104 protein-coding genes, 2 tRNA genes, 1 other RNA gene and 3 pseudogenes (2 of these 110 only partly in view) are annotated in these 115,343 nt (G+C 33.7%); 50 read left to right on the top strand and 60 right to left on the bottom strand.

Annotated features, from left to right (window positions below; all coding sequences use genetic code 11):
* Positions 1-724: the 5' portion of an Npt1/Npt2 family nucleotide transporter gene (locus ACQH1V_RS06300; RefSeq protein ID WP_094649768.1), read on the bottom strand. 776 nt of this gene lie to the left of the window's left edge; 724 of the gene's 1,500 nt are visible here — the first part of the coding sequence; it begins with the start codon at positions 722-724; the stop codon falls past the left edge of the window.
* A gap of 352 nt (positions 725-1,076) precedes the next feature.
* On the opposite strand from ACQH1V_RS06300, the gene ACQH1V_RS06295 reads away from it, so the two are divergent.
* Positions 1,077-1,808, top strand: a complete 732-nt coding sequence (locus tag ACQH1V_RS06295) for an outer membrane protein (protein WP_425360201.1) — start codon at positions 1,077-1,079, stop codon at positions 1,806-1,808.
* Between the two features lie 404 nt (positions 1,809-2,212).
* Entirely contained in the window at positions 2,213-3,454 is a 1,242-nt protein-coding gene (locus ACQH1V_RS06290; RefSeq protein WP_425360200.1) for an MFS transporter, read from the top strand.
* Positions 3,455-3,471: 17 nt separating this feature from the next.
* On the opposite strand, the gene ACQH1V_RS06285 is transcribed toward ACQH1V_RS06290, so the two are convergent.
* From ACQH1V_RS06285 to ACQH1V_RS06220, 14 genes are all read right to left on the bottom strand, one after another.
* Positions 3,472-3,708, bottom strand: a complete 237-nt coding sequence (locus ACQH1V_RS06285) for a GapR family DNA-binding domain-containing protein (RefSeq protein ID WP_094649222.1) — start codon at positions 3,706-3,708, stop codon at positions 3,472-3,474.
* Between the two features lie 42 nt (positions 3,709-3,750).
* Entirely contained in the window at positions 3,751-5,148 is a 1,398-nt protein-coding gene (locus ACQH1V_RS06280; RefSeq protein WP_425360199.1) for a palindromic element RPE1 domain-containing protein, read from the bottom strand.
* A gap of 77 nt (positions 5,149-5,225) precedes the next feature.
* Complete coding sequence (locus tag ACQH1V_RS06275; protein ID WP_341748789.1) at positions 5,226-5,741, bottom strand: pyrimidine dimer DNA glycosylase/endonuclease V; 516 nt, start codon at positions 5,739-5,741, stop codon at positions 5,226-5,228.
* A gap of 154 nt (positions 5,742-5,895) precedes the next feature.
* Positions 5,896-6,018, bottom strand: a complete 123-nt coding sequence (locus ACQH1V_RS06270; RefSeq protein WP_133062932.1) for a helix-turn-helix domain-containing protein — start codon at positions 6,016-6,018, stop codon at positions 5,896-5,898.
* On the bottom strand, positions 6,015-6,170 hold the full coding sequence (locus ACQH1V_RS06265) for a hypothetical protein (RefSeq protein ID WP_157905664.1): 156 nt from the start codon (positions 6,168-6,170) through the stop codon (positions 6,015-6,017). Before ACQH1V_RS06265 ends, ACQH1V_RS06270 begins: the two co-directional genes overlap by 4 nt.
* Positions 6,157-6,402 (bottom strand): type II toxin-antitoxin system RelE/ParE family toxin, encoded by a 246-nt coding sequence (locus ACQH1V_RS06260; protein WP_425360198.1) that lies wholly within the window; start codon positions 6,400-6,402, stop codon positions 6,157-6,159. The genes ACQH1V_RS06265 and ACQH1V_RS06260 overlap by 14 nt, the downstream gene beginning before the upstream one ends.
* 262 nt (positions 6,403-6,664) lie before the next feature.
* The gene (nuoE, locus tag ACQH1V_RS06255; protein WP_094649218.1) at positions 6,665-7,162 is read right to left on the bottom strand and encodes an NADH-quinone oxidoreductase subunit NuoE; all 498 of its coding nucleotides are present in this window, start codon (positions 7,160-7,162) and stop codon (positions 6,665-6,667) included.
* Positions 7,159-8,334: an NADH dehydrogenase (quinone) subunit D gene (gene nuoD, locus ACQH1V_RS06250; RefSeq protein WP_341748793.1), complete on the bottom strand. Its 1,176-nt coding sequence runs from the start codon at positions 8,332-8,334 to the stop codon at positions 7,159-7,161. The genes nuoE and nuoD overlap by 4 nt, the downstream gene beginning before the upstream one ends.
* Before the next feature lie 218 nt (positions 8,335-8,552).
* Positions 8,553-8,804 (bottom strand): DUF3035 domain-containing protein, encoded by a 252-nt coding sequence (locus ACQH1V_RS06245; RefSeq protein ID WP_425360197.1) that lies wholly within the window; start codon positions 8,802-8,804, stop codon positions 8,553-8,555.
* Positions 8,805-9,404, bottom strand: a complete 600-nt coding sequence (gene lspA, locus ACQH1V_RS06240; protein WP_341749474.1) for a signal peptidase II — start codon at positions 9,402-9,404, stop codon at positions 8,805-8,807.
* 174 nt (positions 9,405-9,578) lie between these two features.
* Positions 9,579-9,812, bottom strand: a complete 234-nt coding sequence (locus ACQH1V_RS06235) for a hypothetical protein (protein WP_425360196.1) — start codon at positions 9,810-9,812, stop codon at positions 9,579-9,581.
* A gap of 101 nt (positions 9,813-9,913) precedes the next feature.
* Entirely contained in the window at positions 9,914-11,050 is a 1,137-nt protein-coding gene (gene dnaJ / locus ACQH1V_RS06230) for a molecular chaperone DnaJ (protein WP_425360195.1), read from the bottom strand.
* Between the two features lie 269 nt (positions 11,051-11,319).
* Positions 11,320-13,209, bottom strand: a complete 1,890-nt coding sequence (gene dnaK / locus ACQH1V_RS06225; protein ID WP_094649212.1) for a molecular chaperone DnaK — start codon at positions 13,207-13,209, stop codon at positions 11,320-11,322.
* 27 nt (positions 13,210-13,236) lie between these two features.
* Complete coding sequence (locus ACQH1V_RS06220; RefSeq protein WP_425360194.1) at positions 13,237-13,935, bottom strand: hypothetical protein; 699 nt, start codon at positions 13,933-13,935, stop codon at positions 13,237-13,239.
* Positions 13,936-14,389: 454 nt separating this feature from the next.
* Here ACQH1V_RS06220 and rnpB point away from each other — a divergent pair.
* From rnpB to ACQH1V_RS06195, 5 genes are all read left to right on the top strand, one after another.
* An RNA gene (rnpB, locus tag ACQH1V_RS06215) (RNase P RNA component class A) lies at positions 14,390-14,788 on the top strand.
* Between the two features lie 199 nt (positions 14,789-14,987).
* Complete coding sequence (locus ACQH1V_RS06210) at positions 14,988-16,436, top strand: palindromic element RPE2 domain-containing protein (RefSeq protein WP_425360193.1); 1,449 nt, start codon at positions 14,988-14,990, stop codon at positions 16,434-16,436.
* Positions 16,437-16,546: 110 nt separating this feature from the next.
* Positions 16,547-17,878 (top strand): hypothetical protein, encoded by a 1,332-nt coding sequence (locus ACQH1V_RS06205; protein WP_425360192.1) that lies wholly within the window; start codon positions 16,547-16,549, stop codon positions 17,876-17,878.
* A 273-nt stretch (positions 17,879-18,151) separates the two neighbouring features.
* Positions 18,152-19,945: a single-stranded-DNA-specific exonuclease RecJ gene (recJ, locus tag ACQH1V_RS06200; protein ID WP_341748802.1), complete on the top strand. Its 1,794-nt coding sequence runs from the start codon at positions 18,152-18,154 to the stop codon at positions 19,943-19,945.
* A gap of 187 nt (positions 19,946-20,132) precedes the next feature.
* Positions 20,133-21,479, top strand: a complete 1,347-nt coding sequence (locus ACQH1V_RS06195) for a methyltransferase (RefSeq protein ID WP_425360191.1) — start codon at positions 20,133-20,135, stop codon at positions 21,477-21,479.
* A gap of 510 nt (positions 21,480-21,989) precedes the next feature.
* Here the strand turns inward: ACQH1V_RS06195 and ACQH1V_RS06190 are convergent.
* From ACQH1V_RS06190 to ACQH1V_RS06175, 4 genes are all read right to left on the bottom strand, one after another.
* Positions 21,990-22,655, bottom strand: coding sequence for an ABC transporter ATP-binding protein (locus ACQH1V_RS06190; protein ID WP_425360190.1), 666 nt, complete (start codon positions 22,653-22,655; stop codon positions 21,990-21,992).
* Positions 22,648-23,895 (bottom strand): lipoprotein-releasing ABC transporter permease subunit, encoded by a 1,248-nt coding sequence (locus tag ACQH1V_RS06185; RefSeq protein WP_375333659.1) that lies wholly within the window; start codon positions 23,893-23,895, stop codon positions 22,648-22,650. The genes ACQH1V_RS06190 and ACQH1V_RS06185 overlap by 8 nt, the downstream gene beginning before the upstream one ends.
* 2 nt (positions 23,896-23,897) lie before the next feature.
* The gene (locus ACQH1V_RS06180) at positions 23,898-25,070 is read right to left on the bottom strand and encodes an MFS transporter (RefSeq protein WP_425360189.1); all 1,173 of its coding nucleotides are present in this window, start codon (positions 25,068-25,070) and stop codon (positions 23,898-23,900) included.
* Between the two features lie 443 nt (positions 25,071-25,513).
* Positions 25,514-25,747 (bottom strand): hypothetical protein, encoded by a 234-nt coding sequence (locus ACQH1V_RS06175; RefSeq protein WP_133062952.1) that lies wholly within the window; start codon positions 25,745-25,747, stop codon positions 25,514-25,516.
* A 414-nt stretch (positions 25,748-26,161) separates the two neighbouring features.
* Between ACQH1V_RS06175 and ruvC the strand changes: the two genes are divergently transcribed.
* From ruvC to rpoC, 16 genes and pseudogenes are all read left to right on the top strand, one after another.
* The gene (gene ruvC, locus ACQH1V_RS06170) at positions 26,162-26,632 is read left to right on the top strand and encodes a crossover junction endodeoxyribonuclease RuvC (protein WP_425360188.1); all 471 of its coding nucleotides are present in this window, start codon (positions 26,162-26,164) and stop codon (positions 26,630-26,632) included.
* Positions 26,633-26,666: 34 nt separating this feature from the next.
* Complete coding sequence (locus ACQH1V_RS06165; protein ID WP_425360187.1) at positions 26,667-27,398, top strand: RNA methyltransferase; 732 nt, start codon at positions 26,667-26,669, stop codon at positions 27,396-27,398.
* 197 nt (positions 27,399-27,595) lie between these two features.
* On the top strand, positions 27,596-27,982 hold the full coding sequence (gene rpsL, locus ACQH1V_RS06160; RefSeq protein ID WP_341748806.1) for a 30S ribosomal protein S12: 387 nt from the start codon (positions 27,596-27,598) through the stop codon (positions 27,980-27,982).
* A gap of 19 nt (positions 27,983-28,001) precedes the next feature.
* Positions 28,002-28,490 carry a 30S ribosomal protein S7 gene (gene rpsG / locus ACQH1V_RS06155; RefSeq protein ID WP_094648754.1) on the top strand — a complete coding sequence of 163 codons (489 nt, stop codon included), beginning with the start codon at positions 28,002-28,004 and terminating at the stop codon, positions 28,488-28,490.
* An 8-nt stretch (positions 28,491-28,498) separates the two neighbouring features.
* Positions 28,499-30,574 carry an elongation factor G gene (fusA, locus tag ACQH1V_RS06150; RefSeq protein ID WP_341748807.1) on the top strand — a complete coding sequence of 692 codons (2,076 nt, stop codon included), beginning with the start codon at positions 28,499-28,501 and terminating at the stop codon, positions 30,572-30,574.
* Between the two features lie 325 nt (positions 30,575-30,899).
* Positions 30,900-30,975: transfer RNA gene (locus tag ACQH1V_RS06145), tRNA-Trp, on the top strand.
* A gap of 19 nt (positions 30,976-30,994) precedes the next feature.
* Positions 30,995-31,195, top strand: a complete 201-nt coding sequence (gene secE / locus ACQH1V_RS06140) for a preprotein translocase subunit SecE (RefSeq protein WP_094648770.1) — start codon at positions 30,995-30,997, stop codon at positions 31,193-31,195.
* 5 nt (positions 31,196-31,200) lie between these two features.
* A complete protein-coding gene (nusG, locus tag ACQH1V_RS06135) occupies positions 31,201-31,749 on the top strand; it encodes a transcription termination/antitermination protein NusG (protein WP_204839942.1) in 549 nt (182 codons plus the stop codon).
* Positions 31,750-31,949: 200 nt separating this feature from the next.
* A pseudogene (locus tag ACQH1V_RS06130) lies at positions 31,950-32,105 on the top strand (palindromic element RPE1 domain-containing protein); the annotation flags it as partial.
* A 58-nt stretch (positions 32,106-32,163) separates the two neighbouring features.
* Positions 32,164-32,598 (top strand): 50S ribosomal protein L11, encoded by a 435-nt coding sequence (gene rplK / locus ACQH1V_RS06125; RefSeq protein WP_094648771.1) that lies wholly within the window; start codon positions 32,164-32,166, stop codon positions 32,596-32,598.
* A gap of 3 nt (positions 32,599-32,601) precedes the next feature.
* A complete protein-coding gene (gene rplA / locus ACQH1V_RS06120; protein WP_425360186.1) occupies positions 32,602-33,330 on the top strand; it encodes a 50S ribosomal protein L1 in 729 nt (242 codons plus the stop codon).
* Between the two features lie 17 nt (positions 33,331-33,347).
* Entirely contained in the window at positions 33,348-33,857 is a 510-nt protein-coding gene (rplJ, locus tag ACQH1V_RS06115) for a 50S ribosomal protein L10 (protein ID WP_094648758.1), read from the top strand.
* 32 nt (positions 33,858-33,889) lie between these two features.
* On the top strand, positions 33,890-34,258 hold the full coding sequence (rplL, locus tag ACQH1V_RS06110) for a 50S ribosomal protein L7/L12 (RefSeq protein ID WP_341759345.1): 369 nt from the start codon (positions 33,890-33,892) through the stop codon (positions 34,256-34,258).
* A gap of 22 nt (positions 34,259-34,280) precedes the next feature.
* Positions 34,281-34,403, top strand: coding sequence for a palindromic element RPE2 domain-containing protein (locus tag ACQH1V_RS06105; protein WP_133062913.1), 123 nt, complete (start codon positions 34,281-34,283; stop codon positions 34,401-34,403).
* Positions 34,404-35,418: 1,015 nt separating this feature from the next.
* On the top strand, positions 35,419-39,525 hold the full coding sequence (rpoB, locus tag ACQH1V_RS06100; protein WP_425360185.1) for a DNA-directed RNA polymerase subunit beta: 4,107 nt from the start codon (positions 35,419-35,421) through the stop codon (positions 39,523-39,525).
* A 329-nt stretch (positions 39,526-39,854) separates the two neighbouring features.
* Positions 39,855-44,003 (top strand): DNA-directed RNA polymerase subunit beta', encoded by a 4,149-nt coding sequence (gene rpoC / locus ACQH1V_RS06095; RefSeq protein ID WP_410525736.1) that lies wholly within the window; start codon positions 39,855-39,857, stop codon positions 44,001-44,003.
* 277 nt (positions 44,004-44,280) lie between these two features.
* Here rpoC and ACQH1V_RS06090 read toward each other — a convergent pair whose 3' ends face one another.
* The 4 genes from ACQH1V_RS06090 to rsfS form a co-directional block, all read right to left on the bottom strand.
* Positions 44,281-44,589, bottom strand: coding sequence for a DNA methyltransferase (locus ACQH1V_RS06090; RefSeq protein ID WP_425360184.1), 309 nt, complete (start codon positions 44,587-44,589; stop codon positions 44,281-44,283).
* Positions 44,590-44,611: 22 nt separating this feature from the next.
* Positions 44,612-45,088, bottom strand: a complete 477-nt coding sequence (locus ACQH1V_RS06085; protein ID WP_425360893.1) for an SH3 domain-containing protein — start codon at positions 45,086-45,088, stop codon at positions 44,612-44,614.
* A 53-nt stretch (positions 45,089-45,141) separates the two neighbouring features.
* Positions 45,142-46,881 carry a cation:proton antiporter gene (locus ACQH1V_RS06080; RefSeq protein ID WP_425360183.1) on the bottom strand — a complete coding sequence of 580 codons (1,740 nt, stop codon included), beginning with the start codon at positions 46,879-46,881 and terminating at the stop codon, positions 45,142-45,144.
* Positions 46,882-47,071: 190 nt separating this feature from the next.
* The gene (rsfS, locus tag ACQH1V_RS06075) at positions 47,072-47,401 is read right to left on the bottom strand and encodes a ribosome silencing factor (protein ID WP_094648763.1); all 330 of its coding nucleotides are present in this window, start codon (positions 47,399-47,401) and stop codon (positions 47,072-47,074) included.
* A gap of 107 nt (positions 47,402-47,508) precedes the next feature.
* Between rsfS and ACQH1V_RS06070 the strand changes: the two genes are divergently transcribed.
* From ACQH1V_RS06070 to ACQH1V_RS06060, 3 genes are all read left to right on the top strand, one after another.
* On the top strand, positions 47,509-47,754 hold the full coding sequence (locus tag ACQH1V_RS06070) for a BolA/IbaG family iron-sulfur metabolism protein (protein ID WP_094648774.1): 246 nt from the start codon (positions 47,509-47,511) through the stop codon (positions 47,752-47,754).
* A 107-nt stretch (positions 47,755-47,861) separates the two neighbouring features.
* Positions 47,862-47,938: transfer RNA gene (locus ACQH1V_RS06065), tRNA-Arg, on the top strand.
* Between the two features lie 482 nt (positions 47,939-48,420).
* Positions 48,421-49,620: an ATP-binding protein gene (locus ACQH1V_RS06060; RefSeq protein WP_094648764.1), complete on the top strand. Its 1,200-nt coding sequence runs from the start codon at positions 48,421-48,423 to the stop codon at positions 49,618-49,620.
* A gap of 38 nt (positions 49,621-49,658) precedes the next feature.
* Here the strand turns inward: ACQH1V_RS06060 and ACQH1V_RS06055 are convergent, their stop codons facing one another.
* The 15 genes from ACQH1V_RS06055 to ACQH1V_RS05985 all read right to left on the bottom strand — a co-directional run bounded on the left by ACQH1V_RS06055 (position 49,659) and on the right by ACQH1V_RS05985 (position 67,167).
* Positions 49,659-50,555 carry an Rpn family recombination-promoting nuclease/putative transposase gene (locus ACQH1V_RS06055; RefSeq protein ID WP_425360182.1) on the bottom strand — a complete coding sequence of 299 codons (897 nt, stop codon included), beginning with the start codon at positions 50,553-50,555 and terminating at the stop codon, positions 49,659-49,661.
* Between the two features lie 263 nt (positions 50,556-50,818).
* On the bottom strand, positions 50,819-51,364 hold the full coding sequence (locus ACQH1V_RS06050; protein ID WP_425360181.1) for a helix-turn-helix domain-containing protein: 546 nt from the start codon (positions 51,362-51,364) through the stop codon (positions 50,819-50,821).
* A gap of 429 nt (positions 51,365-51,793) precedes the next feature.
* Entirely contained in the window at positions 51,794-54,193 is a 2,400-nt protein-coding gene (locus ACQH1V_RS06045; RefSeq protein ID WP_425360180.1) for a tetratricopeptide repeat protein, read from the bottom strand.
* The gene (locus ACQH1V_RS06040; protein WP_425360179.1) at positions 54,175-54,987 is read right to left on the bottom strand and encodes a tetratricopeptide repeat protein; all 813 of its coding nucleotides are present in this window, start codon (positions 54,985-54,987) and stop codon (positions 54,175-54,177) included. Before ACQH1V_RS06040 ends, ACQH1V_RS06045 begins: the two co-directional genes overlap by 19 nt.
* A 31-nt stretch (positions 54,988-55,018) precedes the next feature.
* Positions 55,019-55,501 (bottom strand): hypothetical protein, encoded by a 483-nt coding sequence (locus tag ACQH1V_RS06035; RefSeq protein ID WP_425360178.1) that lies wholly within the window; start codon positions 55,499-55,501, stop codon positions 55,019-55,021.
* Positions 55,502-55,542: 41 nt separating this feature from the next.
* A complete protein-coding gene (locus ACQH1V_RS06030; protein ID WP_425360177.1) occupies positions 55,543-56,451 on the bottom strand; it encodes a hypothetical protein in 909 nt (302 codons plus the stop codon).
* A gap of 304 nt (positions 56,452-56,755) precedes the next feature.
* Entirely contained in the window at positions 56,756-58,615 is a 1,860-nt protein-coding gene (htpG, locus tag ACQH1V_RS06025; RefSeq protein ID WP_375333716.1) for a molecular chaperone HtpG, read from the bottom strand.
* 17 nt (positions 58,616-58,632) lie between these two features.
* Positions 58,633-58,959 carry an A1G_07140 family DUF167 domain protein gene (locus ACQH1V_RS06020; RefSeq protein WP_375333717.1) on the bottom strand — a complete coding sequence of 109 codons (327 nt, stop codon included), beginning with the start codon at positions 58,957-58,959 and terminating at the stop codon, positions 58,633-58,635.
* Between the two features lie 489 nt (positions 58,960-59,448).
* On the bottom strand, positions 59,449-61,296 hold the full coding sequence (locus ACQH1V_RS06015) for an AAA family ATPase (protein WP_425360176.1): 1,848 nt from the start codon (positions 61,294-61,296) through the stop codon (positions 59,449-59,451).
* 159 nt (positions 61,297-61,455) lie between these two features.
* On the bottom strand, positions 61,456-62,964 hold the full coding sequence (locus ACQH1V_RS06010) for a replicative DNA helicase (RefSeq protein ID WP_425360175.1): 1,509 nt from the start codon (positions 62,962-62,964) through the stop codon (positions 61,456-61,458).
* 4 nt (positions 62,965-62,968) lie between these two features.
* A complete protein-coding gene (trxB, locus tag ACQH1V_RS06005) occupies positions 62,969-63,901 on the bottom strand; it encodes a thioredoxin-disulfide reductase (protein WP_425360174.1) in 933 nt (310 codons plus the stop codon).
* Positions 63,902-63,922: 21 nt separating this feature from the next.
* Positions 63,923-64,801 carry an alpha/beta fold hydrolase gene (locus tag ACQH1V_RS06000; RefSeq protein ID WP_425360173.1) on the bottom strand — a complete coding sequence of 293 codons (879 nt, stop codon included), beginning with the start codon at positions 64,799-64,801 and terminating at the stop codon, positions 63,923-63,925.
* A 9-nt stretch (positions 64,802-64,810) separates the two neighbouring features.
* On the bottom strand, positions 64,811-65,740 hold the full coding sequence (locus tag ACQH1V_RS05995) for an AEC family transporter (RefSeq protein ID WP_094649051.1): 930 nt from the start codon (positions 65,738-65,740) through the stop codon (positions 64,811-64,813).
* A gap of 91 nt (positions 65,741-65,831) precedes the next feature.
* Positions 65,832-66,692: a ribonuclease D gene (locus ACQH1V_RS05990; protein WP_425360172.1), complete on the bottom strand. Its 861-nt coding sequence runs from the start codon at positions 66,690-66,692 to the stop codon at positions 65,832-65,834.
* 328 nt (positions 66,693-67,020) lie between these two features.
* Positions 67,021-67,167: a palindromic element RPE2 domain-containing protein gene (locus ACQH1V_RS05985; RefSeq protein WP_094649049.1), complete on the bottom strand. Its 147-nt coding sequence runs from the start codon at positions 67,165-67,167 to the stop codon at positions 67,021-67,023.
* Positions 67,168-67,323: 156 nt separating this feature from the next.
* Between ACQH1V_RS05985 and ACQH1V_RS05980 the strand changes: the two genes are divergently transcribed.
* The 6 genes from ACQH1V_RS05980 to ACQH1V_RS05955 all read left to right on the top strand — a co-directional run bounded on the left by ACQH1V_RS05980 (position 67,324) and on the right by ACQH1V_RS05955 (position 71,683).
* Complete coding sequence (locus ACQH1V_RS05980; RefSeq protein WP_094649048.1) at positions 67,324-68,196, top strand: TIGR01459 family HAD-type hydrolase; 873 nt, start codon at positions 67,324-67,326, stop codon at positions 68,194-68,196.
* A gap of 109 nt (positions 68,197-68,305) precedes the next feature.
* Entirely contained in the window at positions 68,306-69,511 is a 1,206-nt protein-coding gene (locus ACQH1V_RS05975) for a CCA tRNA nucleotidyltransferase (protein WP_425360171.1), read from the top strand.
* 49 nt (positions 69,512-69,560) lie between these two features.
* Positions 69,561-69,824 carry a hypothetical protein gene (locus ACQH1V_RS05970; RefSeq protein ID WP_425360170.1) on the top strand — a complete coding sequence of 88 codons (264 nt, stop codon included), beginning with the start codon at positions 69,561-69,563 and terminating at the stop codon, positions 69,822-69,824.
* Positions 69,825-69,868: 44 nt separating this feature from the next.
* Complete coding sequence (locus ACQH1V_RS05965) at positions 69,869-70,309, top strand: nucleotidyltransferase substrate binding protein (protein WP_094649046.1); 441 nt, start codon at positions 69,869-69,871, stop codon at positions 70,307-70,309.
* 2 nt (positions 70,310-70,311) lie between these two features.
* Complete coding sequence (locus ACQH1V_RS05960; RefSeq protein ID WP_425360169.1) at positions 70,312-70,725, top strand: nucleotidyltransferase domain-containing protein; 414 nt, start codon at positions 70,312-70,314, stop codon at positions 70,723-70,725.
* Positions 70,726-70,813: 88 nt separating this feature from the next.
* Positions 70,814-71,683: a metal ABC transporter substrate-binding protein gene (locus ACQH1V_RS05955; protein WP_425360168.1), complete on the top strand. Its 870-nt coding sequence runs from the start codon at positions 70,814-70,816 to the stop codon at positions 71,681-71,683.
* Positions 71,684-71,850: 167 nt separating this feature from the next.
* On the opposite strand, the gene ACQH1V_RS05950 is transcribed toward ACQH1V_RS05955, so the two are convergent.
* Both ACQH1V_RS05950 and ACQH1V_RS05945 read right to left on the bottom strand, forming a co-directional pair.
* On the bottom strand, positions 71,851-73,101 hold the full coding sequence (locus ACQH1V_RS05950; RefSeq protein ID WP_425360892.1) for an MFS transporter: 1,251 nt from the start codon (positions 73,099-73,101) through the stop codon (positions 71,851-71,853).
* The gene (locus tag ACQH1V_RS05945; protein ID WP_094649043.1) at positions 73,094-73,984 is read right to left on the bottom strand and encodes a DMT family transporter; all 891 of its coding nucleotides are present in this window, start codon (positions 73,982-73,984) and stop codon (positions 73,094-73,096) included. Before ACQH1V_RS05945 ends, ACQH1V_RS05950 begins: the two co-directional genes overlap by 8 nt.
* 176 nt (positions 73,985-74,160) lie before the next feature.
* Here ACQH1V_RS05945 and ACQH1V_RS05940 point away from each other — a divergent pair, with 176 nt between their 5' ends.
* The 4 genes and pseudogenes from ACQH1V_RS05940 to ACQH1V_RS05925 form a co-directional block, all read left to right on the top strand.
* A complete protein-coding gene (locus ACQH1V_RS05940; protein WP_425360167.1) occupies positions 74,161-74,889 on the top strand; it encodes an OmpW family outer membrane protein in 729 nt (242 codons plus the stop codon).
* 192 nt (positions 74,890-75,081) lie between these two features.
* Positions 75,082-75,651 carry a cell cycle transcriptional regulator TrcR gene (locus ACQH1V_RS05935; protein WP_094649041.1) on the top strand — a complete coding sequence of 190 codons (570 nt, stop codon included), beginning with the start codon at positions 75,082-75,084 and terminating at the stop codon, positions 75,649-75,651.
* A 349-nt stretch (positions 75,652-76,000) separates the two neighbouring features.
* Positions 76,001-76,402, top strand: a pseudogene (locus ACQH1V_RS05930) (tetrahydrofolate dehydrogenase/cyclohydrolase catalytic domain-containing protein); the annotation flags it as partial.
* A 105-nt stretch (positions 76,403-76,507) separates the two neighbouring features.
* Positions 76,508-76,981, top strand: a pseudogene (locus ACQH1V_RS05925) (bifunctional methylenetetrahydrofolate dehydrogenase/methenyltetrahydrofolate cyclohydrolase); the annotation flags it as partial.
* Between the two features lie 253 nt (positions 76,982-77,234).
* Here the strand turns inward: ACQH1V_RS05925 and ACQH1V_RS05920 are convergent.
* The 3 genes from ACQH1V_RS05920 to ACQH1V_RS05910 form a co-directional block, all read right to left on the bottom strand.
* Entirely contained in the window at positions 77,235-77,924 is a 690-nt protein-coding gene (locus tag ACQH1V_RS05920) for a hypothetical protein (protein ID WP_425360166.1), read from the bottom strand.
* Positions 77,925-78,195: 271 nt separating this feature from the next.
* On the bottom strand, positions 78,196-78,714 hold the full coding sequence (locus ACQH1V_RS05915; protein ID WP_250310975.1) for an acyloxyacyl hydrolase: 519 nt from the start codon (positions 78,712-78,714) through the stop codon (positions 78,196-78,198).
* A 45-nt stretch (positions 78,715-78,759) separates the two neighbouring features.
* Positions 78,760-79,926, bottom strand: a complete 1,167-nt coding sequence (locus ACQH1V_RS05910) for a hypothetical protein (RefSeq protein ID WP_425360165.1) — start codon at positions 79,924-79,926, stop codon at positions 78,760-78,762.
* Positions 79,927-80,451: 525 nt separating this feature from the next.
* Between ACQH1V_RS05910 and ACQH1V_RS05905 the strand changes: the two genes are divergently transcribed.
* Both ACQH1V_RS05905 and ACQH1V_RS05900 read left to right on the top strand, forming a co-directional pair.
* Positions 80,452-80,706, top strand: a complete 255-nt coding sequence (locus tag ACQH1V_RS05905; protein ID WP_094649821.1) for an AbrB/MazE/SpoVT family DNA-binding domain-containing protein — start codon at positions 80,452-80,454, stop codon at positions 80,704-80,706.
* The gene (locus tag ACQH1V_RS05900; RefSeq protein ID WP_094649822.1) at positions 80,703-81,101 is read left to right on the top strand and encodes a PIN domain-containing protein; all 399 of its coding nucleotides are present in this window, start codon (positions 80,703-80,705) and stop codon (positions 81,099-81,101) included. The genes ACQH1V_RS05905 and ACQH1V_RS05900 overlap by 4 nt, the downstream gene beginning before the upstream one ends.
* Positions 81,102-81,457: 356 nt before the next feature.
* On the opposite strand, the gene hpf is transcribed toward ACQH1V_RS05900, so the two are convergent.
* A complete protein-coding gene (hpf, locus tag ACQH1V_RS05895) occupies positions 81,458-82,033 on the bottom strand; it encodes a ribosome hibernation-promoting factor, HPF/YfiA family (RefSeq protein ID WP_341749030.1) in 576 nt (191 codons plus the stop codon).
* 43 nt (positions 82,034-82,076) lie between these two features.
* Positions 82,077-84,746, bottom strand: coding sequence for an aconitate hydratase AcnA (gene acnA, locus ACQH1V_RS05890; protein ID WP_425360164.1), 2,670 nt, complete (start codon positions 84,744-84,746; stop codon positions 82,077-82,079).
* A 698-nt stretch (positions 84,747-85,444) separates the two neighbouring features.
* On the opposite strand from acnA, the gene ACQH1V_RS05885 reads away from it, so the two are divergent.
* The 5 genes from ACQH1V_RS05885 (at position 85,445) to rpsD (ending at position 90,277) form a co-directional block, all read left to right on the top strand.
* Entirely contained in the window at positions 85,445-86,899 is a 1,455-nt protein-coding gene (locus ACQH1V_RS05885; protein WP_425360163.1) for a hypothetical protein, read from the top strand.
* A gap of 436 nt (positions 86,900-87,335) precedes the next feature.
* Positions 87,336-87,719 (top strand): hypothetical protein, encoded by a 384-nt coding sequence (locus ACQH1V_RS05880; protein ID WP_425360162.1) that lies wholly within the window; start codon positions 87,336-87,338, stop codon positions 87,717-87,719.
* A 251-nt stretch (positions 87,720-87,970) separates the two neighbouring features.
* Entirely contained in the window at positions 87,971-88,927 is a 957-nt protein-coding gene (locus ACQH1V_RS05875) for a hypothetical protein (RefSeq protein ID WP_425360161.1), read from the top strand.
* Positions 88,928-89,539 (top strand): heme ABC exporter ATP-binding protein CcmA, encoded by a 612-nt coding sequence (ccmA, locus tag ACQH1V_RS05870; protein ID WP_425360160.1) that lies wholly within the window; start codon positions 88,928-88,930, stop codon positions 89,537-89,539.
* A 120-nt stretch (positions 89,540-89,659) separates the two neighbouring features.
* The gene (gene rpsD / locus ACQH1V_RS05865) at positions 89,660-90,277 is read left to right on the top strand and encodes a 30S ribosomal protein S4 (RefSeq protein ID WP_094649724.1); all 618 of its coding nucleotides are present in this window, start codon (positions 89,660-89,662) and stop codon (positions 90,275-90,277) included.
* Positions 90,278-90,604: 327 nt separating this feature from the next.
* Here rpsD and ACQH1V_RS05860 read toward each other — a convergent pair whose 3' ends face one another.
* The 6 genes from ACQH1V_RS05860 to ACQH1V_RS05835 form a co-directional block, all read right to left on the bottom strand.
* Positions 90,605-92,263: a peptidoglycan D,D-transpeptidase FtsI family protein gene (locus ACQH1V_RS05860; protein WP_341749410.1), complete on the bottom strand. Its 1,659-nt coding sequence runs from the start codon at positions 92,261-92,263 to the stop codon at positions 90,605-90,607.
* A gap of 286 nt (positions 92,264-92,549) precedes the next feature.
* Positions 92,550-92,960 (bottom strand): cell division protein FtsL, encoded by a 411-nt coding sequence (gene ftsL, locus ACQH1V_RS05855; protein WP_425360159.1) that lies wholly within the window; start codon positions 92,958-92,960, stop codon positions 92,550-92,552.
* Positions 92,950-93,897 (bottom strand): 16S rRNA (cytosine(1402)-N(4))-methyltransferase RsmH, encoded by a 948-nt coding sequence (gene rsmH, locus ACQH1V_RS05850; protein ID WP_341749038.1) that lies wholly within the window; start codon positions 93,895-93,897, stop codon positions 92,950-92,952. The genes ftsL and rsmH overlap by 11 nt, the downstream gene beginning before the upstream one ends.
* Positions 93,894-94,352, bottom strand: coding sequence for a division/cell wall cluster transcriptional repressor MraZ (gene mraZ / locus ACQH1V_RS05845; RefSeq protein ID WP_094649792.1), 459 nt, complete (start codon positions 94,350-94,352; stop codon positions 93,894-93,896). The genes rsmH and mraZ overlap by 4 nt, the downstream gene beginning before the upstream one ends.
* 656 nt (positions 94,353-95,008) lie before the next feature.
* Positions 95,009-96,010: an NAD(P)/FAD-dependent oxidoreductase gene (locus ACQH1V_RS05840; RefSeq protein WP_425360158.1), complete on the bottom strand. Its 1,002-nt coding sequence runs from the start codon at positions 96,008-96,010 to the stop codon at positions 95,009-95,011.
* A gap of 349 nt (positions 96,011-96,359) precedes the next feature.
* Complete coding sequence (locus ACQH1V_RS05835; protein ID WP_425360157.1) at positions 96,360-97,076, bottom strand: hypothetical protein; 717 nt, start codon at positions 97,074-97,076, stop codon at positions 96,360-96,362.
* Positions 97,077-97,268: 192 nt separating this feature from the next.
* Here ACQH1V_RS05835 and ffh point away from each other — a divergent pair, with 192 nt between their 5' ends.
* The 5 genes from ffh to ACQH1V_RS05810 all read left to right on the top strand — a co-directional run bounded on the left by ffh (position 97,269) and on the right by ACQH1V_RS05810 (position 104,100).
* The gene (gene ffh, locus ACQH1V_RS05830) at positions 97,269-98,621 is read left to right on the top strand and encodes a signal recognition particle protein (RefSeq protein ID WP_425360156.1); all 1,353 of its coding nucleotides are present in this window, start codon (positions 97,269-97,271) and stop codon (positions 98,619-98,621) included.
* 377 nt (positions 98,622-98,998) lie between these two features.
* Positions 98,999-99,859: a DMT family transporter gene (locus ACQH1V_RS05825; RefSeq protein ID WP_425360155.1), complete on the top strand. Its 861-nt coding sequence runs from the start codon at positions 98,999-99,001 to the stop codon at positions 99,857-99,859.
* A gap of 891 nt (positions 99,860-100,750) precedes the next feature.
* Complete coding sequence (locus ACQH1V_RS05820) at positions 100,751-101,383, top strand: hypothetical protein (RefSeq protein ID WP_425360154.1); 633 nt, start codon at positions 100,751-100,753, stop codon at positions 101,381-101,383.
* Between the two features lie 53 nt (positions 101,384-101,436).
* A complete protein-coding gene (locus tag ACQH1V_RS05815; RefSeq protein ID WP_425360153.1) occupies positions 101,437-102,468 on the top strand; it encodes a hypothetical protein in 1,032 nt (343 codons plus the stop codon).
* 585 nt (positions 102,469-103,053) lie between these two features.
* Positions 103,054-104,100: an IS110 family transposase gene (locus tag ACQH1V_RS05810; protein ID WP_425360152.1), complete on the top strand. Its 1,047-nt coding sequence runs from the start codon at positions 103,054-103,056 to the stop codon at positions 104,098-104,100.
* 440 nt (positions 104,101-104,540) lie between these two features.
* Here ACQH1V_RS05810 and xth read toward each other — a convergent pair whose 3' ends face one another.
* From xth to ubiE, 3 genes are all read right to left on the bottom strand, one after another.
* A complete protein-coding gene (xth, locus tag ACQH1V_RS05805) occupies positions 104,541-105,329 on the bottom strand; it encodes an exodeoxyribonuclease III (RefSeq protein ID WP_341749045.1) in 789 nt (262 codons plus the stop codon).
* Between the two features lie 186 nt (positions 105,330-105,515).
* Positions 105,516-106,898 (bottom strand): 2-polyprenylphenol 6-hydroxylase, encoded by a 1,383-nt coding sequence (ubiB, locus tag ACQH1V_RS05800; protein WP_425360151.1) that lies wholly within the window; start codon positions 106,896-106,898, stop codon positions 105,516-105,518.
* Positions 106,895-107,659, bottom strand: coding sequence for a bifunctional demethylmenaquinone methyltransferase/2-methoxy-6-polyprenyl-1,4-benzoquinol methylase UbiE (ubiE, locus tag ACQH1V_RS05795; RefSeq protein ID WP_425360150.1), 765 nt, complete (start codon positions 107,657-107,659; stop codon positions 106,895-106,897). The genes ubiB and ubiE overlap by 4 nt, the downstream gene beginning before the upstream one ends.
* Between ubiE and ACQH1V_RS05790 the strand changes: the two genes are divergently transcribed.
* Positions 107,630-107,830, top strand: a complete 201-nt coding sequence (locus tag ACQH1V_RS05790; protein WP_157905692.1) for a palindromic element RPE2 domain-containing protein — start codon at positions 107,630-107,632, stop codon at positions 107,828-107,830. The genes ubiE and ACQH1V_RS05790 overlap by 30 nt on opposite strands.
* A gap of 14 nt (positions 107,831-107,844) precedes the next feature.
* Here ACQH1V_RS05790 and ccmE read toward each other — a convergent pair whose 3' ends face one another.
* The 3 genes from ccmE to hemB all read right to left on the bottom strand — a co-directional run bounded on the left by ccmE (position 107,845) and on the right by hemB (position 110,040).
* Entirely contained in the window at positions 107,845-108,285 is a 441-nt protein-coding gene (ccmE, locus tag ACQH1V_RS05785) for a cytochrome c maturation protein CcmE (protein WP_425360149.1), read from the bottom strand.
* 104 nt (positions 108,286-108,389) lie between these two features.
* A complete protein-coding gene (locus ACQH1V_RS05780; protein ID WP_425360148.1) occupies positions 108,390-109,028 on the bottom strand; it encodes an SCO family protein in 639 nt (212 codons plus the stop codon).
* A gap of 10 nt (positions 109,029-109,038) precedes the next feature.
* On the bottom strand, positions 109,039-110,040 hold the full coding sequence (gene hemB, locus ACQH1V_RS05775; RefSeq protein WP_425360147.1) for a porphobilinogen synthase: 1,002 nt from the start codon (positions 110,038-110,040) through the stop codon (positions 109,039-109,041).
* A gap of 660 nt (positions 110,041-110,700) precedes the next feature.
* On the opposite strand from hemB, the gene ACQH1V_RS05770 reads away from it, so the two are divergent.
* The gene (locus ACQH1V_RS05770; protein ID WP_425360146.1) at positions 110,701-111,741 is read left to right on the top strand and encodes a hypothetical protein; all 1,041 of its coding nucleotides are present in this window, start codon (positions 110,701-110,703) and stop codon (positions 111,739-111,741) included.
* A gap of 222 nt (positions 111,742-111,963) precedes the next feature.
* Here ACQH1V_RS05770 and holA read toward each other — a convergent pair whose 3' ends face one another.
* The 3 genes in view from holA to ACQH1V_RS05755 are tightly spaced (at most 24 nt apart) and all read right to left on the bottom strand, a layout consistent with a single transcriptional unit that may run on beyond the window.
* The gene (gene holA / locus ACQH1V_RS05765) at positions 111,964-112,953 is read right to left on the bottom strand and encodes a DNA polymerase III subunit delta (RefSeq protein WP_425360145.1); all 990 of its coding nucleotides are present in this window, start codon (positions 112,951-112,953) and stop codon (positions 111,964-111,966) included.
* A 24-nt stretch (positions 112,954-112,977) separates the two neighbouring features.
* The gene (locus ACQH1V_RS05760) at positions 112,978-113,493 is read right to left on the bottom strand and encodes a hypothetical protein (RefSeq protein WP_425360144.1); all 516 of its coding nucleotides are present in this window, start codon (positions 113,491-113,493) and stop codon (positions 112,978-112,980) included.
* On the bottom strand, positions 113,490-115,343 hold the 3' portion of the coding sequence (locus tag ACQH1V_RS05755) for an Rne/Rng family ribonuclease (protein ID WP_425360143.1). 306 nt of this gene lie beyond the right edge of the window; the window shows 1,854 of its 2,160 coding nt (coding positions 307-2,160); its start codon lies beyond the right edge, outside the window; its stop codon occupies positions 113,490-113,492. The genes ACQH1V_RS05760 and ACQH1V_RS05755 overlap by 4 nt, the downstream gene beginning before the upstream one ends.

Here is a 115,343-nt window from a genome sequence, read left to right as displayed (position 1 = left end):
AATATGATATAACAGCTGCAACTACCACGAAACTTGTTGATATTTTTACCAATATAGTTTTATTGTCCGGTACGGTAAAAAAATACTTAGCTATAGTGTTAGCAGATGATAAGTTTGACATCAAAAAGCCAACAAATATTAAAGCAGAATTACCAAATAATGAAAAAAGAGTGTAAAACCTTTTTGCTTCTTCTGTTGTAGTAAGCTCATTAGCAAACTGCCAAAACAGTAAAACATAAAAGATATTCGGCCAAAGCTCAGATAATGTATAAAAAACCACATAACTCCAATTACCAATTAAAGCTATATACCATTTTAAATGAGGATAATTCCCCATAATTTGTTCCAGCGAACTTGGATTAATGTGGAAAATATGGACATTAGGATAAATGATGAAAGCAAAAACAATAAAGAAACTAATAAAAAAGGTAATTAAATAGCCATAAATCCTCTCAAAACTATAATGATTAAGCATCTTAGCATAGATTATAACGAATAGAGCCGCTGCAGGTGTTACACAATAAACTTTAGTGAAACTGACTACTTCAGCACTAATCTCTGAAATTAAAATACTATCTTTTAAAATTCTTAATATATTTTGGTTAAATAAGACGCAGAACATCAAACCACACATCGGTATGAATTTCCCGAGTTCATGATTATGGATAGGCCAAAAGATAGTTCTGAATTTGCTGCTAAATGAATTTGACTTTATAATAGTCATAATAAAGATTCCCTAAGACAAAAAAAAAACTCAACAGATATAGTCAATTCAGGAGAATTTGGGGCTAGGAGTGATGGAGCGACGCCTATAAGTAATAGGCGAGCGACGAATGACAACGTCTCCAACTTCTCATCAATTGACTATATATCAACTTAAAGAGTGATCTTTTAGTAAGCTGAAACTATTCTTAAGAGTTTTCCGTTAATTGCTTAAGGCTATCATGCAAAACATAAGGTTAAAGACTTATATACCATTAGGTTGCTGCTGTCAATCTATTTAGATTTAGCTTGCATAAAGAATTAAAAATTATATAATTTTTTTTTACAATTAAGAAATTAAATAATAAAAATATATGAAAAGATTATTATCAATTCCAGTTGTAACGTTTATTAGCTTGATTTCTAGCATATCATTTGCAAGTGAAGGGCAGCTTTATGTGAAAGCTGAGGTTGGTGCAGCTTTATTACAGAAAACAAGAGACAAAATCCTCGATATAAAAATGACCCCTCTGTTTGGGGGAGATGTTAATCTTGGTGTAGGTTATTATCTAACAAATAATGTTAGAGCTGATCTAACATTTGGTTTTACTAATCCAAGACTTGAAGGCTCTTCTACTAATACTAGTACTAGAACTTATAACGTATTAGGAGTTGAGAAAACAATTGACGCCCCTATAACTTTAAAAAGAACACATAGGGGGCAAATAACCTCAGTGTTGGTCAATAGTTATGTTGATTTAAATACTGATGCTAACTCTCCTTCTGTTTTTGTAGGAGCAGGTGTTGGGATGGCTCAAATAAAAGAAAAAATAACCACAGGTGAGGTATTGGGTCGTGATGCTCCGACTGCTGCAAATTTTGTTCCACTGCAAAAACATTCTTCAGTTACCAGGAAGGCTAATAATTTTGCTTATCAGCTAATTGCTGGAGTGTCTGTTAGTTTAAATGAAAAGGCAAGGATTGATGTTGCCTATATCTTGGCAGATTATGGGCAAACAAAATTTTCAAAATGTAATGATGTTGAAATAAATAAAACTAGTTATCGAACTCATAACATAATTGCTGGGCTAAGATTTGATATATAATATATAACTCACCCGCATAACAAACACTATTGCCATCCCCGTTCACTATTATCATTCCCGCTTCTTTCCCTTGTCATTCCCGCGTAAGCGGGAATCTACAATACCTCAGGGCATTTTTAGATACCTGCTTTCGCAGGGATGACAACCATTGTCCTATATTTTATTCAAATCTGCAAAAAAAAAACTTGATTATCGAGTTTAATTAACTTAATTGCAGATGTTATATTGAAATAAGAAGGAAATTGTGATATTTAATCTTCCAAGACTAACTATAGTTAATTCAGGAGAATTTGGGGCTAGGAGCGATGAGTGACAACGTCACCAACTTCTCTTGAATTAACTATATACATTAAACACTGAAGACTTGTTAGATAACTGTCCAAAAAGGTGGATATAACTCCGGAATGTTAACTAATCGCATAAGTTCTTATTTTATTTGTTTCTTCTTGCTAGGTATAGTGGCGGGGGGAAATTTTTCATTGGTCACATTTACTATTCATTACCAATTATCACAAGCAGGATATTCAACTGATATTATTGGCTTAATGTTTCTAACCTCTATGCCATATTGCCTAAAACCAATATTAGCACCATTTATTGATAAATATTCTGTACCTATTATATGTAAAAAATTTGGTCAACGTCGAGGATGGGCACTAGCTGTACAAGGATGTTTATTAGTTACTACTAGTGGATTTTTAATTATAGCTCCCCCTGTTAACATCGTTATTACTGCCATTTTAAATTTTACTATTTCCTGTTGTGCGGCAACTCAAGATATTATTTTAGATGCCTATCGTATAGAACGCTCTGCAACAAAGGAAGAGCTTTCAGTTGCTACAACTTTCAGTGGCACTGGTTTTCGCATAGGAATGCTGATTAATAGTACAGGAGCATTATATGTCTCTTGCTTCTTTAATTGGTACTGCGTATATCTATGTACCTTTTTTATAACAATGGCTGCCCCACTAATAATCTTATGCATGCAAGAGCCTGCTACAAAAAAAACTGAACATATTTTTACTAATTTAATTTCATTTAGCCAATATTCTAAAATCATTGGTGATAGCTTACTATTATTAAAACGACACCATCCAAATTGGATATTCATTATGCTGTTTGTCTTTCTATATAAAGCAAGCGATTCAATTACTATGGCAATGAGTTCTCCCTTATTTATTGACTTGTCCTTTACCTCCCAAGAAATTGCCTCTATTTCAAAAACCTATGGATTCATGCTAATGACCTTAGGGGGAATTATTAGCGGTATTCTAACTACAAAAGTAGGGATATCTCGAGGTTTACTAATATGCGGTATTCTACAATTACTATCCCCCTTAATGCTAATGTTTTTATCTATAGTAGGTCATGATCTAGTTATATTTACTATAACAATTACTGTACAGAATTTCTGTTGCGGACTTGGTAATACCACTCTTGTTATTTATCTTTCTAGTTTATGTAATGGCGAATTGATCGCCACGCAATACTCAATTATTTCTTCTTTTAGCTCCTTTGTACGTATTATTTTATCCTGTTTATCCGGTATTTGTGCAAACTATATGGATTGGTCCAATCTTTTTTTATTCACTACCTTATTTAGCATGCTATTTGTATTAGCCTTTTTAAAGATACGTAAAAGTTAATGGTTTGACTATAATTGTTAAATATTCAACGCTCCACGATATATCTCTATTAGGCTATCTTCTTCAGCAAGATCATCTTTGTCTTTTTTCTTAAGTTTCAGAACATGCTTAATTATCTTAATATCATAGCCTTTATGTTTAGCTTCTTCATAAGCATCCTTTATTAGATCAGTTAACTCGTTTTTCTCTTCCTCTAGCTTCTCAAGTTTACTGATAGTGTCAATTAAATCTTGTGAATCGATTATCTCTGTCATAATTATAAATATTATAAGTTTAGTAAAATGCCAATTACCAAATTATTTGTTAAAAAATAAATAATTAAAGTAACAAGCTATTCTCTTCAAAAATCCTACTTTGTCAATGGATTCTTTAGCAAGAAGAGCTATTTCTTGCACATCATTGTCAACAATTACAGTTATTTTACCAACAATATCCCCAGCCTTTAAAGGAGCTGAAACAGTTGGCGGTATCGATATTTTTATATCAATTTTTTCTTGGTTAGAACGTGGCACAACCATTGATAACTTTTCGGCTGCTACAAGTTGCACTTTATCCTTTACACCAAGCCATACATTAATTTCTTCTATTATATCACCTTTAGCATAAAACTTTTTGTGAATAAAGTTTTGCTTAATCCAATCTAATAGCATTAGAGATTCATCCGCTCGCTTTTTCATAGAACTAAGACCGTTAACAACCATAATATAACGACGCCCATCATCTATACATGATGCTACCATACCATAACCTGCATTATCAGTAAAACCGGTTTTAATACCATCGCATCCAATATCTTTGTATAATAAAAGATTACGATTTCCTTGAGTAATAGGTCGACCTTTTTGATCTTTACCGAAAGTAAAATATTTTTTACTATAAATATGATAAAATTCCGGGTGGTTTTTAATAAGAGCCATACTAAGTATGGCAAGATCATAGGCAGTGCTATAGTGATTTTCTGCTGGCCAACCACTAGCATTAACAAAATGAGTATCCTTCATACCTATTTTCTGTGCTTGTAAATTCATAGCCTCAACAAAATTTTCTTCCGTTCCGTACAATCCTTCAGCAGCTACAATACAAGCATCATTTCCTGATTGAACAATAATACCATTTAGAATATCTTCAAGACGTACCATTTCACCTAGAGGCATGAAAGACTTTGACCCTCCCATACGCCAAGCTTTCTCACTTACAATAAAATGCGAATCAAACGACACCTCGCCTTTCTGAATTTTCTCCTCAATAAGATAAGATGTCATTATTTTGGTCATTGATGAGGGAAACATATGCTCATCAGCATTCTTTGCCAACAACACTTTACCTGTAGCATAATCTATGACTATTGCTTGCTTTGCTTCAAGGGTTATTGCATTAGTATCAGGATGGCGAGTAATATTATTATTTCCCTCTGCGCTAGATGTCACTGCTTTAACAGGAGACTCTGCCTTAACAGTAACAATAGACCTCTTGCCTAACTCTACTTCTGCTGGTAATTTGGACAATGATGCGGTACTCGAATCCTCACGTACACTAGAGTAAGCTGCGGTTCTGCGTTCCGCGTCTCCTTCAAATTCCTCAGCATAAGCGAGTTTTGCAAGAGGTCTAATAGGTAATATTAAGAGACAAATTAATATCAAATATAGTGTAAATATCGGGGTTTTATAAATCTTGTTCATGTAATGTAATGCCATAATTATCAATTTTGTTTAAATATAGCAGATTTTTATACTACACTAATAGCTGTTTTCATTATTTTTACAGTATATAGTCAATTGATGAGAAATAGGGGGTTATACCATAAAGGTGGTTCTCTGTTAATCCATTTCGGTGGTAATTTATCATAGTGCCATTTTGCATTGAGATATTTTCTATAAGCTTCACAAGGATCGCTAATATGCTTAAAATCCACCTGCATACTTTCTGATTTAGTACAATTAGCAAATGGAGTTATTATGCCATCTTGAATATCAGCCCTATGTTCTAACAAATATGGTAATAACCTTGTAGTCGCATGTTTTTTGTTATAACGAAAACTATATTCTTCGCATAATGCTAAAAAATGCTGAAATAACCAGTCCCAATTGCCAATGTTCAATGCCGCCCAGATAGTACATGGGTGCTTCATGTGAGTTGGTTTGTAGATATGCTGATAAGTAACACCACTATTAATGAATATGGCGGTACTTAATAATTGGGCTGTCTCTAAAACCATTTTAACTACCCGTTTGTTATCCAAGGCTTGGGCAGATATTATAGGACAGTTATTGGTAACAAAAATATTCATAAATTTTATCAATAAAATAAATAGGTTTATATTAGCTATAGCATAGATTCCTCACTATAGTCAATTGATGAGAAGTTAGTGACGTCATCACTCGTCGCTCGCCTATTACTTATAGGCGTCGCTCCTGCTATCTACTTCTCCTGAATTGGCTATACTATGGTTGTACATGTAAATTAATCGGTTTATCTATTGCAATAGCATATCTATAAATTGTTTTTAAACTTGGAAAATGTTTACCGCTTTCTAAACGTGCTATTACAGATTGGGTGGTATTCATTTTTTTGCCACCTCTTCTTGAGTCATGTTAGCCTTAATTCTAGATAATATTAAAGCATAAGATATTTCATACTCTAGAGAAGATGCTTCATATTCTTTTTTTACTTCAGGATTAGCAAGTAATTTTTCTCTTAATGATTCATATTTTATCATAATTTATTTCCTTTATTCTTTGTTTTGCTATTAACAATGCTTTTCTAGGGGGCTTCTGAGTCTTTTTTATGAAAGTGTGAAGAATAACTATTTTTTTCTTATGAGCTAAAAAATAGATTGATCTTGCTATATTTACTTTTCCATTTAGCCTTATTTCCCACAAATTACCTTCAATAGGTTTGACATTAGATTGCTTCGTCGCTACTAAAGTAGCTTCTCGCAATGACGCCATGCATAAGGTGAGATACTAAGTTTTCTTCTTAGTACTACAGTTGTAGATTGAATGTGAGTGTTCACGGAAAAAAGGTTAAAGTATAAGATGTCATTGCGAGGAGGTTGCCAGACCGACGAAGCAATCCAGGAAAGTGATTAAAAATGGATTGCTTCGTTGACCTTACGGTCTCCTCGCAATGACGGTTTTTCAATTATTGTTTTCTTAAACTGACGCTTATGTACTCCATCGCTCCTAGCCCAAAATTCTACTCCTCAAGAGTTTAAGCAAGGCTATCAATTAACTTAGCCATGCCTTCTTCATCTAACTCTTCAAAAAAATCATCGTTGATTTGGACAACTGGTGCATTAACACAAGCACCCAAACATTCAACTTCTGTAAGGCTAAACTTTTTATCGCTGGTTAGCTCACCGAAATTAATAGCCAGTTTATTCTTACAGATAGTAGCAATTTTATCGCTCCCCCTTAGCCAACAGGGGGTAGTACCACAAATTTGTATGTGATATCGTCCTACTGGTTGTAGATTAAACATGGTATAGAATGTTGCAACTTCATAAGCTCTGATGAAAGGTATATTTAGAAAATTTGCCACATACTCTATCGATGCTTTAGGTAACCAACCATTCATTTGCCGTTGGGCAAGGTCAAGTAACGGTAGGATCGCACTTTTCTGTCTATTTTCAGGATATTTCTTAATAATATCTTGAGCTTTTTTTAAATTTTCATCATTAAAACTGAAATTTACTGGTTCATCATTCATCGATCAATTTCTCCAAAAACAATGTCAAGACTGGCAATAATAGTTACCACATCTGCCATCAAATGGCCTCTCGACATAAAGTCTAAACCTTGCAGATGAGCAAATCCAGGGGCTTTAATACGGCATCTATAGGGTTTGTTGCTTCCATCAGAGTATAAATATACCCCAAACTCGCCTTTTGGAGCTTCAACAAATCGATATATCTCGCCTTGTGGTACGTTATATCCTTCAGTATAAAGTTTAAAATGATTAATCATTGCTTCCATCGATTCTTTCATTTGCTTTCTTGATGGTGGGGCAATTTTAGGATCATCAGTTTTAATACTACCTTTCGGTATTTTTTCAAGACATTGTTGTATAATTTTAAGTGATTGGTACATTTCTTCAATGCGAACCAAATACCTATCATAACAATCACCATTTTTGCCAATTGGTATGTCAAAATCTAGTTCACCATATACATCGTACGGATTGGTTTTTCTAAGATCCCATGCGATACCTGAGCCTCGTAGTATTGGACCAGAAAACCCCCAATCCATAGCTTCTTTTTGGCTTACTACTCCGATATCTACTAGGCGTTGTTTCCAAATCCTATTGTCATTTAACAAGGTTTCAACATCTTGTAATTTTTTAGGAAATTGTTGAATAAAAATATGAATATCTTCTAATATATCATCTGGTAAGTCTTGGGCAACGCCACCAGGTCTAAAATAATTTGCATGCATTCTAGAACCAGATACACGCTCGTAAAATTCCATAATTTTTTCACGTTCCTCAAATAACCATAATAGAGGGGTAGTAGCACCAACATCTAGAGCTTGGGTTGTGATATTAAGGATGTGGTTAAGGATACGGGTAAGTTCAGAAAACATCACTCGAATAAATTGAGCTCGTCTTGGAACTTCGCAGCCAAGCAATCCTTCAACTGTTAAGGCAAAGGCGTGTTCTTGGCACATTGGCGATACGTAATCTAATCGATCAAAGTATGGTATAGCTTGTAGATATGTTTTATACTCAATTAATTTTTCAGTACCACGATGCAATAAGCCAATATGTGGATCTGCTTTATTGATCACCTCACCATCCATTTCTAAGATTAATCTTAAAACTCCATGGGTAGCTGGATGTTGTGGTCCAAAATTCAGTACAACATTTTTATTATTATCACTCACCTTATTTTAAACTCCGGCAATTATTGTCCTCTATATAGCTGCCCTGAATAGTACTGCTCAATTTGTCATTCCTGCTTCGGTGCGGAATCTAAGACCCCACACCAAAGCAGGGGTGACAGCCTTGTAATAGACGTCAATTTAATTATCTATATATTTTTGAGTATATACCAAAATTTCTGTCCACTAAGTGAAAAAGTGAAAAAATTATATAATTAATCTTATTTTTCTATTTCTTTTATCAAAGCCTGTTCACCCTCAGTAAGAGTTTCTGGAGAAGACGATTTAGAGTTTTCTTTATCTTTTACTTTAATAGCAGGTAAGTCATAGTGAGGAGGCATTTCTAGAGTTTTGTTGCGTCCTACCTTGTATTCATCAGGTCCAGGGGTCACAATTCCTATTGTTTCTTTTACTTCTTTACTGCATGCAGATAACATTATTACAGTAGCAAATAACCAAAAAATTATACGCACTTAATCTCCTTTTAAATTTATATTTTCCTTAAAAGCAAGCTCACGGATCCTATCTGCTTCAGCTTGTATCATAGTGTGATTATATTTAATGTCTTGTTGTTGTTCAACAATTTTCTTAGTTTTATAATAATCATGTATCAAAAATATTACTCCTAATGAAATGAAACTATCAGCTAGATTAAATATTGGAAAACCAAAATCTTGATAATGAAAATAAATAAAATCAAATACTGCCCCATTAACAAAACGATCGATCAAATTACCGATAGCACCACCAATGACAAAACTATAACCAACAAAGCCTGTCATTGTCTTACATTTTAATAAGATATACCATAAATATATTATAACAACAGAATTAATAACTATAAACAACATATTGCTATACTGATAATAATTTCGGAACATTCCAAAACTAATACCATGGTTCCAGCTATAAACTATATCTAAAAAGCTTGTTACTTTCATGGTTAGACCAATTTTGCCCCTTAGATAATTTATAAACCACCATTTTACTAATTGATCTATAATTACCAATTTAATAACTATACGGCTATTTTGACGAATAATTAGTAATATTCTTTTTAATGTTAATGGTATATGCATATTACAAACAATCTTACCGCAAATATTGGTTATTAGATTCTAAACAGTCATGGCAATGTAAAAGTCATAGCAAAATGCTCGGGCTTTTTAAATTACCCGAGCTAAAACCACTTCCTCTTCTATTTTTCAACAGTTGTGACTAAAGAAACTACTCACTAATAGACGTGTTCATTCCACTGAATTATTAACGTTTGCACCAATTACAGTTAGACCAAGTTCTTCTAAATCACCAGAATGTTCAGCATTAAAAAGATTATTAGGTATAATAATTTCTTGAGGCGTATCATTTCTTAACGAAAAACCCCCTGGCAATGCTATCGTTGCTTCTGGAAAAATTGTTATACGCATTTGCTGCCCCCCTTCTGAATAATTAACTGTACTAAATTGCCTACTTTCTGCCATAAATCCCCTGTTTTTACATTATAACATACCCAAATACTACATTTGAATATCTACACTCATATAATACATTTTATAATACAATACCATCAAAAAATCAAATTTTATGACCATAAGTTTTTCATTTTGTTAAAAAAACTAGCATCATCTTCATCTTTGTCGCTTGACAATTCTGTATCTAGCATCTCTAGTAATTCTTTTTGTTTTTTAGTAAGATTTTTCGGTATCTCAATATGGATGTGGGCAAACATATCCCCTCTAATGGTTGATCTAACCTTAGACATACCTTTGCCTTTTAGTCTTAGTTGTTCGCCATTTTGTGTGCCGGCTGGTATTTTTAACTTTACCTTACCACCTTCTATGTCTGGTACTTCTACTTCTCCACCTAAAATAGCTTTAATGAAACTAATAGGTAGTCGACAATGCAAATTAATTCCATCAACTTTATACAGGTCATGTGGCTTAATAGTAACAAAAATATACAAATCTCCATTACTGCCTCCTCGCATTCCGGCATCTCCTTCACCAGTAAGTCTTATTCTTGTGCCTTCCTCAATACCAGCTGGAATATTTACCAATAAATTCCTATGTTGTGAATGACGCCCTTGACCATGACATTTTTTACATGGATTTTTAATTATTTGCCCTGTGCCTTGGCATTTTGCACAAGTTTGTTCTAAGGTAAAGAAACCCTGCTGTATCCTTGTAGCCCCGCGTCCTCCACAAGCATCACATTTGGTCATGCCAGTATCATTATTTTCTGAACCACTACCGTTACATGGTGAACACTTTACTTCACTAGTAAAGCTAATATTCTTCTCGATACCACGAAATGCTTCTGACAAAGTAACTGTGATTTCATATTTTAAATCTGAACCTCTAACGCTAGTGGACTGGTGCGACCTTCTTGCCCCGCCACCCATAAAATCATTAAAAAACTCACCAAATATATCATTCAAATCATGATTCCCCCCTCTAGAAGCCTGCCTTCCAGCTGACGATGCTGCTCCTGAATTATGAAAAGCCTCATGTCCAAAACGATCATATGCTGCTCTTTTCTGCTCATCTTTTAGTACATCATAAGCACTACTTATTTCCTTAAACTTTTTTTCTGCTTGTTGATCCTGTGAATTACGGTCAGGATGATATTGCATAGCTAATTTATGATAAGCCTTTTTTATTTCTGCTTGGCTAGCAGTTTTATTAACTCCAAGTACTTGGTAATAATCTTTTGTAGACATAATAAGGATATCTTATTTTAAATTTTATTTTTAGCCAAAACGTCATTACGAGCGAACGTATATGAGCGTGGTAATCCATTTTTTCTGGATTGCTTCGGAGGCTTACGCCTCCTCGCAATGACGCTTGAGATGCATACATGTCATTGCACATAGGCTTAAGAAAATAATAATTGAGAAACTGTCATTGCGAGGAGACCGTAAGGTCGACGAAGCAATCCAGAAAAAATGGATTACCACGCCACCTACGATAGCTCGCAATGGCATAGTAATTACTTATTACTTACATCCTCGTAATTAGCATCAACTACTTTATCGTCATCACTTGCCTTAGCTTCTGTATTACTATCATCTTCTGATGGAGATTTATACATAGCTTCTCCAATTTTCATGCTTGCTGCCATAAGAGTGTCAGTTTTCGCTTTAATTTCTTCAAGATTATCTGACTCTAAAGCTGCCTTTAACTCTGTTATAGCATTTTCTACTTGTTGTTTATCACTAACTGATATTTTACCATCATATTCTTTTAGAGTCTTTTCAGTTGAATAAATCAAGCTATCAGCATTATTTTTAGCTTCAATTAATTCACGACGCTTTTTATCCTCATCAGCATTTTTTTCCGCATCTTTGACCATTTGTTCAATTTCTGCATCACTAAGCCCTCCGGAAGCCTGGATAGTTACTTTTTGCTCTTTACCACTAGCTTTATCTTTGGCAGAAACGTGAACTATACCATTAACGTCGATATCAAAGGTTACTTCAATTTGTGGTGCTCCTCGTGGGGCAGGAGGAATACCATCCAGATTAAATTGCCCAAGTAGCTTATTAGCAGCTGCCATTTCCCGTTCACCTTGGAATACTCTAATCGTTACCGCATGTTGGTTATCGTCCGCCGTAGAGAATGTTTGACTTTTCTTGGTAGGAATAGTTGTATTACGATCAATCAGCCTAGTAAATACCCCCCCAAGAGTTTCAATACCTAAAGATAAAGGGGTAACATCTAGTAATAATATATCAGTAACTTCTTTGTTTAATACCCCACCTTGAATAGCAGCCCCTAGAGCTACGACTTCATCAGGATTTACTCCTCTATGTGGTTCGCGACCAAAAAATTCTTTTACCTTGTCAATAACTTTTGGCATTCTAGTCATACCGCCAACTAGCACTACTTCCTGAATATCTGAGGCTTTTAGCCCAGCATCTTTTAAAGCTTTCTTACATGGTTCTATTGTATCATCAATTAGCGTTGCCACTAAGGATTCTAATTTTGCTCTAGTAAATTTTATATTTAAATGTTTAGGACCTGAACTATCAGCTGTAATATATGGTAAATTAACATCGGTTTGCGGTACAGATGATAATTCTTTTTTAGCTTTTTCGGCAGCTTCTTTCAAACGCTGTAAAGCTAAAGGATCTTTGCGTAAATCCATACCACTTTCTTTCTTAAATTCATCGATTAAATAATCTAGAATTCTCGAATCAAAATCTTCCCCTCCAAGGAAAGTATTACCGTTGGTAGATTTAACCTCAAATACTCCGTTACCTATTTCTAAAATTGATACGTCAAACGTACCGCCACCAAGATCATAAACTGCAATTATTTTGCTTTCAGCTTTATCAAAACCATATGCTAAAGCTGCGGCTGTTGGTTCGTTGATTATCCGTAATACGTCCAAACCAGCAATTTTTCCAGCATCTTTGGTTGCTTGACGTTGTGCATCGTTAAAATATGCTGGTACAGTAATAACTGCTTGCGTTACCTTTTCACCAAGATAATTTTCAGCTGTTTCCTTCATTTTTTGCAGAATATAAGCACTAATTTGACTAGGTGAATATTTTTCTCCGTTAACTTCAACCCAAGCATCATTATTAGCAGCTTTTACGATTTGGTACGGTACAAGGTCTTGATCTTTTTTAACCATAGGATCAGAAAAACTTCTACCTATCAATCTTTTAATGCCATATAAAGTATTATTTGGATTGGTCACAGCTTGACGCTTTGCTGGTTCGCCAATTAATTTTTCACCACCGCTAGCAAATCCTACCATTGAGGGAGTCGTTCTAACTCCTTCGGCATTTGCTATAACTTTCGGTTCTTTCCCTTCCATTACTGCAACGCAGGAATTTGTTGTTCCTAAATCTATACCTATAATTTTTGCCATATACACTCCTAATTCCGATTAAACAATTCAACTTAACAAGTTCTGATATAGTAATTTACAATCTATTTTACAAGAGGTGGTGATGAAAAAAATCATGAGAATACCCACATATGGGAGTAGAGTAAGGCATTTGGACGAATCACCTATTTCACTTTGCACATTTCTACGATTTTGAATTCCCCTAACCTTTTCTTTATTAGAACCTTCTCTTACTTCGATTAATCCTTGCTCTAGATATTTTAACTTAGAACTTTCAGCATAAAGCCTCATATGCTGAAAAAATTTTGTAAACTTACCCACTAACTTATTACCACCATTCCAATAAAGATCCTCAATCATCAGCCTCTCGTTAGGTTTTAGCTTATCCCAAGACTTACCATAAATATTTTTTAGTTCGATTCGATTAGTAGCACTCTTATAGTCGTATATCATTCGAGATTGCTCAGTTGTAATAGTTTGCTGACCATTATAAACTTTATCAAATGATATCAACCCCTGAAATATTGCCTGCCAAACAATTTTTGCTTCGGGATTATCCATATTAAAACCTATCCCTATAGTCTTATTTCCTTTAATATCTTTATATATTTGTAATATTTCATTTTCATTGCCTTTAATAAAAGCAAGTGCCATTTCTTGATAAAATTGTAAATGTTCTGGCTTAAAAAGATTTAAACCATGTAATTTATCCCGTAACTCAGCGGCAAATTTTATACTTACTACCATAAATTTATAACCTTTATTATCTTGATAAAAATCAATATAGTCAATTAACCTGAATTAGTATCGAATAAGCACCCATCGTACTGTCATTGCGAGGAGGCGTAAGCCTCCGAAGCAATCTAATGAATGTGGATTGCCACGCTCACATACGTTCGCTCGCAATGACGAGCATTTTTACCAAAACGTCATTACGATGATGACGGGTTGTAGGTTTATACGTCATTGCGAGGAGGCGTAAGCCTCCGAAGCAATCCATTTTAATCGTTTTTTGGATTGCTTTGTCGCCACTAAAGTGGCTCCTCGCAATGACGTTTAGGCTAAATACTAATCGGATTTACAACGTTGCTAATTCAAGTTAATTCAATATAATAGCATCTTTTTAGCTAGCACTAAGTGATCTGGTAAAAAAATTTAGTAAAAAATCATTGACTAGGCAAATATATTAAAACATAATCACCTCGATGGTCGTGCAGTTGCGTAAAAATCTATACTAGAATTTACGAGGAAAGTCTGGACTCTACAGAGATATGGTGCTGGTTAACGTCCAGCGGGAGAGTAATCTTTTAGGGAAAGTGCCGCAGAAAATATACCGCCAAATTATAATATAGTTTGGTAAGGGTGAAATGGTGTGGTAAGAGCACACCGGTAGGTTGGTAACAAGCTACGCATGGTAAACCCCACCAAGAGCAAGATCAAATAGGCACTACAGAACTTACGTGTTCCTAGGCATCTCTGGCTAGAAGTAGTGCGGGTAGATCGCTTGAGGTAAATGGTAACATTTATCCTAGATAAATAACTGCAATAGATAATAGAAATATTATCTATACAAAATCCGGCTTACAGACCATCATTTTTTATAAGACTTTTACCCAAAGGTTATTGCGAGGAGATGTTTTAGTGGTGACGAAGCAATATGACAAGCTTTATGGATTGCCACGACCTACTTGCGTGGTCTCGCAATGACGCTTGAGATGCATATACGTCATTGCGAAACCATGCAATGGTTGAAACAATCCATTCCATAAGAATAGATTATCTCAAGGATTTTTAAGATTGTGAAAAATATTTTTTATACAGAATTTTGGCATAAATATTATCCTATAATTTTATGCTTCATCTTACTGGTTTTTCATTTTTTATCAGCCTATCCTGGTGGTATGTCATCTGATAGTTTTGATCAATATCAGCAGAGTATTAGTGGAAATTATAATTCTCATCACCCATCTTTAATGTCAATAGTATGGTCGTTAATTAATCATATCCATCAAGGTCCACAATTGATGCTATTGGTAGATTTAGCATTTTTATGGGGTGGAATACTACTACTTCTATATGCAGATCAACAAAATAAATATAGATATCTATATTTGGTAATTGCCCTTTCGCCTAATATATTGTCTCAATCTGCAACAATTTGGAAAGATGTAGTTTTTGCCTTAGGTACTTTCTTCTGCATAGCTACTTGTATTTTTTTTACTTATCGACAAAAAACAGCACCTTTCTGGGTGGTTGTTGGATTATTATTGATTTGCTTTTATATTGTTGGGGTTAAATTTCAAGCTAAATTTATTGTACCAATTTTGATTTTGTTTATATTGTCAGTTTATCTTAAAACTAATATTTTGATAAGAATAACAGCTACTAGTATTATTTCCGTAATAATCATATATGGTAATATTACACTTGCTAAATATTTTTCTACAGAGGGTCATTCAGAGCAATTACCTCAATTTTTTGATGTTGCTGGAGTGAGTGTTGCCATAAATAATGATGATTTATTACCAGACTATGTTAAAGAAGACAAAAATTTATATAGTTTTGAAAAGCTCAAGGCACAATATACTGCAAGGTGGGTTGATACATTAATCTTTGGTGATACTAGGATTTATAATTCAACATCAGACCCTATAAAATTGCAAGAGATGCAGTCTGCTTATATAAAAGCTATAATGTACCATCCTCTAATTTTTTTAAAACATCGAATGATTAATTTTGCTTTTTTAATGACCAACACGGGATTCTATCACTATGGCTTTATTGATTCTACCGAAGCTCAAAAACATAATATAGATATTAAGAATAATCACTTAAAAAAGGCGATAACAAAATATTTAAAAAAATATCCATGGATTTTAACAACCAACCTTATTAGTTTTATACTAATATTTGTTTATTTAACAGCTATTTTAACAAATAAACAATCTGATATAGTCAATTCAGGAGAATTTGGGGCTAGGAACGATGGAGCGACGCCTATAAGTAATAGGCGAGCATTGAGCGACGACGTCCCCAACTTCTCATCAATTGACTATAATCCTGAGAAGGTTATTTTAACTTATATTGTTGCGATAGGTCTTGTTTTTTCGGTAGTATTACTTTTTGCTACTATGGCATCTGATTACCGTTACTACTATGTAATAAGAGTGTTAACATTATTTAGTCTGCCAATTTATCTGAAGTTTAGACATGGAAGTAACAAATTTCATTTCCGTGTAGGCACGTAGTTCGTCGACCTAAGGTCTCCTCGCAATGACGGTTTTTCAATTATTGTTTTCTTAAACCGATGCCTATGCGTATAGGCGGGAATTTATAATATCTCAAGGATTTTTAAATTATGAAAAATATTTTTTATACAAAATTTTGGCGTAAATATTATCCCATAATTTTATGTTTTGCTTTAATGTTTTTTCATTTTTTATCAGCCTATCCTGGTGGAATGACGGTTGATAGCTTTTCTCAATATGAACAAAGTATTAGTGGAAATTATTTTTCTCATCATCCACCTTTAATGTCAATGATATGGTCGTTACTCAATCATATCTATCAAGGACCACAGATAATGCTATTATGGCATTTAGTATTGTTGTGGGGTGGGGTATTATTGCTTTTTTATGCTGATCGACAAAATAAATATAGATATCTTTATTTTGTAATACCATTTCTTCCAAATATATTAGCTCAATCCGGGGTAATTTGGAAAGATATAGGGTTTGGCTTAGGTAGTTTTTTTGTAATAGCTAGTTGTATTTTTTATAGCTATCATCAAAAACGACCATCTTATTTGGCAGCTATTGGATTGTTATTAGTTATTTTTTATGTTGTTGGTGTTAAATTTCAAGCACAATTTATTGCCCCAATTTTAATTTTGTTTGTATTATCAGTTTCTCTTAAAGCTAACTGGTTTATTAGGATAATAGTAACTATTATTCTTTCTTTAGTAATAATAGAGGGTAATAATTATCTTGCTAAGCATTTTTCTACTGATAGTCATGCAAAACAATTACGCCAACTATTTGACATAGCAGGGGTGATTGTTGCAATAGATAATGATGATTTACTACCAGATTATGTCAAAGAAGATAAAAATTTATATAGTTTTGAAAAGCTTAAATCTCTCTATACACCGACTTTAGTTAATGCTTTAGTTTTTGGTGATGATCGAATTTATAATTCAACATCAGACCCTATAAAGCTACAAGAGCTGGAATCTAGTTATGTAAAAGCTGTAACCCATTATCCACTAGCTTTTCTTAAACATCGTATAAAGAATTTCATCTTATTAATGAAGAGTGCAGAGTATTATAGTGACGATTTATTTATTGATCCTAATGAAGCTGAAAAATATGGCATTTATCTTAAAAAAAATCATGTAAAAGACCTAGTGATATTCTACTTAAAAGCATTTCCAAGGCTAATAACTAAGAACTTTATTAGTTTTATACTAATATTTGTGTATTTAGCAGCTATTTTAACAAATAAACAATCTAATAATCCTGAGAAGGTTATTTTAACTTATATTGTTGCGATAGGTCTTGTCTTTTCGGTAGTATTACTTTTTGCTACTATGGCATGTGATTACCGTTACTACTATGTCATAAGAGTGTTAACATTATTTAGCCTGCCAATTTATCTGAAATTTAGATATTGCAAAACATCGCAAAAATAATGAAAACAGCTATTAGTGGAGCATAAAAATCTGTTATATTATAGATATAGTCAATTAACTTGAATTGGCAATGTTATAAATCCGATTAGTATTTAGCCTTAGCGTCATGGCTCAGAGCCACTTTAGTGGTGACGAAGTAATCCAAAAAACGATTAAAATGGATTGCTTCGTCGGCTTACGCCTTCTCGCAATGACAGCGGTGCTTATTCGGCACTAATTCGGGTTAATTGACTATATAACTAGATTTTACACTTTTTAATAAGGTTACCCTACATGTCAATAGCACTAGAATCTAAATGTTCAGTAAATGGCAAAATTTGGCAGCAGCGATTAGTCAACGAGGATGCTGTTCTAGAGCTTTGTCGTTCTGTAGGAATTAGTGATTTTCTAGCTAGGGTTCTATCTCCTCGCCTGGAGAACTTAGCACAAGCGGCTGACTTTTTATCACCTAGGATTAAGAATTTACTGCCCAATCCTTTTCATTTACTTGATATGCAAAAGGCAGTAGATAGAGCTATAGAAGCCATTATAAATAAACAAAAAATCTGCATATTTGCTGATTATGATGTTGATGGGGCTACTTCTTCATCATTGCTTAAGAATCTATTTAGAGATTTGGGGCAAAATGTTGATATTTATGTTCCAGACCGAATTGCTGAAGGATATGGACCAACCCCAGCTGCTATGCAAAAAATTAAGGATAATGGAACTAAGCTGCTTATTACTGTAGATTGCGGAGCAATGGCACATGAGGCTCTGAAACATGCAGCACTAGTAGGGCTTGATGTGATAGTGATCGATCATCACATTAGTAGTGATATATTACCTGAGGCTGTTGCCGTTGTTAATCCAAATCGTATTGATGAAACCAGCGATTATAAGTATCTGGCTGCTGTAGGAGTATCATTTTTATTTGCTACTGCCTTATTATCTGATTTAAAAAAACAAAATTTCTTTGCCAATCACCATGACATTAGTGGTAGGGATGATATTACTATACCTAACTTAATGCAGTATTTAGATTTAGTTGCCCTTGGTACGGTATGCGATGTAATGAAGCTTGTTCACTTAAATCGTGCTTTTGTTACTCAAGGATTAAAAATCCTTCAGCAAAGAAAAAATTTAGGTATGACAACCCTATGCGATATTGCTGGCTTAAATGAAAAACCAAACTGTTATCATTTGGGATTTGTCTTGGGACCTAGGATTAATGCTGGTGGAAGAGTTGGTAAATCATCATTAGGGGCTAATCTTTTATCTACCGAATGTCCAATAGAAGCAAATAGATTAGCACAGGAGTTGGAGAAACATAATAATGAGCGGAAAGTAATAGAACTGATAATGATAGAGGAAGCTACTCAAATAGCTTTAACTCAGGAAAATGATAGCTCATTATTTATAATTGGTAAAGGATGGCATCCGGGTGTGATTGGTATTGTCGCTGGAAGATTAAAGGAAAAATTTAATAAACCGGTGTCAGTTATAGCTTTAAATGATGGAATAGGTAAGGCTTCTTGCCGTTCTATCAAAAATGTTGATTTTGGTAGTAAAATTATCAACGCCAAGACTAAAGAGTTAATTGTAGTTGGCGGGGGGCATTCAATGGCTGCTGGATTTACAGTATTAGAAGAAAAATTACTAGAGTTGCAAGAATTCTTAAATCACGCCTTTAAGAGTGATATGAATAATCAGAATGATCTTATAGGCGAAGAATATGATGCTGAGCTCACTACTAGTAGTGTAAATTTGCTATTAATGGATGAGCTAAGTAAACTTGAGCCATTTGGTCAGGGAAATCCTGAACCAATATTTAAATTCTCTAACCTTTTTGTTTTGAAAGCTGACATAGTTGGTGGTAAACATATAAAATGTTTGCTAGCACCTTCTAAGGAAGCTTTTGGCTCTAAAGCCCTTGCTGCTATTGCTTTTAATGCCGTGTCTAGTCCAATAGAGAATATATTGCTTAATGTTAAGTCTTATAATATTTCCGTGATTGGGTCATTAAAAGTCAATAGCTGGCAAGAACGTCATACTATACAATTACAAATAAAGGACTTGATAATATGATTTTTTCTACTAATATGAGTTTGTACATCTCCTGTCTTGAAAGTCATTGCGAGGAGCCACTTTGGTGGCGACGAAGCAATCCAAAATGATGAAAAAACATAAGAATGGATTGCTTCATCGACCTTATGGTCTCCTCGCAATGACGTTTAGATAAGGAGCATAATTAACCATTATATATAAGTTTTCTATGGCAACTAAGCAACTAAAAACACGGACTAATTCTTCTATCGAAGCAACAAGCGATCTTGCTGTAGTTCAAGAACATTATCAAGATTACCCCTATCCTTATAGAGATCCTGAGGATGAAACAAAAAGATTACTGGCTATTACTGGTGAATTTTTGGGGGAATTAAATCATTATTTATATCGAGGTAAAAAAGATTTTAACTCAGGTTTTCGAGTATTAATTGCTGGCGGTGGTACTGGTGATTCTGCTATATACATGGCAGAGCAGCTAAAAAATAAAAATGCTGAAGTGGTATATTTAGATTTTAGTAAGCCAAGTATGGAGGTCGCACAAAAACGTGCCGAGAAACGTGGTCTTACCAATATTAAATGGGTATATGATTCTATCTTAAATATCCCAAAGCTTAATTTAGGCAAGTTTGATTATATTAATTGCTCAGGAGTATTACACCATTTAAAAAGCCCTCCCGATGGTTTAAAAATTTTACAGGAATCTTTAACTGCCAACGGAGCAGTTGGAGTAATGGTCTATGCTAAATATGGTCGTACTGGACTATATCAAGTACAAGATATTATGAAAATGGTAAATCAGGGTGTTAACAATAGGGTAGAGGAAATAATGAATGCCAAAGCTGTTATGGCTGGCTTCCCTGCAACTAATTGGTATATACGTGGGCAAGAACTATTAAGAGACCATGTTTTTTTTGGCGATATAGGATTATATGATATGTTCTTGCATAAACAAGATAGGGCTTATTCCATTCCCGAGTTATACGAATTTATCCATAATGCAGGTTTGAATTTTGTTGAATTTTCTGATGTTAGTGAAAAATTAGCTCTAAGAATTGAGAATTATATTAGTGATTTCTCTCTTTTGCAAAAAATTAAGAGGATGGATATAATAACTCAGCAAGCAATTTGTGAATTAATGGTTGGCAATATCATTAAACATAGTTTTTTTGCTTCTAATGCAAAAGATACTATTGCTACTCTTGATGATTTGGATAATGTACCATATTTTTATGGTATTGCGGGTATTGCTAAACAAATTTATGATCACATGGAAGCTAGTGCTTTGATAGCTGGCAACGTCATTAATTTTACGTTAAATAATTCATTGTTAAAAGATGTCAAGATTACTATACCAGTTTCTAAATATACTAAATATGTTTTTAAACAAATGATAGATGGTGGTAAAAGTTTGCAGGAGATGTTTGATTTAATTAGAGAAAAATTGCAACAAGAAATTACTAACGAAGCATTATTGTTTGAAGTAAAGACTATATTTGATCCATTTTTTACTACAGGGATTATGTTGCTTCATGACAAATCAGTAAAACTTTCTTAAAGTATAGTCAATTAACTTGAATTAGTGCCGAATAAGCACCCATCGTGCTGTATATTAGCAAGAAGGCGTAAGCTTCTGAAGCAATCTAGTAATGGATTGCTTCAACCATTACATGGTCTCGCAATGACATGTATGCATCTCAAGCGTCTATTGCGAGAAGGCGTAAGCCTTCGAAGCAATCTATTTCTAATCGCTTTTTCTTGGATTGCCGCGTCGCCGCTTTTAGCGGCTCCTCGCAATGACGCTTGAGATGCATACATGTCATTGCGAGACCACGTAGTGGTCGTGGCAATCCATCTTTGGTTACTTTTATGGATTGCTTCGTCGATCTACGGTCTTTCTCGCTAATAGACGTTGACCACATACGATTTTTAAACTATCCGGTCTAAAACCGCTTCCTCTTCTAACTTTCAACAGTTGTGGGGAATTGGGTAGCAGGAACGATGGAGCGACGCCTATAAGTAATAGGCGAGCATTGAGCGACGACGTCACCAACTTCCCATCAATTGACTATAACAATTCACCATATTTTAATTGATATACTCTATGCATTTTACTTGCCATTTCATGATTATGAGTTACCACAATAATAGAAGTATTCTTTTGATTAACAGTTTTGAGTAATAAGTTAAAAACCTCATTAGCTGTATTAGGATCTAGATTACCGGTAGGTTCATCAGCTAAAATAATTTGAGGATTATTAATTAAACTACGGGCAATAGCTACTCTTTGTTGTTCGCCACCAGATAACTCACCCGGCATGTTATGTATTTTATTAGCCAGCCCTAACTCTACTAGCAACTCTTCTGCTTCCCTGAAAGCTGATTTATGATTATTACCAGCAATCAATTTCGGCATTGCTACATTCTCTAAGGCAGTAAAATCTTTGAGTAAATGATGTCGTTGATAGATAAAACCTATATTATGCAATCTTATTATATGAGCATAATTCTGGGAATAATTTATTGAATTTATTTCTACCACACCACTATTCGGGGTATCAAGTAAACCAGCTATATGCAGTAAAGTTGACTTACCACTACCAGAAGAACCTATTATGGCAACTAATTCTCCTTGCATTACAGTTAAGTTAACATTACTTAATACTTCAACAATAGATTTTCCCTGCTGATATTTTTTAGAAATATTTTTTAATGTTAATACAGCTTTATTCATAACGAAGGGCATCCACAGGATTCAACTTAGCAGCTTTATATGCTGGATAAATTGTTGCACAAAAACATAAAACTATAGAAATACTTGCCACTAATGTTATATCTTCTATTTTTACCTTCGATGGTAGACTATATAAATAATAAATTGCTGCTTCAAAAATTTTAGTACCAGTTATTTTTTCCAAAATATTTTTAATAGACTGAATATTATAAGCAAAGCTTGTACCCAATATTATACCTAAAACAGTACCTGGTACACCGATAAACATGCCGTTACAAATAAAAATAAGCATAATCTGCCGAGTACTTGCACCAATAGTACGCAGCACTGCAATATCTGAGGTTTTGTCTTTAACCAACATAAACAAACTAGAAACGATGTTAAAGGCTGCTACCATAATAATTAAGGAAAGAATAGTAAACATTGCTACTCTCTCAACAGCTAAAGCATTTAGAAACTGTAGATGCGATTTTTGCCAACTTATCACTCGTAATTTTGAGCCTAAAATATTTTGTATCTCCCAAGCATAAATTCCCGCGTTACTCGGTTCTATTGTTATTACCTCGATTAGATTAATAACTTCACCAAAAGACAAGAAATTTTGTGCGGCAATAAGCGGCATTAAAATAGTTGCCGCATCATAATCATATGCACCGCTAGTGAAAGTAGCCACAACCATGAACTCTTTAGATCTAGGCATACTACCAAAGGCAGTAGAAATTGAATTAGGAGAAATTAATTTTATTTTGTCTCCTGCTTGAATTCCTAGGTTATAAGCAAGTTCATTACCAATTGCCACCACATCTTTACCAGAAAAATCAGCAAAATCTCCGGTATTAACATTTTGTAAAATCTGATTTTTATATTTGAGTTCACTTAAATCTATACCTTTAATTACCGCACCACTATTTGCTCTGTTACCTAGGGCTAGAGCTTGACCCACAACGCTTGGAGAAATATGTTTTATATAATTTTTACTAAGTAACTTTTTGTTAATTTCATCATAATTTGCTATAAAACGTGATAATGGGGTTATGCTAATGTCACCATTAAGCCCAATAATGTTTTTAGTTAATTCATAATGAAAACCGTTCATAACGGACATTACCACGATCAATGCAGCAACGCCAATGGTTACACCGATCAAAGAAAAACCAGAAATAATAGAAACAAATTTCTCATTCTTCTTGGCTCTAAAATATCGGGCTGCTACTTTTAGAATAAAATTATTTTTTATCATTATTATAATTCAGATTCATTAAAAATCTTATCTTCTTGCAATAGTTTATAACAGAAAATCAATGCTATGACTATAGTGATACACATAACAATTGCTAATGATGTAAAATTACCCTGATAAAAATAGCTAGCCAATTGCAAACATATTGCTGTAATAATCAATCTTCCTGATACCAGTATAGCAGTAATCCTCCCTTTAGCATTTGGCACACTCTCTAATACAAGTATCCATAAAATATTACAAGGAAATATGCTACCAACTGCCACTAATTGTACTACTATTGTTATTGTTAATGGATCATTAGTTTTAAGTATAATCAAAATTATAGCAGCAATTATAAAAGCTACCAGTGCTGCAATACTAAAGAAAAAACATTTTTTCTGTCCAAACTTGTTTAATAAATACCCACTGCTAAAACTAAAAGCTGAAAATATTGCTGCCAATGCTCCTTGATATAGACCAAATTGTTGAATAGGTACCCCTAAATCTCGCATATACAAGACAGGGGCAATACCAATAAACACCCAATAAGCTTGAAATAAAAAAATCAGAGTTATTAGATAATAGATAGCTTTTTTAGACTTAAAGACTACGCTATATTCTCTTAGGGATATTTTTACATTATCATTTGCCTGCCCTTTGGGAATAAATAATATGCCGATTATCAAACACAAGACTCCCAATATTAACAGTATAGCAAAATTCCCTCGCCAACTAAGCAAAAAATTTACATAACTTCCTACTACCGGGGCAAAAGCCATAGCTAAGGTAACAGTACCAGTTAAAGTACCCACCATTTGTTGTTGTTGTTCGACCGAATATATATCAGCAAGTACTAGATAGCAAAGCACTGCTACTCCAGATATACCAGCCCCTTGCAGGAATCTACCAAATAATATCATATAATAATCGATGGCAAACAGACAAAATACACTGCCAATCACAAATATTACAAGACCTATAAGAATAATTACTCTTCTACCAAACCTATCTCCTAAATTTCCAACAATTAGAGCTGTGAAACAATGGGCTATAAGATTTATTCCTAGTAAAAATTCGACCTTAAAAGTAGAAATATTAAAGGTATCTTGTAAATCTGGAAAACTAGGGACAAATAAATCTACCTCAGCCCCAGCCAAAATTTCCATAATTATAATAGCAATAAACAAATTCATGCAAACACACTTTTGAATTTAAAAATGAATATATATTATATAACTCACCTTACGCATATAGTCAATTAACCTGAATTAGCGCCGAATAAGCACCCATCGTGCTGTCATTGCGAGGAGGTGTAAGCCTCTGAAGCAATCCATTAATAGTTTTTTTGGATTGCTTCGTCGCTACTAAAGTAGCTTCTCGCAATGACGCTAAACTATTTTCTATATGACTTTTAAATGCCATACGTAAGGTGAGTTATATAAAAACACTTCCAATATTTTTCAGCTTATTTTGCAGGTCTGTTTCCACAGAAATAACAAGAATTCGGTTATAACTAAAGAATGAAACGGGAGAATGACAAGAAGACGAAATGTCCAGAAATGATACCACTTTTTACAGTGTCGAAAGAAAGAGCTGGTATAGAAAATATCCTATACCAGCCTGTAGAATAAAGAAATTATTTCTTTTCTTCTTTCTTGTCGTCTTTTTTCTTCGTATTTGTTGTATCTTGGTTATCCGCATTTTCTTCTTGTTGCTGATCCGTAGCAGTTGAATCTTTTTTATCAGAAGACGAACCCGCAGCAAAAGCAGAAATAGAGAAAGCCAAAGTTAGAATAATAGTTAGTAAATTTTTCATAGTAAACCTCATTTTTTGTACTGGTGATTCTAGCTTAAAATGTATAATATTCAAGTCAAATAATAGATAAAATTGTTTTCTTACATAAAAATAAATTATTAATATGATAACTATGTGTCATTTTAGTTAATCTATACTTAATTTATATGATTTTTACTGGTATAGTTAATTGATGAGAAATTGGGGACGTTGTTGCTCATAAGCGTTAGTTTAAGAAAACAATAACTGAAAAACCGTCGTTGCGAGGAGACCTTAGGTCGACGAAGCAATTCAGAAAAGTGATTAGAAAAGATTGCCACGCCACCTACGGTGGCTCGCTAATAGACGACTTTTCTACTTTATTTTCTTAAACTAATGCCTATACGGCATCGCTCCTAGCCCCAAATTCTCCTGAATTAACTATATCAACTCAAATAATTTGAAGAATTAAATAATTTTTTATAAAAATCTATTAGTGGGAGAGTAATTTTGGTTATACTAGGAATTGACCCATCTTTAGCTGGTATGGGATGGGGAGTAATTGATACTAATCCTCTGAAATATTTAGCTAGCGGGGTGATAAAGACTAAATCAAGTGAGCTGATGCATAAAAGGTTAGCTTTCATTACGACATCCTTGCAAAAGGTAATAACGCAATATCAACCTGTTATTGTTGCGATGGAGGAGACTTTTGTTAATATGAATAGTGTATCATCTTTGAAATTGGGATATGCTAGAGGGGCGGTTATGTCACTTATTGGAGGATATGATGTTGCTTTTCAAGAATTTAAACCTAATGTTATTAAGAAATCAGTAGTGGGGTATGGACACGCCGAAAAAAATCAGGTTTTGCAAATGATTAAGCTTTTACTACCAGGGGCAGTTGCTATTAGTAACTTTGATGAAGCAGATGCTCTTGCGGTAGCCTATGTTTGCTTTGCTTACACCCCAAAAATTTGAAAAATTAATATATAATATAATTAAGTATTAGAATATGTCACGAAATCAAAAACATCCAGGCTCAAAAGATTTGAGTATGCCAATTATTATTTTAGTAGAGCCTCAAATGGGGGAGAATATTGGTGCCACTGCCAGAGCAATGAAAAATTTTAATGCTTCCGAGTTGAGAATTGTTACGCCTAGAGATGGTTGGCCAAACAAACAGGCACGTAGTGTGGCGGTATCAGCGATAGATATCATAGATGATGCTAAGATTTATGATAGTTTAGAAGCCAGTATCGAGGATATTGATTATTTATATGCAACAACTGTAGCATCACGTAATATCAATAAAGATTATGTTCTATCAGAGAATTTAAGTCAAGATTGTCCGGCAGGTCTTAAAGTAGGTATTATGTTTGGTCGTGAAAATTGTGGTTTGCAAAATAGGGAGATTACTTATGCCCATAAGATTATTAATATTAATACCGGAGATTTTAATTCTCTGAACATTGCCCAGTCGGTAATTATCATATGTTATGAGTTGTTTCGTAGTAAACAGTCGAGAGTAAATGTTAGTAATGAACAGGAGTTAGCGTCAAGAGGTGAATTAGGATATTTTTTTGAACATTTATTTACTGAATTAAATAATAAGAATTTTTTTAAAGTTCCTGAGAAGAAATTACACATGACACAAAATATTATGAATATTTTTACTCGTATAGATAAATTATCTAGTGCAGAATTGCAAACTTTAAGGGGGGTAATTGCAACTTTAAGTTCATAAAAATAGCTAATATAGTTAAGTTTATTAAAAACACTTTGCTTTTATGAAAAAATTAGCTATAGTTCCACCTGTTGCCTCTTAATAGTGAAAGTGGTAAAGTATATAGTTTTTCCATAACTTTAAGGATTTAGTATATAATCTTATCATTTTAAAAGTTAATAAACTAAGAGTCAAAAGAAATAATTTTGGAGTATTGGATGCCAACAAATAATCAATTAGTCCGTTTTGGAAGAAAGTCGAAGGTTCGTAGAACAAAATCCCCGGCTTTAGAATCCAATCCATTTTTGAAAGGTGTTTGTGTAATAGTGAAAACTGTTACTCCTAAGAAGCCTAACTCTGCTCTTCGTAAGATGGCACGTGTTCGCTTAAGTAATGGGCAGTATGTCAATGCTTATATACCTGGTGAAGGTCATAATTTACAAGAACACTCAACAGTATTGGTTAGAGGCGGAAGGGTTCCTGATCTTCCGGGTGTTAAGTACCATATAGTACGTGGTGCTTATGATACTCAGGGTGTAAAAAATCGTAAACAAGGACGCTCACGTTATGGTACGTCAGCGAAGCAGCAAGCTGTAAAAAAATAATTTGAAATAGAGAGATAAGATGTCACGTCGTCATGCCGCAGAGAGAAGGGTTGTCTTGCCTGATATGAAGTATAATAGCCCTTTGCTTGCTAGGTTCATTAATAATATTATGAGAGAAGGAAAAAAAGCTTTAGCTGAAAAGATAGTATATTCTGCTTTTAATAAGATAGAGAAAAAGCATAAGGTAGACCCTTATGAAACTTTCAATAATGCGATGAATAATGTTAAGCCATATCTTGAGGTTACGTCAGTAAGGGTAGGAGGGGCAAACTATCAAGTCCCGTCTCCTGTTGATGAGAAAAGGGGATATGCACTTGCATCGCGTTGGATTATTAATGCAGCAAATAAACGTTCTGAGAAGATGATGATTGATAAATTAGCTGAGGAACTATTTGAAGCGTCAAATAGTAGAGGCGTTGCTATTAAAAAGAGAGAGGATACTCATAAAATGGCTGAAGCTAATAAGGCTTTTGCTCATTTTAGTCCTAAAAAATCGCAACCAAGGTAATAAGCTATATGTCAACTACTGAATTTTCTCTTGCTAACACCCGTAATATCGGGATTTGTGCTCATATTGATGCTGGTAAAACTACTACAACCGAGCGTATTCTTTTCTATACTGGTAAATCACATAAGATTGGTGAAGTCCATGAAGGTGGTGCTACCATGGATTGGATGGAACAAGAGCAAGAGCGTGGTATTACCATTACTTCTGCTGCTACTACCTGTTATTGGCAAAATAAAAGAATTAACATTATCGATACACCAGGTCACGTAGATTTTACTATCGAAGTAGAAAGATCTCTGAGGGTTCTTGATGGGGCGGTAGCGGTATTTGATGGGGTGGCCGGTGTTGAGCCACAATCAGAAATAGTATGGAGACAGGCTGATAAATATGAAGTGCCTAGAATGTGTTTTGTCAATAAGATGGACAGAATGGGTGCTAATTTTTATCAATGCGTGGAAATGATTAAAGATCGCCTTGGGGCAAAACCTTTGGTCATTCAGTTGCCAGTTGGTATTGAAGAAAATTTTAAAGGAGTTATTGACCTAATTAAGATGAAGGCAATAATCTGGAAAGATGAATCTCTTGGTGCTGAATATTCATACGAAGATATTCCTAGTGATATGCTAGAAAAAGTTGAAGAATATCGTACTTTGCTTGTTGAGATGGTTGCTGAAATTGATGATAATTTAATGGAAAAATATTTGTCAGCCGAAGAATTTACTGAAGAAGAAATTAAATCAGCAATAAGAAAAGGAACAATTAATAGAGCCTTTTTCCCAGTATTATGTGGTAGTGCTTTTAAAAATAAAGGTGTACAACCCTTGTTAGATGCAGTGGTTGATTATTTACCTTCACCGGTTGATATTGGAACCGTTAGAGGAATAGAGGTTGATTCTGGAGAAGAAAAAGATTTTAAAATTTCAGCGTCTGAACCTCTTGCTGCTTTAGCATTTAAAGTAATGACTGATCCATTTGTTGGCTCTCTTACGTTTGTCAGGATTTATTCTGGTAAGATTAGTTCTGGTGTTACTGTGATTAACACGGTAAAGAATCAAAAGGAACGAGTAGGTAGAATGTTGCTGATGCATGCTAATGAAAGGGAGGATGTTAAGGAAGCTTTGGCAGGAGATATTGTTGCCTTGGCTGGTCTGAAGAATACCACTACTGGTGATACTTTATGTGGCATGGATAAGCAGGTTGTTTTGGAGAGAATGGAATTTCCTGAACCGGTTATTGAACTAGCTGTAGAACCAAAATCAACTGCCGATCAAGAAAAAATGGGAATGGCATTATCTAGGTTAGCTGCTGAAGATCCATCTTTTAGAGTGTCAACTGATCAAGAAAGCGGTCAGACTGTTATTAAAGGTATGGGAGAGCTGCATTTAGAGATCATGGTTGATCGTATGAAGCGTGAGTTTAAGGTTGAGGTTAATGTTGGAGCTCCACAAGTAGCTTATCGTGAGACAATTACTAGCAAATGTGAGATTGATTACACACATAAAAAACAATCTGGTGGAGCTGGACAATTTGCCCGGGTTAAAATAATATTTGAGCCTCAAGAAGCTGGAGAAGGCTTTCTTTTTGAAAGCAAAATCGTTGGTGGAGCTATACCAAAAGAATTTATTCCTGGTGTTGAAAAGGGTCTAAATAATATTAAGGATACAGGGGTAGTTGCTGGTTATCCAATGATTGATTTCAAAGCAACTTTGATAGATGGAGCATTCCACGATGTGGATTCAAGTGTATTAGCGTTTGAGATAGCTACTAAGGCTGCTTTTAGGGAAGGAATGCCAAAAGGTAATCCAAAGTTACTTGAGCCAATTATGAAAGTGGAAGTGATTACTCCAAATGAATATATGGGTGATATTATTGGCGACCTAAATAGCCGTAGAGGACAAATGCAAAGCATGGATCCAAGGGGTAATGCACAGGCGATAATTGCCAATGTACCTCTAGCTGAAATGTTTGGTTATGTTAGTACTTTGCGGTCTTTATCACAAGGTAGGTCTCAATATAGTATGGTTTTTTCTCATTATGAGCAAGTGCCGTTACAGGTAGCTGAGACTATTAAAGGTAAAAAATAAAAATATTTTTCACATAAAGTATTAGTGGATCATATATGATGTGATATTATAATTTATGGTAGTTTAAAGATTGTAGGGAAATAGTTAAAAATGGATTGCTTCGACCTACTTACGTGGTCTCGCAATGACGCTTGGGGTATGTTGTAAGCCTCAAATGTCATTGCGAGGAGACCGTAAGGTCAACGAAGCAATCCACAAAAGTAACCAAAATGGGTTGCTTCGACCTACTTACGTGGTCTTGCAATGACGTTGACTGTTTTTGCAATTTTTAAATTGTGATTGTAATTTATTAAGAAATAGTTTGATTTTTTAATAAGAATGTGATAGGAGTGTAGCTCAATTGGTAGAGCATCGGTCTCCAAAACCGAAGGTTGCGGGTTCGATTCCTGTCGCTCCTGCCAATAAATGAGTTTGTATAATATGTTAAAGGAAAATAGAGTTTATAAATTTTATGAGCAAGTAAAGCAAGAAGTTTATAAAATTGTTTGGCTCGGTAAGAAGGAATTGATAACTTCAACTATTATAGTAGTGGTAGCTGTATTTATTTTTAGTATAATTTGTTTAGTATTAGATTACGGTATACATAGTATAATGCAGATTTTACTTAATATTGGGAAGTAGAAAGAATAGGTTTAGGGAAAATTGTGGTGCAGTGGTACGTTATTCATACATTATCAGGCTCAGAAAAGCGTGTAAAGCAACTGATTCTTGATCAAATTGCCAAGCAAGGTATGTCGGAATTTTTTGAAGATATCGTGGTTCCGGTTATTGAAGTACCTGAAGTTAAGCGTGGTAAGAACGTTAAGACTGAAAAGAAATTTATGCCTGGTTATATTTTGATTAAAATGAAAATGACCGATGATACTTGGCATTTGGTAAAAAGTGTCACTAAAGTTACAGGATTTTTGGGTAGTAAAAGTATACCACAAGCTCTTAGTGAAAAAGAAGTACAAAATATTTTTAGCAAGCTTGAATCTGAAACTAAAGATGCTAGGGTTTCAAAATTATATGAAATTGGTGAAGCGATAATTGTTACTGACGGTCCATTTGAGACTTTCACAGGAGTTATAGAAGAAATTGATTATGACAAAAATAAATTGCGTGTGTCTATATCTATTTTTGGTAAAGCAACTCCTATAGAATTAAATTTTACGCAAGTTAGGAAAAATAGTTAGCTTGTTTTGTGGTGATTAATGGTCATTGCGTGAAGCCGACGAAGCAATCTAGGAAAATGATTAGAAATGGATTGCTTCGACCATTACGTGGTCTCGCAATGACTTATGATGTTATTGCAAGGAGCTACTAAAGTAGTTCCTCGCAATGATGTTAAGTTATTTTCCTTATGGCTTTTAAGTGCCATGTGTAAGGTAAACAAAGACCTCTTGCAAAACTCGCTTATGCTGAGGAATTTGGAGGAAACTCGGAACGCAGAATCGCAGCGTACTCTAATGTACGTGAGGACTCGAGTACCGCATTGACGTACAAATTACCAGCAGAAGTAGAGTTTTGCAAGAGGTCTAATAGACTAATTAGTAAATTATTATTAGATAATTACCAATTAGTGTTAAATGAATAAAAATAGGATTATAATGGCAAAAAAAATAAAATCTTATATTAAGTTAACGGTGCCAGCAGGTAAAGCTAATCCAGCTCCGCCTATTGGTTCTACCCTTGGTCAAAGGAAGCTTAATATTATGGAATTTTGTAAGGCATTTAATGCTGCTACTCAAGGCTTTGAACCAGGTATGCCTATTCCAGTGCTAATTACTGCTTATGAAGATAATAGTTTTACTTTTGTAACTAAGACTTCCCCAGCATCGTATTATTTAAAACAATTTGCTAAAATTCCTAAAGGTTCTAGTGCTACTAAAAAAGAGGCATTTGTTGGTAAGGTTACCATGTCAGATTGTATGGAAATTGCCAAAATTAAGATGGTGGATCTTAATGCTGATAATTTAATAGCTGCCGCTAAAATTATTCGTGGTACTGCTGAATCTATGGGGCTTGAAGTAGTAGGAGATTAATATATGATAGTTGATAAAAAGGATGTTGTGAATAATAGAAAGTTAACTGGTGGTAAAAAAATACGGGCAGCGAGAAAGAATATAGAGTTGGCTAGCAACCGTACTTTAGCAGAAGGAATAGAAGCTTTGCAGTCGGCATCCTATACTAAATTTGATTCTACTTTGGAAGTGGTAATGAAATTAGGGGTAGATCCTAAACATTCGGATCAAATGGTGCGTGGTGTTGTGGCATTGCCAGCTGGTACCGGTAAAGTTAGTAGAGTTGCAGTGATTTGTAAGGATGAACAGATAGAAGAAGCTAAAGCCGCTGGAGCAGATATGGCTGGTTCTACAGAGATTATCGATGATATTAAGGCTGGGAAAATTAATTTTGACGTTTGTATTGCAACACCAAATATGATGTCAGCAATAGGTTCGGTGGCAAGAATTCTTGGGCCAAAGGGCTTAATGCCTAATCCAAAACTTGGCACGGTAACTACAGATATCGTAACGGCAATTAAAAATGCCAAAAGTGGTCAAGTAGAGTATAGGGTTGAAAAGGCTGGTATTATTCATGCTGGAGTTGGTAAATTATCATTTACTAAACAAGATTTAGTAAATAATGCATCAACCTTGATATCTGCTGTAGTTAAAGCAAAGCCTTCTGGTGCTAAAGGAAATTATTTAAAAGCAATATATCTATCTTCTACTATGGGTCCATCAGTAAAAATAGATTTAGCAACTATATCGTAACGACAAGGAGAGTTAAGGTGTTAAGATCAGAGAAACATGAGTTTGTCGCAGAACTTGAAGGAGTGTATCAGCGGTCAAACTCCGTGATAGTTACTCATTATCATGGGCTTACTGTTAGTCAAGTGACTACGCTACGTAGGACTCTTAAAGCAAAAAATGTGGGATTCAAAGTAGTTAAAAATACTTTGTCAAAAATAGCAGCCAATAAGGCTGGTGTTGATAATGTTGCACATTTGTTTGCTGGTCCCACAGCACTAGCATATTCTGAAGACCTTGTTGAAGCTGCAAAACTTATCGTAGAATTTGCAAAAACTAATGAATGTTTGAAAATAGTTGGTGGTTTAGTAAATAACCAAGTATTAGATGCAAGCTCTGTACAACAATTGGCAAAATTGCCTTCATTAGACGCACTCAGAGGCAAAATTATTGGGCTTCTACAAGCTCCTGCAACTAAAATTGCTGGCGTTATACAAGCTCCTGCATCTGGACTTGCTAGAGTTTTGCAAGCTTATGCAAATAAAAGTTAATTTAATAAAAAAGTTTTAAAAGGAAGAAAATTATGACAGACCTAGTAAAAATCGTAGATCAATTATCAACTCTTACAGTAATTCAAGCAGCAGAGCTTTCAAAAATGCTAGAAGAAAAATGGGGTGTAACAGCCGCCGCTCCTGTAGCAGTAGCTGCAGCTCCTGCTGCATCAGAAGCAGTAGCTGAAAAGACAGCCTTTGAAGTTGTTTTGGTTAGTAGTGGTGATAAAAAAATAGACGTAATTAAGGTCACTAGAGAGCTTACTGGTCTTGGTTTGAAAGAAGCTAAAGAATTAGTTGATGCTGCCCCAAAAACTATTAAATCTGGTGTAAATAAAGAAGAAGCTGAAAGCTTTAAAGAAAAATTAGAAGCAGTTGGAGCAAAAGTTGAATTAAAATAATTTTCATAATATCAGTTATTTTATGAGAATTATGGTCGATTCAGGAGCATTTGGGGCTAGGAACAATGGAGCGACGCCTATAAGTAATAGGCGAGCATTGAGCGACAACGTCCCCAACTTCTCATCAATTGACTATAGTGAATAACTTGAATTGGTAACGTTATAAATCCGATTAGTATTTAGCCTAAGCGTCATTGCGAGGAGTGTGGAAATCGCACGACAAAGCAATCTATAAAATTAACCAAAATGGATTGCCACGACCACTATGTGGTCTCGCAATGACAGATAACGTCATTACGAGGAGCCACTTTTAGTGGTCGAAGCAATCCAAAAAAACTATTAAAATGGATTGTTTCGGAGGCTTACCCCTTCTCGCTAATAGACAGTACGATGGGTGCTTATTCGACACTAATTCAGGTTAATTGACTATATGTATATTCTAATTCTTTAAATTATTGGAGTATACATTGATATATTTAGCGTTTTTAGTACTGAATCTAGGTTTGTATTGTTGATAATGGGAATAAACTTGTTGTGTGATATTCTATTTTGCTTAAGAGTTGTGGTGCTAAATATACTTTCGTGCCTGCAAAAACTATTGCATTTTATACAAAAATATAAACAAAAAGCTATTAAACTCCTAGGGCGGATATTTTTTGTCATGGGAGAATTTGGCGTTTGTTTATTCAAAATTCTAAATCAGCTGAAGATTTGCAACAGATTTATGCATTTTAGCTTCACAGAGCCTATTAATTTAAAGAATTTATTCATACTATTTAGCAAAAATAAAAATAATTTGAGATTATGCTTGAATAATTTAAAGCTTGAATAATTAGAGAATTGGTTTCGTAAAACTATAAACTGTGCATGGGCTTTTGTTCTGAATATGCATATGTCAGATTTCTTTTTTGTTTTATATGCCAATTCTCCAAATAATTCGAACATACATTACTTCTAAATTGAGTTCTTTAAGTGGCTTTTTGTTTGGTTTCAAAACAAAAATTATTGAAAGTTACAATTTTTATCAAAAATATGACAAAAAGTTATGACAGAAACTTTGTTCACAGCAACAAGTCTATTTTTTTCAAGATTACAGCCGAGTTACCAATTACATATATTGGCAACTCGCGTTAAGATATAGAAATTAATCGGGAGATTATATGACAACGCAGTCCTTATCAATTGGTAAACGCATAAGAAAGAATTTTGGTCACATAAATTTGGTAGCATCTATACCAAATTTGATTGAGGTTCAGAAAAATTCTTATGAAAAAGGTTTTTTACAATTTGGAGTTAAAGACTTTGAGCGAGAAAACAAAGGATTACAATCAGTATTAAGTTCAATTTTCCCGATTCATGATCCCTCTAATATTGCCTATTTAGAATTTGCTAAATATGAATTTGATAATCCTAAATATGATGTTGAGGAGTGTACACAAAGAGGTCTTAGTTATGCTGCTCCCCTTAAAGTTACATTGAGATTAAGTATTTGGGATATTGACGAAGATACTGGAGCAAGAGAAATTAAAGGTATTAAAGAACAAGAAGTTTATATGGGGGATATTCCCCTGATGACCAAAAATGGTACCTTTATTATTAATGGTACAGAAAGGGTAGTAGTATCACAGATGCATAGGTCACCTGGTGTGTTTTTCTACCATGATGAGGGTAAAGTTCACTCTTCAGGGAAGTTTTTGTATTCTGCTAGGGTTATACCATATAGAGGATCATGGTTAGATTTTGAGTTTGATGCTAAAGATGTTATGTACTTTAGAATAGATAGGAAAAGAAAGCTTTATGTTACTACTCTGCTTAGAGCTATTGGAATGTCTACTAATGAAATTATAAAATTCTACTATGATACGGTAACCTGTTTTACCAAGGATGGATGCTGGGCAACGAAGTTTATACCAGAATCTGTAAATGCTCATAGGCTAGTTACTGATTTAGTAGATGCAGATACTGGTAATATCATACTGGCATCTGGGCAAAAGATCACTCCTCGTTTGGCTAAGAAGTTTGCTCAAGATGGAGTGAAAAATATTTTGGTAGAAGGTGAGTATTTGGTAGGGAAATATTTAGCACATGATCTTGTTAATCCAGATAATGGTGAGGTACTAGCTACCATTGCTGAAATGATCACAATAGATATGCTAAATTCTATTATGACTCTTGGAATTTCGTCTGTCGACGTACTTGCTATCAATACCCAATCAGGTCCTTACATAAGAAATACCTTATTTGCTGATAAAAACCAAAATTATGAATCAGCATTGATCGACATATTCAGGGTATTACGACCAGGAGAACCGGCTAATATTGAAGCGGCTAAGATATTATTTAATAATTTATTTTTTGAGCCTGAAAGATATGATCTCTCGGAAGTTGGTCGTATTAAAATGAATTCAAGATTGGAACTTAACATACCAGAATCTACAGCTATTTTAACTATTGAAGATATTAAACATATTCTTAAAGTTTTAGTAGATCTAAAAGATGGCAAAGGTTCGATAGATGATATTGATCATCTTGGTAATAGAAGAGTTAGGTCAGTTGGTGAATTAATTGAGAATCAATTTCGGATTGGTCTGGTTCGTATGGAAAAATCAGTACTTGAAAGAATGTCTGTGGTTGATCTTGATGCGGTTATGCCTCATGATTTAGTAAATTCAAAAGTTTTAGTTTCTGTAGTAAAAGAATTTTTTAGTACATCACAACTTTCCCAGTTTATGGATCAAACTAATCCATTATCAGAAATAACTCATAAGAGAAGATTATCAGCTTTAGGACCTGGTGGAATTAGTAGGGAGAGAGCTGGATTTGAAGTGAGGGACGTTCACCCTACCCATTATGGACGTATTTGCCCAATCGAAACACCAGAAGGACAGAATATCGGTTTGATTAATTCCATGGCTACTTATGCTAGGGTTAATAAACATGGTTTCATTGAAACTCCTTATCGAAAAGTTGTAGATGGTCGTGTAACAGATGAAGTTGTTTACTTGTCAGCAATTGAAGAAGGAAAATATAAAATTGCTCAAGCTAATGCAGTTATCGATAAAAAAGGTTTATTACAGGAAGAGTTAATTAACTGTCGGATTGATGGTGGTAATTTTGTTATGGTTACCCCGGCAGAAATAGATTATATTGACGTTACTCCGATGCAGGTTGTTTCTGTTGCTGCATCACTTATTCCATTTTTAGAAAATGATGATGCTAATAGAGCTTTGATGGGATCAAATATGCAACGTCAGGCTGTACCACTTATTAGAAGTGATGCTCCTTTAGTTGGTACTGGTATTGAAGGAATTGTTGCCCAAGATTCTGGAGTTTCAGTTGTTGCCTTACATGATGGAATAGTAGAGCAAGTTGAATCGACTAGAATAGTAGTAAGGACTAAGGAGCAGAAAACAGATGGCTCACCTGGTGTAGACATTTATAATTTATTGAAATTTCAAAGATCTAACCATAATACTTGTATTAATCAGAAACCATTAATTAATGTTGGTGATTATGTCGCAAAAGGTGAAGTAATTGCTGATGGACCAAGCACCGATAATGGGGAGATAGCTCTTGGTAGAAATGTTCTGGTGGCTTTCTTACCATGGAGTGGTTATAATTTTGAAGATTCAATTTTAATATCAGAACGTATTGTAAAAGATGATGTTTACACTTCAATTCATATTGAAGAATTTGAAATAATTGCTAGAGATACTAGACTTGGGCCTGAGGAAATCACTCGTGATATCCCAAATGTTAGTGATGAAAGTTTACGTCATCTTGACGAAGTAGGTATAGTATATGTTGGGGCAGAAGTAAAACCAGGTGATATTTTGGTGGGTAAGGTTACTCCTAAAAGTGAGTCACCTATGACTCCGGAAGAAAAATTACTTCGAGCTATTTTTGGAGAAAAGGCTTCGGATGTTCGGGACTCTTCTTTACGCGTTCCTTCTGGAATCACTGGTACAGTGGTAGAGGTACGAGTATTTTCTCGTAGAGGAGTAGAAAAAGATGAGCGTGCTATAGCTATTGAAAAACAACAAATTGAAAAATTATCAAAAGACAGAGATGATGAACTTCGAGTCATAGAGCATTTTGTTTTTATGCGTTTAGAGAAGATTCTAACAGGACAAATAGTTGTTAGTGGTCCTAAATCGGTAAAACCTGGTCAATTAATTAGCGAGCAAACCCTTGGATCATTATCAAAGGGACAATTTTGGCAGCTAATTGTTGAAGATGCTGATGTAATGAATGAAATTGAGCAAATTAAACGTCATTATGATGAAAAGAAAGATAGACTCAATAAGTGTTTTAGTAACAAAGTAGAAAAACTACAAAGTGGCGATGATTTACCACAAGGGGCTCTTAAAGTTGTAAAAGTATTTATTGCGACTAAACATAAACTGCAACCTGGAGATAAAATGGCGGGAAGACACGGAAATAAAGGTGTTATCTCTCGTATTATGCCAGAAGAAGATATGCCATTTTTAGAAGATGGTACAGTAGTTGATATAGTTCTTAACCCACTTGGTTTACCTTCACGGATGAATATAGGACAGATTTTAGAGACTCATCTTGGTTGGGCGGCAGTAAATCTTGGTAAAAAAATATCTTCTATGTTGAAGCAAGTTCATAACAATAATCTTGATATAGAAGAGTTTAAATCTTTTGTATCGAAGGTATATGGCGAGAATTCAACGACAAAAGATATAAAGCAAATGTCCAATGAAGATATTATGGCATTTTGTCATAATATCGATAAGGGGGTATATTTTTCAACTCCGGTTTTTGATGGGGCAAAGGTTGAGAACGTAAAAGAAATGCTAGCTATGGCAGATCAAGATCCATCTGGTCAAATTAAGTTAATTGATGGTAGAACAGGAGAGTATTTTGATCGTACTGTTACAGTTGGCTATAAATATTTCCTAAAACTGCACCATTTAGCTGATGATAAAATTCATGCTCGTTCTATCGGTCCTTATAGTTTGGTAACTCAACAACCATTAGGTGGTAAATCGCATTTTGGTGGTCAGAGATTTGGGGAGATGGAATGTTGGGGCTTGCAAGCTTATGGTGCTGCTTATACGTTACAAGAAATGTTAACTGTAAAATCGGACGATGTGGTTGGTAGAATTAAAATTTATGAATCGATTGTTCGAGGTGATAATAATTTTGAATCTGGTATCCCTGAGTCATTTAACGTAATGATCAAAGAGTTTAGATCCTTATGTTTGAATGTCAAGCTTGAAGATACTACAACAGATTAATAATATAGTGAATTAACTTGAATTTGCAACGTTATAAACCAGATTAGTATTTAGCCTCAGCGTCATTGCGAGGAGCCACTTTAGTGGCGACGAAGCAATCCAAAAAACGATTAAAATGGATTGCTTCGGAGGCTTACACCTCCTCGCAATGACCTTTGGCGAGCAGATTTTTTATTTATTATTAAGCAATTTTGCAAAAATAATGAGAATGGCTATTAGTGTAGTATAAAAATCTGCTATATTTATAGATATAACCGAATTTGCAATAACTTGTTATATCGAATTCAGGCTAAACTAGAGCTGATAAAATTTTTTAAGGAAAAATCTTTATGACAACAGGAATGACAAATTTTTATGGGCAATTAAGCAGTACTCAGCAATTTGATCAAATAAGAATCAATATTGCTAGTCCTGACCAAGTGCGTTCATGGTCTTTTGGTGAAGTGATGAAACCTGAGACGATAAATTATCGTACGTTCAAGCCAGAAAAAGAGGGATTATTCTGTGCTAGGATTTTTGGACCAGTAAAAGACTATGAATGTCTTTGTGGTAAATATAAGCGTATGAAATATCGTGGCATTACTTGTGAGAAATGCGGTGTTGAAGTTACTACATCTAGAGTTCGTCGAGAAAGAATGGGGCATATTGAACTAGCAGCACCAGTTGCTCATATATGGTTCTTGAAATCTCTACCATCAAGGATTAGTACCTTGCTAGATATGACCATGAAGGATTTGGAAAAAGTTCTGTATTTTGAAAGTTATGTAGTTGTTGATCCTGGGTTATCTGATCTACACAAAGGAGAGCTTTTATCAGAAGATAGTCTGCAAAAGGCACAAGATGAGTATGGAGGAGATAATTTTACCGCTTCTATTGGGGCGGAAGTAGTTCGCCAAATGCTTTCAGAACTTGATTTACCTGAATTAAAGAAGAAATTACAAGAGGATTTATCAAGTACCTCTTCAGAAATTAAAAAGAAGAAGATTGTCAAAAGACTTAAGTTAGTGGAAGATTTTCTGGAATCCGAAAATAAGCCAGAATGGATGATTATGACCGTTCTGCCAATTATTCCACCTGAGATTAGACCATTAGTTATGCTTGATGGAGGCAGATTTGCCACTTCTGATCTTAACGAACTTTATAGAAGAGTTATTAATAGAAATAATAGATTAAAAAGACTACTAGAACTAAAGGCACCGGATATTATCATCCGAAATGAAAAAAGGATGTTACAAGAATCAGTCGATGCATTATTCGATAATGGTCGTCGTGGTAAGGTAGTAAAAAATACTAATAAGCGTCCATTTAAGTCGCTTAGTGACATGTTAAAAGGTAAACAAGGTCGGCTTCGTCAGAATTTGCTGGGTAAAAGGGTAGATTATTCTGGTCGTTCCGTTATCGTTGTTGGACCAGAGCTTAAGCTGCATCAATGTGGGTTGCCAAAGACCATGGCTTTGGAATTATTCAAACCATTTATTTATTCAAAGCTTGAATTACATGGAATTGCTACCACTATAAAAGCTGCTAAAAAAATGGTTGAAGCTGAAAAACCAGAAGTATGGGATATTTTAGAAGACGTTATACGTGAACACCCGGTATTGCTTAATAGAGCACCAACTTTGCACCGTTTAGGTATCCAGGCTTTTGAACCTTTACTGATAGAAGGGAAAGCTATTCAGCTACATCCTTTAGTTTGTGCTGCGTTCAATGCTGACTTTGATGGTGACCAGATGGCAGTGCATATCCCTCTTTCAATCGAAGCACAGCTTGAAGCCAGGGTGCTTATGATGTCAACAAACAACATATTGAGTCCAGCAAATGGTCGTCCGATTATCGTACCTGATAAGGATATAGTACTGGGTCTTTATTATTTAACTATGGCTTTTGATAATGAGCCTGGTGAAGGAATGGTATTTGCCAAAATGTCAGAGGTTGAGCATGCTTTGTATAATAAGGTAATAACTATTCACTCGAAGATAAAATTTCGTCGCGATATGCTTAATGCTGCAGGGGAAGTTGTAGCAACTATGGTCGATACTACCCTTGGTAGATTAATTATTGGAGATTTATTACCTCGTAATTATAATGTTGGGTTTAAGTTTGTCAATAAAGCCATGACTAAAAAGGATATATCGGGGGTAATTGATTTGGTATATCGCCATTGTGGTCAAAAGTCTACGGTGATTTTTGCTGATCAGCTAATGAAACTTGGATTTAAATATGCTTGTTCCTCAGGTATTTCTTTTGGTATGGACGATATGGTTGTACCAAAATCAAAAGATACTCATATTAATGCAACATTGACTGAGGTCAAAGAGTTTGAACAACAATATTCTGATGGTCTGATTACCTATGGTGAGAAATACAATAAAGTAATTGATTCTTGGTCGAGATGTACTGATAAAGTAGCAAATGACATGATGAAAGAAATTGCTACGATGCCGGTTAATGATAAACCTAATCATCAAAAAGTAAATGCTATATATATGATGGCTACTTCAGGAGCAAGAGGATCAGCAGCACAGATTAAGCAGTTAGCCGGTATGCGTGGTTTGATGGCTAAACCATCAGGCGAGATTATTGAAACTCCTATTATTTCTAATTTCCGTGAAGGTCTTACGGTTCTTGAGTATTTTAATTCTACACATGGGGCACGTAAAGGTCTGGCGGATACAGCATTGAAAACAGCTAACTCTGGGTATTTAACTCGTAGATTAGTTGATGTTGCTCAAGATTGTATAATTACCGATGAAGATTGTCACACTACAAAAGGTATAGAAGTTAGAAGTATTATTGATGGTGGTGAAGTTATTGTATCACTGGCAGAGCAGATTTTAGGTAGAACAGTGGCAATTAACGTCTATCACCCAGTGACTAATATGCTATTACTATCAGCTGGGGAATTAATTAACGAAGCAAAATTAGAAGAAATCGAATCTTCTGGTCTAGATTCAGTGCTAGTACGATCTGTTTTAACATGTGAGATTCCTGACGGAATATGTGTAAAATGCTATGGTAGAGATCTAGCTACTGGTTCATTAGTTTCAGTAGGAGAAGCAATTGGAGTGATTGCCGCCCAGTCAATTGGTGAGCCAGGTACTCAGCTAACCATGAGAACTTTCCATATTGGAGGAGCTGCGACAAAAGGTGCTGAAGTATCATCAATAGAAGCTTCTCATGATGCAAAAGTGAAGATTCTAGGGCGTAATGTGGTTATTGATTCTGAAGGTCGTAGGATTGTAATGGGTCGTTCATGTGAGTTATTATTATTGGATAGTAACAATAATGAGAAAGCAAGGCATAAAGTACCGTATGGGGCAAGATTGATAGCTGATGATTCAGATAATGTAAAAAAGGCACAAAAATTAGTAGAGTGGGATCCATATACTATTCCAATTATTACCGAGAAATCTGGTAAAGTTGTATTCAAAGATATGGTAGAAGGGGTATCAATTCGTGATATTACTGATGAAGCAACTGGTATTTCTAGCAAAGTTATAGTTGAATCAAAACAATATTTACGTGGAGCAGAGTTACGTCCTCGTATCCAATTAGTTGATGAGAATGGAGAAACCATTATGTTATCCAATGGTTTAGAGGCTAGATACTATATACCAGTAAATGCTATTTTAAGTGTTGAAGATGGGGCTAAAGTATCAGTAGGAGATATCTTGTCACGTATTCCAAGGGAATCAACTAAAACCAAAGATATTACTGGTGGTCTTCCAAGGGTGGGCGAACTTGTTGAAGCTAGACGTCCAAAAGATCATGCCGTTATTGCAGAAATAGATGGTAGAGTTGAATTTGGTAAAGACTATAAGTCAAAAAGACGTATTATTATTCAGCCAAGTGAAGGTGGTATGCCAATTGAGTATATGGTACCAAAAGGCAAGCATGTTGTGGTTAATGAGGGTGATTTTGTTAAAAAAGGCGATATGTTAATTGATGGTAATCCAGTACTACAGGATATTTTAAAAGTAATGGGAGTGGAAGCTCTTACAAGTTATATGGTTGGAGAAATTCAAGCAGTATATCGTTTACAGGGTGTAAAAATTGACGATAAACATATCGAGGTAATAATCCGTCAGATGCTACAAAAAGTAGAGATAACCAATTCTGGTGATACGACATTGATGGTTGATGAGAAGATAGATCATCGCGAATTTGCTGAAATTAATGAAAAAGCTATCAAGAATGGTTTAAGACCGGCGGAAGCTCAGGTAATTCTGCAAGGTATTACTAAGGCATCGCTGCAAACTAGATCGTTTATTTCAGCGGCTTCTTTCCAAGAAACAACGAGAGTTTTAACGGAATCGGCTATAGCTGGAAGAGTTGATAAGTTACGTGGACTGAAAGAAAATGTCATAGTTGGTAGATTAGTGCCGGCAGGAACAGGCTTTTACATGAATAGGATGCGTAAACTTGCCGCTAGGTTAGATCAAGAAGAGATTAATTATCAAAAAACTTTAGAGAATTAATCTTATCTTTACTCCGTTTATAGTCAATTTTTGTCATTCCCGCGAAGGCGGGAATCTAGATACCTGCCTTCGCAGGTATGACACTTAGTTAAGCAGGGGTGACAAGAAAGCACGGAAATGATATATGGATTGCCACGCTCACATATGTTCGCTCGCAATGACAAGTTATAGATTTATACGTCATTGCTTCGTCGCTACTAAAGTAGCTCCTCGCAATGACGCTTAGCAGTCAGCTTTTTTATTCATCATAAGGAAATAAATAAAAAATTGTAGGGTACTATGCTCTATAACACTCATTGATGACTTCTTTTTGCCAATTATAATATTTATTAATATCTAATTTTTTTTCGTATTCCTTACCTATGTTATATGGCGGTGATGTTATTATTAAATTTATACTGTTATCTGAAATCTGTTTTAATAATTTCATACAATCACCTTCAAATAGAATTGCTTGATTATTTAAATCAAAACTATTTTTTAAGATATTATGTTCTTGTTTTTGACAAGGCAATTTATTCACAAATTCACTAAAACTATAATTCTTTTCCTGTATTTCAGGTATTTTAATTGCTTCTTGTGTCATATTTTAGAAAATTAAAGTTTTATTAATATTCATCCTTATAGACTCCCCACAATATTTTTTTAGGTAGCCACCCAGTATAATTTTTACAACGCACTTGGCAATGATCTTTTTTGCATTTATTAAGTAAGCAACGGACTTGATTACTTACTTTTACAATAATTTTATTTTGATCATCAGGCACTTTAGTAAGTGCTACCAACTCTGGGCTTACCACAATCACCGATCTTTTACCGGATAATACGCTGGAATGCACCCAGCCACCTTCTCCTTTTATGTCCTGAATTTGCCTCCATTGTTCATATTCTGCAATAATTTCTACAGGTTCCCCTTTTTTAATAAATACCCATTCTATAGGGGCTCTTATCGTAGGACCAACTCTAGCATTTACCTCATTAGCCTTTATCGAGGCAAATCTAGGTATAGGTAACCTTTGATCATCGGCATTTGTTAGCAAAGGTATAGTGGCTAAAATAAGCCCAATCCAAATATATAGCCCCATATATAGTTTTTGTTGTAATAGTAGCAATAATTTGATCGCCATGAGTAACACACCTAGTATTTCTCTGAATCACTTTCTTCTAATTCATGCAATGCATCATCTCGCTTAGCTGTTACATAATTACCTGACCTAAATTGCCCTTTGATACGATTTATTTCATATTCACTCAAACCAATAAATTTTAGAATAGTTCCACCAAGCTGTAACCCAGTCTCATAATTTTCTGGGATGATTGTGGTTGCTCCAGCATCATAAAATTCTCTAGCATTTTGTAAATTTTTTAATCTTACAATAACCTCAAGATCTGGAAAATTACTTGAGATTGTTCGAAGAGATTTTTTGATAGTAACCTTATTATTCATTGTAAGCGCTAGAGCTAAAATCCTTTCTGCTCCGACGGCTTTTAACGTATCAATTTGTGATACATCTCCCCTAAAAACTGGAAATCCATTAGCTGTTTCTTCTTTGACAATTTCGTCATTAACATCTAATGCTATATAATTGATTCCTTCAGCTTCTAGCACTGATGCTACCATCTTACCAACGCTACCAAAACCAGCAATTATTATATGATTTGTTAAATCTCTTGCCCCAAGTTCTATAATTTGTATTGGAGTTTTCCCAAGCTGCTTATCAAGTTTTTCAGCAAGTTTTCTACCTAAAATTGCTAGTAATGGAGTCAATGCCATGGTACATGTCACCACTAATAAAAGCACATTGGCAGTACTCTCTTCAATAACCCCAGTTTCTTTACCAAGGTCAAATAAGATAAAAGCAAACTCTCCGCCTTGTGACAATAATAAACCGGCGTGCAATGCCACTCCCCGATTAAAACCAAATAAGATACAAAAGGCGGTAATAATTAATGTTTTTACCATGATCAAGGCAACAGTGCAAGTTAGGATAGTTGATATTTGAGCATATATTTCTTGTGCGTCGATATTCATACCAACGCTCATAAAGAATAGTCCTAACAATAAGCTTTTGAAAGGATATATACTTTCTTCCGCTTGCAATCGAAAATCTGTTTCTGCAACCAAAACCCCCGCAACAAAAGCTCCTAAAGCAAGTGATAGACCAAAATATTCTGTTGCCCAAGCAGCTGACAAAACTACCAATAAAGTCATGGAAATTGGCAGCTCGTTTATATCACCATTTTCTGATGAAATGAACCCAAACAAAGGTCTTAGCAATACCCTACCTGCAACAAATATAGCAAATAGAGCTATAATAGCCTTAAGCAAAGCTATCCCTAGAGCTGATACTAAAGAAACTTTACTATCGCTAGCAAATAGCGGTACAATAACTAGCAGTGGTACAACTGCTAGATCTTGTAATAACAAAATAGCTAGGGATATACGCCCGAGTTGAGTCGCTTGGCTACGGCTTTCTTCAATAACTTGCATAACAAGTGCCGTCGAGGATAAAGCAAGACCACCCCCAATAATAATTGCAGCACCACTATTACCGCTAATTAGAGCAACAGCAGCAGCAATTATTATAGCAGTTGTTAATACTTGCAGTGAGCCAAGACCGAATACATACCTCCTCATTACCTTTAATCTTTCAAAAGATAATTCCAAACCTATAGCAAAAAGCAAAAAAACTACTCCTAATTCTCCTAATAATTTTGTCTGATCATAGGTTACAATCCTAAATCCATTATCACCAATTACCGCTCCGGCAATTAAATATCCCAAAACAGGACTGAGATTAAGACGTTTCAGTATTGCTACAACAAATACACCAGTTCCTAATAAAATTATAATATTGATAAGAATATGTTCTTCCATTTACACCTTTTCTTTAGAAGTTATTTATATATAGTCAATTGATGAGAAGTTGGTGACATCATCATTCAATGCTTGCCTATTACTTATAGACACTGCCCCATCGTTCCTAGCCCAAATTCTCCTGGATTGACTATACATTATTTTTTAACTACACTAAGTAGTTTTCAGTAAAAAATCTAATATTTTTAATTTATTTTTTTCCCCACATCTCTTCTAACTTAAAATGCTCTCTAGTTTCTGGGTAAAAAATATTCACTAATATATCTCCAACGTCTATTAACACCCATTCAGATTTTCCAAGCCCTTCTATATTAGTACTGATATTAGCTTGATTCTTTAGCTCTAAAGCTAAATATTCAGCAATTGCTCCGACATTTTTAGTTGAACGTCCGCTTGCAAGAATAATATATTCAGCTAAGGTAGTTTTTTGCTTTATATCTATTACAACTATATCTTCTGCTTTTTTTTCTTCTAAACATTTAACGACAAACTCTTTTAATAGTTCAATATTTTTTATCATAATTATCCTTTTGTTTTTTTCGAATCTAAGATGATGGCTTTTTTGTAAAGAATTAATTATTGCAGGCTATAAATTTTTGCTATATTCTGCATAAAAAGTTTAAAAAAATGGCAATATCTATTACAGAACTTGAAAAGATTATACGTTATAGTTTTCCAAATGCCAAAATAAAAATCATTGATCTAGCTGGGGATCAGGATCATTATTCCTTAGAAATACAAGATGATGCTTTTTGGGGAATCAGTCTCATTAATCAGCACAAGATGGTAAAAAAAGCTTTAGCAGAAATATTGGATAATAATAAATTACATGCTATCACTATCAAAACTATCAATTCTCCATTAAATAATTAGTTATCGTAAGTAGCCTCCTAGTATTTAAAAATTTAAAATTCGGTAGCACTTCCCAAGCTTTTATAATATAATGCAGCTAATGATAAATGTATATAGCAATAAATTAAGCATTCGTAGCTCAGCTGGATAGAGCGTTGCCCTCCGAAGGCAGAGGTCGTTGGTTCAAATCCAATCGAGTGCACCACATTCCCGCTTCGGTGCGGAATCTAACCCACAACTGTTGAAAGTTAGAAGAGGAAGCGGTTTTAGACCGGATAGTTTAAAAGTCGTATGTGGTCAACGTCATTGCGAGAAAGACCGTAGGTCGACGAAGCAATCCATAAAAGTAACCAAAGATGGATTGCCACGACCACTACGTGGTCTCGCAATGACAGAAAACCTATCTAAAACCCGCTTTACCTTCTAACTTTCAACAGTTGTGGAATCTAAACCCCTGCTTATGCAGGGTGACAACCATTGTCTTATATTTTATTCAAATCTGTAAAAAACTTGATTATCGAGTATAAAGTAATAGGTAAGCGACGAGTAACGACGTTACCAACTTCTCATCAATTGACTATAGCAGGAAGGGAATATGTTGAGGGAAGCTAAGATTAACAAATAAAATCTATACTTTATTCCTAAATAGGGTTACTATTTAGGTTCTTATTCCTAAATAGTAACCCTATGTATACAAGATATTTAAAATTGAACTTAAGTAACAGGCAAACAGCTTTTTTATGGGGAGCTAGGAAGGTAGGGAAATCAACTTATTTAAAAAGTCTGTATCCTAATTCGATATATTATGACCTATTAAAAACTGATCTATACATTAAGTATCTAAAACAACCTTCAAAATTTAGAGAAGAAATATTAGCATTAGATTTAGCTAAACTCACCTTTCCTATAATAGTAGATGAAGTACAAAAAGTTCCAGCATTACTTGATGAGATACATTGGCTTATAGAGAATAGTGATAGTTATTTCATTTTATGCGGTTCAAGTAGTAGAAAATTAAGAGCCTATGGTACAAATTTATTAGGTGGTAGAGCGATAAAATATAATTTCTATCCATTGATATATCCTGAAATACAGTCAGAATTTAATCTTCTAAAAATATTTAACAATGGCTTAGTTCCATCACATTTCATTAGTAATAATCCTCGTAAGTTACTAAAAGCTTATGTTGAGGATTATTTAACTAATGAGATTCGAGCTGAGGGATTAGTAAGAAATATAACTGCTTTTAGTAGATTTATAGATAGCACAGCCTTCTCTAGCGGTGAACTATTAAACTATTCTAACATAGCTCGGGATTGTTCTATTGATGCCAAAACAGTTAAAGAATATTACCAAATACTAGTTGATACTTTAGTAGGATATTTAGTTTATCCATATCAAAAGAAAATTAGTAGAGAAATTATATCATCTCACCCCAAATTTTATTTTTTTGATGTAGGAGTTGCAAATAGCATTAGTCAAAATCGTTTTGATAATATCAAAGGTTCAGAAGCAGGAAGAGCTTTAGAGCACTACGTATTTACTGAGTTACAAGCATATGTAAACCTAAATGATTTAGATCATCGTATAAATTATTGGCGTACTAAAACCGGTTTAGAAGTTGATTTTATAATTAGCACTATTACCAGCCAACCATTACCAATTGAAGTAAAAATATCTTCAAATGTCCACAAAACCGAATTAAAAGGTATAAAATCTTTTATGGAAGAACATCAAATAGATAAAGGTTATTTAGTTTGTTTAGAAGATACTTCTAGGAAGATAATTTGGGGTAATCAACAAATTAACATATTGCCAATAGAAGAATTTTTAACAAAATTATGGAATCATACGATTTTTAAGTCGTATTGGGGAAATATCCACTGAGGAAACAGTATAGTCAATTGAATTTATTTAATTAGTAATCATAACTTATCTGATAATCCGCCATTTAGGGTTTTCAGTAGTTCATTGATCTTAGCGACAGATAGTTTGGTTATTTTCGCTACTTCCTCAATAGAACTGCCATTTTCTATCATCATTTTTATTAATTCAGCTTTACCTTCTACTCTACCTTCTTCTTTGCCTTCCCTTCGTGCTTTCTTGAGAGTGTTAGCTTCAATACATAGCCATTTCAGGTGTTCTTCATATGAATCACGTTCTTCTTTAGTGAAATTCATCACATCCAGAACTGTCAGGGCTTTTTTTAGGCTAGCATCATTTAACTCTTTAGGTAAATTATCTTTGTTCAGCAAATCATGTCTAGTTAAAAAAGTACTCCATCTATCAAGAGAGGTTTTTACCTTCTTTACTATGTCCGTCAGCTGTTCCTTCGGATTATTAGTAAACTTATTTAGCTCAATAGTATGCAATTCTAAATCTTTAAAATATAACAAACCACTATCTTTTTCTACTATATGAAACACATTATGATATTTATTTTCATGTAAAATAGAGGTAAAGTTTAATATGTGAATACCAATGGCTTTCGATAAAGTAGCATAATCCTCTGCATTCTTTAATTGCTCAGTATATAACTTTGCCCAATAATATAGAGCTCTTTTGTCATAATCATCCGCATCAGTAATTTGCATTTCGATATTAAATCTTTTGCCATCTTTTCCTTGAGCTTTAATATCTAAAATTGACAATTTATCGCTCTTGAAATTTTTTGGATTATATGGATTGAGAAGTTGTACTTCTGTTACTTGGTCTTCTCTAGATACAATCGAATTGATCAGCGAAATAAGCAAATCCTTATTCTCTTCAACTCCGAAGATTTTTTTAAAGGCAATATCAACCCTAGGACTAATATTTGACATAAATCTAACTCTATATTTATTTTTTACAAATGGTTATATCTATAAATATAGCAGATTTTTATGCTCCACTAATAGCTGTTTTCATTATTTTTGCGATATTTTTTTATTCCCTGATTTGTAGATTGCCATTACCCATAGAGGTATTAATCTTACAGGTGAAAGTTCTGTTATGGAAGGAGTAGCTGGAACACAAAGGTAATTTTTAATAATGCCCCCTTAAATCTTGTTAATTTATAATGATGCCTTAGGTTTTTAGTATATCATTATCTTGGTTCAACATCACAATTGGAGTTTTGTTGAGAAGATTGATCATTACAAGAAGTATTAGGATTAATTCTGCCTACAATTTCATCTAATGACACTTGAAAATAATCTGCTAGGGCTACGGTAACTGCACTACCTAAAGTTTTTTGTTTACCATTATCTTTCATAAATTGAGGTAGAGTTTCTTCACTAGACCCAATATTCTTAGATAAGACGTATAGGTTAAGTTTTTGCTGCTCCAATTTTTTTTTGACAAATTCCCTTAAGTTGGTACTAACATCCTTAGGAGATACGTTGAGAAATTCTTGTGTTTCTTGATGAGATAATGCATAATCATCCCTTCCTACAATTTCATCCATAGAGCATTTAAAATAATTTGCAATTTTTAATATATTTATTAACTCTGGATTATCTCTTACAGCATTAATAATCTTAGATATAGTAGAATACGGAATGTCAGTTTTATATGCTAAATCTTTTCTTTTTAACTTCGTTTCTTCTAATTTTTTCTTTAAAAATCCTTGTATTTGGTGAACAAGAGCCATGTATTCTCATAATAAATTATTTTAACAAAATACCCAAAAAACAGGTAGTTTTTTCTTGACACCTCAAAAAAACTATATTAAACTACAAAAATAGAATGAAATTATAAAAAGAAATCAGTACTTACTGACTAATTTTTTAAAACCAAAAAGACATTTTGGTAAATCTCATACTAAAAAAGCCAGGGTAACACTTAAGTATCGAGCTTATTAATCAGGCTAGAGCTTGAATGTCACATTTGGAGTTATAAACTAGTAAGTACTTAGAAATTTTCCGAACTCGAAAGTACTTACTAGAGAAATTAATTCAACAGTATTGCTATTAAATTGCAACCTTTATTGAGGTGTTAACTATCAGCATATACCAATTTTTTCAACTAGTCAAACCCCATTATTTCTTTGCAGGTTTAATTAGTTATCGCAGTCAACCTCTTAGTTTCTTTTTGCCCATAAATCCATATCATATTGTTTACAATACTCAAACATAGATACAGTATTAGGATGATTTATGCCAAACTCCTTGACTTGCGGTTTACCAAAAAATTTATAACTAAATAAGTTTTTTGCTTTACATGCAGCTTTTGCTCCTTGACTATATAAATAACTAACATATGCCATATTTTTACGATTATCTCTATATAAGTAATAATATATGGTATAAGCTTTATTATAGGATTCTATTGCTGATTTTATATTATCTTGGGTAAATAGAATATCACCTTGCACTACATACATAGCAGCTAAATCTGGATCTTCCAAATAATCTGCATTTTTGGGGTTTCTACGCTCATCGACTAAAAATATGGAGATAGCCTTGTTAACATGTTCTGAGGCTTGATTTAGCATGCCTAATCCTAATTCACTTCTTGCCATTACACTATAAATACAACCAAGTGCTTCAGTATCTTTGCAATGTTTACATAAATTATACAATTTCTTAGCTTGCTCATATGCTTCTTGGTATTTTCCAAGATAATTTAATATTTCTATTTTAAGTGTATAAAGAGGTATAAAAAATAGATCATCAGGACTTAGACCATTTTTAATAAAATTTTCTATAGTTTTACTATTTTGTTCTAATGACTCAGTATACTTTCCTTGTATAAATAATAACTGTGCTTTAAGTATATGTATATAGCTTAGTTCACTTTGATCCATTAAACCTTCACTAGACATTTTTTCCATAATTTGAATGTTTTTTTCGGCGTCTTGAACCTGCCCTAAAATAATATTACATATTGCTAAATTATAGAATAAAGTCCATTTGTAAGATTCATAACCTTCAACATTCTCAAATATTTCTTGGCCTCTTATAAAACATTCTCTTGCTGCCCTATAATTAGAATAACTTATATGATAAAGACCTATTGTCTGCATATACCTTATATATGCATATTTTTCATCATTATTCATTAACCATAATTTAAATTTTCCTTCCTGATCGGCTTTATTAAACCAAATAGCCTTCTTTGCTACAATAGAATAATTAAGAGAATTATGATGTTGAACCATTATTTGCAAATTAAGAGCCATAATTTTATATATATTTATATTATACTTTTCTGAATTTCTTAAAATTATTTCAAAATTTTCTTGTATAGTTTTAGCATTTCTAAAAATACGAGCTTTTACTGCATTCTTTGGTATATAATTCATTAATTTGGTAATAATATCCTCTAAATAAGATTTATTATTCCTGCTACCATTAATCTCTGCTATTTTTTGGACTATAATATCATGCGTTTCAAAGATCGGATTAGCTTCCTGTGGGTCAATATTAGATATTAAGGCAAATTTAGACAATTCATAAATATCATTATTCAATGTACGTTGATCATCAGTAATAAAACTTAGTAATTCTTTTGAAAAACCTTGATTATTTATTAAGGCGATTTTATTTAGTAAATTTCTAGCACTTGGTTTTAATTGATTGATAGTTAATATAATGTTCGATTTAATTCTATCTGTTGATTGTTGAATTTTTTTCTTATATTCGGCTTTATCTAAACCTTTTACATTATTTAATAATTGTATCCCTTGTACTGTCATGATAGGATAACCAGCAAATTCTTCGCTCAAGAATTCTACTACCTTTGGATCATTATTTTCTAAAATATTGTTAGCAAGAATACTGACGTCGTTTTTTGCAAGGGCAGTCATTTTGACTATATTCGGTAATATTTCACTATCTTGGGAACAAAATATAACATGCCCATTATTTTCCCAATCAACAAATTCCTGAACTTTCTTATTTTCACTTACCTTCAGATTATCAAATATTATTAACCATTTATCTTGACTCGATAAATAGTTCATTATTTCTTTTCGTACTAATACAATATCTTCTGGTATTAGAGTAGATTTAGTAGAGTTATTAACTGTACTATTAATAGCTTTGGCTAGCTTTAGTAGTTCTTGATTAATATCTAAATTACAGTCAATAAACCAAATAAGCTGATAGTTATTTTGATTTTCATAACAATACATTCTAGCAAGTTGGGTTTTTCCCATGCCGCTGGTGCCTATAATACTTGCTTGTCGATATTTAGTTAAGTTGTTTGTAAGCAAAGCTAGTTGTTTGACATGATCGACAAAATAAGTAACTGGTGCAACAAAATTAGATAGCTGGTTAGCTATTTGATTCTGGGCAAATGAATTAAGAGGCATTATTAATAATATTAATATTATTAAATATCTATAGTCAATTGATAAGAAATTGGGGACGTTGTCGATCAATGCTCGCCTATTAATTATAGGCGTCGCTCCATCTCTCCTAGCCCCAAATTCTCCTGAATTGACTATATATATAAAATCTAGTTTCCTTTTGCCCATAAATCCATATCATATTGTTTACAATACTCAAACATAGATACAGTATTAGGATGATTTATGCCAAACTCCTTGACTTGCGGTTTACCAAAAAATTTATAACTAAATAAATTTTTTGCTTTACATGCAGCTTTAGCTCCTTGGCTATATAAATAACTAACCTGAGCTACATTTTTACGATTATCCCTATATAAGTAATAATATATGGTATAAGCTTTATTATAGGACTCTATTGCTTCTTTTATTTTATCTTGAGCAAATAAAATATCACCTTGTATTACATAACTAGCAGCTAAATTTGGATCTTCTGAATAATCTGCATCTTTGGGATTCCTACGTTCATCAGCTAAAAATATGGGGATAGATTGGTTAACATGCTCTAAGGCTTGGTCTAGTTTACCCAGCCCTAATTCACTTTTTGCCATTTGACTATAAATACGACCTAATATTTCATGAACATCTTTCTCGGTGGATTGACACAAATCATATAGTTGTTTAACTTGAGTATATGCTTCTTGGTATTCTTTAAGATGATTTAATATCTCTACTTTTCGTACATAAAGCTCTATAAGAAATAGGTCTTCAAGACTTAATCCACTTTTAGTGTCTAGTTCTATAGTTTTATTATTTTGCTCTAATGCTTCATTATACTTCCCTTGTAGCAATAATAACTCTGTTTTAACGCTATGTATATAAGATATATCATATTTATCCATTAAACCTTGATTAAGCATTTGTTCTATAATTTGAATGTTTTTTTCTGCTTCTTCAACCTGTCCTAATGGGATATTATACATTGCTAAAGAATAATATAAACTCCATAAAGATTCATAACCTTTTTATAGTGTCTAATATTTCTTTTGCTCTTGTACAATAATTTATTGCTACCCTATAATTAGACCAATTAACAGCATATTGCCATGCTATTACTTGTAAACACAATGCATATGCATATTTTTCATCATCATTCATCGACCATAAATTAAATTTACCAGCCCCATTTTGATCATTCTCATTGAACCAATTCATTACTTTTTCTACATTAAGGTAATCGACAGAATTCACATATTGCATCATTAGCTGTGCATTCAATTGCAGAAGTTTATATATACTTGAATTATATTTTACCGCATTCCTAGTAAGAATTTCAAAATTTTCAAGTATAGTTCTCGCTTTTCTAAAAAGCTGAGCTTTTACCGAGTTCCTTTTTGGCACAGATCCGACTAATTTAGTAACGATATCCTCTAAATAAATTTTATTATTCTGATTACCATTAATTTCAGTTATTTTTTGAGCAACAACATCGTGCATTTCAAAGATCGGGTTAGTTTCCTGTGGATCAATATTAGATATTAAGGCAATTGATAAATATCATCATTTATGGTACTCTTATCATCCGTAATAAAACTTAATAAGTCTTTTGAAAAACTTTGATTATTTATTAAAGCTATTTTATTTAATAATTTTCTAGCATTTGGTTTTAATTCATTGATAGTTAATAGAATGTTCAATTTAATTCTATCTGTTGATAGTTGAATTTTTTTCTTATATTCGGCTTTATCTAAACCTTTTACATTATTTAATAATTGTACCCCTTGTACTATCATGATAGGATAACCAGCAAATTCTTTGCTCAAAAATTCTGCTGATTGGGGATCGTTATGTTCTAAAATATTGTTAACCAGAATACTAACGTCACTTTTTGTAAAGGCAGTCATTTGGACTATATTCGGTAATATTTCACTATCTTGGGAACAAAATATAACATGTCCATTATTTTCCCACTCAACAAACTCTTGAACTTTCTTATTTTGACCTACCTTTAGATTATCAAATATCAATAACCATTTATCTTGATTTGATAAATAATTCATTAGTTCTTTCCGGACTAATATTACATCTTCTGATATTAGATTAGATTTAGTAGAGTTATTAGCCGTACTATTAATAGCTTTTGCTAGCTTTAGTAGTTCTTGATTAATATCTAAATTACAGTCAATAAACCAAATAAGTTTATAGTTATTTTGATTTTCATAACAATACATTCTAGCAAGTTGGGTTTTTCCCATGCCGCTGGTGCCTATAATACTTGCTTGTCGATATTTAATTAAATTATTCTTAAGTAGATTTAATTGTTTGACATGATTAACAAAGTAAGTAACTGGTGCAACAAAATTAGATAGCTGGTTAGCTATTTGATTCTGGGCAAATGAATTAAGAGGCATTATTAATAATATTAATAGTATCAAATATTTATTCATTATATTTTGCTAATAAAAGGTTTCAGGAAAATTTAATTAATATTAACATATTCATTACCTAGATTACAATCAAAATTATTACTATTAAAAATAGAAAAGCCTCCGCATAGTTTATAACTTACCTTACGCATAAACCCCATAACAATTTAAAAATTCCAAAAAAGTACAAGACGTCGTTGCGAGACCACGTAGTGGTCGTGGCAATCCACATTCATTAGATTGCTTGGTCGCCACTAAAAGTTGCTTCTCGCAATGACGCCAAGCTATTTTCTATATGACTTTTAAATGCCGTGCGTCAGGTGGTTTATAATATAGCTTTTTGTACAATATCATTGAGTCTTTTTGCAAATTCACCAGTATCATTGACTGGCTCACCTTCTAGAATACATGCTTGATCATACATTAATTTCACCAACTCCTCGTTAGCATAGTCTCTACTATTTGAGATTATACCAGCGTTAATTTTCTCAATAATTTTATGCTTAGGATTTAACTCAAGTATTTTAGCCGATGATGCCATTAACTGTTTTTGCTCAATTAAAAATCTTTCCATACGAATATCCATAGCTCCATCACCAACTACCAGACAAGCAGGGCTTAGAGTAAGTTTTTTAGAAATCCTTACATCTTTTACTAAATTACCTAATATTTCTTTAAAATATTCTGTTAATTTAGCGTACTCGTCCTTGTCTTCTTTTGTCTCTTCAGTTTTTTGCTCAGATTTTTCTAAATCAATATCACTCCTAGTAACGGATTTAATTGCATAACCCTTATAGCTACTATTAACATTAACCCAAAAATCATCAACTGTATCAGTAAACAGAAGTACATCTATATTTTTACTTAAGAATCCTTCTATTTGAGGGCTAGAAAGTAATTTTGCTGAATCATCGCCGCTAAGATAATATATAGTATTCTGTCCTTCTTTAAAGTTACTAATATAATCGTCAAGGCTAATCATTTTACTTAAAAGACTACTTTTAAATATACAGGTCTCAAGCAATTTATCATGATCACTAGTTGCCTCACACAATCCTTCTTTTAAAGCAGCACCAAAATTGCTCCAAAAATTGCTATATTCCTCTATAGACTCATCTTTTTTCTTTTTGAGTTCACCTAAAACTCTTTTGGTTATTGCTGACTTAATCTTCTCTAAAGTACTATTATGCTGCAAAGATTCACGACTAATATTAAGAGGTAAATCCTCTGAATCTACTACCCCTCTTAGGAATCTTAGGTAAGAAGGTATTAAATCTACATTCTCATCAGAAATAAAAACTCTCTTGATGTATAATTTCACTCTCCTCTTACGATCAGGGTGAAATAAATCGAAAGTCTTAGTTGATGGAATAAATAACAAATTAGTAAATTCAACCGTACCTTCATTTTTATTATGAATAGTTAACCAAGGATCATCCATCGAATAAGACAAAGCTTTATAAAATTCTTTATATTGCTCAAAAGTCAAATCAGATTTAGGTCTTGTCCATAATGCTGAAGCTGAGTTAAGTTGTATTTCATTATTAGTTGATTCATCAATAAAATATATAGGTATGGCTATATGATCAGAATAGCTTTTAACTATATGCTTCAATCTAAAGTGATCAATGTAACTATCTTCTTCTGGCTTAACGTGAATAACCACCTCAGTTCCCCTGGTAAAATCATGGTCAAAATCATCAACCATATATTCTCCAAGACCATCTGACTGCCAAACATAAGATTTCTCTTCTCCTGCTTTTCTTGAGGTAACAGTAATATTATCAGCAACCATAAAAGCTGAATAAAACCCAACGCCAAATTGCCCTATCAACATACTGTCTTTTTTAGCATCTCCAGACATGTTGTTTAAGAAATTTCCTGTACCAGATTTTGCAATAGTTCCTAGATTATCGATCAAATCTTCTCGGTTCATACCAATACCATTATCTCTAATAATAATCTGCTTTTTATCTTTATCAATTCTCACAGTAATTTTAAAGGTAGGATCATCTGCAATAAGTTTTGCGTCACTTTGTGCTAAATACCTTAATTTATCACAAGCATCAGAAGCATTCGATATTAACTCACGCATAAAAATCTCTTTATTAGTATAAAGAGAATGGATCATTAAGTTCAAAATCTTACCAACTTCAGCGTCAAACTTCTTTTTTTCTTGGGTCATAGTCAAGTCCTATAATACTATTTAATGTTATTAATATAGTGTTTTAAATGCAAATTTAAATAGTCTAATTCAATATTTTTTATTGCTAATAATTTTAAGCTATTAGTCCAACCTAATATTATCTCAAAATTATTTTTATTAATTTTCCATTTTTTAGATAGAAAATTGATAATAGAATGGTTAGCCTTACCATCCTCTGGAACTGATTTTATAAATAATTTTAGATAATGTTTATCATTAATTATCATAAACTCACCTATCTTATCTGCCTTTGCATTAGCTTTAACCTTAAGAGCAAGAACGGCTACCTTATTATCTGGGTTATAGTTAAAAAATTGGGTCATGTTTACTCTAATGATTTGAGTATATACTAATTATAATGTACACTAAGTGTTTTATAAAAAATATTTTTATTCAGGTATTTTTTACATACTTCGTTGGAAGAGATTTTAGAGGTAATCATGGCAGTTTAAAAGTTGTATGTGGTCAACGTCTATTTGCGAGGAAGACCGTAAGTCAACGAAGCAATATATGACTTCATGGATTGCCACGCTCACATACGTTCGCTCGCAATGACGAGTTATAGGCTTATATGTCATTGCGAGGAGCTACTTTAGTAGCGACGAAGCAATCCAAAAATACTGAAATAGATTGCCCATAGCCATAGCACCCAATCCTCCTAAATTGACTATAGTTTACAACAACAAATGTCAACAGGTGTTTCTTATGGAGAACAGCTTGTTTACGATATTGAAAGATTAAAAAGGCATTTCCCTGCTGTTCCTGTTTATGTAATCCTGGTTGATATAGGGGAAAATATATAATCACCACTATTAAATTTTATCATTCTGATATTCTAGAGCCACTTCCTTACCGCAAAAAGCCATAGCGATTTTGATGATTTTCTGAACATGAGAGTATTCTTTTATTTTAGCCTCATATCGTTTTTTTGCTATTTGCTCTAGCCCTTCTCTGGCAACAGATTCTAAAATATCAGGAGATTTACATATTTTATATTCAATAATAATAGCATTGTCACTTTTACCTATCTTGGGTAGTAGCACAATATCCGCCCTACCGCTACCGGTTTCTCTTTCACTGTCTATTATGTAGTCAGAAGCTAAGGTATTAATCAAACCTAGCATAAAACCACTATAAAATAGCTCAGCTTTTTTCTCGCCTGTTTGATAAAAACTAGTAGCATTTAACAATAATTCTTGCAATCTTTCTTTAAACTGTTCTATTTTACCTGCCGGCAACAAAGTAGCAAAAGAATAATATCGAAAATGATCAATTTGTAACTGATCAGTTACCCATTGGAGCATTCTGGCATTATATATATATCGTACCTCTTTATTTGGTACCGACAATTCGTAAATATCTTCTTCTGGTTTTTTAGCAACAGGGTTTAAATAACCGCTAAATAACAACAAGCTAAATAATCCTACTGGTTTGTTGATATCAGCAAAACTAATTTGTTTGACAATCGGTGAGATAATAGCCTTTCCGGCAGCTAAGCTCTGTAAATCTTCCTGCATCTCATCTGATAACAATGCTTTATCAACAAGCCCAGTGCCACCGCTATCAAGCCAATAATGATCAAGTTTGCCTTTATGAGCCAAACATTGCATAATTGACCATGGATTATAGATGATCTCCCCACCAAAACTATAGCCATTATACCAAGCTTTAATTTTTTCAGGATTAGTTGCTGTTGGTACTTTTGCTAACAATTCATCAACTTCTGCTTGAGTAAAACCATAGAACTTAGAAAATTCTTCATCAAGCAAGCTATACTCACTAACATTATTCAAATCCGAAAATAAATTAGCTTTAGCAACCCGTAATATACCAGTAATTACCCCTTTTTCTAAATAAGGATTAGTTTTTAAACTACTGCCAAACATCCCGCGAAACATTTCAAGTACCTGTTCAAACTCTTCTGGCTTGTTACCAAATTTAATGTACGAACTATTGATCGGTGTGTCATATTCATCGATCAATATATAAACTTTTTGACCAAAATGTTTGTACAATACTTCACTCAAAACCCGTAAACTATCTTTTAAGTCTTCCTTATCAAGCTTTCCTGTAAAATATCGATTTAACTTTTCCTTTTGTGCCTCATCTAGTAAATTTTCATCTGTTGTTATATAACGCTTTAAGTATCGATGGTTTGTAAACAGATTAGTTACTTGATTTTTTATTCCATTCTCAATTTCCTGGTAGTTACTGCCTTTAACATCTTTAAGATTTATAGAGATGACTGGAAATTGACCTTGTTGAATCATGGCAAATTCATTACCGTTAATCTTTAAAGGTTCTAAAGTCCTTTTTCCTTTAATGCCTAAATCTACTGTACCACCTGTAAATAGCTTGTTATTTACTCTATCCTCTTCAAGTAAAGGCATACCTCTCTCATCCACCTCTATCTCAAAAAATTTCTGGAGCATGTTCATATTCAAGCTCTTACCCCACCGCCTTGGTCTGGTGATTAGGATTACTTCTCCACTATCTTCCAATAATTCTTTGATCATTAGGCTTTTATCAACAAATACATCACTATTTAGCAATAACGTCTCAAAATTATCGGTACCTATCCTCATTCTCAGTGGTTTATTGTTATTTTTAACAATATTAGTTTCTTTGGTTGATATATTATCAAAAAATTCTACTGTCATATTAGAAATATATTATAAACTTTATTAAGTAAATAATAGCACAAGCAAGCTATCCTAGCGAATAGAATATTGGAGATAAATTTTTTACATCATACGTATAATTTAACCTAATTAATTATTATTAATAGTTAAATTCAAAATAAAAAATAATACCAATGCTCAAAGATCATTGGATACTTGCTGTCCATGTAATTTTTTTTCTAAATTACTAAATTTTGAATATCGATTGTTATAGTGAAGCTGAACATTGCCAACAGGACCATTACGATGTTTTGCTATTAGAATATCCGCAACATTATATACCTGATTTAACTTACTTAACCACTCTGCGTGTTTTGCATCACCCGCCGAAGGTTCTTTACGGGTCAAATAATATTCTTCTCGATAGATAAACATTACTATATCAGAATCTTGTTCAATAGATCCAGATTCCCGCAAGTCAGACAACATCGGCTTTTTATCTTCTCTAAGTTCAACAGCTCTAGATAATTGTGATAAAGCAATTACTGGAATGTTTAATTCTTTGGCTATCGCTTTTAATCCTTGAGTAATTTCCGAAATTTCATTTACTCTATTATCTGACTTGTTTATTCCTCTAATTAATTGCAAATAATCGATAAATAATATACCAAGATTATGCTTACGCTTCATTTTTCTAGCCCTAGTACGAATGGCCGCAATGGATAAAGCTGGTGTATCATCAATAAAAAATGGTAATTCAGAAAGAGTGATAACTTCCTTGCGTAATCGATTATAATTCTCTTCCGTCACATGACCTGATTGAAGAGCCGATGAGTCAATTTCAGTATGCATCGAAAGAAGACGAGTAGTAAGCTGCTCAGATGACATTTCAAGAGAGAAAAACCCTACTGATTGCCCTTCTTTTTCTTGTCCGTTATTTTTCAGATGTATAGCCTTACAAGTATTTATCGCAAGATTCATAGCAAAAGCTGTTTTCCCCATTGATGGACGTCCAGCAATGATAACTAAGTCTGAGTTCTGAAAACCTGATAATTTATGATCCAAATCAATTAAGCCGGTAGAAATACCTATTACATGATTAGAATTCTTCATGGCTCTGTTAATACTAGCTAGAGACTCTGAGAGAGATAGCCCAATTTTAACAAAGCTCTTATCATTCACTCCTTCACTAGCAAGGTTATAAAGCTTACCTTCTGCATGTTCTATTTGCTGACTTGAATCATATTCTAAAGAAGCATCATAAGCATTATTAACTACCTCTTCCCCTATCTGAATTAAATTACGCCTTATTGCCAAATCATAGATTATTTTTCCGTAATCTAGTGGATTAATTACCATCATTGACAGAGTGACTAATTTATTTAAATAGTCACTACCACCTAATTGCTGAAATAATTCATCTTTTTCTAACATGCTTCTAAGCGTTACTGGAGTAGCGATTAAGCCTTTTTCTGTAATAACTTCAATAGAATTATAGATTTTTTGATGTAGTGGCTCAAAAAAATGATTTGGTCTTAGGAATTCTGAAACAATATTGTAGTAATCATGGTTAACTAAAATTGCTCCTATTAACATTTGCTCAGCTTGAACGTTTTCCGGTAAAGTTCGAGCAACAGGCATGACTATACCTGACTCATTCGAGCCGTTTAACTTATCTGCTTTATCAATCGCTTTACTACGAGCCATAAATTTAATGGTTTAAAAACTTTTCTGCTTCTAAAGCTGCCATACATCCAGTACCAGCAGCAGTAACTGCTTGTCTAAAAATTTTATCTTGTACATCTCCAGCGGCAAAAACACCTCTAATACTGGTTTCCGTTGAATTTGGTTTAGTAATAATATAATTATCACTATCTATATCTAGTTGTCCTTTGAACAAACTAGTATTTGGCATATGCCCAATCGCTATGAATATACCAGTACAGTCAATTGAGCTAACCTCACCTGTTTGGGTATTTTCTAGCCTAGCTGAGGTAACTGATTTAGGATTATCAGTACCGATAACTTCAACCAGTCTATGATTCCAAACGACAGATATTTTAGGATTTTTAAATAATCTGTCTTGTAAAATTTTCTCGGCTCTAAAACTATCCCCGCGATGCACAATAGTCACCTGACATGCATGATTGGTTAAATATAATGCCTCTTCAACAGCACTATTACCTCCACCAATAACTAATACGTGCTGATTTTTGAAAAAGAAACCATCGCAAGTGGCACAAGCTGAGACCCCATATCCTTTGAATTGTCCTTCGGAAGGAATATTAAGCCATTTTGCTTCCGCCCCGGTACATATTATAAGACTATCCGCCCAGTAAATTATACCAGATCCAGTGGTCACCACTAAGGGTTTTTTTGATAAATCTACCTTTTCTACATAATCGTAGATAATTTCTGCCCCAACATTTTTTGCCTGCTGAGTCATTTGCTCCATTAACCAAGGACCTTGCACCGGATCAGCAAAACCTGGATAATTTTCAACATCTGTCGTAATGGTTAGCTGCCCACCTGGCTGCATACCATGTAATAATATCGGATTTAGTGCTGCCCTAGCTGTATAGATTGCCGCACTTAAGCCAGCAGGACCTGAACCTATAATAAGTACTTTAGTAGAAATAGTCATAATTAATATCCTTGTCAAAAATTATCTAGCCAAGCCATCTAACCAGAATTTTATATAGTTAATTTGATCACTAGTCATTAACGAAGGTACATGACCAGCATAATCAACAACAAAAAGTTCCAGCTCTTTATTTTTTTTCATTTGCTCAATAGTAGATTGTTGTAAAATATCAGACTTAGCTCCATGGATAACCAATAATTTACAAATAATTTTATTCCATATAGCCCACATATCAACATTTTTTTGCTTACTCGTATTAGCACTCATACCATGTACTATGTTAGGATCATAATTCATTTTATATTTTCCATCTTGAGTCTTTATAAAACTATATTTGGTAAGATAATCCCAATCTTCCTCACTACTAATACCAAATTGGCTATATATTAGCTTTAAATGTTGCTTGGCACTAGCTAAATCAACAAATAAGGGTACTTGACCTGCATATAGACCAATTTTAACTAAAGGGGATGACGGAATAAAAGGACCTATATCATTGACAATCATGGCTTTGATAAGTTTGTTATATCGACTAGCTAGAACCATACCAATTATTCCGCCCATGGAACTACCAAGCCAAATACAGTTCTTAATACCTAACTTCCTTAGAAACAGTACTGTATCTTTTATATATACTGGATAGTTATAATGCTCTTTCTTTTTAAAAACATCACTATTTCCACGCCCTGGATAATCTATAGCAATTACTCGAAATTTATCACTTAATGCCATAGCAATTTTATCAAAATCATGAGCATTTCTAGTCAAGCCATGGGCACAGACTATGACATTTTTATTATTAGGGTTGCCAAATTCAAGATAAGCCAGCTTATGAGATGGGATATATTGTGAGCCAAACCAATTAATATACGGTCCAACTTGGATGAATTTTTGTATCATCTATTCTAATTAATTCAAATCGCTTAAAAATATACTTACCATAAATGGTATATATATTACACTAAAAATTAGGGAAAGGAATACTGTAGTAGCAACTTTTTCTGGATGGAATTTTTGTAGACTTGCTATAACAATCAGATTGGCTGCCATAGGGGCAGTGGCAAGAAGCCTAAAAGCATTGTAATAATTCTCATCATACCATCCTAAAACAAATTTATCTAAAAGGATAAATAAGTTAATTCCTATTGGATAAAATAGAAATTTTGCCATAAAAGTGGCAACAGTAAACTTTATGTCTATTTCAAATTTTTGCAAAGTTGAAAGAGCTAAACCAACCATAACCATACCAAGTATAGAAAATGACCCTCGCATATTATATATAAAATCATCTAAAAAATCAGGTAAAGTAAAGCCAGCGAAACTAAATAAACAACCAAGTAAAAAACCATTTAAAATTGGTAGCTTTACAACTTTCAAGATACTTTCACTACTATTGGCAAAACTTCTGGCACAAATATAAAATCCCACCGAGCATTCAAAAATATTTACACCTATAACTGCCATCATATAGATACTTAAAACATAATCATCAAAGAGAGCAGCAGCTATTGGTAACATAAAATAACCACCATTAGCGGTACCGGCAGATAATGCTATAATGTTTCGTGTATGATCAGACCAATATCGTCCAAAAAAATAGTAGGAAAATATTGATAAGGAAGTAGCAATAAAAAAAATAACTACAGTAACGCTTAATGATGATAAAGTTAAAGTAGTACTGGCAGGAATAGCAAAAAAAACAATAGGAGATATAAAATAGAATAACAACGAAGCTATACTATCTCTTTCAACTTTAGAATATCTTCCTGCTAGGAAACCAATTACTACACTCAGTAAGACAGAAATGGTTTTAAAAAAAACTATACTAAACATTGCCATGCAATAAAGCCAGAATATATAAGATTTCTGTTTTAGTCAACCTTTGAGAAAATAGCAATTTTATTTTACAATTAATATAAATAAAGTGTCTTTATTCACCTAATTCTTGTATTGCAAGACACAGATCTGCTAATTGAGTTCTATATTTTTGCTTACTAAGGTAGCGACCATTTAGTTTAAGATTTTCAAAATCTTTGTTACTGGTAGGTAAATGTTGACAAATCTTTACTAATTCCTCATCACTAATAAAATGTCTCCTTGGTAAATCTATGGTACTTGCTTGTTCTTCCCGATAAGCTGCCATAATTTTCATTTTATTAATAAAAAACTCTGAATGATTATGGAATCTGACTTTTTGCCAAGCCTTTTTTGTATCAACAATATAATTTTCAATATTAAGCAAAGATTTTATTTGCTCGTCATATTCATTTTGCAGATTATTATCTTGGATTATTGATTGTAATATTTTGTAAATCGGTTCTAAATATTCAACATCTTTAATAGCATAATCTAGCAGATTAGCACTAATGGGACGTTTTAACCAATCAGATCTTTGGTAAGTTTTATCAATATGAACGAAGCAAATTTTACTGCATATATCCGAATAACTTAAATGTTTACCAAAATCACAAATACCAGCAGCAATTTGTATGTCAAAAACATTTCTTGGCAATTTCTTAAATAAATGATAAAATATCTCAAAATCCTCTCTAGGAGCGTGAAATATTTTAAGAATTTTCTCGTTCAAAAATATTTCGTTAAGAGGCGAAAGATCCAAATCACATAAAGTGTCAATTATCACTTTGTGACTACTAGTCATGATTTGTATTATGCTAAGCTGAGCAAAATAAGTATTCTTACGCAAAAATTCAGTATCAACACTTATAGTCTTACAATCCAATAACTGCCGACAAAATTCGTTTAATATTTTTTGATTATCAATAATCAGCATTTTTGAAGTATTAGTAATTAAATTGCTCTTGATCTAAAGGATTTACGTAATTTAGTGTTTTTCCATGCTTATTCGTGGTTATACTCAAAGAATAGCTTAACAGCTTTGCAGCACTTTGTCAAATGATGGAATCATTAAGCAGCATATATATTGACTATAGCAACAACAAAATTGAATTTTCCTGTATCAAGACTAATAAAATTATTATATAATAGCATATATCTCTCGACATATTTAATGTTTACGATTGTAAGTGGGCGTGCAAAAGCATCCCAATCAACTATAAAAAGGTCTCGGGGGTTTGAAGAGTACCAAGATCCATTCGGTCTTAAAACCAATTGCTATAGTCAATTGATGGGAAGTTGGTGACATCGTCGCTCAATGCTCGCCTATTACTTATAGGCGTCGCTCCATCGTTCCTAGCACCAAACTCCCCTGAATTTACTATACAAGGTTGCTCACGCTCGCAAAGCAATAGTCATTATTATGGCTATTGCTGAACGCCCCATTAAAAGCAGTATAAATCATTATTTACATTGACTTTAATATCTATTATATCATACTTTTAACTTACAACTGCTTCGTTGCTAATAGCGAGGCTATAAAAATTTCATATAGAGTGTACACAATAATGACAAAACTAACTTTTAGAGACGTTCCATCTACAATGGATGATTATGATGTTTTTTTATTTGATCTTTGGGGAGTGGTAGTAGAAGGCAATAAGATTTACCCTGGGGTAGTTGACAATATTAACAAAATAATTAAACAGCAAAAGAAGGTTTTTTTTGTTACTAATGCTCCACGCAGCAGAGCTTTCTTATTTAACAAGATTAATAAGATTTGGGGTATTAACACAACGGAAAAAATGGTTTTTAGCTCTGGTGAAGTAGCCATCAATATGATACTAGAAAGTGATAAAAGATTTGGTATCAAAACCCCTGTGGTTTATCATCTTGGTCAAGATGACAATGATTTGCTGAATGAATTGCAGACACCTATTACTACAAACATAGATGAAGCTAATATCTTTTTGTTAACGCTCCATCGCGATGCAGGAAAAAATTTAAATTTAGATGAGTTTGATGATTTATTTAAAACTGTAGTAAAAAGAAACATAATTACTATATGTGCTAACCCAGATCTTGGAATTATGCAACAGGGTGTACAAAGATATTGTTCTGGATATTTTGCTGAAAAAATAAAGCAATTTGGTGGAAAGGTAATTTACAGCGGTAAGCCACATCTAGAAATATATCATACCGTATTAAACCAACTACCCGGTGTCCCATTGAACCGGATTCTGATGATAGGCGATACTTTCTTTACTGATATTTTAGGAGCGAATAACCTGGGAATTGACTCTGCTTTAGTATTAACAGGTAATACGACAAAGTTTCACAACCAACATCCTACTATTGAAAAAAAACTACAGCATCTGCAAATTGCCGCAACTGAGCAGGGAGTAATACCAAATTTTGTGATTAAATTGACTACAAACTAATGCCATTGCGAGAAGGAGAAGCCGACAATGCAATCCATTTTTCTGCCACCCATGCGTAACAGGGGTCTAGATTCCACACCGAAGCGAGAATGACAATAGTGGAACTATAATGAATATTATAACAAGAGAATTATCTATTCAATCCAATTATTACAAAGAAATTTTGTCAATAATTAGACTAGGTGGTGGAGTGGCAAGGGTTGTCGGGGGAGCTGTTCGTGATGCTATCCTTAATGTTGTCAATTATGATATTGATATAGCAACCAATTTATTACCGCAGCAAGTAACAGATATTTTATCAGCAGCCAACATTAAGGTTATCCCAACTGGCATAAAATACGGTACAGTTACAGCTTTATTAAATAATGAAACATTTGAGATTACTACACTTAGAAAAGACATGAAATGTGATGGTCGGCACACGGAAGTTGTTTTTACTGACGATTTTATGGAGGATGCTGCTAGAAGAGATTTTACTATTAATGCACTAAGTTATTGTCCATTTGAGCATAAAATTTATGATTATTTTGGTGGAATAGATGATTTACAACAATCAAAAGTAATATTTATCGGACAAGCATTTGCACGAATTCAGGAAGATTTTTTACGTATCTTACGTTTTTTTCGTTTTTCCTGCTATTATGCAAGACAATTAGACCTTAATGGGTTAGATGCTTGTATTAAATTGCGAGAAAATCTTAAATTATTATCAAAAGAACGGGTAAAATGGGAGATGGACAAATTGATTATCTCAGATAATAGTCCAAATATTTTGCAGCAAATGTTTGATAATGGCATATTGCAAATAATATTACCAGTTAGTAAGTTTGATAAAAAACCTTTGATGGAAGCAATTAATTGCGATTCCTTAGAGCCTTACGCTAGATATTCACTTTTATTCTACCACATAAAGAACTTATCACTAAGTGATTTATTAAATTTAAAATTTTCTCGGCAACAAGCAAACAAAATCATTACTATATATAGGTTTATAAATCAAGAAATCAACGAATTTACATTACGAGAAATTTGGTGGGAAACTGCAGATTATCCTGCTAATTATCTACAATGTATAAATATCTTGCTATCATTAAGCAAATTAAACAGAGCTACAGCAAATAAATTTCTAGATACATATAAATCCAAACCACGACCAATATTTCCAGTAAATGGGCATGATTTACAGAAAATAAATATTCATGGTAAAGATATTGGCACAGTGATAGGTAAATTAAAAAAATCCTGGATAGAAAGTGATTTTACGCTTAATAAGCATCAATTACTTGAATTATACTCAAATGATTTGAAGAATTAGAATAATTATCATACAATAAATTCTTAAGGCACTAAATTAGGAAAATGCTATGAATCAAAATCAACAAGTGAAAGTAATAGGTAACAACGGTCAACTATCGCTTGGCAAAGTATTTGCAGGACAAATGGTATTAATCGAACAATTAGATAATGGTACATGGATCATTAAGACAGGAGAATTTATTCCAACCTCAGAAAAGTGGTTATATCAAGGAAATACCTTGACTAAAATAGATAAAGCATTATCGTGGGCAGAAAGAAATCAACCAAAAGATAACTTGGAAGAAATTGTTGAGAAGATTGAACATGTCTAAAATAAAAACTTCAAAAGAATTAAGCTATTAGATACAGAGTTAATATGACTATACTTAGTAACTTAGAAAAACCTCGTTGGTTATATCGTTTTGATAATTTTAAACGTGCTTTTGCTTTATTACGTGAGGCTATATATATAATGCGAGAACGTAAGGTAAGCCAGTTAGAACAAGAAGGAATTATTCAACGTTTCGAATATACATGGGAATTGACATGGAAAGTGCTTAAAGATTATCTGGAATATAAAGGTGTTGTACTGGAAACCGTTACCCCAGCTGCTGTAATTAAAGCATCAATAGCTGCTAACTTAATCAACAATGGTGAAATATGGATGGATGCTCTAGATTCTCGTAATAAAATGTCACATACTTATGACTTCAAAAAATTTGAGAAGATTATTATAGATATTGAAAAAAATTATTATCCTGAATTAGAGAGCATGAATCTAAAAATGTTGGAACTTGCAGCAGAATATAGAAGGTAAAGATGTCTAACCATGGATTAAGTGCAAAACAATTAAATACACTGCGTAGTATTTTGTTGCCCTTCTCAGAGAAAATCGATCGTGTTGGTTTATTTGGTTCACGTGCTACTGGTCTTTACCGTCCTAACTCCGATATTGACTTAGTAATTTATGGCTCACTTGATGAGAAGACTATGGATCGTATATTTACGCTACTTAATGACAGTAATTTACCAATCAAAATAGACTTACAAGTTTATGATTTGATCACCTGTTCTCCTCTTAAGGATAATATTGATAATAATATGTTGTTGTTATTTACACATGATCATTTTATAGTCAATTCAGGAGAATTTGGGGCTAGGAACGATGGAACGACGCCTATAAGTAATAGGCGAGCATTGAGCGACAAACGTTCCCAACTTCTCATCAATTGACTATACAGATAAAAATCAGTGTTTATAGTAGTAAACTAAAGTCTGTTAGTGAACAAATTATTTATTCATCATAAAAAATTAAAAAAAAATGAAAATTAATATTAGTGCTAGCATTTTTATTGCTATAATTATCATATTATTTAATTATGGAGCTTTTGCCAGTAGAAGTAAGGTGAAAATTGTTACTAGTATCACCCCACTAGCAAGCATTATAGCGATGTTAGTGAAAGACCAGGCAGAAATTGTTGCTATTGCCAATAACAATGATTGTCCGCATCATTATAATTTAAGACCTAGTGATCTTAAAAAAGTTAAAAATGCAGATATTGTATTTTATATAGATGAGCAATTTGATGGCTTTGCTGGCAAATTAATGAATGGTCATAGTAAAAATGTCATTAAAATTAGTAATTTTAATGGGTTAAGAGTTATTAGTAATAATTCTTATGATAATTGGCATATTTGGCTTGATTTAGACAATGTAAAACTATTATTAGAACAATTATTTCAGGTATTATCTCAACGATTTCCTGAGATTAGTTCAGCTATTTACCAAAATCTTGAAGAAGCAAAAAAACAAATAGAGGAGCTTACGAAAATCAAACATCAAAGATTAACGTCTTTAACAGACGTTATCTTACTTAGTGACAGTCTAGAATATTTTTTTAATAATAGCCAAAAAAATGTTGCAAGATTATATAGCTCTGATCAGAAAAGCCTGAGATATATCAGTAATCTTGAGCATTTATTAAGCATGTCCAATAGTAAATGTTTATTACTAAGTACAGAGCAAGATGTTGCTCTTTATAAAAATTTTAAAGTAGAAGTAGTGGAGGTTGAAAGTGAGAATTGGCAAGCGACTAATATCAATAGTGATTTATTTTATAATCAATATTTAAAAATAATTAATCAAGTGTCTAAATGCTTAAACAACAATTCTAATCATTCGTCACTGTGAGGAGGTGTAAGCCTTCGAAGCAATCTATTCTAATCGTTTTTTTGGGATTGCTTCAATAGACCTTATATCACATTTTCAAGATATAAGGTCTATTGCCACTAAAGTGGCTCTGAGCCATGACAGCTGTGAATTTAACGTAACGTTAGGAAACTGTCGGATTAGCTATATTACGCCGTTGAACGATCCTTATAAAAATACAGAGCTATTAAACTTAAAATAGCACAAGCAATTATGTAATAAATAGACGAAGTAATTGTACCAGTTTCCTGTACAAGATATGCTATCACTAAAGGCGTTGTACCACCAAAAATACTAGTTGCTATATTATAAGATAATGATAAAGCCGTATTTCTGACATTGGTTGGATAAAATTCAGCTTGCAGTGCAGGTTCAGGACCAATATAACAGGCAGCTAAAATTGATAATACTATTTGAGATATAATTATAACACAAAAATCGCCAGTTTCAATTGCCTGTATCAAAAATGGGATAACTAAAATAATTACCAATAAATTGAACACAAAAATTTTCTTGCGACCAATTATGTCCGACAAATAGCCAGAACATAAAGTAACAATTGCCATGATTATATAACAATAATTAGCTAAGTTATTAACTTCATCATTAGTAAAATTACGATTTATCTTCAAAAATGACATGAGATAAGTAGCTTGTAAATAAAATAGTACTGAGCCTGTGGAATTGATAAAGATGGATATTATCATATCAAACCAATAGACAGAGACAACTTTTTTTAGAGGAGACTTTAATATTCCACCATCTTCCTTCATACTTTGAAAACTAGGAGTTTCACTTGTATATTTCTTGATATAAAGTCCAGCAAATAAAATAAAAATTCCTAATAAAAATGGTATTCTCCACCCCCAATCATCAAATTGCTCTGCTGATAAAAAGCTTTGTATGCATTGTGAAATTCCTGAACCAAACAATAAACCAATACAAATACTGGACATTGATACGCTACTACTAAACCCACGATAGGCTACACCTGCATGTTCAATAACAAATGAAATTGAGCCAGTAAGTGCCCCGCCCATTGATAAACCTTGCAACATTCGAACTAAAATCATCAATATAGTTGCGGTAATACCTATCTCGTCATAAGTTGGTAACATACCAATTAAAGCTGTTGGCAAAGACATACAAAATATAGATGCACTTAAAGCAGTTCTTCTACCAAACCGATCTCCAATCACTCCAAAAAACACCCCACCTATTGGCCTCATTAGATAACCAAGAGCAAATGCCTCAAAAGCATGTAGTAAAGACGAGCTAGGGTTTGATCCAGGGAAGAATTTTGCCCCTATTATAGGGGCAAAAAGACTAAATAGAGCGTAATCATACCATTCAAATGCATTTGCTATACCGCTTGCAAAAACTAATTTACGTTTATTCATGCGATATTTTATCATCTTGGGTTATATTATCTTTCTCAGAATATATTATAAATAATGTTGCAGGAATTACTATCAATGCTCCATATAAAGTACTACTTTCAGGAATTTCATTAAAAACAAGATATCCGGCTAATGCTGAAATGATTAACTCTAAATATCTATAAGGGGCGATGGCAGTAGCATCAACTAGAGCAAAAGCCTTTAATAGAAAGAATAAAATCAAACTACCTCCTGCTCCTAGGACAAATAGCAAAATAAATTCTGAAACATTAGGGGTTTTCCAATACATTATTGATGGTGGTATTGATACTAAAGAGGTTACTAGAGCAGAATAAAATAACATGCTAATCATTGATTCTTTTACTACAAATTTCTTGTTGATAATATCTAACATGGCAAAAGATATAGCAGCTAATACAAAAATCAATATTTGTGGATTAAAATCACTAGCATGCGGTTTCAGAGTAACAACAATGCCAATAAAGCCGAATAAAGTTGCTGCCCATCTTTGCCAAATAATATTTTCATTTAAGAAGAATACTGCCAAAACCAAGGTAAACAAAGGTATAGCCAGGCTAACAATTGTAGCAGTAGTAACTGGTGCAAGCTGTAAACCATAAGTCCAAGATGTCATACCAAAAAATAACAAAACTCCTCTTGCAATATGGACAAAAGGACGATCAGTAATTAGAGTTTGTTTCCCGTAATAAAAAATAAACGGTACAAGAATTAATGCACTAAAGAGAAAGCGAAAAAAAGCTACCTCAAAGCTATGTAACCTGAATCCAAGATATTTTGCCGTTATATCATTAGTTACACTAGTAAGCATACTTAATACAAACCAACCAATACCAATAAAATAAGTGTTTAATTTATTATTCATATAGACCTAAAATTTTTTAGTTTATTTGTTTTTTATACTTAGTGTTTCTTATATTTAGTGTTATAGTATCATCATTGTTAGACAATTTTAAAAAATCTTATTATCATTTGATTTTCAGATAAGAAGAATATATATAGTACAGCAATATATTTAAAGCAAGAGAAGGTTTAGTAGTTATGATAAAAGTTGCAAGAAAATTAGGGATATTTCTGTTGGTAAGTTGTGCTAGTATTTCTAGCTTTGCTAATAATGATTCAGCTGATAATGATTATGGTGCTGACTATAATGCTAATTATTATGAGAATGATGGTGGTTTAGTATTTAGGATGAGAGCAATTGGTATAAAATCTAGTGCAAAGCAAACAGATTTTCCTAAGGCTACTGTCAAAGACCCAGTATCGATTGGTACCTTTGCCGAAAATGGTTATGGTATAGAGGCTTCCACCTCAGTATTTTTTGCTAATTATGTTGCCGCAGAGTTATCTTTAGGTTTCGATGTATTACGTAATAAAAATAGCAATTTAAAGAATGTGGCTTATAATTATGGCACCAATCCAGAAGAAGTTGCCAAAAGAAGAGCTCTTTATATGATTCCATTAACTGTTACAGGACAATACCATATAGCTCCTTTTGGTGCTATCAGACCTTATATTGGTGTTGGTTACCATGGAGCTTATTTTGTTAATAGCTCTAAAGGGTGTACGGTCAGAAATGGTCATGGTGCTGTGTTACAGCTTGGAGTCGATTTATATGCTAAGGATGATACATTTGTTAACTTAGATGTAAAAAAGTATTTTCTTAATACCACGGTTGAGTATAAATCTCCTTTAGTAAGAAAAGCTATCTCCTCTAAGGTAAAGTTTAATCCGTTAATGATTGCCATAGGCGTTGGTTTTAGGTTTTAGGTATAGTCAATTGATGGGAAGTTGGTGACGTCGTCACTCGCCTATTACTTATAGGCGTCGCTCCATCGTTCCTAGCACCAAATCCCCCTGAATTGACTATATCAGGGCGATTTAAAAGTCTATTGTTGACTTATCAGCTAGAAGAGATTATATTTTTTAGAAAATCACATATTAATATTATATTAGTTTACTATGAGTTCACAACAAAAATTACCTATACTGCCTAGAGCAACTGCTATTTGGTTAATTGATAATACTGCATTAACATTTAAGCAGATAGCTGATTTTTGTGGAATTCATGAGTTTGAAATTAAAGGCATTGCTGATGGCGAAGTATCTCACGGTATTAAGGGGTTAGACCCAATCGCTGGCGGACAATTAACCAAAGAAGAAATCATACGTTGTACAAAAGATTCAACTAGTAGTTTAAGGATTTCTGTTAATGCTGCATATGATTTGATAAATACTAAGAAAAAACAACAATCTAAGTACACTCCTATTGCTAGACGTCAAGATAAACCAGATGCGATATATTGGATACTTAAAAATTGTCCAGAAATTTTAGATAATCAAATTGTTAAGTTAGTTGGTACTACCAAATCTACCATAGATGCTATTCGTGATCGTAGTCACTGGAACATGAAGAATATTCGCCCACGTGATCCAGTATTACTTGGAATTTGTAGCCAAGTGGAATTAGACAAGAATATTGAGCAAGCAAAATTTTTACCCCAACAAGAAGAAAAAACCTCTAAAGAATAGGATTATAGTCAAATTGCGAGGAGGCACTTTAGTGGCTGAAGCAATTATAAGTCGTCTATTAGCGAGCCACCGTAGGTGACGTGGCAATCCATTTTTAATCACTTTTCTGGATTGCTTCGTCGACCTTAAGGTCTCCTCGCAATGACGGTTTTTCAATTATTATTTTCTTAAACTAACGCCTATAGTCAATTCAGGGGAATTGGGTAGCAGGAACGATGGAGCGACGCCTATAAGTAATAGGTGAGCATTGAGCGACGACGTCACCAACTTCTCATCAATTGACTATATGTGCAATAATGCTGCAGAACCTTTTGTGCATCGCCTAACATAAATAGAGAGCAAATAAATAGTGAATGAATACGGTAATATAATCAACGGTAAATATTTTGCAGAACAAATATTATCTAAACTAAAGATAGAAATCAATTTACTCAAGAAACAACATAATTTGATACCAACTCTTGCTATTATATTAGTGGGCGATAATCCAGCTAGTAGTATATATGTAAGAAATAAGCTCAAAGCAGCAACAAAAATTGGTATGAATGCTTTGCAAATAAATTTGCCGAATGAAGTTCAAATTGACCATCTACTGAATGAAATCAATATACTTAATAATAATTCAAATATCTCTGGAATTATCGTACAACTCCCCTTACCTAAGCATATCAATAAAAATTTAATCTTATCTGCTATTGATCCTAGCAAAGATGTTGATGGTTTTCACCCCATAAATGTTGGTTATCTACATATAGTCAATTCAGGAGAATTTGGGGCTAGGAACGATGGAGCGACGCCTATAAGTAATAGGCGAGCATTGAGCGACAACGTCCCCAACTTCTCATCAATTGACTATAGTAACTTAGGTAACAGCTTTATACCTTGCACAGCTCTTGGCTGCATTGAGTTACTTAAACAAGTTGAGAAAAATTTAGCTGGCAAGAATGTTGTAGTTATAGGACGTTCTAATATTGTCGGAAAACCATTATCAGCTTTATTACTTAGAGAAGATTGCACTGTTACTTTATGTCACTCAAAAACTCAAAACTTACATTCTATAACTTCCCGTGCCGACATAGTAATATCAGCTATCGGCTCACCTTTAACATTAACAGAAGAATACTTTAACCGACAATCTATAGTGATTGACGTTGGTATTAGTAAACTTGCCAATAGTGACAAAATGGTTGGAGACGTTGATTTTCCAAATGTTGTAGATAAAGTACGATATATATCACCAGTTCCAGGCGGCGTTGGACCAATGACCGTTGCTTTCTTGCTGAAGAATACCCTCAAAGCAGCAAAACAAAATAACCACATATATCCATAATAAACTAACGTCATTGCGAGGAGACCGTAAGGTCAACGAAGCAATCCATTTTTAATCACTTTCCTGGATTGCTTCGTCGGTCTGGCAACCTCCTCGCAATGACATCTTATACTTTAACCTTTTTTCCGTGAACACTCACATTCAATCTACAACTGTAGTACTAGACCCCGTACCAAAGCAGGGGTGACAGGCTCACATACATTCGCTCACAATGACGAGTTTAATTGACTATACAATCAGGTTAGTTATCAGACTAACGTTCAACCGTATTTTTTGATAGTCCTGATTTAGTTCTATGCCGCTCTTCTTCTATTTTTTTTACAAAATTGCTAGTTGTGAGAGAGGCTTGTTTTTTAGTTTTTTGATTAACTTGTTTAGCATCCAATACAATAGGATTACTATCTACATGCTCTGATAAACCGTATTGTCCGACATTTTTACCAGTTAATACGTAAGTTATATAATCTACCATGTGTTTTACAAAATTTTTAATCCCACCGATAGAATGAGCTTCTAACTGAAACCATGTCTTACCATCTTTTGTTTTGCCAACTAAAAATTCTCTAAATATTTCGCCAGCTTGAATTGACGCATCGGACTCAGCCTTATTGCCCCTATGGTGAGAAGAAAAACGTTCTTTAACCAGCCCTAGATCTTTTAATTTATCATACATACTCCCATTATCTTCAACTATTATATGGGCACCTTGTAGAAAATCACTCGAATGCGGTAATACAACTTTTGCCATTATGTCTATTATTACAGCAGCTTTCTGCAAAGTATCTTTTGGGTTGACAGAGCTTTTAGGGGTGTTGAGTATATTTTGTATAAGAGCTTTTTTAGTATCAGGCGGGTCTATGGGCAGTGATTCAACACGCTCAACCAAATGATCCCTTATACTCTCTACCTTTAACTCTGAATAATCAGTAGTAATATCTTTCATTTTTCCACTCCATTATATTTTAGAGCTAACATCATTGTGAGGATACTTGTATAGTGAATTAACGCCGAATAAGCACCCATCATGCTGTCATTGCGAGGAAACATAGCCCGAAGCAATCCATTTTAATCGTTTTTTTAGATTGCTTCGTCGCCACTAAAGTGGCTCCTCGCAATGACGCTGATGCTAAATCGGATTTATAACGTGCCAATTCAAGTTAATTCACTTTAGCAACAAAACAATCCAAGAAAATGATTATTTTGGATTGCCTTGCTTAAAATTTATAGTCATATCGTATGCCTAAATTAGTCAACCCTGCATTAGGCCCTACAATATCAGCATTAGAAATATGGTCAAGAATTAGTGAAATTGCATGTATTTCATTAAGCTTTACCCCTAAACTAAGACTTTCTCTAAATAACAGCCTTGATCCTAATGGACGTTTTTTCAAGGCTCGTTGTTTTGGTGATTTTTTCAATTCCCCATTATGAAACGCCCCTCCAAGGCTTAGCTCACAAAATATAAATTCTGTCATATCAAAATGCCAAGTAAGCCCACTATAAAAACTACTTGTATATCTACCAGTGCTAATATCCGCTCCTATATGAGGATAACCACCCCAAAATTTATATTTTTCACTAAATAAATACTCGAGATTAATGGCAATGCCTTTTTCATAGCGAAAATTTACGTCCTGCTTTAGCACCCCTATTCTTATTTCAGCAGCCAGAACTCTTTGTCCAATTAAACAAAAAGAAATACTAAACAAAATTAATAATATTAAACGATTCATATACCCCGCAAATTTGAAAAAAGATTACCTTGATAATAAGCATATCTAGTGTTCAGATACGTCACCCAACAACTTAGCCAATTCGTTTATCTCTAGACTATCAGAATTATTAGAAAGATCAACAAATGAACGATGCGGAAGATTATCTAAAACACCATTAATCGCATCATTAAGATCGTATATCCCATAAAGAACATTGGAGAAATTATTAACTAATTTTCTTATAATAGGATCAGTATCAAAACCAAGGACGTGTAACACTGCAGCAGCAAAATTATCTTCTGAAGCATTTGCTGAAGTATCTCCTTCATCAATACCATTTCTAGCAATAATATATTTATTACCGTTTTCTTCTCGGTTTTCGTTTAAGAATTGCTTGAATAAATTTGTATTAGTCCAATTAGCTTTAAATTTATCAAATTTTTTATCTGCAAAAAACTCTACTACAAGTTCATTTTTTGCTAACTCCTTAAAAGAATATTTTCGCCCAACTTCTGGGTTGAGCTCTTTTTTAAGATCTTGGTCGTTAACAGTGAATAAATGAAAATCTTCTATTCCCAAGCCTTCATATTCAAGCAAGTCCTTTGCAGTATGCCCATATTCATCTTTAGCAGTAATATATGCCCCATTATTTACTAACTCTTCAATTAACTTTTTATTTGAAGAATCAGTCGGGTTTACTGCATAATGTAAAACCGCTAAATGTAGCGGTGAAAAATTAGCATAACCACAAGAAACGTTAACTTTAGCCTGCAATTTTACTAATTCACTAGCGACAGAGAGAAGCCCCACTTTAATGGCTAAAGTTAAGGGAGTGTTATCATAATCTATGCTGTAGTTATTATAAGCTTCCGGAGTACCATTACCATAACGAAAATTAATAAATTCAGCAAACTCTTCTTTTTGTAATTTGTCTTGAGCGTCCTTTAATATAATACCAGTCAACTGCCTTGCAATCTCTTTATTACCTTCTTCTAAAGAGCTTGCCGCAGCAGCTATTGTTAATAAAAGTAGATTATTCCCCTTAGGATTATCCCAAGAAGTGTCCTGATCCTCCGTACCAAAGAAACACTTATAAGAGGCTCCTGTAGTATCCTTTTGTAACAGCAGCTTCAGTTCTTCAATTGACCCTCTTTTACCAATTTTATAAATAGTTGTTCTTATGTCTTCAATTAATTGAAAATTTGGATCATTTTTTGTAAGTTCATTCATATAGTTACCGAATTAATGTGATTTGTTATGCGTTATTGAGTAAACCAGACACCACAACCTATAGTTATTATTTAAAACCTAAGTTCCATGAAAGTTATCGCATAATACACATTTATAGCAAATTGTCAAATAAAAAAAACAAACGAGCTGATTTCAGGGCAATTTAAAAATCATAAGGGAAATAGCTTAAAAGTTTAAGATGTCATTGCGAGGAGTTAGTTCACAATCATTAGTACTGTCACCCCTGCGTAAGCAGGGGTCTAGATTCCCGCCTACGCGGGAATGACAGGGTAAAGAAATCACCAACTTCTCATCAATTGACTATTTAGTAATAATTACTAAATACATCCTTAAATCTATAAGTAAGAAATTAACTGATCTAAATATGAAAACAATTTAATATTAATTTTGCACAAGTTGTGTACTTTTATAATCTATCTTACTTTATATGAAAATACTTGTATTTAGTAATTTATTTTACTATAATAAAATATTATATAAATTAACTATTTAGGTATTATCCAAATGTATATTAATACGTTTACTATTAGTTCTAAGGGGCAGATTGTCTTACCAAAGAAAGTTAGAGATATTTTAAAATCTAACATTGTTACCTTAGAGGTTAATGATAATAATCAATTAATATTATCCCCTGTCTGTGACCTTGGGGGAGCTCTTTCTATTTATCGGAAAGATTCAGAGCCTTCATTTGATGAAATCAGACAACAAGCATGGCTTGATAATACCTATTCTAAAGAAGCTAATAAGGTAGTGAAGTGAAATATATTTGTGATAGCAACTTTATCCTTCGTTATCTTATTGCCGATAATCCAGAAATGTTTAGTAAAACCAAAGAAATATTTGAACAAGCTAAAACCGGTCATATTACTCTTATAATTGAACAAACAGTATTTACGGAAGTAATATTTGTCTTATCTTCTTTCTATAAAGTTCCCAGGGATAAAATAACTTTAACCTTATCTGAGATGCTAACTTATAAAGGAATTCAAAGTGATAAGAACTATTTTTTATTAGCTTTAGATTATTATTTAAAATATAATTTGCATATAGTTGATTGTATTCTTCTAGCTAAAGCAGTTACTACAGATTTACCCATTCTTTCTTTTGATCAAAAATTACTCAATTTAGCAAATAAACAATTAAAAAAAGAATAATATTATGGTGGTTATTTATTTTATTGGTTTCCTAGTACTACAGTTGTAGTTTAGATGTGAGCATTCACGATTTTTTTGCTATTTTTTTGTGATGAATAAAAAAACCTGATCACCAAGCGTCATTGCGAGGAGACCGTAAGGTCAACGAAGCAATCCATTTTTGGTTACTTTTATGGATTGCTTCGTCGACCTACGGTCTTCCTCGCAATGACGGATATAGCCAATTCAAGAGAATTGGGTAGCAGGAGTGATGGAGTGTGACGACGCCACCAACTTCTCATCAATTGACTATAGACGTTGACCACATACGACTTTTAATTACCCAGCCTAAATTTACTGAATAAATTTAAATTAGTCTATTTTGAATCTATCCAAGATATATTGCCATCTCGACGGTAATAAACTATATTAATACGATTAGTATTACTATTTTGAAACATTAAAGCAGGCAGGTTTTCAAGATCCATTTTCATAACGGCTTCACTTACTGATAAAATTAATATTTCTACAGATTTTTCTGCGATAATTACAGGATTATCAGAGGCTGGTACATTATCTTCGTCTTCATGTTCATGGGGCGTGATAATATACTTGACTGCTTTAGGTGCCGCTTCGGATATTTTAATTCTATCATGACGATCTTTGAGTTTAGATTTGTACTTTCTAAGCTGCTTTTCAAGTCGAGAAAGAGCAGCATCAAATGCTGAATATATGTCATCTGAAGCAGCATTACCTTTCAATATTATATGTCTGCCGGTACCATCATTCACTACAATATCGCAAACCAGTTGAAATCCTTGTTTAGAGAAATGTACGTTTGCATTAATTATAGTAGAAAAGTACTTTGCTGCTACTTGCGTAGTACGGCTTTTTACATAATCTTGCAAAGAATTGCCAATAGAAATATGTTGACCTGATACTGATACTTGCATAAAACCCCCTTTAAATTTATAGCTAACTAGTAGTATTTATTCATCATAAACCGCCATCATTGCCAAGAAAACCAAAATTCTTAACAACTAAGTGCATTATACTACCATATTTGATATAATCTATCTCATTTTCTGTAAAAACTTGTAATATTACTTCAAAAGTTTCAACTATACCATTTTTTCTACTTATAATACAACGAAGTTGTGCATAAGGCTCTACTTTATTACTTAAGCCGGTAATTGCAATATATTCAGAACCATCAAGTTTTAAATCACTTACCGTAGTAGAAGTGAGTACAAGCGGTAACACACCCATACCAACTAAATTTGACCGATGAATTCTTTCAAAACTTTCAGCAATTACCGCTTTTACTCCTAGTAAACTAGTACCTTTTGCTGCCCAATCTCTCGACGAACCAGAGCCATATTCTTTACCTGCAAAAATTACTAAAGGGATAGAATGAGCCTTATAATCCTGAGAAGCGTCATAAATACTCATTTGTTGACCATTCCGTTGATTGATCGTTATCCCCCCATCAATTCCAGGACACATAGCATTTTTAATTCTATTATTGGCAAAAGTCCCACGCATCATTACTTGATGATTGCCACGCCGTGATCCATAAGAGTTAAAATCTGCTGGTAAAATACCCTGCTCGGTTAAATATTTAGCAGCAGGGCTTGTTTTACTAATATTTCCGGCTGGCGATATATGATCAGTAGTAATAGAATTGCCAAAGATGGCTAATATCCTAGCAGATTCTATATCCTCCAATTCACTCGATATATGCTCGATACCTTCAAAATAAGGTGGATTATTGATATAAGTGCTATTTTTATTCCAATTATAAGTATCACTTTTAGTTACCTTAATATTTTGCCATTCCTTATCACCTAAGAATATATCACTATATTTCTCCTTAAACATTTTACAGTCAATAGATTCCTCAATTATTTTCTGTATCGAATGTTGAGTAGGCCAAATATCCTTAAGATAAACATCCTTACCATCACAACTTTTTCCTATCACATCCGTCTCAAGATTAATGTTGATAGTACCGGTGATAGCATAAGCAATAACTAGCGGCGGAGAGGCAAGATAACTAGCTATGGTTAGAGGATGTACCCTACCCTCAAAATTTCTGTTACCAGATAATACCGAAGCAACAACCAGATTGTTTTTGGTAATAGTCTCTTCTATTTCCGGCAACAGTGACCCAGAATTACCGATACATGTAGTACAACCATAGCCAACAAGATTAAAACCTAAATCATTGAGATATTGATCAAGCCCACTTTTCTTCAGATATTCTGTCACTATTTTTGAACCAGGAGCCAATGAGGTCTTAACCCATGGCTTTTTCACTAATCCAAGTTCTACTGCTTTTTTAGCCAGCAAGCCAGCAGCAACCATTACATTAGGATTGGAAGTATTGGTACAGCTAGTAATTGCCGCTATTACGACATCACCATGACTAATTGCATATTCATCAGTCACAGGGTATTTTTTATCAATATTAACATCACCTTTGGTTAAAGAAGCTAGTTCACTGTTAAAATTACTAGCGGCATTTCTTAGGTTAACTCGATCTTGCGGACGTCTTGGTCCTGCTAAAGAAGCTTCGATAGTAGATAAATCCAACTCTAATGTCTCAGTATATTCTGGAATAATTGTCGATTCGTACCATAATGACTGTAGCTTAGCATATTGCTCTACTAATTTTATGCGATTTGGCTCTCTAGCCGTCAAGTTAAGATATTTGATAGTCTCATTGTCAATTGGAAAGAAGCCACAAGTAGCACCATATTCAGGAGCCATATTTGAAATAGTTGCCCTATCTGCCAATGTTAAAAAGTCCAATCCATCTCCATAAAATTCGACAAATTTGCCAACGACATTTTTCTTCCTTAACATTTGGGTAATGGTTAGCACCAAATCTGTAGCGGTAATCATCCCATTTAAAGAGCCAGTCAATTTAAAGCCAATTACCTCAGGTATAATCATTGATAGAGGCTGACCAAGCATTGCCGCCTCAGCTTCAATCCCCCCTACTCCCCAACCAAGAACTGCCAGACCATTAATCATCGTAGTATGACTATCTGTACCAACCAATGTATCCGGATAAGCAAAAGTTCCCCCTTCTTGTTGTTTAGTCCACACAACATTAGCTAAATATTCCAAATTAACCTGATGACAAATACCTGTTCCCGGGGGTACTACTTTAAAATTATCAAATACTTCCTGCCCCCATTTTAAAAACTCATAACGCTCTATATTCCGAGCTACTTCCATTGTAACATTTTTATCAAAAGCTTCACTTGTTCCATAATAATCGACTTGTACCGAATGATCTATTACCAGATCAACAGGTATCAAAGGATTAATCTTTAATGGATTCTTCCCTAGTTTTTTCATAGCATCACGCATAGCAGCTAAATCAACAATAGCCGGAACACCAGTAAAATCCTGCATCAGTACCCTAGCTGGCATAAATGGTATCTCAGCCTCGGATTTCCTTGCTTTAAGCCATTCTTTAAATAGCAACAACTTCTCTTGGCTACCAGTTAGACGCAGAACATTTTCAAATAATATCCTTAAACTATAAGGTAAACGCTTTAACTCAAGCCCAATATCACTTGCCGCCTTATTTATATCAAAAATTTTATAAACATCCTCTCCAACAGATATTTCTTTAAGATAATCATAATTCATACTAACCACTCCAAATTTGTTTTATAGCTAACTCGACTAGTATTATGCTGTCATTGCGAGCGAACGTATGTGAGCGTGGCAATCCATTTCTAATCACTTTCCTGGATTGCTTCGTTGCCACTAAAGTGGCTCCTCGCAATGACTAAGTAATACTATTCGGGATAGCTATAACCATTAACTTTCATTTTGAGTATACACTAAAAATACCTAACACTAAGCTTTTCATGCAATTTAATTTGAAAAATATTTATATTTTATATCATCCCTGCGTAGAATGCTATACCACAACTGTTGAAAGTTAGAAGGTAGAACGGGTTTTAGATCACTTTTTCGTCATTGCGAGCCACCGTAGGTGGCGTGGCAATCCATTTTTGGTTACTTTTATGGATTGCTTCGTCGACCTAAGGTCTTACTCGCAATGACGATTTCTCAATTATTGTTTTCTTAAACTAACGCTTATGCGTAAGCAGGGGTCTAGATTCCCGCCTACGCAGGAATGACAATAGTGGGCGAGAATGACAAGGAGAAGCAAGAATGGCAAAAAAACCAGATTTCACTATTTTATTTTTATCAAACAATTTTAAAATTAAATCTTGACTTCTTTATGAAAAAGCTATTTTATCAATTTCGATAGTTTATATTAACTATCTTGTTAAAAAAAATATTAACCAATATTATTAAATAGGAAATAAATTTTTATGTCAAAAACAATACTGATTGATTATTATCGTGATTCAGAAGATCCTGAGTGCTTAAATAGCCAATATTATGATGATGATAAGAACTTTGCAAATTTATCTACTACATTACAATTCCTTCATCTGGCAGAAACTATGGCAGAATACGGCAAAGAAGCCCTAGAAGGAAAACAACTAGAGGCAGCCAAAAATTTTGGATTTGTTACTGACCATTCTAATCCAGATAATTCTAATCCAGATAATAGCTGGGTTACTACTGTTGCTAATGCTTTTTCATCTATTCCTAAAGGACATATCTTCTTTGCTACTTTGTTAGCAACATCACATGCTGCCCATGCATACCGCCATGTTACATTTAATACTCCAGATAACTCTAACGCAGATAATTTTGATACAGAGAATTCTAATGTAGTTCATCATAGGAGTGCTCGGGCTGCAGGAGATATACCAATTAGCAGCTTCGTGGATTTAGACAATGAAAATTGCTTTTTTGTTGGATTGTATAGAAGTAGCTGGAATAGAGGAAGTAAGGATACTATCAATACTAGGTGTAGTGGGGAACCTTGCATACATAGAGAGAATTCCCAATTAACACCATGGGTAGCAAAACATTGGTGGGAATACAATATAGGTCTTGCAGAACCAAAAGCTATCAGTGGGGGGAAAGTACAGATGGATTATACATATGATACCCCTAACTATGGTTGGGGATATGAGATTAAACACGGTTCAGAGGTACTTAGCTGCAATGAACCATTAACCCCGTTTTATTCTCACTATAAGAAATCTACTAATCTTTATCGAAGTAATAAACTTACAGAGGCTATAACAGAGATCGAGCTTGCTCTTAAGGAACAACCGAATAACCAATTGGCTATAAATAGGAATAATTTATTAAGAGAATTAGTAAAAACCACTACTACTGAACCATCTTCTTCCACCTCTGAAGCTTCTAGCACAACAACTTCTACTACGCCGGAAAAAATTACTGAAACCTCTCTTACCTCTTTAATTACAGAAGCTTCTACCCCACCGGAAGAAATTACCGAAGCATTTATTGCCTCTTTAATTACAGAAGCTATAGCAAAAAACACTACTCAGGTAGAATCTTCTACACCAACAGCACCACAAGACCAAACTACCCCTTCCGCTGAAGATCAAGGATGGTTGTGGAACAAAGTAGTTGCACCTATAGCTGAAACAGCTGCAGCGGTAGTTACCACTGCAGTTATTGTATACGCTCTCCATAAACTAAAACAATGTTATAATAAAAATAAAACAAAAGAGGAATTAGACGTAGAACTTAAAAATTGTTATGAGCCGAGTTTATTGAAGCTAGTAGATCAAATCATCCCAATTAATGATAACGATTATACAGATGGGATACAAGATTTATTAGTTCCACTGGCAGGAACTGGAAATTTAGATTCAGATTTAAATTCAGCAGCAGCATAGGTATAAGTCACTAAAAAAACAAAAACCGATACTATATCTACTAAGGCTCTTTATAGCCCCTCGCAATGATCTGGGTAAAACTCCACAACTGTTGAAAGTTAGAAGGTAAAGCGGGTTTTAGATAGGTTTTCTGTCATTGCGAGACCACGCAAGTAGGTCGTGGCAATCCATCTTTGGTTACTTTTATGGATTGCCACGACCTACGGTCTTTCTCGCAATGACGGTTTCTCAATTATTGTTTTCTTAAACTAACGCTTATGCGTAAGCAGGGGTCTAGATTCCCGCCTACGCGGGAATGACAATTTATTTTTTATAAACAACTTTGAATTACCTTGACTTATATACAAAAAACCTATTTTATCAATTTAGATAGTTGATGTTAACTATCTTGTTACAACTAATATCAATTAATATTCTTAAATAGGAAACAAATTTTATGACAAATCCATATATAAATAATTGCAGCTACACTCCTCCCAATCAAAATACTACAAATCAAGAATGGTGGATGAAAGATGCACTTATAACTTTAGGTTCATTCTTTGCGTTAGGTTTTTTTAGTATTTTGGTTTACGGTACTCGTGTTGTTTATAAAAAGTGTTTTGACAAATTGCAGAAAATACAGACAGAAGATACTCAATCTGGTGGAACAAAAGATTCACTAAAAATAGATAAAAAGCCTGCTGAACACATTAATAAAAGCTTTACTAATGACGAGCATCTTAATATAGAATTTTTTACAACAATAAAAACCAATCCATCGGATACAGAGGTGGTAGGAGACACAGCAACAACAACAATAGATATGCCAGAGCAGTAAAAATATTAAACCTCCTGCATAAATCAGAGATAGTTAAATGGAGTTATGCAGGAACTCTAAATAATTAAAGTCGATTCGAATTATTATACACAATAAAATATCTAACACTAAGCTTTTCAAGTAAAAATTTTAACGGTTTTTATTCACTTTTTACAGGAAAAATTGAAATTAAAGCTTGACTTCTAAGAAAAAATTTATTTTAATTTTAATTACACTGTTAAATTAAATATTCAAAATAGGAAACAATTTTTATGAAATTTTTATCTCCTGGTTCTGTTGTAACATCTTTATGTGCTGCAACAGCCGTACTACGTAACGTTGGGACCTTTCCTACTACACAACAAACTAGCCCTAGCCCTTATGATTATGATCTAGGTAATTTCTCTATTAGCTCAGATTACTTTTTGGACAATTCTTCGCAAAACTATGGGGAAGAAGATATCTCTTTAAACACAATTGATGATACTCCTATTAATTTATCTAAGAAGACTTCTACTACAACTAAGGCTCTTACTACAACTAAGGTTTCTACTACAACTAAGAAGCCTCTTACTACAACTGAAAAGGCTTCTACTACAACTGAGACTCTTACTACAACTGGGAAGGCTCCGACTACAACTGAAGATATCCTTACCACAACTGAAAAGGCTTCTACCACAACTGAAAAAGCTTCTACTACAACTGAAAAAGCTTCTACTACAACTGAAAAGGCTTCTACTACAACTGAAAAGGCTTCTACTACAACTGAAAAGGCTTCTACTACAACTGAAAAGGCTTCTACTACAACTGAAAAGGCTTCTACTACAACTGAAAAGGCTTCTACTACAACTGAAAAGGCTTCTACTACAACTGAAAAGGCTTCTACTACAACTGAAAAAGCTTCTACTACAACTGAGGCTCTTACCACAACCGAAAAGGTTTCTACTACAACTGAAGAGACCCTTACTACAACTGAAAAGGCTTCTACTACAACTGAAGAGACCCTTACTACAACTGGGAAGATTCTTATTACAGCAGCTTCTTCATTGATAATCATGACGATTACGGTTGCGTTACACATTCTCAAAAAGTATTTTTATAACTCGCCAGAAGAACAAGTCTTAGATATGAAAGAACTTGATTTTTTCAAAATTAAAGATAATGTTAACAATGAAGATAATACAGTAGACCTTATGGCTAAGACTCCTATAGATGATCATCTAGAGTAAATGTTGTCATTTGAGCAAGTCACTCTTATTATAGACCAAAGAAGTATCTTCACTAATATCAGCGTGACTTGCTTACCATCTTCTATAGTTTATTTACAAGGAGCTAATGGCTGTGGAAAGACTTCATTACTTAGAATTGTTGCTAATATACAAAATCCAACAAGTGGAAATATTTTATATAGCTCATTGAACTGCAAACATTTAAAAAAACCTTATTGTAATTATATTGGACATAATCTTGGGCTAAAATCTCAAATAACTGTATTAGAATATCTAAGATTTTGGTCGATAATTTATGATTCCCTTGAAACATTAGAATCTTCGGTATATTATTTCAAGTTATATAATATTTTGCATGAGAAATGTTACAGGCTCTCTGCTGGCAACCAAAAAAAGGTTGCCTTAGCAAAGCTCATTGCTTGCCAATCAAACTTATGGTTATTGGATGAAGTAGAAGCAAACCTAGATCAAGAGAATAAAGAATTACTATATAACTTGATTATTTCAAAAGCCAATAATGGTGGAATTATTTTGCTTACTTCCCACTCCAATATAGATATTAAGTCAGCCCAAATAATCAATCTTGAGGATTATCTGTTGTTGAACAAATAACTTTTGATATTTCAAGAAATGAGGGTTGACTTTAGTTGTTAAAATATATATATTTTAATATATACTTGATGAATTTCAATGTATATGTTAATAATGTCAAAATTATGAGATTTATAGAGCGTGACAAAAATTATTAGTTCTAAATATAAGGCAAGTCGAAGACTCGGTGTAAGCCTATGGGGCGACAGCAAAGATGCCTTCAATACAAGAAATTACCGTCCTGGTCAACATGGTCAGAATAGTATGGTTAAAACTTCTGATTATGGTGTGCACTTAAAAGCTAAACAAAAGCTTAAATGTCATTATGGTCGGATTAATGAAAAACAATTCAGAAACACCTTTGCTCTTGCACAAAAAATGAAAGGTAATACTGGTGAAAATTTTATAGGTCTATTAGAGAGAAGGCTTGACGCTGTTATCTACAGAATGAATATTGCCCCAACGATTTTTGCTGCAAGACAATTTGTCACCCATGGTCATATTAAGGTAAATGGCAAAAAGGCTGATATCCCAAGCATGCGATTAAAAGAAGGCGATGTCATCGAGCTAAAGGAATCAGCAAAACAAATTCCTGTAATACTCGAAACAGCTAGCAAACAAGAAAATACTGTACCAGGTTATTTAACTTTTGATGCTCATTCATTGTCTGGTAAGTTCGTCAGAATTCCAGTAATTTCTGATGTTCCATATCCTTTTGAGCCAGAAGTACATTTAGTAATTGAACTTTATTCAAGATAGTAAATCCAAAAGCTGATTAGAAATGGATTAGCACGCTCACATATGTTCTTTTGCAATGAAGTCATTGCAAAACCAGTAATGATCGAAGCAATCTATTTCTAATTACTTCCCTGGATTGCTTCGTCGGCTAATGCCTTCTCGCAATGACTTTTTTACCATGTCATTCCCGCGTAGGCAGAAATCTAAACCCCTGCTTACGCAGGGGTAACACAAAAACGGATTGCTTCGTCGGTTTGGCGCCCCCCTAGCAATGACGATTTTTTAATTATTGTTTTCTTAAATTGACGCTTATGGGAGACATAGCGTATGTTCACTATTTGTTAATAATCACAATTCCTCGCCTTTTTCAATCGGCTCTATTCCATATAGTGACACCATTCGCTCAAGGACTCTCCCAACGGTAGGAGCAGCAGTCCAGCCGGCAGTAGCAAAACCAAAGGACTCCTTTGTTCCTTTTGGCTCATCAAACATTATAAAAATAACATATTGTGGATTAGAAGCTGGTAATACACCTAAAAATGATGACATTCTGCTATTCTTAAGATACCTTCTTTTGCCATGCCCATCTGCCGTTAATTTCTCAGCCGTACCAGTCTTCCCACCAACAAGATATCCTTTTACATCAGCTCTACGTCCGGTGCCTTCTTTTACCACAAAACGAAATAATTCACTCATTTGCTTAGAGGTTTTTTCACTAAAAACCTTTGTGCCAACAAGAGGTTCATCTTGTCTTTTGATTAGAGTCAAATCATATAATGTCCCACCATTCACTACCGGCAATACTGCTTGTATAAAGTGTAAAGGACTAATTGAAATACCATAACCATATGACATTACAACACTCGTTAAATCACTCCATCTCTTATCGGATGGAAACAAAGGGGTGCCTCTCTCTGGCAATTCAATTTTAAGCTGATCTAGTAACCCTAATCTTTTTAAGTATTTTTTGAAATCATTTTTGCCAACTTCTAACATAATTTGGCTAACCCCAATATTTGATGAATGCAGAAAAATTTCTGGAACACTATGCCACCCATGCCTTGGGTGATAATCTTTTACATTAAACGCCCCTACCTTCATATAGCTAATATCATAAGCATCGTTCATTGCTATAGCATCAGTATCAAAACCTACAGCCATAGTTAAGGTTTTAAATACCGACCCCATCTCATAAATACCAAGACTTGCCATATTAAATAACTCTTCTGGCTTTGCACTACTCGGATAATGTGGATTGAAATCAGGTTTACTAATCAGAGCTAGAATTTCACCATTATTAGGATTGGCAATTATCCCTACCGCTCCTATTGCACTAAATTCCTTTAATGTCTTATCTATTTCTTCATTTAGGATATTCTGTAATCTTACATCTATAGATAATTCAAGTGGTTTTTTAAGCTGTTCTGGCTGTGCTAAGTCAAAATCTGAATTAGTTAAAAATTTGTCATAACTCCTTTCCAGCCCAGCAAGACCAGCCAAATCCCTACCCACATATCCTATAACATGTGATAATAAATTGGAGAAAGTATATATCCTCTTTTGTTCTTGTTCAAAACTAAAGCCTGGCATTGCCAAATTTAACACCGCCTCTTGCTCTTTTGGCAATAAATCCCTTTTTACCCATACAAAACTTTTATTACCCTTTAGTTCTGCAAGTAATTTCGTTTTATCAATCTCAGGCAAGATTTTAGATAATCTTTCTAAAGATTGCTCTGGGTTGATTACTTTTTGTGGATTAACAAATAATGAGGAAGAGGGTAAGTTAACTGCTAATAAATTACCATTGCGGTCTACTATCTCTTTTCTAAAGTTACTACTCTTTACTTGATATTCTGGCTTAACATAACCATTAGTCGCAACGATTATTAAGCGGTATGACAACCCACAAAAAAACACAGCAAAACAAAAGCTAACTATGAATAATCTGATTTTGGTATTGTCAGCACAAATATCCCATAAAATAATATTACTAAAACTTCTTTTCATTTTAGTTATAGTATTTTTTATCAATGCTAATAAAACTATATTATTACTCATAACCTACTCGCGTCATTGCGATGAACCACGAAACTCGAACAAAGCAATCCATTCCTAATCACTTTCCTGGATTGCTTCGTCGGTACTAAAGTACCTCCTCGCAATGACCAGTGGGTAAGAAGTCCTTCCGTCATTGCGAGACCATGAAATGGTCGTGGCAATCCACACTCATTAGATTGCCTCATCGGCTTACGCCTCCTTACAATGGCGTATTCATAGGCAAAAAGAGTACCTTTCATCGAATATACTCTGATTTTTTAGTTGAAACAGTTTTTATGTATTTACTATTAGCAGTTGTTTTATAACGCCACTTAACATTGGTTTTATTAAAATATGAACCACTCACTTCATGAGACTTGGCATATTTCTTACTTTCAGGCATTAAAGGATCACTAATCATTTGCTTAACTTTAACAGTATCTAATTGTAAATAAAGTGATGATAATTTTCTTAGTCTAGCTGGAGAAGTAAGGTATGATTGTTCGACTTTTAACACGTGAATTCTATTACTCTCATCAATCAGTTGTTTTGAAACCTCTCCAAGCTGATAATGTAAGATAATAACCTTATCTTTTACTCTAAATAACCCATAAATGGAAAAAATTATAGTACAGACAGCTATATAACTAAATATTCTAACCGCCATATGTAGCACCCTCTATTTTCTGTCCAGCCCTTAACTTTGCAGACCTTGCTCTTGGATTAAGTGCAATTTCTCTAGACGATGGACATAATGGCTTCTTTGTAATAATCTTAAGCCATTCCTTAGAATTTTCTTTAGTAAAAACCTTTGCCGCATATTTAGACCTGGCAACTAACTTAGCAGAATTTGCTTTAAAAAAATTCTTAACAATTCGGTCTTCTAATGAGTGAAATGAGACAATTACTAGGCGACCATTTGCTGATAGAATATTTTTGCTATTACTTAGAAATCTTTCTAATTGACCCAATTCATCATTAATGTAAATGCGAATTGCTTGAAAACTCTTGGTAGCAGTATCTATCTTACCTTTTCGAAAGCCTATACTACTACGAACAATATGAGCAAACCTGGCTGTATTGGTAATAGGCTCTAACCTCCTATGTTCTACAATTCTTTTAGCGATTCTTCGAGAATAAGACTCATCGCCATATTTATAAATCACATCAGCTATTTCTTGTTCATCAGCATTATTTATAAAATCTGCAGCACTCTGCCCTACTCCACTCATTCTCATATCGAGTGGACCATCATGAGTAAAGGAAAATCCCCTATCGCCAGAATCAATCTGCATAGAAGAAACCCCTAAATCCATAACTATGCCGTCAAATTTCAATGAACCTAATTCTGAAAAGCTTTCAGCAAACCCTGTTTGAATAAATCTCACTCTACCAGGATAATCTTTTATCAACTGATTGGCGTAAGTTATAACATTTGGATCACGATCAATTGCCACTAATTGACAATTACAAGAATCGAGTATCATTCGACTATAACCACCAAAACCAAAAGTGCAATCCAGATAAATTCCACCATCTTTAGGACACAAGACTTCCTTAACTTCATTTAACATAACAGCTGTATGAGAGGACTCTTGTATCATATTTCCTTATTAATATTCTTAAGAGTTAAACGGTTATTTTGAGCAATTTGCCGAGCTGAAGAAAGATAGGTCTCAAAATTTTGCGGCTGCCAAATTTCAAAGACTAATCCCTTTCCTACAAAACAAACCTGTTCTGATATGTCAGAATGCTCTATTAAAGATTTAGGCAAAATCACCCTACCTTCACCATCAAACGCAAGTTGGATAGCCTCGCCAAGAATGATTGTTTCAAAAGCATCTCGTTCCTCAGAATATGGGTCTAAGGTTTGAATCATTTGGCTTAACTCCTCAAGCCTCTTTAAACTACACGCTTCAATACACTTATTTCTAAAAGACGGATAGACAATAACCCCATTAAATGACTGGCTAGACAAAGCTGCTCTATAGCTAGCAGGTACCGAAACCCTACCTTTCTTATCAAGATTATTTATATATTTTGACAAAAAAATATTCATTTACCTATTTACCTTCCAATAATTGGTAGTGTCATCCCTGCTTGCCTTAGTGCCACGCCTGCTTCAGTGCGGGGTCTAGATTCCCGCCTACGCGGGAATGAAAGACATTATCCGATTAAATACAAATCAAATTAGCCATATAACCATACCCTGTATAAATTATTCCATAATTAGATTTGGTCATATTTGGGATAATTTGGGATTATATGGAATTTTTAGGATATTGTACTATAATTATAGAGTCAAGAAGGTTTTAAATAGTTTGTAAGAAATTTATGAATTTTTATTAATTGTGACTTATTTAATGTGTATATATAGTCAATTCAGGGGAATTGGACACAACTGTTGAAAGTTAGAAGGTGGAGCGGATTTTAGATAGCTTTTTCGCTATTAGCGAGACCACGCAAGTAGGTCGTGGCAATCCATTTTTAGTTAATTTTGTGGATTGCTTCGTCGACCTACGGTCTTCCTCGCTAATAGACGTTGACCACATATGACTTTAAACTACCTGGTCTAAAACTGCTTCCTCTTCCAACTTTCAACAGTTGTGGGGAATTGGGTAGCAGGAACGATGGAGCGACGCCTATAATTAATAGGCAAGCATTGAGCGACAAAGTCACCAACTTCCCATCAATTTACTATAAAAGTTGCGTAGCCTATTTATGCAGTCCTTTGGTAGTCGAATATTCAAAATGTAAGGCTTTACCTTCAAATACCCTACTATAGGCATGATGTAAACTACTGGCTGCTTCTGCAAAACCACTAAGAATTAATTTTAATTTTGCTGGATAACTAGCAATATCACCAATTGCATAGATACCTGGAATATTTGTTTCAAAATAACCAGGCTCGACAATTATATGATTTGTTTTAACATGTAATCCCCAATTTTTTATCGGACCAAGTTCTTGGGTAAGTCCAAAAAATGGCAGTAATATATTTGCCGGTAAGGTACGAATATTTCCTTCGAAATCCTTTACTCCAACGGCTTCTAAGATGCCATCTTTTCCTACTAAATGGTCTAGTTGATAATTAATTACCAACTCAATTTTACCATTATCGGCTAATTCTTTGAGTTGCCTTATAGTTTCAGGAGCTGCTCGAAATTTCTCACGCCGATGTACTAAATATATTTTTTTAGCAATTTCGCAGAGTGATATTGCCCAATCTACAGCCGAATCTCCGCCACCAGCTATGACGATTTCTTGGTTAGCCAAACTATTGCGGTTATTGATAAAATAAAATACTGATTTTCCTTCAAATGCTTCTATACCAACTAGTGGAGGTCTGTTAGGTCCAAAAGAACCACAGCCAGCAGCAATAATAATAACTTTAGCAGCTATTGTGACATTTTTAGAAGTGGTGATTTGGAAATAGTCATCTGCTTTTTTCAATTGTATAACTTGCTGATTGAGATGATAAACCGGATTAAACGGATTAGCTTGTAATGCCAATTGTTCTATCAACTGTTCTGCCATAATTTTAGGGTAGGCTGGTATGTCATATATCGGCTTTTCTGGATATAGTATGCTACATTGCCCGCCTATTATTTCCTGTGAGTCAACAACATGGCAACGCATACCAAGCATCCCAGCTTGGAAAATAGCAAATAACCCAACTGGTCCTGCTCCAATTATTATAATATCAGTATTGTGCATAAAATAAAATTTTATAAATAAAAAATCGTAAAACTCTTAGTGATACCAGGATATTATAGTTAATTCAGGAGAATTTGGGGCTAGGAACGATGGAGCGACGCCTATAAGTAATAGGCGAGCGACGAGTGACAACGTCCCCAACTTCTCATCAATTGACTATATGTTAGAATGGACAAATAATCAACTAATAACGCTAAAATTTGAAATTGTGTCCTTTTGATAAATGTTTTATATATATTTTCTCATCTTACGCATGGCGTTTAAAAGTCACATAGAAAATAGCTTGGTGTCATTGCGAGAAAGACCGTATATCCATAAGTTATCATTCCCGCGTAGGTGACTATCTAAGTCAAACAACGTTAACAGAATCTGTTGAATCTGAATGAACTATTAGGCTTATATTACCTAATAACGATGCATTTTGAGAAATTTGCTCTTGTAAGGCGGGGGGTTGTAAGAGTGCTTCTATTTCTTCTATAATCCCTCCTAATTGCTGCTGCATTTCTTTTAACTTTTGCACAATAGGCGGTAGTTTTTTGTCTAGCGACTGTGTTTGCATTGCAGAGGAAATGGAAGGGGTATTTTTTTTCATTAACCATAGCCATACACTATCTTCTTTTGCCTGATCTACTTGTTCATTCTGATAGGGTAATGTTTCTACAGTTTTTAATATATTTCTATGTAATAGCTTCATTACATCTTGTTGTAGACCAAGCCCTATCTTTTTGTTTCCGGACAAGTCAAGGCTCAATATACGGTCGTTATTTTCTAAAGCTTGTATTAAACATTTTGTACCTTTATTGCTTATCTTGTTATGATGTAAATAGATTCTATCTATAAATTTATTGCCTTCTAATAGTTTGGCTATTAACATAGCGCCTTTATCACCTATTTCGTTGCAATCTAAATTTATACATTTTACAGTATTGTTTTCCAATAAGGCTTGTACCAGTAACCCAATTTGCTTATTGCCTATCTTATTCTTATACAAATCTATCTTCTCAATATTTTCTCCTGCTTTTAGAGCTTTGATAACTCTATTGAGTTCTGTAGTGGATTTGCCCATAAAATTTACCTTATAAAAATTTAACAAATGTACGATACATTTTATATAAGACAATATTTTGTTTTACGTGTAAAGTATTTTTTGAAAATTAATAATGACATCAATTGACTATAATATTTTTTTTGCTAATATGCTTAGTGCTTCTTAGTAAATATGCTAGAATGATAAAATTAAAGTAACTTATTAAATTTTATGTTCCAAACATTAACTCAAAATCTAACAAAAATCTTTGATCGTATCAAAAGAAGCGGCACTTTATCTGAAGCCCAAATAAACGATACTATGCGTGATATTAGGATTGCCCTTCTTGAAGCAGATGTGGCACTACCGGTAGTTAAGGACTTTATTGCTGAAGTAAAGTTAAAAGCTATGGGGCAGGAGGTGATAAAATCAGTCTCTCCAGGGCAGATGATAGTAAAAATTATCCATAATGAGTTAATTAATATATTATCCTCTTCTCCAGAGGAGAGTGTATTACAACTTAAATCTGCCCCTCCGGTAAATATTTTGATGGTTGGGCTGCAAGGAAGTGGGAAGACTACTGCCAGTGCTAAATTAGCACTTAGGCTAAAAAATCAGAATAAAAAGGTGTTGTTAGTTTCTCTTGATACTTATCGTCCTGCTGCTCAGGAGCAGCTAACCATCCTTGGTAAATCGATAGAGGTAGATAGTTTAACTATTATCCCCAACCATAATCCTATCGATATTACTAAAAGAGCCTTGCACGAATCAAAATTAGCCGCCTATGATGTCGTTATTTATGATACGGCAGGTAGGTTGCAAATCGATGATCAAATGATGCAAGAAGCGGTAAATATAAAAAATTTAGTAAAGCCAAAGGAAATAATTCTGGTGGTTGATGCAATGACAGGGCAAGATTCAGTACTTATAGCTAGCAATTTTGACCAACAACTAGGAATTACCGGGGTGATTTTATCTCGTATTGATGGTGATGCTAAAGGTGGAGCGGCTTTGAGTATTAAGCATGTTACCAATAAGCCTATTAAGTTCCTAAGTACTGGTGAAAAATTGGCAGATTTAGAGTTATTTGATCCAGAACGTATCGCCTCGAGAATATTAGATATGGGAGATATTATTTCCTTTGTTGAAAAAGCAAGTAGCCTAATAGATCAGGAAGAGGCGGAAAAAGCAGCTGCTAGACTAAAAAAAGGTAAATTTGACTTGGAAGATTACCTAACGCAAATGAGGAGTATAAAAAAACTAGGTGGATTGAGCAGTATGATAAATATGTTACCTGGCATTAATAAAATTATCGATAAGGTCGATCAATCGAAATTAAGTAGCAAATTAATAGACCACCAAGAAGCAATAATTTTGTCAATGACCAAAAAAGAACGAAGAAAACCAGATTTGCTGAATGCCTCACGTCGAAAGCGTATTGCTGAAGGCTCAGGAACATCAGTTCAGAAAGTCAATAATCTATTGAAACAATTTAAGCAAATAAGTGGTTTTATGAAAAAGGCAAGCAATATGAACCCCAAAAGCCTAATGCGTAGTGGTCTAGGTAATTTATTTAAACCATAATTCTGTATTACAATTATAGTTTAGATGTGAGCGTTCACAATTTTTTTGCTATTTTTTTGTGATGAATAAAAAAATCTGATCGCCAAGCGTCACTGCGAGGAGTCCGTAAGGTCGACGAAGCAAGCCATTTCTAATCACTTCTCTGGATTGCTTCGTCGGTCTAGCGACCTCCTCGCAATGACATATAAATAAAGTAGAAAAATCGTCATTGCGAGCTACCGTAGGTGGCGTAGCAATCCATTTTTGGTTAGTTTTATGATTGCTTCGTCGACCTACGCTCTCCTCGCAATGACATCTTATACTTTAACCTTTTTTCCGTGAACACTCACATTTAATCTACAACTGTAGTACTAGACAAACCTTAGCGATTTAACCATATGAAAGCAACATTATATATTTTAAGTGCATTTGGACTTGGGGCAATAAAAGCTAGTATAGTAAAATCTCTTGATAGCAGTACTCCTGTTTCTTTAGTGGTATTTTCCCAATTTTTTCTTTGTACTATCTATTTTTTACCAAAAGTTATAAAGTCTCATGGTAGATTAATAGTGTCGCAACATTATTGGGCATTAATTAGCAGGGGATTATTAGGTACAGCATATTGGTATTGTGTGTTTTTATCAGCAAATTACTTGTCTCTTTTCAATGTCAGTATACTTACAAATCTTTCTCCACTTTGGGTGTTACTAATAACTGGCATTTTTATTGATAAATCTATTAACAAAGAACTATTATTTTTAGCGATAATTGGCTTTATTGGGTGCTTATTAATATTAAAACCATCAAGAGAAATTATAAATTTGGGAGCAATTTTTGGATTATTTAGTGGAATATTTATGGCACTAACTCTCATATCAACAAAAAGTTTGTTGAAAATAGAGAATTCAGATAGAGTATTAATATATTATTTTGGGATAGCTTCTCTTAGTATGTTACCTTTTTTAATGAATTTTGCTATAACACAAGTATCTTCAAAGGATTGGATCATGCTATCAATCAATGCTCTGTTGATGCTTTTACACCAAATATTATTAAATAAAGGATTAAAAATTGGTTTAGTTACTGAAATAAGTATTTTAGCTTATAGCAGTGTTTTGTTCTCTTTAATTTTAACAATAGTTATTTGGCAAGAAATACCAGATATTTTCTCAATTGTTGGAGCAATAATAATAATCTCAAGTGGAATATATATAGCCAGGAAACAAAAATCACAATCAGAAAGCAAAGCAAAATTTTAGGAACATATTTAAAATATAAATTATCTCCATCTCATCAATTGACTATAGTTCTGTAATTTCTTAGGGACGACATAAGAAGTAATTTGCCATTCCCACCCACTATTGTCATATATGGACGAGTGAATTTGTCAACAAAGAAAATAAAAAAATAGAGCCACAAAGGAAGCGGTTTTAGATAGCTTTTCTGTCATTGCGAGACCACGTAGTGGTCGTGGCAATCCATTTTTGGTTACTTTTATGGATTGCTTCGTCGACCTACGGTCTTTCTCGCAATGACGTTGACCACATACGACTTTTAAACTATCCGGTCTAAAACCGCTTCCTCTTCTAACTTTCAACAGTTGTACTAGACCCCACACCGAAGCAGGGATGACATAAAATTGACTATAATTTTTCTATTTATCTCTCATCTTTACAGCGTATCTATAGCCAAATGAGCAACTATAGTCAATTGATGAGAAGTTGGGGACATTGTCGCTTGCCTATTACTTATAGGCGTCGCTCCATCGTTCCTAGCCCCAAATTCTCTTGAATTGACTATATATTTCCAGATTATATTACAAAAAATCTATTGTATTTTAATGTTACGGAACAAAATATATTACATAAAAGTTGCTAAATATTAAAATATCAGTATTATTTTACCTAATATAGTGAATTAACTTGAATTGGCAACGTTATAAATCCGATTAGTATTTAGCCTCAGCATCATTACGAGAAGCCACTTTAGTGGCAACAAAGCAACCCAAAAAAACGATTAAAATGTATTGCTTCGTAGGCTCACGCCTCCTCGCTAATAGACAGCCCGATGGGTGCTTATTTGGCACTAATTCAGGTTAATTGACTACAGCATTTTCAACAATTTGTAATATAAATAAAGGAGAAAAAGTAATGAGTAAAAAAGTTACATACAATAATAATACACCTCTTAATGAAGCTCAAAAGCAGGACTTGCAGGAAATTCTTAGTACAGAGCTTCCTCCTGGCTTTTTTGAAAAAAACCCAGAATTTAGGGTAGAGCCTATAGATGGTGGGCGTTTTAATTCTCCTACAGGAACAGTAGGATTGGTTTTGGGGGGTTTTGTTGCTGCTTTTAACAGTTTGCTTAATGGTATTTCATCAGCAAATAATCCCAATGCTGTATCCAAGATAGGTCACCAATCTACTTTGCCTAACAATATTCTCCATTTAGTTGCTTACGCTGCTAATAACCCATTATCCAAAGAACAAAGTTCTAAATTACCCCAAAAGGTAAAACGTTCAGCAGATTCAGCAAAAAATGACCATGTAACAAAAAGTTCAGTAGATTCAGCAGAAGATGACCACGTAGCAGAAGGAAACGAGCTGTTTATTCACTCTCCTAAGTTAAATATACAAAATATTAGCAAAAAAATTACAGAGAATCCAGCTGTTACTAAATTATTTGTGAACCGTACCCCCATAAAGTATACAAACCTAACATCTCTTAAAAAAATGCTTGAAAAAAACCCTCAAATTACTGATACCAAACCACCATCTAATTAACAATATAACTGCTCGATATCCTTTTAAGTTATACTAGTAATATTATTGGTTTGATGCTAAATTGGTATGAGTTGCATTTTGAGAGTAACGGTATGGGAAACCAAGGAGCAATAGAACTTATAAACGCTCTTGAGGGTACTAATATTAAAAAATTAGGGATACTATATAATGAAATAACATCTGAAGGAGCATCAGAGATTGGGAAAGCAGTTGCAGGTACTAAGATTACTCACCTTTCTTTACATGGAAACCTCTTAAAAGGAGAGGGAACACTACATTTGTTGGACGCATTAGCAGGGACTAATGTTAATACACTGAATCTAGACTTCAACTGGATAAAGGGCGAAGAGATAATAAAAGATATATTACCATATCTTAAAAAATGCTCTAACATTAATGAACTGACGCTATATCATAACTATATAGAGGATTATCTATTAAAAAAAATCTTCTATGCAGTAAAAGAGAATAGAGAAAATATTGATAACAAATCTACTACTACAGAGAGGGGCTTTACTATTACAGAAAAAGATTCTACTCATACTAATGTTACAGAAAAAAATTCTACTCATACTAATGAAGAGCCTATTCCTGAGAGCCACACTGCTTCTAAGGTAGAAACAACGCCACTACTAAAAGCTTTATTGGGAACATTTGTCGGTATTTGCGTTACTGGCTTTGTTGGTTTTGCAGCTATTATGGCATGTCTTTGTACTGAAGATGATAACGATACAACTACGACAGATATGCCAAATGATATACCTCAAGGCAGGGTGATTGTTTACACGAGAAAACCTTTAGAAGCATGCCAACAAACCTTAGGAAATGAAGAGCAAAATAAATATAATCCTATATATGGTACGCCTTCAGCAACAACAAAGCCATTACCAGCAACTCCGCCTATTAAAGATGCAGTTGCAGTTGTAGTTGAAGACGAATATGACCAGTGCGGTGTATATGTGATAGAGGCAGAACCTTGTAATGGGGTGACCATAGAGATGGGGGGGAATACAACTAATGAACCACCATACTTAGATATGACAACAGCGATAGGACTCCACCCAGAGATAGAGTCATATTGCTAGTTGTCTCATCAGGAAGTTGTAACCTGACGAATGCAATCCAGAGAGTGACCATACATTTATTGCCACGACCTACTTGCGTGATCTCGCAATGACATATGCGTTTATACCCGTCATCACTGCATAAGCATTGGTTTAAGAAAATAATAATTAAAAAACCGTCATTGCGAGAAGACCGTAGGTCGACGAAGCAATCCACAAAAGTTATTAGGAATGGATTGCCACGCCACCTACGGTGGCTCGCAATGACGAATTATTTTCTTAAGTTTAAAAAAATAAAGTAGAAAAGTTGTCTATTAGTGAGCCACCGTAGGTGGCATGGCAATCCTTTCTAATCGCTTTTCTGGATTGCTTCGTCGACCTTACGGTCTCCTCGCAATGACGCTTGGTGATCAGGTTTTTTTATTCATCACAAAAAAATCGTGAATGCTCACATCTAAACTACAACTGTAGTATTAGATTCCCGCCTACGCGGGAATGATGGTATGGACGAGTGAAGCGAAATATGCTTTACTTGTACGGAGTCAGCTGAAAAATAGTTTTCAGCTGCTCCAAATTAAATAATAATTTAATTAATAGGTCCATACCATGATAAATAATAGCATAAAAAATACTATAATAGGAATAGATTTAGCAAAAAATAGTATGCACTTGATGCAAGTCGATCAAAATGGCAAAAAAATAGGTTACCAAAAAGTTACAAGAGATGAGTTAATAGCCTATTTAAGCAATCTCGATAAAAGTTCATTGGTAGCTATGGAAGCATGTGGAGGAGCTAATTATTGGTCACAGGAAATTGCTAAGCTTGGTTTGCAAGTCAAACTAATGAAAAAAAAAGATGTAAAAGTTTATGCTACATCGAAACAGAAAAATGATTATAACGATGCGTTAGCAATATGCAAAGCGGCTCGTGATCCAGAATTAAAAACTGTGCTACTAAAAAGCAAGGAGGAACAAGATATAAAATTCTTGCATAAAATTAGAAGTAATACGATCAGAGATCGTGTGCAAAAAACTAATTCTACAATATCAAGTTTATGTGAATATGGCTATAATACAAAATTAAGTAAAAATAAATTTTGCAAATCATGTAGGCTGGAGGTAGAGTTAGCGTATAGTAAAGGTTATATAAATTCTGGGATAAGGTCAATTTTACTTTTAGAATGTAAAGAAATTGAGGATTTATATGACAAAGAAAAAACTTTAGAAAAGCTGATTATCAGCAATAATAAGCAAAGTGAGAAAGCTACTAGGTTGCAGACAATTTTTGGCATTGGAGCAATCAATGCTAGTTGTTTGAGTGTAGCCCCAATGGAAAGTTATCCAACCCCGAGGGATTTTGCTGCTTCGCTTGGTTTGGTACCAAAACAACATAGCTCAGGAGATAAGATAGTTTTAGGAGGGATTACCAAACAAGGAGATAGATATGCCAGAACTATGTTGATTCAAGCCGCAAGGACAATAGCAATAAGAGCAAAAAGTGATAAGGAATCAAAAGATAAACTAGTGCAGTGGGCAGTGAAGAAATTTGCTGAAAATAAATCATATAATATTATATGTGTTGGTTTAGCAAATAAGTTAGCAAGGATTGCTTATGCAGTAGTCACCAATGGTAGCGAATATGTTGCAAATTAGTTTAGTTGGAAAAAAAGAAGAAACTATGTCAACTAAATAAAAATTGGTAATTGATAAATATTGTGAGTAAAGAATAGTAACAATAAAGAGAACGAAAGTTAAAGAGTTAATGAATAAGTATTCTGAATAAAATCCGTAATTATGTCGAGGCTCTAGAAGCCGTGGGAATGAGAGGTCACTCAAGGATATTTATAAGAATGCAGAAACCATTATGGCACTTGATGCCGAATATATGACCGCTTCCTTTGTGGCTCTATTTTTTTATTTTCTTTGTTGACAAATTCACTCGTCCATATATGACAAATTTTGATTATCGAGTAATAGACAGCTTTTCTACTTTATTTTCTTAAACTAACGCTTATGCGTCATCGCGAGCCACGAAGTGGCGTGGCGATCCAACAACCACTATGTAGTATCGCAATGACCTATGTTAGCTATATTTACCTCATATTTAGTGTTAAAAAATAAGGCACATGATCAGAAGGTTGAAGCCATCCCCTAGCTTCTGATAAGGAGCTGACCGATAACATCTTATCTTGTAAGTTACAACTAGTCCAAATATGATCTAGTCTACGTCCCCGGTTAGATTTTTGCCAGTCTATGTTTCTATAACTCCACCAAGTATAAAATTTTTGATCATACGGCACGAAATGACGGCTACTATCGATAAAACCTAGGGAAGATTGTAACTCCAACAAGGTTGACCGCTCTATATCTGTGTGGCTAACAACATTCCGCAATTGACGACTCGACCATACGTCATGCTCATATGGTGCGATATTTAAGTCTCCGGTTATGATCATCTTACTATTTTTACTACGATTATAGGTCAACCATTGTTGTACTAATTCTAAATATGCCAATTTATGTTTAAATTTCTCATTGATCTTTACATCAGCTATATCTCCACCAGCTGGTACATAAAAATTATGGATTTCTATACCCAGAACTTCAACTGCTACATGCCTTTTATCACTATTATATAATTCAAGGGAGAATCTATTAGTAATAGGAATTTTCGATAAAATTGCTACTCCATTATAAGATTTTTGCCCTGAATAATATATATGATTATAACCCATATCATTAATAGCTTGATGAGGAAATAACTCATTAACTGTTTTGGTCTCTTGGAGAGATATAATATCAGGCTGATGTTGATCAATTAGCTTCTTAAGCAAATCAAGTCGCAAACGTAGAGAGTTAATATTCCAAGTTACTATTTTCATTTACATAATCTTTCCGATATTTCTATTACTAATCATTTCTGGATTGCTTCGTCGGCTTACGCCGCCTCGCAATGACGTTATCTGTTATTGCGAGACCACATAGTGGTCGTGGCAATCCATTTGGATTGCTTCAATGCTATTAAAGTAGCTTCTCGCAATGACGCCAAGCTATTTTCTATGTAACTTTTAAATACCATGCGTAAGGTGAATTACTAAATGCTTTAAAAACCTAATCACCTTTGCCTCTGGGCTAAGATTTTTAGCCGCCCATTTCTTGATCCATGGTTCTATAAGCTGCCACATATTAATTTCTGGATCGAGCTGTTGTCCCACCCCTTCAACTACTACTATAGTTTTCTGTAATAATAGCAATTGTGGTTGCACCTCCATACCAAAATCTTCAGTAATTTTAAATAATTGGGCAAGTAACTTACCTATAGAAATATTTTTGACAGCATATCCTATAATCGGTTCGCTCACTGCTCTACAGGCTTGGGCAAAAAGATCAAGATCGGTATTTTTATCTATATAACCAACTCGAAGATGGACAAGTGCTACTAGCTTATAGTTTTTACTTAAAAAACCAAATAGGCTCTCAGCAATTGCCATTCTATCTTTATCAGGTAATCTACCCATAATACCAAAATCTAGTAACACTATGCTACCATCTGACCTAACTAGAATATTGCCAGGGTGCAAATCTGCATGAAAGAAACCATCTCTATATACTTGATTAAAAAACATTATAGCAAATTTTTGAGCTATTTTAGCTGGATCTAAGCCCTGTTCTATCAGCTTATCTCGAGCATAAATTGATGTTCCATCTACCCATTCTGTGGTTATTATATATTCATGCGTCAGTTGCCAATAAATTTTAGGAATATATATATCAACATCATTTTGGAAATTGTCAAACAATTCTGAGGCGGCAGCTGCCTCTAAACGTAGATCAAGCTCAAACTTCATAGTAGCATTAAATACATCCATTACTGCCACTAATCGTAGTCTTTTTAATTTTGTCGATATTCTTGCTACTAGCCTAGCCAGAATATATAAAAGTTTAATATCCTTATTATATGTGTGATGAATTTCAGGGCGTAATATTTTTACCGCAACCAACTCACCTGATTTCAGCCTAGCTTTGTGTACTTGAGAAATCGAAGCCGCCGCAACTGGTATATCCTCAAAGGCGGAAAATAACTCATCGGCACTTTGTCCAAAAGACTCCTCAATAATTTGTCGTGCGATATCGCTACTAAAAGGCGGCAACTTATCTTGTAGAGATTGCAAGTAGTTAGTAATTTTAACTCCGATGAGATCTGGTCTGGTGGAAAGAGTTTGCCCAAATTTTATATAAACAGGTCCTAATTTTTTAAAACAATCAGTTAACCTCATACCAAAATCGTCTTTTGGTAGTTTAAATAAACCAATCGGATAAACTATTATGGTTATCATCCAACCAAGAATTCTTAACCTAGATGGTAATTTTATGGTACCTGGATAAGTCAGAATTTGCTGCTTGCTTACCACTCTTAATATATGCAAAAAATTCAATAATAAGCTAATCATTTATAACCACTATGAATAGCAGCGATTCCTAAGTGAAGATTCTTATAACTAACATCGCTAAATCCAGCATCCTTTAACATAATTGCAAAATTCTCCTGATCTGGGAATAAACTAATACTTTCTACTAAATATTGATAAGCTGCTTCGTTGTTTGCTACAATTTTACCAATCTTAGGAATAATATTAAACGAATAAAACTGGTATAATTGCTTCAGCCCCTCATATTGCATTTTAGAGAATTCTAAACATAGAAATTTGCCCTTAGGCTTTAGTACGCGATAAGCTTCTTTTAGGGCATTGTCAATTTTTGACACATTTCTAATACCAAATGCTATAGTATAGCAATCGAAACTATTATCAGGAAAAGGTAATTTTTCCGCATCAGCTACGACATACTCTAATCCATGTAATATGTTACTATCAACAGCTTTATTACGAGCTATCGTCAGCATGTCTAAATTTATATCACACAAAGTGACTTGGGGTAATATATTTTGTTCCTTAGCTCGCTTTATTATCCTAAAAGCTATATCACCGGTGCCACTTGCAACGTCCAATATATTTGATGCTAAATTAGGAATTTGTCTAACAAATTGATCTTTCCATAGACGATGTATCCCTAAACTCATTAAGTCATTCATTACATCATATTCATTAGCAACGCTAGAAAAAATATCTCTAACCATATCTCTTTTCTGCTCAAAGGACACTTTGGAAAAACCGAAATTTACTTGACCAGGGAAGTCGTTATTATTATCCATATATTTCTACGAGTTTATATTGCAAATCATTATTTAGTCAATTCAGGAGAATTTGGGGCTAGAAACGATGGAGCGACGCCTATAAGTAATAGGCGAGCATTGAGCAACGACGTCACCAAATTCTCATCAATTGACTATAGTACCCTACAATTTTTATTCTATAAGTATTAAGCAGCATAAAAACGTCACTTAAATTTTATGTTTCCATCTTTTTCTATCAACTTTTCATTTGAATATATATACTGGGCTGGAGAATAATTCTCATCATGTTTAGTCAACAATTCACGAGCTATGAATATGTTGTCTAATAGCTTACCGACAGCTATTACCCCTTGCCTCTCACGAAATAAAGCGGGCAAAACCCCTTGGTAAGATATTTCTAGGTCTTTAATGTCATCGGTAATGACAAAATGCACCTTATCAGCCGTAATTTTTTTAATTGAACCTACTTTAACTAACCCCCCTACCCTAAATTCTTTGCCAAGTTTTAACTCATTAATCTTTGATGGAGGATAAAAAAATACTATATTATCTTCAAGGTTATATAATATCATATATACCCCTCCGGCACTGCATAATAGGTAAAATAATATAATTTTTAATCTATTTTTTACCCTTTTTTGCATTAACTAACCTAACCTTAACCTTATTATAACCTATCCAACTTGCTGCTAACAATAAGCCAAGAGCCAAGAAGGCAAACAGGTATGAAACTAGTAAATAATTCATCTTAATATTTTTTCTGCTGTTCCATTACTCTAATAAATTCTATAATCTCTTGAGCTGAACTATTTAAGTAAAAATGCTTTACATATTTTCCTTGTCTATCCATCAAATAAACGAAAGAAGAGTGATCTAACATATAATCTTCACTATTAGTATCTATTTTAGCATAATACACCTTAAACTTATCAGCCACTTCTTTAATCTGTTGTTCGCTACCTGTTAAACCAATAAACTTAGAATTAAAATGCTTTAAATATTCCTTAAGAACATCAGAACTATCACGTTTGGGATCGATGGTAATAAAAACAAATTCAACATCAATTTTATACTTATCAAGAGTATTAATGACCTCCATTATCTTTTGCAAAGAAGTAGGACAAATATCAGGGCAATAAGTGAAGCCAAAATAAATCAAACTCAATTTTCCTTTCAAATTATCACTATTAAAAATCTTGTCATCTTGATCAGTTAGCTCAAATTTTCCACCAATTTGCACATCATCATTATGCCCCCCTCCTCTACCAGCAAGAGGCTTCTGCGGTGTCTCAAAGGATAACCACAGATAAAATGACGTAATAGTTATTAATAAACCTAATGTTATAATAATTCCTATTATTACATTAGCCTGACGTTTCTCTTGCATTATATCCTATTTATTCTACAATATTAATTGCTTGTTTATTCAATATCTGAGCTACTTCCAACGCGGCATAAGTAACAATGTTACTAGCCCCAGCTCGCTTAAAACATAATAACGATTCTATCAAAGCCGCCTGCCAATTTAAGGCATTGACCTCCGCAGCAAGTCTCAACATAGCATATTCGCCGCTGACCTGATGGGCAAATATATTAGTATTAAAGCTATTTGCCGCTTGGGCTATGATATCCAAAAACATCATACCAGGTTTAATCATAATCATATCCGCCCCTTCAGCCAGATCATGTTCTATCTCTAACATAGCCTCTCTGCTATTGCGTACATCCATCTGATAGGTCGCTTTATCTAGATAAACTGCCTTATTACTGCTCACCGCATCTCTGAATGGCGAATAAAAATTTGAAGCATATTTTGCGGCATAAGATAGTATATTAACATTAATAAAACCTTCTGAATCTAGCATTTGACGTATTGCCATAATCCTACCATCCATCATATCAGATGGGGCTACGATGCCTACCCCAGCCTTTGCTAAAACTAAAGCTTGTTTACACAAAGCTTCAACCGTCTTATCATTATCTACATCACCATTATGTAAAATACCATCATGACCATGCGTAGTATAAGGATCCAGTGCAACATCACATATTACACCAATATCAATGTTAGCCTTTTTGATACTTCGAATAGTCCTACACATTAAATTATCTAGATTATACGCTTCATCCGCATTGTCACTTTTTAACTTTGCCTCTATACAGGGAAAAAGTATTATGGCATTTATGCCATTCTCATAAGCCTGCCTAGCAGTCAATACTACTTGATCAATAGACAACCTATATATACCAGGCATGGTGCTAATCTCCTGACGCTGGTTTTCCCCTTCAACAACAAATAATGCTAGCACTAAATCATTAACGCTAAGCCTATTCTCCGCTACTAATTCTCGTAACCACCGAGTTTTTCTATTTCTTCTTAATCTTACTGTTGGATACATCCATTTCTCAAAATTTTAAGTTTAATACAAATACAGCTATCCTGATTAGCATTACTATACGTCTATTAGCGAAGCACACGACAAAGCAATACTGTTTTGTATCACCGTCCCTACTCGACTTTGTGTCATCCCTGCGAAGACAGGGATCTCAGATTCCCGCCTACGCGGGAATGACAAAACCCCACAACTGTTGAAAGTTAGAAGGTAAGCGGGTTTTAGATAGGTTTTCTGTCATTGCGAGACCACGCAAGTAGGTCGTGGCAATCCATCTTTGGTTACTCTTATGGATTGCTTCGTCGACCTACGGTCTTTCTCGCTAATAGACGTTGACCACATACGACTTTTAAACTATTCGGTCTAAAACCTCTTCCTCTTCTAACTTTCAACAGTTGTGGACAAAACCCCGAGGGAATTACAGCTTACATACTTCGCCGGGTTACGTACTCCCTGCAATAACAAAAGTTTCTTAGGGTTTATACTCTTTTTAGGCAATATATCACAAAAATTTCTGCCACTAAGTAAAAAAATGTTTTAATTGCATAAAAATCCAATATTTTACATAAAATTAATAAAAATTATTCTTTTTGATATAAATCCACTTGACTTATACTATAAAATATCAATAAATATGTTCCATAATAAAAATTATTATGGAAGATTATGAAATGTCAAATGCCAACGAGTAAAGATAAGAAAGCTGTATTGAAAAAAGTACCCCTAACCATTATTGGCAATGCTAATACCGCGGTTGATACTGCCGATACTAATTCTGAAAATATTGACTACTGGAAGTATAAGATTTTTAATATGGCAAATATATTTAATGAATCTCAAGATGACCCTGTGCAGTGGGACAATGTAACTTTCTATAAAATTAATGACTCTCTGCACAATATTTGTTCTGACTTAAAAAATCAGTTAGATAAGATAACTGATCCAATGGTAACCCTTACACATTTAAAAAATTCAGTTAATAATGCAGCAATAGAGTCTTTTTCAACTAGAAAACAGTTGAGTAAGACTATAAAACACCATGATATGGAATATTTTGATTCAAGTAAATTCACTGATGATAATATTAAAGCATTTTGTGATAAAGTAAATAACACGATTGCATCTTATAATATAGTATTAACAGCCTTAAAGTTAGCCAGAGTATCTTCGCCGAAAGATAGGGATAAAATCACTGAACATTTATGCCCTCAATTATCTGAAATGGGTCATGAATATTTAAATAAGAATATCAAAAATATTGTAACAGGAGTCTGTAAGGGCTTAAATGATAATCGTACTTTTTGGTCTAAATTATGGAATAATGATTTTAAAGTTTCTAGCACAAATTTGCATCATATATTGGACGAAACAACTAATTCATGTGAGGGCAAGGAAAATAATGAGGCTAAGCTATATAGTTCATTACCTATTTTAGATTATAATGATCCAAATACATGCAATGATGCGGTTCCTATAAGCAGGTTTAATAAGCTATATCGTTCATTTTCTCCTCCTAAAATAACTAATTGTAAGAGCCATCATCCTTCTATAAGCTCTCCTATTCTTAAAGCATCTTCAGTCGAATTTTCAGAGTGGAATAAATTTAACCTTCTTAATGTATCATCTAATGCAGAGCCTGTTCTCGATGTTTGGGAAGATTTACCAGTTTTAGTAGGGGATCATTCTAAAATACCAGACCATATCTAACTATTGGTATCATGCTGTCATTACGAGTAAAACCGTAAAGCAGCGAAGCAATTGACAAGCTTCTGGATTACCATGCTCACATACGCTCGCAATGGCAAGTTATAGACTTATAAGTCATTGCGAGACCACGCAAGTAGGTCGTGGCAATCCATTTTTGGTTACTTTTATGGATTGCTTTGTCGCTACTAAAGTAGCTTCTCGCAATAACGTTTGTGAGTTTGGTTAAATACTAATCGGATTAACTTTAACATAAATTTGTTGATATATATCAAAGCCAACTGGATTTAGCTTGTAATCAATTTCTGCTTGCTGCAAATGTTTCAGTGTTTTAATACAATCCTCTAATTTAAGCTTATTTACAGCTTTTTTAAAATTTGCCACATATTTATAAAAAATTGGTGGGGATAGTGATTTTACCGCCACATCTATATCAATACCAATTTCTAACTTACTCAATATGATGTATAAATTTAGATAATATCTGATTAATGCTCTGATAATTAGCACTTCATTAATATTTTGTTGTTTTAATTTATTGAATTCTTGTAAAAAATTATCAGCATCTTTTGAGGAAAAATAAGCACATAAATTATCCCCATTTCCCATAAAATCATCACTAACTACCTGCCGTGCATCATCTAAAGTAATTTGCTCTTTATCAAATGTAAAATATGTTAATTTATCGATTTCACTAACTAGCGTTTGATGGTCACCTTTTAGGCGAGTTGTTAAATAGTTAACAGCATCTTCTTTTATAACCTTCCCTACACTATTACATTTATGTAAAATTATCTTAGCAATTTTTTGTTCATCATCATGATAACAAGCTAAAGAAGCCAAATAAGTTTCCGTTTCAAAGAATTTACGTATGCTAGAAGCAGTTGATAATTCATCAGCAATAAACACTAAGAAATGCACTGAATCTTTACTAAGAGCAAGTTTTAAAGATTTATCTATAGATTCTCCAACTGATCTTACAGTAATCAATTGTTTTTGCATAAAGAAATTTTGGGTATTAACTAAAGTTTCAAGCGACCGAGATTTAATCTCTGAATATTCTATAGAGGTTTTTAGTAAATCAAATTTCTTTACTAAGGCTTTACAAACTTTATCTATATACCCTTTATCTGGACCATAAAGTAACAGAGCCTTAATTTGTCCATTTTCTACCTTATCAAGTAGCTGCATAGTTTGTGATAGATAGAATTTCATCTTTAATGCTATTTTGCTTTAATGCTATTTTGCTTTAATGATATTTTGTTTAAAATATAAAATTAATCTTTCCAGTATCTCATTCGCCCCTTGTTTTGTAAGGTCTTCCAATGCCTTATCATTATCTAAATAACTATGATAAGGTGAAGAAGCTGTACTATAAGAGGTCACATGACGGAATGTTCCTGAGGTAACCTGTTGATTAGTCACAACATCAACTAACCTATATTGAATAGTTTGACTTACTGTTTCTCTTAACACATCAGAATTTTTTTTAATAATAAGCGGTAAAATTTTGTTGGTAAATTTTACCTTTAATAAATACTTTGTTGTTGATGTTGTAGATTTTGGTAGAATACTAGACAAATAGTAACAAAATTCTGCCCCAGCAATAGAGTCTATTGGCTCAACTTCAATAGCACTTAATTGGCTTAATTCTTGTAAACTATATTTATTACTATATACAGGTCTTAAACTACAAGAGGTACATAAAAACAAGTAAGTGACGATTACTAATAAACTCAAGCTACTCTTTATCAACTATTAGCCCCCTCCTGTTTAGCTAATTCCTGAGATTGCCCATTATCAGCCACTTTGTTTTTATTATAGTTACGCCTTCTAGGGGGACGAGTATAACTTGATTTCTTATCAATATATTTACGATTTGACTTAATGGTATCAACAACATTTTCATTGTCCAACTCAGTTACCACTAATGCCTTATCAGTTTCTTGACTAGACTCAACAACCTCTTTGTCAGTTTTTTCGTTATCAATTGCTATTTCTACATTTTTATTTAACTCACTACTAGCTTCTAACTTATAAGGAGTTTTCCATTTTTGCTTCTTTCTATTAGGATTTGAACTAGTAGGTGGCTCTTTATTAATCTTTTCTTCTTGATAATTAGAAGACTGATTTTGAATTAATGGTTTACTAGTAGCCCCAGCATGGCTAGATTTTTTTGGCAATTTTATTTTTTCAATTGAATAATTATCAGAAGTGGCAGATGGATCAACGTGGAATCTTAACTTTAAATTATATTTTTCTTCAATTATAGATATTTCTGAACGCTTATTATTCAGTAAATAGATGACTGAATGAATATTAGCAAAAACATTTACTAGATCGATATTTTCATTAAAAATTTCATTCTCTATCGTACGTAAAATTAACATAGCATTTGACTCATCTGCTCTAACAAGCCCTTTGCCATTACAATATGAACAAATCGATGAATTCGATTCCAAAAATGATGGTCTTAATCTTTGCCGAGACATCTCAAGCAAACCAAATTGGCTAATATTAGCAGTTTGAATTCTTGCCCGATCTCGACTTAGAAATTCCTTAAAAGATCTCTCAATAATTCTACGATTTCTAGCATCATACATATCGATAAAATCAATAACTACTAAGCCTGATAAATCTCTTAATTTAATTTGCCGAGCAATTTCTCTGGCAGCTTCCAAGTTGGTCTTTAACGCCGTTTCTTCAATATTTTTCTCAGCAGTTGCTCTGCCTGAGTTAACATCAATCGAAATAAGGGCTTCTGTTGGATTTATTACTATATACCCACCGGAAGGTAAAGCAAAAACAGGCTGATATAATTTAGTTAGCTGCTCCTCAATAACAAATTTTGTAAAAATTGGTACTTTATTTTTGTATTCTTTGAGCTTACCAATATCTGTAGGTAATATATCCTTCATGAATCTTACAGCGTTTTGATATGACTCACTACCCTGTATTATCAATTCTTTAACCGTACGATCACACATATCCCGGATGACTTTTTGGATCAGCCCATCTTCTTCATGTATAAAACATGGAGCTATAGATTTAAGGGTACTCTCTCTAATTTTATTCCATAATTTTACTAAATAATCATAATCTCTTTTGATGTCTAAAGTAGTACATCCAGCACCAGCCGTACGAATTATAATACTTGATACGCTGCTACTATTATTTGAAGTTATTTTACTAACAATATTCTTAAGCCTCCTCCGTTCATCAGCATTGGATATCTTACGTGATACACCATTCTGGGAGGGCGTATTAGGCATTAAAACACAATATTTCCCAGCAAGAGACATAAAGGTGGTAAACGACGCTCCTTTATTACCTCTTTCTTCTTTGGTAACTTGCACAAGCAGAATCTGCCCCTTTTTTATTACTTCTTGAATTTTGTATTGCTTTTGTTTATTCTCTTCATCTTTATCACTTCTCTCAACATTTATTGTTTCAATGTCATTATCTAGAACATCTAAATTAAATTCTACCTGAATTTTTTCGTCCACTAATCTTTCTATAGCATTTAAATCAATTTCTTCACTATCTATTATCAGATTATAATTTCTCTTTGTTTCAGACTCCACAAGATCATCTTGGGTAATATC

The organism is Candidatus Tisiphia endosymbiont of Ceraclea dissimilis (assembly GCF_964030735.1).
Taxonomy (GTDB): Bacteria; Pseudomonadota; Alphaproteobacteria; order Rickettsiales; family Rickettsiaceae; genus Tisiphia.
Note: the sequence above shows the minus strand (reverse complement) of the source record. Positions and strands in the feature narration are given on the sequence as shown.

Bases quoted from the DNA above. Each gene is read 5' to 3' on its own strand.
- ACQH1V_RS06295 (WP_425360201.1), top strand. From the start codon at position 1,077: ATGAAAAGATTATTATCAATTCCAGTTGTAACGTTTATTAGCTTGATT.
- ACQH1V_RS06290 (WP_425360200.1), top strand. From the start codon at position 2,213: ATGTTAACTAATCGCATAAGTTCTTATTTTATTTGTTTCTTCTTGCTA.
- ACQH1V_RS06285 (WP_094649222.1), bottom strand. From the start codon at position 3,708: ATGACAGAGATAATCGATTCACAAGATTTAATTGACACTATCAGTAAA.
- ACQH1V_RS06280 (WP_425360199.1), bottom strand. From the start codon at position 5,148: ATGGCATTACATTACATGAACAAGATTTATAAAACCCCGATATTTACA.
- ACQH1V_RS06275 (WP_341748789.1), bottom strand. From the start codon at position 5,741: ATGAATATTTTTGTTACCAATAACTGTCCTATAATATCTGCCCAAGCC.
- ACQH1V_RS06270 (WP_133062932.1), bottom strand. From the start codon at position 6,018: ATGAATACCACCCAATCTGTAATAGCACGTTTAGAAAGCGGTAAACAT.
- ACQH1V_RS06265 (WP_157905664.1), bottom strand. From the start codon at position 6,170: ATGATAAAATATGAATCATTAAGAGAAAAATTACTTGCTAATCCTGAA.
- ACQH1V_RS06260 (WP_425360198.1), bottom strand. From the start codon at position 6,402: ATGGCGTCATTGCGAGAAGCTACTTTAGTAGCGACGAAGCAATCTAAT.
- nuoE (WP_094649218.1), bottom strand. From the start codon at position 7,162: ATGAATGATGAACCAGTAAATTTCAGTTTTAATGATGAAAATTTAAAA.
- ACQH1V_RS06235 (WP_425360196.1), bottom strand. From the start codon at position 9,812: ATGGCAGAAAGTAGGCAATTTAGTACAGTTAATTATTCAGAAGGGGGG.
- dnaJ (WP_425360195.1), bottom strand. From the start codon at position 11,050: ATGTCTACAAAAGATTATTACCAAGTACTTGGAGTTAATAAAACTGCT.
- dnaK (WP_094649212.1), bottom strand. From the start codon at position 13,209: ATGGCAAAAATTATAGGTATAGATTTAGGAACAACAAATTCCTGCGTT.
- ACQH1V_RS06220 (WP_425360194.1), bottom strand. From the start codon at position 13,935: ATGGTAGTAAGTATAAAATTTGCCGCTGAGTTACGGGATAAATTACAT.
- ACQH1V_RS06205 (WP_425360192.1), top strand. From the start codon at position 16,547: ATGAAAAATATTTTTTATACAAAATTTTGGCGTAAATATTATCCCATA.
- recJ (WP_341748802.1), top strand. From the start codon at position 18,152: ATGTCAATAGCACTAGAATCTAAATGTTCAGTAAATGGCAAAATTTGG.
- ACQH1V_RS06195 (WP_425360191.1), top strand. From the start codon at position 20,133: ATGGCAACTAAGCAACTAAAAACACGGACTAATTCTTCTATCGAAGCA.
- ACQH1V_RS06190 (WP_425360190.1), bottom strand. From the start codon at position 22,655: ATGAATAAAGCTGTATTAACATTAAAAAATATTTCTAAAAAATATCAG.
- ACQH1V_RS06185 (WP_375333659.1), bottom strand. From the start codon at position 23,895: ATGATAAAAAATAATTTTATTCTAAAAGTAGCAGCCCGATATTTTAGA.
- ACQH1V_RS06180 (WP_425360189.1), bottom strand. From the start codon at position 25,070: ATGAATTTGTTTATTGCTATTATAATTATGGAAATTTTGGCTGGGGCT.
- ACQH1V_RS06165 (WP_425360187.1), top strand. From the start codon at position 26,667: ATGTCACGAAATCAAAAACATCCAGGCTCAAAAGATTTGAGTATGCCA.
- rpsL (WP_341748806.1), top strand. From the start codon at position 27,596: ATGCCAACAAATAATCAATTAGTCCGTTTTGGAAGAAAGTCGAAGGTT.
- rpsG (WP_094648754.1), top strand. From the start codon at position 28,002: ATGTCACGTCGTCATGCCGCAGAGAGAAGGGTTGTCTTGCCTGATATG.
- fusA (WP_341748807.1), top strand. From the start codon at position 28,499: ATGTCAACTACTGAATTTTCTCTTGCTAACACCCGTAATATCGGGATT.
- secE (WP_094648770.1), top strand. From the start codon at position 30,995: ATGTTAAAGGAAAATAGAGTTTATAAATTTTATGAGCAAGTAAAGCAA.
- rplK (WP_094648771.1), top strand. From the start codon at position 32,164: ATGGCAAAAAAAATAAAATCTTATATTAAGTTAACGGTGCCAGCAGGT.
- rplA (WP_425360186.1), top strand. From the start codon at position 32,602: ATGATAGTTGATAAAAAGGATGTTGTGAATAATAGAAAGTTAACTGGT.
- rplL (WP_341759345.1), top strand. From the start codon at position 33,890: ATGACAGACCTAGTAAAAATCGTAGATCAATTATCAACTCTTACAGTA.
- ACQH1V_RS06105 (WP_133062913.1), top strand. From the start codon at position 34,281: ATGAGAATTATGGTCGATTCAGGAGCATTTGGGGCTAGGAACAATGGA.
- rpoB (WP_425360185.1), top strand. From the start codon at position 35,419: ATGACAACGCAGTCCTTATCAATTGGTAAACGCATAAGAAAGAATTTT.
- rpoC (WP_410525736.1), top strand. From the start codon at position 39,855: ATGACAACAGGAATGACAAATTTTTATGGGCAATTAAGCAGTACTCAG.
- ACQH1V_RS06090 (WP_425360184.1), bottom strand. From the start codon at position 44,589: ATGACACAAGAAGCAATTAAAATACCTGAAATACAGGAAAAGAATTAT.
- ACQH1V_RS06085 (WP_425360893.1), bottom strand. From the start codon at position 45,088: ATGGGGCTATATATTTGGATTGGGCTTATTTTAGCCACTATACCTTTG.
- ACQH1V_RS06080 (WP_425360183.1), bottom strand. From the start codon at position 46,881: ATGGAAGAACATATTCTTATCAATATTATAATTTTATTAGGAACTGGT.
- rsfS (WP_094648763.1), bottom strand. From the start codon at position 47,401: ATGATAAAAAATATTGAACTATTAAAAGAGTTTGTCGTTAAATGTTTA.
- ACQH1V_RS06070 (WP_094648774.1), top strand. From the start codon at position 47,509: ATGGCAATATCTATTACAGAACTTGAAAAGATTATACGTTATAGTTTT.
- ACQH1V_RS06060 (WP_094648764.1), top strand. From the start codon at position 48,421: ATGTATACAAGATATTTAAAATTGAACTTAAGTAACAGGCAAACAGCT.
- ACQH1V_RS06055 (WP_425360182.1), bottom strand. From the start codon at position 50,555: ATGTCAAATATTAGTCCTAGGGTTGATATTGCCTTTAAAAAAATCTTC.
- ACQH1V_RS06050 (WP_425360181.1), bottom strand. From the start codon at position 51,364: ATGGCTCTTGTTCACCAAATACAAGGATTTTTAAAGAAAAAATTAGAA.
- ACQH1V_RS06045 (WP_425360180.1), bottom strand. From the start codon at position 54,193: ATGGGCAAAAGGAAACTAGATTTTATATATATAGTCAATTCAGGAGAA.
- ACQH1V_RS06040 (WP_425360179.1), bottom strand. From the start codon at position 54,987: ATGTATAATATCCCATTAGGACAGGTTGAAGAAGCAGAAAAAAACATT.
- ACQH1V_RS06035 (WP_425360178.1), bottom strand. From the start codon at position 55,501: ATGCACGATGTTGTTGCTCAAAAAATAACTGAAATTAATGGTAATCAG.
- ACQH1V_RS06030 (WP_425360177.1), bottom strand. From the start codon at position 56,451: ATGAATAAATATTTGATACTATTAATATTATTAATAATGCCTCTTAAT.
- htpG (WP_375333716.1), bottom strand. From the start codon at position 58,615: ATGACCCAAGAAAAAAAGAAGTTTGACGCTGAAGTTGGTAAGATTTTG.
- ACQH1V_RS06020 (WP_375333717.1), bottom strand. From the start codon at position 58,959: ATGACCCAATTTTTTAACTATAACCCAGATAATAAGGTAGCCGTTCTT.
- ACQH1V_RS06015 (WP_425360176.1), bottom strand. From the start codon at position 61,296: ATGACAGTAGAATTTTTTGATAATATATCAACCAAAGAAACTAATATT.
- ACQH1V_RS06010 (WP_425360175.1), bottom strand. From the start codon at position 62,964: ATGGCTCGTAGTAAAGCGATTGATAAAGCAGATAAGTTAAACGGCTCG.
- trxB (WP_425360174.1), bottom strand. From the start codon at position 63,901: ATGACTATTTCTACTAAAGTACTTATTATAGGTTCAGGTCCTGCTGGC.
- ACQH1V_RS06000 (WP_425360173.1), bottom strand. From the start codon at position 64,801: ATGATACAAAAATTCATCCAAGTTGGACCGTATATTAATTGGTTTGGC.
- ACQH1V_RS05995 (WP_094649051.1), bottom strand. From the start codon at position 65,740: ATGGCAATGTTTAGTATAGTTTTTTTTAAAACCATTTCTGTCTTACTG.
- ACQH1V_RS05990 (WP_425360172.1), bottom strand. From the start codon at position 66,692: ATGCTGATTATTGATAATCAAAAAATATTAAACGAATTTTGTCGGCAG.
- ACQH1V_RS05980 (WP_094649048.1), top strand. From the start codon at position 67,324: ATGACAAAACTAACTTTTAGAGACGTTCCATCTACAATGGATGATTAT.
- ACQH1V_RS05975 (WP_425360171.1), top strand. From the start codon at position 68,306: ATGAATATTATAACAAGAGAATTATCTATTCAATCCAATTATTACAAA.
- ACQH1V_RS05970 (WP_425360170.1), top strand. From the start codon at position 69,561: ATGAATCAAAATCAACAAGTGAAAGTAATAGGTAACAACGGTCAACTA.
- ACQH1V_RS05965 (WP_094649046.1), top strand. From the start codon at position 69,869: ATGACTATACTTAGTAACTTAGAAAAACCTCGTTGGTTATATCGTTTT.
- ACQH1V_RS05960 (WP_425360169.1), top strand. From the start codon at position 70,312: ATGTCTAACCATGGATTAAGTGCAAAACAATTAAATACACTGCGTAGT.
- ACQH1V_RS05955 (WP_425360168.1), top strand. From the start codon at position 70,814: ATGAAAATTAATATTAGTGCTAGCATTTTTATTGCTATAATTATCATA.
- ACQH1V_RS05950 (WP_425360892.1), bottom strand. From the start codon at position 73,101: ATGAATAAACGTAAATTAGTTTTTGCAAGCGGTATAGCAAATGCATTT.
- ACQH1V_RS05945 (WP_094649043.1), bottom strand. From the start codon at position 73,984: ATGAATAATAAATTAAACACTTATTTTATTGGTATTGGTTGGTTTGTA.
- ACQH1V_RS05940 (WP_425360167.1), top strand. From the start codon at position 74,161: ATGATAAAAGTTGCAAGAAAATTAGGGATATTTCTGTTGGTAAGTTGT.
- ACQH1V_RS05935 (WP_094649041.1), top strand. From the start codon at position 75,082: ATGAGTTCACAACAAAAATTACCTATACTGCCTAGAGCAACTGCTATT.
- ACQH1V_RS05920 (WP_425360166.1), bottom strand. From the start codon at position 77,924: ATGAAAGATATTACTACTGATTATTCAGAGTTAAAGGTAGAGAGTATA.
- ACQH1V_RS05915 (WP_250310975.1), bottom strand. From the start codon at position 78,714: ATGAATCGTTTAATATTATTAATTTTGTTTAGTATTTCTTTTTGTTTA.
- ACQH1V_RS05910 (WP_425360165.1), bottom strand. From the start codon at position 79,926: ATGAATGAACTTACAAAAAATGATCCAAATTTTCAATTAATTGAAGAC.
- ACQH1V_RS05905 (WP_094649821.1), top strand. From the start codon at position 80,452: ATGTATATTAATACGTTTACTATTAGTTCTAAGGGGCAGATTGTCTTA.
- hpf (WP_341749030.1), bottom strand. From the start codon at position 82,033: ATGCAAGTATCAGTATCAGGTCAACATATTTCTATTGGCAATTCTTTG.
- acnA (WP_425360164.1), bottom strand. From the start codon at position 84,746: ATGAATTATGATTATCTTAAAGAAATATCTGTTGGAGAGGATGTTTAT.
- ACQH1V_RS05885 (WP_425360163.1), top strand. From the start codon at position 85,445: ATGTCAAAAACAATACTGATTGATTATTATCGTGATTCAGAAGATCCT.
- ACQH1V_RS05880 (WP_425360162.1), top strand. From the start codon at position 87,336: ATGACAAATCCATATATAAATAATTGCAGCTACACTCCTCCCAATCAA.
- ACQH1V_RS05875 (WP_425360161.1), top strand. From the start codon at position 87,971: ATGAAATTTTTATCTCCTGGTTCTGTTGTAACATCTTTATGTGCTGCA.
- ccmA (WP_425360160.1), top strand. From the start codon at position 88,928: ATGTTGTCATTTGAGCAAGTCACTCTTATTATAGACCAAAGAAGTATC.
- ACQH1V_RS05860 (WP_341749410.1), bottom strand. From the start codon at position 92,263: ATGAAAAGAAGTTTTAGTAATATTATTTTATGGGATATTTGTGCTGAC.
- ftsL (WP_425360159.1), bottom strand. From the start codon at position 92,960: ATGGCGGTTAGAATATTTAGTTATATAGCTGTCTGTACTATAATTTTT.
- rsmH (WP_341749038.1), bottom strand. From the start codon at position 93,897: ATGATACAAGAGTCCTCTCATACAGCTGTTATGTTAAATGAAGTTAAG.
- mraZ (WP_094649792.1), bottom strand. From the start codon at position 94,352: ATGAATATTTTTTTGTCAAAATATATAAATAATCTTGATAAGAAAGGT.
- ACQH1V_RS05840 (WP_425360158.1), bottom strand. From the start codon at position 96,010: ATGCACAATACTGATATTATAATAATTGGAGCAGGACCAGTTGGGTTA.
- ACQH1V_RS05835 (WP_425360157.1), bottom strand. From the start codon at position 97,076: ATGGGCAAATCCACTACAGAACTCAATAGAGTTATCAAAGCTCTAAAA.
- ffh (WP_425360156.1), top strand. From the start codon at position 97,269: ATGTTCCAAACATTAACTCAAAATCTAACAAAAATCTTTGATCGTATC.
- ACQH1V_RS05825 (WP_425360155.1), top strand. From the start codon at position 98,999: ATGAAAGCAACATTATATATTTTAAGTGCATTTGGACTTGGGGCAATA.
- ACQH1V_RS05820 (WP_425360154.1), top strand. From the start codon at position 100,751: ATGAGTAAAAAAGTTACATACAATAATAATACACCTCTTAATGAAGCT.
- ACQH1V_RS05815 (WP_425360153.1), top strand. From the start codon at position 101,437: ATGCTAAATTGGTATGAGTTGCATTTTGAGAGTAACGGTATGGGAAAC.
- ACQH1V_RS05810 (WP_425360152.1), top strand. From the start codon at position 103,054: ATGATAAATAATAGCATAAAAAATACTATAATAGGAATAGATTTAGCA.
- xth (WP_341749045.1), bottom strand. From the start codon at position 105,329: ATGAAAATAGTAACTTGGAATATTAACTCTCTACGTTTGCGACTTGAT.
- ubiB (WP_425360151.1), bottom strand. From the start codon at position 106,898: ATGATTAGCTTATTATTGAATTTTTTGCATATATTAAGAGTGGTAAGC.
- ubiE (WP_425360150.1), bottom strand. From the start codon at position 107,659: ATGGATAATAATAACGACTTCCCTGGTCAAGTAAATTTCGGTTTTTCC.
- ccmE (WP_425360149.1), bottom strand. From the start codon at position 108,285: ATGCAAAAAAGGGTAAAAAATAGATTAAAAATTATATTATTTTACCTA.
- ACQH1V_RS05780 (WP_425360148.1), bottom strand. From the start codon at position 109,028: ATGCAAGAGAAACGTCAGGCTAATGTAATAATAGGAATTATTATAACA.
- hemB (WP_425360147.1), bottom strand. From the start codon at position 110,040: ATGTATCCAACAGTAAGATTAAGAAGAAATAGAAAAACTCGGTGGTTA.
- ACQH1V_RS05770 (WP_425360146.1), top strand. From the start codon at position 110,701: ATGAAATGTCAAATGCCAACGAGTAAAGATAAGAAAGCTGTATTGAAA.
- holA (WP_425360145.1), bottom strand. From the start codon at position 112,953: ATGAAATTCTATCTATCACAAACTATGCAGCTACTTGATAAGGTAGAA.